The following is a 115,343-nucleotide window of genomic DNA, read 5'->3' as shown; positions in this document are numbered from 1 at the left end:
TTCACTTACTTCAAGTCTATTAGCAATTTCTTCAATTGATGGTGACCGTTCTAATTCATTTGTTAGTTCATCACTTACTTTTTTGATACGAGGACCAATCTCTTTAATCCTTCTCGGTACATGGACACTCCATGTTTTATCACGTAAATAACGTTTAATCTCGCCAATCACAGTCGGTACTAAAAAGGCTTCAAACTTTCTATCAAAGGATAGGTCAAATCGGTTTATCGCCCCAATCAAACCAACCATACCAACCTGAACGAGGTCTTCGTGATGAGATTGACCTTTTGAATATTTATATGCCAATGATTCGATTAACTTTCTATAATGTCTAACAAGTTTATCTTGAGCATCTGTATTTTTATTATTTTGTTGCTCATTTATCCATTGGTTAATTTGTTCAGGTGATACATCATTAACTGATTTCGACTCTCTCGCCATTATTTCGCACCTGCTCTTTTTTAATATACTTTATCATGCTGATTGTCACACCTGATTTTTTATCAACCGTAACTTCATCCATTAATGATTCAATTAAAAATAGACCCAATCCGCCTTCTCTTAGGAAATCTATATTTTCGTCTTCTCTATATGGTCCTAATTTTTCTTTTGTTTCTTCATAATCAAAACTTTCTCCTTGATCAGAAATTACAATTTTAATTTTATCATCAAAAATTTCAAAACAAAGATTTATCATTCCCACATCTTCTGGATCATTTTTGTATGCATGCTTTACCGCGTTAGTCACCGCTTCACTCACTGCAATTTTAGCGTCTTCAATATCATCATATGATGCACCCGCGCGTGAAAACACTCCTGATAGCGTCAAGCGTATTAAACTCACATATTCCGCAGAGGCTGGCAACCGCATTTCAATATAATCTTGTTTTAATTGCATGTTATTCGACCTCCGTTCCTTCATTAACATGCATCAAATCTTTTAATCCAGTGATATCAAATAATCGACTTATTCGATCTGAAACACCTAATATAAATAATTCTTTATCATGTTGATTTAGCGCTTTTAACGTACCTACGAATAATCCTAAACCAGTGGAATCCATGTAACTCACATTTTCTAAATTTACATATATATCATGAGTTCCTTCTTGGCGCATCGGCACTAAGACTTCTTCTAATTCCGGAACAGTATAAACGTCTAACTCACCGCCAACTTTCACCTCATAATGCGTATCATGAGTTACTGTTTCAATATTAAGATTCATAACATTACACTCCTAATTATAGTCTAATTCTTAACTTTTATACCCTTAAAATCCAAAACTAACCTTAACTATTAAGAATCTAATTAACCCTTTTTATAATTAATATAGTCAAATCATCTCTCTTATCAGGATTTTGTATCTTCAATATTGCTTCATAAAGAAGTTGAACAATATCTTGAGGATGCATGTGTTTGTATTTGTGAATCATATTTAAAAGATAGCTTTTATCTAAAAAGTCACCTTGTTCATTTCTAACTTCTGTAACACCATCCGTAAATATAATTACAAAATCATCTATATATATCGGTATTTCTTGTTGTTTATACCTCGTTTGTTGATTAACGCCTAATACTCTACCTCTTACACTAATTTCCTCAAATTCTTCTGTTTCAGCCCTGTAAATATAGCCTGGTTCATGACCAGCAGAACTACAATATAACAAATGATTTAACTCTTCATATAACCCATAAAACATCGTTACAAACATGTTTTGGTTAACATTTTTTTCTACTACTCTATTGAGCCGTTTTAAACCATCACTTGGAAGTTGGGAGTGGCCGTATGAGTCCATACCAAATTTAATCATACTCATCGCTAGTGCTGCTGGTATACCCTTACCAATGACATCAGCTACTGCAAAACTCATTGTTCCATCTTTGTGATCTATTAAATTAAAGTAATCTCCGCTCACCTTTTGTGCAGCTACAGAGATAACGCCAATTTGGATACTATCGAATTGAGGAATATCAGTTTTAAGCATAGTTTGTTGTAATCTCGAAGCTAAGTCGATTTCTTTATCATGATATTGCAATCGATTTACAAGTTGTTGGTAATCTCTATAATTATAACCAAAACCTTTTACTACTTCTTTAAGCACATTGAAAGTTTTTAATATTTGAGTTTCATTTAAATTCAACATTTTCACATAATTTTTATGCATTTCCACAATATCTTCTGGTAATAAATCTTTTTTTATCACCTCGTTTGTGAAGATTTCAGTTTTTTTCAATAAATCTGTTGTGTCTGTTGTAATTAAACTTTCATCAATTAGCGCTTTATATTGATTTTTGAATTCTTCCACGCAGTAATTCCTCCTCAAAATGCAAATATAAATCGCGTATACCGATCTTTAACATATCTCAAAATTTTACGTCCATCTTTTCATCATATTAATAACATTCATATCGAATATTTTATAAATATACTATTTCAATTAGGCTCAGTCATTATCTTTGGGTATTAAAAAAGCTTTAGGATAACCTAAAGCTTTTCAACTTAGACATCCTATTTAAAGGTCTTATACTACAAAAACTGGAAACCACTATAATCTTGAATCCGTTTAATTTTGTATTTAAGTGCTTATTACATGTTATAGAGAATTGATGTCTATAATTCACTATTGTATTAATTTGTTTAACTCACCTTTAAAATTAGGATTTATTTGTCCTAACACTATGTAATCCTAAGCTTATGTCGATAGCATTGTTTACTTCTCTCATTTTATCTTCAGAGAGATAAGTTAATTTTTCTTTCAGTCTGTTTTTATCTAAAGTTCTAATTTGTTCTAACAAAATAACAGAATCTTTATCTAACTTATACTTACTTTTTTCTATTTCTACATGTGTTGGTATCTTAGCTTTATTTATCCTACCAGTAATTGCTGCTACAATTACGGTAGGACTATATTTATTTCCAGTATCGTTTTGTATAATCACGACAGGTCTAATTCCCCCTTGTTCAGACCCTTGCACTGGTGATAAATCAGCTAAATAAACGTCGCCTCTTCTCATCATTCATTGTTATTCTTAGAGCTGATGTAGACTTCGTTGCAATCACAAGCTTCACATTCAAATGGAAATGCTTCTGCTGCAAGGGAGAGGTTTAAGTCGGCCATTTGAGAATAGCCTTCCTTTAGTAATTGTTCAATACTGTGATTTCTGCTTTGAGTAAAACTTACCATGAATAAAGACCTCCATGAGACTAAAATAGAATATAATATGTTTTGTTGTTAGATACATAATAACAAATTTTACATACAGTGACTATACTATTTTAATAATTCATTGCGAATTTCTAGGTCCTGGGTCCCATGATATACACGTGGGAGCCTTCTATTAAAGCGGCATAACACTTCATAATTAATTGTTTTTTGTTGTTGTGCCAAAGCTTCTGCTGATTGTGGACTATCACTATGATGGTCCATTAAGATCACTTTATCTCCCGCTGTAACTGCTTCAGGAATTTTTATTATAATTTGATCCATACATACTTTTCCTATTACTTCACATTGGTGACCATTGACGTTCACATTGAATCCAGACATCAGTCTTGGGTAACCATCTGCATATCCAACTGGAATAATCCCTATTTTGGTAGGTTCATCTGCAGTATAGATGCTGCCATAACTCACAGATTCACCTGCTTGTAATACCTTAGTTTGAACAACTTCACTAATCCATTGCGCACTAGGTTTCAAATGTACCTTAACATTCGATTTGACATATTCTGAAGGGTAATAACCATATAATGAGATACCTATCCTCACTGCATTACAAAATTGCGTATCTTTCATTAATGCCCCTGCAGAATTTTGAGAATGAATATAATCCGGTTTCTCTGCTTGATTAACAATTTCTTCAAAATTGGATTGCTGTTGATTCATGGAATCTCCCGGTTCGTCTGCACAAGCAAAGTGAGTAAATACCCCTTCAAAGACCAAATGATTATGCGAATGAATCAAATCTATCACAGACTGATATTCTTCAACATCCTTCACACCTAATCTACCCATACCAGTATCTAATTTGACATGAATCCATAAATCTTTTTCATTTTTTTCTGATATTTGTTGTATTGCCTCATTCAACCATTTTTCAGAAGGGGCAGTGATTGCAACACGATGTTGTATCGCTTTATTAATATCATATGAAGGAATGACGCCTAATACAAGTATCTTGGCATTAATACCATGCATGCGTAATTCTATAGCTTCATCTAAAGTTGCGACTGCAAAAAACTCAGCTCCGTTATCCATGAGTTGACGTGCGATCATAATACTACCAAGACCATAGCCATTTGCTTTAACCACTGGGATAACTGTTTTACTGGGATGTAGTTTCTGAAACACTTGGAAGTTTGAAACGATAGCATTTAAGTCTACATTCAAATAGGTCGATCTATAATACTTATCAGACATAAAATAAATACCTCCTGTATCAATTAAATAAGTTTTTCTATAATTAATTCAATTTTATAATAAGCTAGATAGGATAGCCAAATTAAACATACTGACATTTATATATTTTCAAATATTATACTTCTAAAATGACTTGGCTCATAGCATAATGTTCAGTATGTGTAATGCTGACATGAACGCTAAACCCTTCATAATTAATACATGGTTTGCCTAATTCATCATTAAAACAATCTATTTCATTTAACGCGATTGTTTTACCAAGACCTGTACCTAATGCTTTACTAAATGCTTCTTTACAAGCAAATCTTCCCGCTAAAAACTCAATTTTACGTTGTTCCAAGTTCAAATCATTGAATTTTTGTTGTTCATTTTCACTTAATACGCGCTCTACTAATTTACTTTGCCTTTGCAAAAGTGTTTTTATTCTATTAATTTCTATTAAATCTACACCAATACCATGTATCATAGGCTCCTCCTCATATTGAAACGCTTAATAACTAATTTAAGTATGTTTGGAGTTTTAAGCATTATTTGTATCTGGCTCTGAAGAATGTGGATTATTTATTTGTTTTATCTGCTTTTTGAGCAAGATTGCAGTTTCTTTTTTTATCAAATTTATTTTAGCATTACCGCCAGCAGTTGATAATGTGATATTAGACAAGCCGTATTTTCTCGTTAAAATACCTTCATGTGTATCAACATTTTGTATTCTAAATAATGGTATTTTAACTATTTTAATAAACCAAAAACCATTTCTCACAATGATTTCATTCTCAGTTAATTTATATTTAAAAATTTTATATTTGTATATTGGAATGATTACAACTTCAAATATCAAAAGTAATAGTACTATGATAAAACCAATAATCAATATCCAATTCATTATATTTGGGGCTAGCCAATCTAGCCATAATGAATAAACAACATACACTGCTGCAATCACCATACATAAGACGGCAACTATAATAATGCCAGTAAGTCGCATAACCTTTTTTCCAGATGGATCCATATAATTATAACTATTCATGAGGGCCTCCTCCTAAATACCATGATTGTAAAGTTTTCACATCATTATAATCACTATATTTTAATCCGATATTATCATTAGAAGGACCTTTTGCAATTATAAAATTAAAATTAGCCAAACTATTTTTTTCTAAAAATGGATTTCTTTTAATTTCCATACCTAATATTTTATCGTGTTTAAAGTAAGTATTTTTAAATCCAAATGGTGTCACATTACGTACAACTAGTTCATCGTTTTGAATTTTAAAGCCAGATACCTTTACTACTTTCAAACTGTGGATAATATGTACTATGATAATTACCCCAACAATAAGAAAAATCCACGGTTTCCAAAAGTATGTCACAACACTAGCAATGATTATAAGTAATAAAGCTTGTCTCCAAAACAACCTATGAAATCCTCTCCAAGGCATACCTTGTTTCGCTGGCGCAAATGCCATATTTGGCATAAGATTTTTAATTATTTCAAAGGCCTTTTCACGCTTGATAAATGGCAATATCATAACGTTACCATCTAATGAAACGTCATCTATGTCAAAATCTTCCATATCACTTGTAATAACAAAATGTATAGAGGTATAGCCAAATAAATTTCTTAAAAATGATTGTTTTTCAACCACTGATTGTACCCTATCTGTAGGTACAGTAATATTTTTAACATTAAATAAGCCATATTTAATGTTTAACTGATTGTCTTGTTGCGTAACTGTATAATTAAAATTACGTATAATTACGATCAATGTACCAATCACATAACTACCTATCATAACCAAAGCAATCATCATAATGATAATTACTGAGATCGCTTGTGATATATGCGCAAATTGTCCTGTTATTTTTTCCCAAGGAATTACATCGGAAAATCCACCAATAATCGGTGATAACGCAGCAAAAGCCACTCCAATCGCTCCACTTGTCAGAGCCATCAATAAAAGTTCTTTAAATTTCAGTTTATACAAATGAACGGTTTGAGGACCTTTGTTTTCTAATGTCTTATCGTGCGTTTGTAATGTATCCTCTGATTGTGAAACTTCAACTGTATTGATCAAATCTTGTTGTTTTTCTTTAATAGTTTGTTGAATAAGTTCACTTTGTTTTTTAGAAACTGTATTTAAATCAATGCCATCACTCGGCGTTTTGATTTGTAATTTTACGCCTCCGACCAGTTGGTGAATGACGCCTTGCGTAGTATCTAATGTTTGAATACGACGTATATTCAATTCTTTTCGCGCTTTTGTAAATATACCTGTCGCTAATACAAAGTGATCGTTTTCTATCCAATAACTCGTATTATATACTTTTAGAACTTGCGTCACAAAAGAAAACAGAAAGAATATAAACACTATCCCTGGAAATATGTATGAGCGTATATTAGTAAAGTCAAAATCTTTCAAGTTAAACACTAAAAAGATAATTACTAAAAAGATATTTTGTTTGATTGCATCAATAACACCCGCTAAGTATGAAATAGGATGTAACTTTTGAGGATTATACATCGTAATCAGCTCCTCTTAGGTAATTTAATGCTTTCGATTCAATAACTGTTGCTTCTTCGTCAGTCAATAATGGAAAACTAACTGTATGTCCCGCAGTTATTAATGAAACTTTTGCTAATCCTAATCTACTTAATATAGGATTATATTTGCGCTCAATCAATTGAGTTCGTTCTAATTTCACTATTTTATGAGATTTAAAAAAGAAATCATATTTGATTTCAATATGCTTATTTTCTACTCGATAAAAAGCATACTTATATTTTAGCCATGGTGTAATTAAAGTATATAAAATATTAAAAACTATAAAAGCAATGATTAAATACAAGATAAAATGCCACCAATTAAAGTGACTCCATAAAAACAACACAACCGTTGCTATAACCATATTCAATATCAATTCTAATACTTTTATCGTGTAGTAATACTTCATAGCTTCCTTTGGACTTCTCTTAAACAATCGGTCTTTAGCCATTGGTACACTCCTTAAATAAAGATTCCAATTAATTATAACATAGCGTTTATATATACTTCATCGCACATTTAAAATGTACTACAATTTAAATGTCAAACAAATAAGTTGTTTTGGACATTTACATTATAGAAAATATCCTACAACTTGATATAAAACAAAAAAATCATCCCACGTTAATGAGATGATTAAACCTAAATTTCATATATGATAAAGCATTCTATTTTTTATGGTCTGCGAATGTGCGACCTTTCATTGATTTCTTGTTATTGTTTCTGTCAGAAGAAGGTTTTTCGTTCTTCTTCTTATTATTGTTGAATCCGCCTTTTGAGCGACGATTTTTGTTATCGAACTTGTTGTTGTTACCACGTTTATTGTTATTACCACCACGTCTTGGGCCTTTGCTTTGACGACCTTTACGAGATAATGGTTTTTCAAATGTTAATTGTACATCAACATCATCATTTGACTCCACTAATTCTTGTAATAATGAAGCAACTAAATCAACATCGCTATATTCTTCAATTAATTCAGAAGCAATGCGTTGTAATCTAGGTTCATTTTCTCTAGTCATCCAGTTTTGAACTTTACCTTTAATATCGTTTTCACGTGCTTTTAACACTTCTTTACGATGAGGTGGTCTTAATGCTTGCATTTCTCGCTTGTTAGCTTGTTCAATTTGACGGATGTAATCCATCTCAATTGGGTTAACAAATGTAATTGCAATACCTTCTTTACCAGCACGACCTGTACGTCCAATTCTGTGAGTATAACTTTCTGTATCTTGAGGGATATCGAAGTTATACACATGACTCACGCCTGAAATATCAAGTCCTCTTGCTGCAACATCAGTCGCAACTAAGATATCTAGTTGATCGTTTTTGAATTTTTTCAATACTTCTAAACGTTTAGCTTGTGTGATGTCACCATGTAAGCCTTCAGCTTTATATCCTTTAGAAATTAACGCACTTGTTAATTCATCTACACGACGTTTTGTACGTCCGAATACAATTGCTAACTCTGGCTGATGTACATCTAAAAAGCTTGTGAAAGTATCAAATTTTTCTAATTCTTTTACGATTGTATAGAATTCTTCAATTTGAGGATTTGAAGTTTCATTGTTCATTGTTTTAACAATAACTGGAGACTTCATAAATTGTTGTACTAGTGTTTGGATTGCTTTCGGCATTGTAGCAGAAAACAACATTGTTTGACGTTGTGATGCTGGGATTTTGTCCATGATAAATTTCATATCATCGATGAAGCCCATGTTCATCATTTCATCCGCTTCATCTAATATAAGCGTATGAATATCAGTAGTTTTCAAAGTACGACGGTTTAAATGGTCAATTACACGACCTGGTGTACCTACTACTACTTGTGGTCCTTTTTTAAGGGATCTAATTTGACGATCGATTGGCATACCACCAAAAACAGTAACAACTTGTACGTTTTGGCCTTTACCGAATTCTTTAATAGATTCAGCTACTTGCATAGCTAATTCTCTTGTTGGTGCAAGGATTAGTGATTGAACACCTTCTCGACCCGCTACTTTTTCGATTAACGGAATACCAAATGCGCCTGTTTTACCTGTACCAGTTTGCGCTTGGCCAAGAACGTCTTTGCCTTCTAAGGCAAGAGGGATACTCTCTTTTTGAATAGGAGTGGCATCACTGAACCCCATTGTTTCTAGGGTTTCTGCCATCTTATCTGAGATCCCTAATTCTTTAAAATTTTGCAATATAATTCTCCTTTATTTATCTGTATTTCTATACATATATGTTCACTTAAGTTTCTTCAACTTCTTAATAGTACCACCTCAAGTGTATAATCGCAATAAACCAAATTTGAATAAATGGGTCGATTGTCAATCGTTTCATAATTACTATCCTTTTCTAAATGTTGTGATATATAGGTTGTAAGCGTTTGATTGCTTTTCAGGAGATTACTTTTTTTCTTCTAAAAAAAATTTGTTAATTTATTTATTCAGTTAATTGTCTGATTATTCTTTCGGTATATTACACTTTATTTAATTGTTATTTAAAATAATTGTTAGATGTTTATACGTATAGAATACAGAGATTTTTAACACATAGGTATAGAATATCATTACTTCATACCTATATTCTTTTACCCGTTTGAATACTACAGTAACACTTTATATGTTGTTCTTTAATCGCTATTATGTATTTAAAATACAAAACACAATATATCTCTATTCAAGAAATATATTGTGTTGAAATTTCCATTATTATATTTTGTGTATTCTCACAACATTTACTTTGTACTATTTAAAATAGCATTATAACAATTTATTTCAAAAGCGTTTCTACAACTTCCTCTAACTTCATACCTCTCGAACCTTTTATAAGTACTTTATCTTCAGGTTGTAGATGTTTGAGTAGCGTAGCTTTCAAGGCGTTTTTATCTTCATAGTGTTCAGCGTGTTGGACATAGTCCTTTCCACTATTATAGATGTAAGCAGCTTCTTGGCCAAATGTAAATAATGTATTGATATCTTTATCTTCCAAGTACTTTCCTACAGCTTCATGCATCGTTTGGCTATCAGTACCTAATTCTAATACATCACCAAGCACGATGATTTTTCGTCCTCTCATACCAGAAAGTGTGTCTATAGCTGCTTTCATACTTGTAGGGCTCGCATTATATGCATCATTTATTACTACCGTATGATCCTTAGTAATATGTTGTTCCATTCTCATACCTGTCAACTTCACTTGAGCTAAATTATGAAATATTGTATCGTAATTTAAATTCAATCGTTTACCTATAGCAATAGCATAGGTAGCATTCTTCATATTATGTTCACCTAATATGGGCAATTCATATCGTTCTTCACCATTAACATTAAATGCGATGCCTTCATTTTCAATATCTTCTAAATGACAAACGAGTGTATTATCAGCATCTTGGCCTACGCTTACTAATTCAACTTCTTTTAAATTTTGAACATGGGGTTCTAATAACGGTTCATCGCCATCATAAATAAATAAACCGTCTTTCTTTAAACCTAATGTAATTTCAGCTTTAGCTTGTGCAATACCTTCTCTAGATCCTAAATCTTGCATGTGTGATTCTCCAATATTGGTAATCACTGCAATATTAGGTTCAGCTAATTTTGATAACAGCTCAATCTCGTGAAAACCAGACATCCCCATTTCTAAAATAGATATTTCAGTGTCTAAATCTAATTGTAATATGGTTAACGGTAAGCCAATTTCATTATTATAATTACCTTGTGTTTTCTTCACTTTAAATTGTGGTTTCAACACACTTTCAATCATGTCTTTGGTAGTTGTTTTCCCATTTGAGCCTGTCACAGCTATCACTTGAGGATTTACAAATTCTAAATACGCTTTAGATAATTGTTGTAATGCTTCAAGCGTGTCATCAACCCATATGATTGGACCAGTAACTTGTTCATCTAAAGCAACATCTTTTTGATAAAAAGATGCACTTGCACCATCTTTCAATGCTTGGGCAACATATTGATGTCCATCAACATGCTCTCCTTTAAATGGGATAAATAAATTTTGATCATTAACAACGCGTGAATCTATAGATACACCTTTAATTGTATAATCCATATATTCATTATCGATGTCACATGGAATCCAGTCTTTGACTTGCTCTAAAGTTACTTCAATCATGGTTTATACTCCTCAATCAATTATATATTTATTTTGTTTTTTATCTTCATGCTTTTCTTTTGCTAACTCAATTAACTTCTTAATTAAATCAGAGTATGAAACGCCCATATTTTCCCATAGACTAGGGTACATACTAAATGCAGTAAATCCTGGCATAGCATTTGTTTCATTTATGAAAATTTGATTGTCTTCTGTAACAAAAAAGTCTGCACGTAATAAACCAGAACAGTCAGTAGCTTTAAATGCTTCAACTGCCATATTTCTTAATGTCATTTGAACTTCTTCATCTAAATCAGCTGGAATATCCAATTTAATATTTCCATCTTTGTACTTAGCTTTATAATCATAGAAGGCTACTTCCTTAATCACTTCACCTGGCCAAGTCGTTTCAGGATAGTCGTTGCCTAATACAGCGACTTCTATTTCTCTTGCATCAATACCTTGTTCAATCACTAATTTACGGTCAAACTGAAATGCTTCTTCAATTCCTGATTTCAATTCTTCTTCATTATTACATTTACTGATACCTACACTAGAACCTAAATTTGCCGGTTTAACAAATACTGGATATTCTAGTTTATCATGTACTAATTTTAAAATATTATTTTCATATTTATGGTATTCACTTCTTAAAAAACTTACGTACGGTAATTGTGGTAATCCTCTATGTTCAAATAATTGTTTCATTACTAGTTTATCCATCGAACTTGAAGCTGCTAATACACCGTTACCTACATATGGTAAATCTAGCACTTCAAATAAACCTTGAATCGTTCCATCTTCACCGTTTGGACCATGTAATAGTGGAAATACTGCGCTATATCTATCTCCTGTACTACCAACACTTAGTAATTTAGAGATTTCACCAGCAGCAACGTCAGTTAAACGTAAAGTGTCTATATTATTTATAGTGTCTACGATATTTTCTTTCTTTTTCCAGTCACCATCATTTGTGATGTAAATAATGTCTACTTGATACTGATCTTTATCAATGGCATTTAAGACATTTTGTGCTGTTAATATTGAAACATCGTGTTCCGCACTCTTTCCTCCGTATACGATACATACATTTTCCTTAGCCATAATTTTGCCTCCATATACAATTCTTAAACTATATCATATCACGATTTAATAATTTTTTGCATTTGTAAAGTAGTTTAATAATCATTTATTTTTTGTTCTATTATATAGATGTTTTGAAAGTTTATATAACTTAGCTATTCCTATAAATTCAAAATAATCTATTTTAAATTTTCGAATTGGCACCCTACTTCTAGCAATATGTTAAAAAATTCGGTAAAATCTATATATAATACATAGATAGAGAAATTTAGCTTTTCAAAGGAGTAAGAAATGAGTACTTCACGTCAATTGAAAAAAAACCATTGGATACGTCGGATAGACTGGAAATTAATAGCTATCCTAGCATTATTTGCAATTATTAGTGTCACAATTATCAATTCAGCAATGGGCGGCGGACAATATAGTGCCAATTTCAGTATTAGGCAGATTTTGTATTATGTCTTTGGTGGGGTCATTGCATTTTTAATCATGCTTGTTTCCCCTAAAAAGTTGATGAAATACACATATTTACTATATTTCATACTTTGTCTTGGGTTGTTTATATTAATCATCATTCCAGAGACCCCGTTTACGCCAATTATCAATGGCGCTAAAAGTTGGTATAAATTAGGCCCTATTAGCGTGCAACCATCAGAGTTTATGAAAGTCATATTAATTTTGGCATTAGCAAAATTAATTACAAAGCATAATAAATTTACTTTCAATAAATCTATTGAGACTGATTTTAAATTACTATTTAAAATCATAGGTATCTCTATTCTTCCAATGGCATTAATTCTATTACAAAATGACCTAGGTACGACGTTAGTCATATGCGCTATTATCATAGGTGTAATGATTGTTAGTGGTATTTCTTGGAAAATTCTAGCACCTTTATTTATTGGAATTATCGTATTTGCTTCTGGTATTATCTTGTCAATAATATACAAACCTTCTCTAATAGAAAGTGGATTAGGTATAAAAACTTATCAACTTGGTAGAATCAATTCATGGCTTGACCCGTATACATATAGTAGTGGCGACGGCTATCATTTAACAGAGTCTCTTAAAGCTATCGGTTCCGGTCAACTCTTTGGTAAAGGATTTAATCATGGTGAAGTTTATATACCAGAAAATCATACCGACTTTATTTTTTCTGTCATCGGAGAAGAATTTGGATTTATTGGATCTGTAATATTAATTTTGGTATATTTAGCCCTTATTTTTCATTTAGTAAGGCTTGCAACACAAACAAATATGTCCTTTAACAAGTTATTTATTATTGGTTATGTGGCGCTTATTCTTTTCCATGTCTTACAAAATATAGGTATGACAATACAATTGTTGCCTATTACAGGTATTCCATTACCATTTATAAGCTATGGTGGTAGTTCGATATGGAGTCTCATGTTTGGTATAGGTGTATTATTATCCATTACTTATCATCAACCTAAACAATATGCACCTGCATTAGAAAATACTAAATTAACTAGAAGTCAATAATCATTTTTTAATTTAACTAGAAAAACTGCTAAAATCCATAGACAGGATTTTAGCAGTTTTTATCTTCTTATATTTACAAATTAATAAAAAAAAACGACAAGAGCCGTGGACTCCAATCGCTTAATTAAGTAACATACTATTTCAGTTCGTTAGCGGTTTTCACAGTAGTTGGTAAAGTATGCATAACTTCTAATCTTGATTTGGTTTTCTTTATGTTTACCCCTAATGATGATAATAGATTAACTACGTTTTGAATCTTATCGTTATCCTTACTCATATCATCACCCCTAACTTTCAACTTCTACTTCATATTACCCCAATTATATATAAATTACTACATTATAACCAAATTTTTTTAATTTATTAAAAATCCAGTATAAATTTTCGTCATATTTACATTGTAAAAATACCATAAAAACCAAAAAAATAACTCAAATATATTTAATACAACTTTTAAAGATGTAAAAAGTAATCAAAACAAAAGATTGTGCCACTGAATTATAGGATGGTAAAGCCTAAATCATACACTTCTTTTTCTAGGTTATTTAAACTTGCTGGCGTCTCAAAATCAATTGATATGGTCTCATTAGTTTGATTTACTGATACTTTCTTCACACCATCTATCAATTTCAAATGTTCTTCAAGTTGCTTTTGTTGTGCCTTGTTATTTATACCTGATACATAAATGACTTTAGATTTCATCTTCCTATTAACCCTCTAATCTTTCATTAATTTTTGAAAAGTAACTAATAATTCTTCCATCGCTTCTTCTTGTTGTCCTTGATTGACTTTATTCATGATACAGCTTTTCATATGGTGATCTAATAACTTTGTTGCCACACTATTTAATGCTGAACGTGTAGCTCTAATTTGTGTCAACACATCATCACAATATACATCTTCATCGATCATTCGATTAATTGCTCTAACTTGACCCTCTATACGATTCAATCTCGATTTTAAATTAGCTTTATTCTGTTCCGAGTGGTGTGCTTTTTGTATTTCCTCCATATATTAAGGACCTCCTCTTGATTTGAACTATATAATATACCCCTCACCGGTATAAGTCAAGTGATAAAAGACTATAGACGTGTTACAATAATTGAGACTTTTACAAATTTAAATAAATTGCTTTGCATTTTGGGGGTTTAATATGATAGATATTTTTTCGATTTCATATAGTCACACAAACTTAATAATAAATGTTCTTTTAATCAGTGCATTTATATTAAACCTTATTTTTGCTTTTATTATTATTTTTATGGAACGACGATCTGCGGGTTCGATTTGGGCATGGGTCTTAGTTTTAGTCTTTATCCCGGTACTCGGTTTCATCATTTATCTACTATTTGGTAGACAAATTCAACGAACTCATATTTTTTCAATAGATGAAAAAGACAAGATTGGTATAGAAATGATTGTAAAAGAACAGCTTGAGGCATTAAGAAATGATGAGTTTTCTAAAGGTAACCATCAAATAGTTAAATTCAAAGACATGGTTCAAATGCTGTTATATAATAACGCAGCCTTTTTAACGACAGACAATAACATCAAAATATTTACAGACGGTAAAGAAAAATTTGATGCTCTGATTAAGGATATTTACGATGCTCAGGATTATATTCATATTCAGTATTATATTTTTAGAAATGATGGTTTAGGTAATCGTATTTTAAGAGCACTTGAGCAAAAACTTGAAGAAGGCTTAGAAGTTAAAATGCTGTATGACGATATGGGGTCTCGTACATTATCTTTAAAGGATTTTAAAAGCTTCCACAAAAAAGGCGGTCAAGTAGAAGCTTTCTTCCCTTCGAAACTTCCATTGATCAATCTTAGAATGAACAACAGGAACCATAGAAAAATCGTAATTATTGATGGCCATATCGGTTACGTTGGTGGTTTTAATGTTGGTGATGAGTATTTAGGATTAAAGAAAAAATTTGGATATTGGAGAGATACACATTTACGTATTGTAGGTGATGCAGTCAATGCCTTACAGTTACGTTTTATGTTGGACTGGAATTCACAGTCTACTAGGGATAATTTGAAATATGCCGAGCGTTACTTTCCTGATGTTGAGTCTGATGGTACTGTAGGTATTCAAATCGCTTCAAGTGGCCCTGATGAAACATGGGAACAGATAAAATATGGATATCTAAAAATGATTGCTTCTGCAAAACATTCTATTTATATCCAATCACCCTATTTTATTCCTGATCAAGCTTTCCTAGATGCAGTTAAAATTGCTGCTTTAGGTGGTGTGAATGTAAATATTATGATACCTAATAAACCTGACCATCCATTTGTTTATTGGGTTACCTATAAAAATGTAGCTTCCCTCCTAGAGGCAGGCGTCAATATTTTCCACTATAACAATGGTTTTTTACATTCAAAAATGCTTATTATTGATGATGAAGTGGCTAGTGTTGGAACAGCAAATATGGACCATCGCAGTTTCACACTTAACTTCGAAGTTAATGCTTTTATCTATGATACCCTTATCGCACGAGAACTTAGAGAAGCTTTTGAAAAAGATTTGACTGTATCTTATAGATTAACGACAGAACTTTATGAAAAACGAAGTTTATGGATTAAATTTAAAGAAGGTATTTCGCAATTATTATCACCTATTCTGTAGTTGTATTACAGGTCTAAAGTAACGCTTTTAATGAAAGCTACTTTAGACCTTTTTGTTACAAATCTTTTAAATCAATTAAACATCTATAAAGGAGCAATGTTGTATGTATACAAATGATATATTAAAATCCGCAGAATCTTACATGACTACTTTTCACTCTAATGATTCTACTGGGCATGATGTTGCCCATATCAAACGTGTTGTAAATATGGCTAAATATATCGCTAATAAGGAAAATGATGGAGATTTATTAATTATTGAATTAGCCTGCTTATTACATGATACAATTGATGAGAAACTTACTGATAGTAAACAAGCAAAAATAAAATTATCAGGCTTTTTAAATCAACTTGCACTATCCTCACATCAGCAAGCAGACATTCTACATATTATTGAAAATATGAGTTATCAAGATGGACAAAATAATTCAGTACAATTATCTAAAGAAGGTCAAATCGTGCGTGATGCTGATAGACTTGATGCAATTGGCGCCATTGGAATTGCTCGTACATTTCAATTTGCTGGTCATTTTAATGAACCCATGTGGGTTGATATACAATCTGATATACCGTCTAACCATGAAGCTACGGATTATATTGACTGGTGTCCTTCAGCAATAAAGCATTTCTATGAAAAATTATTCAAACTCAAAGATTTAATGCATACTGAAACTGGTAAACGTATTGCCCAACAACGCCATGAATATATGAGAGCGTTTGTGAACCAATTCTTTAAAGAATGGTATGTTTAATATTAAAGTTACATATATTTTATTTTAGATCACAAAAAAGTACACCCCTATTTTTAATAGGGGTGTACTTTTATTTTGAGTATGGCGTTTTATACCATAAACGCTTTTATAGGTTTCAATCAATAATTAAAATACATTATTTTTTCTTATTTTTCTTTGAAACCACTTGCGTATTTGATCCTTTAGTTACTGAGTTTGCTGTGTTTTGTTTCATCGCTTCTATCATTGGCGCAACTTCTTTTTGAGCAAGTTTAGAATAATACATATTCGCTACTTGTGTTTGTACGATTAAGAAAGCCGCACTCACTGACCAATATAAACCTAAAGCTGATGCTGAACTTAATGAAATCCACACAATCATAATTGGTGAAATCACCATCATCATATAACCCATTTGACGCTGTTCGTTTGGCATACTCTTACTTGAAACATAAGCTTGTAAGAAGTATAAGATACCTGCAATAATTGTAATCCAAATGTCAGGTTTGGATAAGTTGAACCATAAGAAATTAGGATGCTCTGTAAAACCACCGCTAGAAGGATATTTCAATACAAAGAATAATCCCATAATGATTGGCATTTGTATTAGCATTGGTAAACAACCTAACATACTCTTCATTGGATTCATATCGTATTTTTTATATACTTCCATCATTTCTTGGTTTGCTGCCATTTTTTCTTCTTGGGTACGTGAACGCTTAACCTTCTCTTGAATTGCATCAATATCAGGTTTTGCAACTTTCATTTTTTCACGCATCATATGACTATTTTTATAATTAGATAACATGAATGGCAATAATACTAAACGAATTGCCAATACAAGTACGATAATTGCTAAACCATAGTCATTATTAAAACTAGTCCCCAACCAATGTATAACTTTGTCCATCGGCTCAACGAACGTATTATAGAAAAATCCATCCTTATTTTCAGGTTTTGAATAGTCACAGCCTGCTAAAAAGACCATTACACCTAATAATAAAGGTAGTAGCGCTTTCTTCTTCATTTTTCCACCTCTAATGATATATTCACATAGAATTTATTTTATCACACTCAAGGAAAAGTAGAAAACAAAAAAAGAAAATATTATACTTTATTCGACAGTTTGTAAAAATTGTTGCACCGTTTGTTCAACATGTTCACTTTTAGCAATTGCCGATATTAGAGAAAGACCATCTGCACCTGCGTATATGACGTCGCTTGCATTCTCTAAACTAATACCGCCAATCGCAACAATCGGGAAGTTATCTATATAGTTTCTTAATTGAGGTATCATTTCTGGCCCTACTGGCGCGTTTGCATCTCCTTTAGATGTCGTGGCATACATTGGACCTACACCAATGTAATCAACGTATGTTAAATCAGAACGATTATATTCTTCAATATCACTCACACTAAGTCCGATTATTTTGTCATTAAATTGTTTAGCAAATGTACTTACATCCAGATCATCCTGCCCTACATGTATTCCATCAGCATTAATTTCTTCAGCTAGCGCTACATCATCATTAACTATAAATGGAACTTGATAACGATGACACAACGCACATAACTGTCTCGCCAATTTGACTTTCGCTTGTCCTTTTAGTGCTGTCGTCCCTTTTTCTCTAAATTGAAACATTGTAATACCAGCCTCTAGTGCTTTAGTCAATATCTCTTTAATAGAACTATTTTCAGGTACATCTTGAGTACCGCAAATGAAGTAGACTTTTAAGTACTGTTTGTTAAACATGTATTACACCTCTTGTATACGACGATAAGCTAAATAATCATCGAATGAAATATGATAAAGTGCATTAAGTAATTCAATCATAAAAGTGCCAGGGCCTTTATGATGAGCCACTGCTTCTGCTTGTTCAGCAGCGATATTATATAGTGCTACTGCTTCTACTATCGCTTCTCTTGCTTGATCTTTTTGAGAGGGTAAGAAACTAGCTAACACGCCGCCTAATAAACAGCCAGCCCCCGTGACTTTAGTAAGCATTGGAGAACCATTTGTAATTTTTATAATTTGGTTATCTTGTATAATGACATCTTCTTTACCCGTAACGACTATGGCTGTTTTTAAATGCTCATGTGCCATTTTCGCAATTTCAACAGAATTTAATGTCACATCACCATCTGTCCCTTTCATAGTTGTATCATTGTTTACTAAGGTTAAAATTTCAGATGCATTACCTTTAATTATCGCAATATCGACTTCTTGTAAAAAACGATGACAAAATGCTTTGCGATATTGTGAAGCGCCTACTGCAACTGGGTCGAAAACCACGGGAGTACCCACTTTATTCGCAGTCTTTGCAATAGTCATAATGTCTGCTTCTTTCGCTTTTGTGAGTGTGCCGATATTTATTAATAATGCATGCGCTGCATTTAACATATCGGTAGCCTCTTCTGGTGCTTCACTCATTGCAGGACTCGCACCTAAACTTAATAAACCATTTGCAGTAAAATTTTTAACTACATCATTAGTATAGCAAATCACTAACGGCTGATTAGCTCTTAGTATTTCTAAATTATTCGTCATCTAAACCGACCTCTTTCATATACGCAAAATGGTTTACTGGCCCTCTTCCTTGACCAATTTCAGGAGTATATTTAATACTTAATGAGATAAATTGTTTAGCTTTGTTTACAGCATCATACACCGATTTACCTTTAGCTAACTCAGCAGTAATCACTGCTGAAAATGTGCAACCAGTACCATGCGTATGTTGTGTTTCATAACGCGGTGACTCAAACGTGAATACATCTTCTTTGGTAAATAAATAATCTTTTGCTGTATCAAGGTTTTCTGAATGACCACCTTTAATGACCACACCTTTACTACCAATATCGTTAATAAATATATTCCCAGCCTTATAAATTGAAGCTTCATCCGTTATCTTCAATCCTGTAATCTCTTCAGCTTCCGGTAAGTTTGGCGTAGCAACTTTTGCATAAGGTAATAAAATATTTTGTAAGTCTGATTTGGCATCATCATCCATTAAAGCATCACCACTTTTAGCTAACATCACTGGATCTATTACATATGGAATGTCAGGATATTTTTTTAAATATAATTGAATTAATTCCATCATTTCTTTAGATGCAATCATACCCGTTTTTAAAGCTTGAGGTAATTCATCATCATATACGCTTTCAAGTTGTTCAGACAACCAGCTTGTTTCCAGATTGTGAATGTGTTGGACACCTTTTGTATTTTGGGCCACAATACTTGTAATCGCTGCCATACCGTAGACACCACAAGCATGAAATGACTTTAAGTCTGCCATTACGCCAGCACCTCCAGTTGGATCTGTTCCAGCGATAGTTAATGCAATTTTAGGTTTATTCATTATTATCTCCTCCATAAGACCAAACTTCTTCAGTAACTGACATATTAAAGAAATTACGTTCATGTACTGTACTCTGTAAAAAACAGTCTTTAATCGCATGTTTTTCTTGATTAGTACAATTTTGAGTTAACTTATCCATTAAATTATCAAAAACATGTACAAGTTCATCCATTTCTGTACTGTAAAAGACAAACCATTCTTTCAATAATGCATCGTTATTAAGCAATTCATCTTGCAAAGCTTGTTTAGCAATGACTTGATAGACATACGGACAAGGTGCCATTGCTGCAATTGTATATGCCGCATTTTCTTTTGCATAAGCATTAAAATACATATGTTTTATATAATGATCACCACTTGGCGGCCATACTTTCTCTTTTACAATTTCATTATAAGGCTCGTTAACAAAATCAGCTAATATTTCATGTGCTTCTACTTCCCCATCTACAATAAACTGAATTTGTTCCACTAAAAATTGGACATCTTCCAATTCCTGCATTTTTGGTATAAGTAACGCATAAATATTTGCAAATTCTTTTAAATATGAGGCATCTGCCCTTAGGTAATACTTAATTACAGCTTTAGATAAATTACCTTTTAGCATACCCTGGATGAACGGATCTTTATAAATAGCTTCTATGATTGGTTGTGACGCTTGTTTTAACTCACTTGAAAATAACACTGTTAGTCCTCCTGATAATAAAAAAACTACAAACCCAAGTAGGGATGTAGTTAATCGATAGGAAAATTAAGTAATTAAACTATGAATTAAACTACTTTCCTACGTTGGTATTAACCAAATCAGGTTGTAAGGGTCTGAATAAATTCATCTCAGCACAAAGGCTCCCCTAGTAGTAATTTTATAAATTTTATATTTATTTAAACATAACAAAATGTATTAAATAATGCAAAAAAATGCGTTTCATACAAAAAAGCATCTCTATCGCTATAATAGAGATGCTTGCTTTAATATTAAAACATTGATTCAAAGATACTACTTGAAATTATGCAGTAACCCATTGTGATGCACCAGCTGAGTTGTATAAATCTACTGCTGCTTGGTCTTGTACTGATTCTGGTGCTTCAGTTGGTGATACACCTTTATATTCTGCAGGTGCTACTGAATCCCATGTACTTTGTAAGAATTGGTATTTACCTGCTGCACCTGATGAAGGGTTTACAGCTTTAAGGTCGCCACCTGATTCACGTTGAGCGATTTGTTGTAAATGAGCGTTAACATTTACTGATGATCCTTCAGAAGCTTCATTTGATGATTCACTTGAAGTTTGAGCTGAAGTTGACTCTTGTTGTGGTTGTTGCGTTTGTTCAGTTTGTGGTGCCGCTTCTTGTTGTGGTTGTTCTGTTTGTTGAGCTTGTTCACTGTTATCTGCAGATTGTTCTACTGAACCATTAACATCTCCACCATAGCTCCAGCTAAAGTTTTGACCGTCTGATTCAAAGTGATAATCAACACCATTTAAATTAAAATTATAGTTATATGAACCTTCTTGAACAGGAGATTCATTTAATTGACTTGAATTTGATTGCGCTAGTTGTGCTAACTGCGCTTTATCGATACCTTGTTCTGAAGCATCTGCTGTATTTCCTGCTGATGCTGCTCCTGTAACTCCTAGACCTACTGCTAATGTTGATGCAATAATTGTTTTTTTCATTTCCAAAAAGTCCTCCTATAAGGTAATTAGTTTTATGATTAATTTGCTAGTTACAACTATAACATTCAAAAATATGTAGTAGGTTACAGAGACATAAAAAAAACAAGAGTTTTTTTACATGAAAATTACATGGTAAATGTGTATATTTTTATCAAACTTATAATTTAAACTTCATCATAATGCCATTTAAATACTAAATTAGCGCATCACATCGTGTAATAAATTTGTAATTTATCAGATTATTCAGTCTAATAATGTTGCTTTTTCAGTATGCTTAGCATTTTTACAACTATATTTTCACTTTTTCCTCAAGCAACATCAATAGAGTTACCAAGGAAGTGTTGCATTCAATAAAATAGCTATCTCTCTTATTTGTATTTTAAGAGAGATAGCCAGAAAGAAGTATAATTGATAGTAGGATTTGATGTATATTAATTTGGATGGATTATATTTGGGATAGTTATAATGTGGGAGTATTATACAGTTTCATATATATCGGTTTCTTGTACAGTTATTTCATCTAATGACTCATGGTTGGGTTCTAGTTGGAATGGCTCAAATACCGCTTCTGTTTCAACTTTTGATTGTGGAGACATAAATTTGATAGTTTCAATATAAATTTCTGATACAAAGTGCGTCTGTCCTTCTTTTGTAAATTTACGTGATTGCATTTGTCCTGTAATACCTACCAGTGAACCTTGATTAATATATTTTTCAATATTACTGGCTATCTTTCCAAATGCTTTACAGTATAAATAGTCACAAATTGTATTTTGATGCTTATCTTTATAGTTTCTAGTAACTGCTACACAAAATGTAGCTAATTTACTGCCCTCCTTTTCAAATATTTTTGGAGCTTTCGTAAGTCGTCCTACAACGACGATATTATTTATCATGTGTCACCTCCTTCATATTCTAATCATATTTAATTTTGATTTTAGAGTCAAAATACACTTTCAACTTTTTCAAAAGTAAAATCTCACAGTTTTCTACAATTATTTCCTTTCTGTTTTAAAACTACGTTATAATGATTATATAAATAAAGGAATTGTAGAATTTAAATTTACTAATTGGATGTGAAGACGATGAAAACATTTAAAGCCGTTCGATTTCAAATCGTATCAGAAAGTGGTGGAGTGACTGAATACGAATTAGATGATGGGGTCATTATAAATAAAGAAAATAGTGGCACTGGCTGGTTACTTGAAATCGTCATTTCAGACTTCCATTATGAAACTATGAAGCAATACATGGAAGATGAGACTTTACTTGATATACGTGTAGTTATTACACGTCCAGCGAATGATCCAGCGCTCTTTGATGCAACAATAAAAAATATTAGTCGCCTTGAACATTCAATTTCTGTAGTTTTTGAATGTCATATTTATACGCTTAGACAAGTATATGCTGAAAGTTTATTAGAACAGTTGATAGACGAAGGCCTAACTGGAGAAGACTTAAAAAAATCATTTAATCGAATGATGCAATCTAAACCAAGGCTCAAGGATGAAAGAGTTGAAAGAAATTAACATAAAAAAGCCTTAAAGATTTGTTAATACTATCAAATCTTTAAGGCTTTTTTATTTATTATTTATCTTGCAACGCAAACGTTAGCTCACAGCTACAAGCAAGTTGACCATCTACAGTAGCTTTCGCATTACCTTTACCGATAGGTCCTCTCATCTTAGTAATCTCAACTTCTAATACTAATGTATCTCCAGGCGTTACCTGTCTCTTGAATCTACATTTATCGATGCCTGCAAACAAAGCAAGTTTCCCTTTATTGGCTTCATCATTTAACATAGCTACTGCACCAGTTTGTGCCAAAGCTTCAGTAATGAGAACACCAGGCATTACTGCATATTCAGGGAAGTGACCTTGGAAAAATGGTTCATTACCAGATACCTGTTTAATTGCTACACAGCGTTTACCTTCTTCATATTCAACGACTCTATCTATTAATAGAAATGGCTGTCTATGTGGTATGATTTCTTTTATTTGGTTATAGTCAAAAATTGTTTCCATTTTTGCTTCCTCCAACTCTTTATTCTATGATGCTTATAATTAAATACTAACATAGTATTAGTCTTGAGTACGTTTAATATCTGCACCTAAAGCTTTTAATTTGCCATGTAAGTCCACATAGCCTCTGTCTAAATGTATAAGTTCAGTTACTTGAGTCGTTCCATCGGCTACTAGACCAGCTAATATTAATGCCGCAGCTGCACGTAAATCTGTTGCTTTGACTTGAGCACCTTGAAGTTCACTTTTTCCTTCTATCTTAGCACTTCTGCCTTCTACTGTTATTTGGGCATTCATACGTTGGAATTCAGCAACGTGCATGAATCTATTTTCAAATACCGTTTCAGTTACAACTTTGTGACCATCTGCTGTTAATAATAATGCCATCATTTGAGATTGCATATCTGTTGGGAACCCAGGATGTGGCAATGTTTTAATATCTACCGGTTTTAGTGGACCATCTACACTAACTCGAATCGAGTCACCTTGATATTCTAAATTAACGCCCATCTCTTCTAGTTTATAAACTAAGCTTGTCATATGCTCTTTAATCGCACCGTGTACAACGATGTCTCCACGTGTGATAGCACCAGCAATAAGTAATGTACCTGCTTCAATTCTGTCAGGAATAATTGAATGTTCAACACCATGTAACTTTTCAACACCATGAATTGTAATAGTATCCGTACCTGCACCTACTACATTACCACCCATTTCATTGATATAATTCGCTAAATCAACAATTTCAGGCTCACGTGCTACATTTTCTAAGACTGTTTTACCTTCAGCTAAAGAAGCAGCCATTATAATATTTTGTGTAGCTCCTACGCTTGGAAAATCTAAATGAATTGTTGTTCCTTTCAAGCCATCTTTGGTGCTAGCATAAATAAAACCGCCGTCCATATGGATGTCTGCACCTAGCTCTTCAAACCCTTTAATATGTTGTTCGATAGGTCTTGAACCAATAGCACAGCCACCTGGAAGTGCTACTTTTGCATGGCCAAGACGAGCTAGAAGTGGCCCCATAACTAAAATACTTGCTCTCATTTTACTCACGTATTCATATGGTGCTTCTTCATTTAATTGCTTTGTAGCGTCAACAGTTACTGATTCTTCTTCTTTATTATAAGAAACATCGGCGTTTAACGTCGATATCACATTGTTTATCGTTTCGACATCACTTAGTGCCGGTACATTCTTAAGTTTACTCACACCTTCAGATGCTAAAAGTGAAGCAGTTAGTACGGGTAAAACAGCATTCTTTGCGCCTGACACCTTAACTTCGCCTGTTAATCTATTTCCACCATTAATTTCTATCTTATCCATCTTAAATCCTCCACTTAACTACTTTTAAAATTACGTTTTTTAATTTCTTGTTACTTCCAAATCATTATATCTATAATCTCAAAAAAGATACAGTAATTGAATTATTGCGCCAAATATTTTATTTGAGTTGAAAATTGTAATAAATCAACAATAAAGTTGCTAACAGCTGTTCCTAATAAAATCGCTAAAAATATCATACATATTTGTACTTGCAGAGGATATCCCTTTTTAAAAAATTGATCTAATCTCACAGCATTAAGTGCCCAATAAGCAAGACAAATACAAATAACATGCAATATGAGATGAACAATTGAAAATTGTCCCATATATTCCATAAGTCCTGCACCTCGCTATTCACTAATTATTTATTTTACATGAAATATGAGCCAAAAGATACTGAAGCCCCAAATTATATGGCATGCTCTATTATACTTTATTATAAGATATTTTTCCCATTATCCTGTGCTTTATTCATCAATTACTAAAAAATAATATTTTAAATTATTAAGATGAGACATAAAAAAATTGAAGTTCCTATTTTAAGGAACTTCAATTTTGTAAGTCTATTGTAAGTTAGCAACACGAATACGGTTATTTGCACGTTCTAATGCACGTTTGGCTCTATTAATGTCACTATCATCTTCATCATTATTCAAATGAGATTCTGCTCTAGTTTTAGCCAATTTTGCTCTAGCCACATCTATTTCTTCAGCAGGTTCTGCAGTTTGTACAATAATGGATAACTTATCTTGTCTAACCTCAACAAAACCTTCACTCACTGCAATATATTCTGAACCGCCGTCAAAATTAATTTTGGCATAGCCAATTTCAAGCGCTGCAACTGTAGGAATATGTCCATACATGACACCAATGTCTCCAGCAGTAGTTTGTAATACTGCAAGATTAACATCATCTCGGTCGTAAACAGAACCATTAGGAGTGACAATATTTAGGCTTAATGTGTTCATTATCCATACCTCCTAATTTTTAAACTTCAACACCCATATCTTTAGCTTTTGCAATTACGTCATCCATACCACCAACAAGTCGGAAGGCGTCTTCAGGGATATGATCGTATTTACCTTCTAAGATTGCTTTGAAGTCTTCTACAGTTTTCTTAACTGGTACATATGAACCTTTTTGACCAGTAAATTGTTCAGCTACGTGGAAGTTTTGAGATAAGAAGAACTGAATACGACGCGCACGTTCAACAGTTTGTTTGTCTTCTTCAGATAATTCATCCATACCTAATATAGCGATGATATCTTGTAATTCTCTATACTTCTGTAATGTAGATTGTACGTTACGTGCGATTTCATAGTGCTCTTGGCCAACAATCGTTGGTTCAAGCGCTCTTGACGTTGATGCTAATGGATCAACAGCTGGATAAATACCCATTTCTGTTAATTTACGCTCTAAGTTTGTTGTAGCATCTAAATGCGCAAATGCAGTCGCTGGTGCTGGGTCTGTATAGTCATCCGCAGGTACGAAAACTGCTTGAATAGAAGTTACCGATCCTTTGTTTGTTGATGTAATACGTTCTTGTAATTGACCCATTTCTGTTGCTAATGTTGGCTGATAACCAACCGCAGAAGGCATGCGACCTAACAATGCTGATACTTCAGAACCAGCTTGCGTGAATCTGAAGATATTATCAATAAATAGTAAAACATCTTTTCCTTCTTCATCACGGAAGTATTCTGCCATAGTTAAACCAGACAAAGCTACACGCATACGCGCACCAGGTGGCTCATTCATTTGACCAAATACCATTGCTGTTTTCTTAATAACACCACTTTCACTCATTTCAAAGTACAAGTCATTACCCTCACGTGTACGTTCACCTACACCAGCAAATACTGATATACCACCATGCTCTTGAGCAATGTTATTAATTAATTCTTGGATTAAAACTGTTTTACCAACACCGGCACCACCGAATAATCCGATTTTACCACCTTTAATATAAGGTGCGAGTAAATCAACAACTTTAATTCCTGTTTCTAAAATTTCAACTTTTGTAGATAATTGATCAAATGCAGGTGCTTCTCTGTGAATTGGATCACGACGAGCTGAATCATCAATTTTTTCATCTAAATCAATCGTTTCGCCTAATACGTTGAACACTCTACCTAAAGTAGCATCTCCAACTGGAACACTAATACTTTGCCCACTGTCTCTTACTTCCGTACCACGTTTTACACCATCAGTCGAATCCATAGCTATCGTACGGACTACATCATCGCCAAGTTGTAACGCTACTTCTAATGTTAAAGCAATAGTTTCATTATCTTTTTCAACATTAAGTACTAAGGCATTGTTAATTTCTGGAACTTCATTGTGTTCAAAACGAACATCAATTACTGGACCCATAACTTGTGTTACACGGCCTAATCCCATGCTGTTTTCCTCCTTTAATAGTTATTCAAGTGCAGCCGAACCACCAACAATTTCTGTGATTTGTTGTGTAATTGCTGCTTGTCTAGCTCTATTATATTCTAATGATAAATCATCAATAAGTTCTGTCGCATTGTCAGATGCATTTTTCATTGCAGTCATTCGTGTTGCATGTTCACTCGCTTTTGCATCTAGAATTGTACCGTATATTAAGCTTTCTACATATTGTGGTAAAATAACGCTTAATATCGATTCCTTATCTGGTTCAAATTCATAAGAAGACATTTGGCCATGTCCTAAACTTGAATCTTCTGGAGATAATGGAAGTACAGTTTTCATTGACGGCTTATGTTCTAATACACTTACGAAATGACTGAAATAGATTTTTACTTCATCTACATCTTCATCACTGTATAAATCAATTGCTTTTTTAGCAATTGCTTGTACTTCTTTAAATGAAGGTTGATCAGGAACTTCTGTTAATGATTCACGAATTTCATAACCTTTGTTTTTAAGGAAATCAACACCTGTTTGTCCTAATACTAAGATAGTGTATTCATCTTTACTTGCATGCTTACTTTCTATATCTTTTACTAGGTGTTTTAATACATTTGCATTATACGCTCCTGCTAATCCCTTATCACTCGTAATAACCAGATAGCCACTCTTCTTCACTTCACGTTGTTTTAACATTGGGTGGTGTGAATTTTTATCTGCACCAGCAACAGCAGTTATTGCATCTTGCATTTTTTCCATATAAGGTCTAAATTGCTTAGTATTTTTTTCAGCACGACGCAATTTGGAACTAGATACCATGTTCATTGCTTTCGTGATTTGTTTCATTTTTTGGGTTGATTTTATACGTGTATCAATCTCTTTTAGAGATGCCATTATCTCACCACCTTTTATTTACTTTAACGATTATGCTTCTGTTCTACTAAAACTTTTTTTGAATTCAGTAATAGCTTTTTCAAATGCATCGTCCTTCGGTAATCCACCTGAAGTTTTAATTTCTTCTAATAACTCTGAAGCATTAGATTTAGCCCATTGATTTAATTCATCTTCAAAACGAGTAATATCTACAACAGGAATGTCATCTAAATAACCTTTAGTTAAAGCATAGATAATTAATACTTGGTTTTCTACAGGTAGTGGTTTGTTTTGATCTTGTTTTAACACTTCAACCGTACGTTTACCACGTTCTAATTTTTGAGCTGTAAATTCATCTAAGTCAGAACCAAATTGAGCAAATGATTCTAACTCACGGTAGGACGCTAAGTCTAAACGTAACGTACCCGCAACTTTTTTCATTGCTTTAATTTGTGCAGAACCACCTACACGTGATACTGATTGTCCAGCATTGATTGCTGGTCTGACACCAGAGAAGAACAAGTCAGATTGTAAGAAGATTTGTCCATCAGTAATTGAAATTACATTTGTAGGGACATATGACGAAATATCTCCTGCCTGTGTTTCAATAATTGGTAATGCAGTAATTGAACCGCCACCAAGCTCATCATTGAGTTTCGCAGCTCTTTCTAATAATCTACTATGTATGTAGAATACATCACCAGGATAAGCTTCACGGCCTGGAGGTCTACGTAATAATAGTGATAGTTCACGATAAGCTGATGCTTGTTTTGTTAAGTCATCATAAACAACTAACACATGCTTACCATTAAACATAAATTCTTCACCCATAGTAACACCAGCATAAGGTGCAATATATAACATAGGTGCTGGGTCTGCAGCTGACGCTGAAACTATAATTGTATAATCAAGTGCGCCTTCTTGGCGTAATTTTTCGACGTTTGCACGTACAGTTGAATCTTTTTGTCCGATTGCAACGTAGATACAAATTGTACCTTGATCTTTTTGATTTAAGATTGTATCGATAGCGACAGTCGTTTTACCTGTTTGACGATCACCAATAATTAATTCACGTTGTCCACGTCCAATAGGTACAAGTGCATCAATCGCTTTAATACCTGTTTGTAATGGTTCATCTACTGATTTACGGTCCATTACACCAGTTGCTTTTTTCTCAACTGGACGTGACTTAGTAGTGTTAACTGGTCCTTGACCATCAATTGGTTGACCTAGTGGGTTCACAACTCTTCCAATTAACTCGTCACCGACAGGAACTTCCATAATACGTCCAGTACGTTTTACTTCGTCCCCTTCTTTAATATCAGTGTAAGGTCCTAAAATAACAACACCAACATTCGATTCTTCTAAATTTTGTGCTAAACCTAGAACGCCGCTTTTAAATTCTACGAGCTCTCCAGCCATAACATCATTTAATCCGTGGATTAAAGCTATACCATCACCAATTTGTAGAACTGTGCCTACATCAGTAACAGTAGTTTCTGACTCATAATTTTCGATTTGTGAGCGAAGTAATGCACTGATTTCTTCAGCTTTAATGGCCATCTATGTCACTCCTTCAATTTTTTATTTCACTCTAATAAATTGCTTCTCTAATTGAGCAAGATCTTTTTGAATGCTTGCATCCATTACTTTTGTGCCGACTTTAATTCGAACGCCACCAATAAGCTCTGGATTAATTTTATTTGTAATCATAACTTTAGTAAGATTTGTACGTGATTTAATTAGTGATTCCATGCGTGATAAATCTTCTTCAGATAATTCATACACGGATTCAACTACTGCCTCATCTTGATTATGATGTTGATTATACATAGCTACAAAAGCGATATATATATCATGAATATATGAAAGATGACGATTGTTAGCAAGTATCGTTAACATGTTTTGTAAGTATTGATTGGCATGACCAAAAACAACAGCTACAAAACGACGACGTTGCTGAACATCTTTATGAGGATCTTCATCAAATGCTTTTAACTTTTTTGTCTCTGTTTGAACTGCTTCATTAATTGTTGAAAGTTCTTCGTACATTAAATCAAGATTATTATTATCTATAGCAGTGTCAAATAACGCCTTGGCATATTTTTTTGCTATGTTAGCCATTATTTATCGCCTGCCTCTTTAATGTACTTTTCAACTAATTCTTTTTGGTCTTTTTCTGAAATTTCTTTTTGTAATACTTTAGAAGCTATTAATACAGAAAGCTCAGAAACTTGATTGTTAATATCCGCAATAGCACGTTCTTTTTGGCTGTTAATTTCATTTTGTGCAGTTTCAACCATGCCATTTGCTCTAATATTTGCTTCATGAATAATTTCTTCATGTTGTTTGCGTGCTTGAATTTTAGAGTCTTCTAAAATCTTTTGAACCTCATCTTGCGTTTCTTTTAGTGTTTGTTTGTTTTGTTCTTCTAACTTTTGTGCATTTAGCTTAGCTTGTTCGGCATCATCAATATCTTTATTAATATCGCGTTCACGTTTATCCATTACTTCTTTTAATGGACCCCATGCGAATTTTTTCAATAAAGCCAGCAGGACTAGAAATGTTACAAATGTAACAAGTGCTGTCCCCCACTGAACACCTGAAACTTCAGCTGCACCAAGTACGAACATATTTGTCGTAGCAGTCACTTACATAGACACTCCTTTCATTCATTATAATCGTAATTCTATAGATAAAAACGAATGGCGAAAGCACATGATGGCTTCGCCTTTTACGAAAAATGTAATTACATGAACATTACGATGAATGAAATTACAAGACCAAGGATAGGTAATGCTTCAACTAAACCAATACCGATAAACATAATTGACATTAACTGTCCACGTGCTTCTGGTTGACGAGCGACACCTTCTACTGTTCTTGAAACGATAAGACCATTACCAATACCTGCTCCTAGTGCTGATAAACCGATTGCGATTGCTGCTGCGATTAAATTCATTTATTAAATCCTCCTAATTTTCTCTTTTGATTTTTTTATTTTTAATGGCTGTCCTGAACTTTATGGGACATATACACCATTGATAACATTATGAATATATAAGCCTGTATTGCGCCAATAAATATTGAGAATGCTTGCCAAATAACTAAACCTGGCAATCCTATAATCCAACCCCATGCTGGGAAGTTAAATATTAATCCAGCTAATAAGCCGAGTAATAACTCACCTGCAAAAATGTTACCGTATAAACGTAACCCTAACGTTAGGGTCGAAGTAAACTCTTCAAACACGTTAATCGGCATAAGGAATATAGGTTTTGTATAATTTCCAAAGTATTTCTTGGTGCTTTTCATCTTAAGTCCATAAAAATGTGTTAACAATATTATTAATGTAGACAATGTTAGCGTTACTGTTGCATCAGCAGTTGGTGATTTCCACCACAAGGTATGTCCTGAAACAATAGAGAATGGTAAACCAATCATATTACTAACAAATAGAAACAGTATCAAGGTCACTGCAAGGAAGTGGAATTGTCCACCTTTTGACCATGCCAAATTACTTTCTATAATGCCTCTTACAAAGTCAAATACCCATTCTATAAAGTTCTGTTTACCAGTTGGACGTTTCTTGAGGTTTCGTGTGCATATAATAGCTATGATAAAAACAATAACCGCTGAAATAATCAACATCATAATAGACGATAGATTAAACACGATGTCTATACCAAACACATTCCAACCGACTAGAGGGTGTTCATGTTGCATTCTTTCTCACCTCTTTCATTTTTAAAAATTTAGTTCTTTTGAATAAATGGTTTGAAGATAATTAAAACATATGAAATCAATAAACCAACAATTACACCAAAAATATTAATATGGTCTTTAAATAATACCCAAATGCAACAAGCTAGGATCACCGTTAAATATCTCCACACGTTGCCCGTTGAAATATGTATGTTATCCTTTTCTTTAGCTTTTGCTAAAAAATATTCAAACGTAAAGGTGTTAATAAGTGAACCTACTGTTCCAATAACAAGACCTAATATAAATGGCGAGCATGTGAAAATAAACACAATAACTAGTACAATGATACCATATAAATAGTACTGTATGTACTGATTAAAAATGATATTGAAACGTTTCATTTTTGTGCCTCGTTTCATTTTATAGTTCATTTATGAAAACCGTTCCAATCATATAGTTTTAATAATAATATAGGGTAGTTAACGTGTCAATTCTATTCAAATTGTAGTTAAAATTTTTACATGCTTGTCACAAAATAGACACATTAACCCCGATATTATTTGAAAGACTCCGGTTTTTCTGAAATTAAGTGGAAGTAGTATTTTATATTTTCACAAATTCTTTTTGATGCTTTACCATCTCCATAAGGATTACGTGCTTCACTCATAGATTGATATGCCGTCTCATCTTCTAACAATTGTTTTGTTGCTTCAAATATATGTTGCTCATTTGTGCCAACAATTTTCAGTGTACCTGCATCCACGCCTTCGGGCCTTTCAGTAGCATCTCTCAATACTAAAACAGGTTTCCCCAGTGATGGCGCTTCTTCTTGTACACCACCCGAATCTGTTAATATCAGATAAGCTTGTTGAGCAAAATTATGAAAATCAACCACTTCTAACGGTTCTATCAGTTCAATACGTGCATGGTTAGACAAATATTGTTCTACGATTTGTCTTACTTTCGGATTTTTGTGTACAGGATAAACCACTACAACATCTTCATACAATTCTACAATATCTCTAATAGCCTTAAAGATATGAGCCATAGGTTCGCCTATATTCTCACGTCTATGTGCAGTTAATAAAATAATGCGTTTGTCTTTATGTTTTTCAATAATTGCTGATTGATAATTATTATGAATTGTTGTCTTCATCGCATCAATTGCAGTATTACCTGTAACAACAATAGAGTCTAAAGGTTTATTTTCTGCAATCAGATTATTTGCAGCATTATTGGTAGGGGCAAAGTTTAAATCAGCCATTACCCCTACCATTTGCCTATTCATTTCTTCAGGAAATGGAGCATATTTATCCCATGTTCTTAATCCCGCTTCCACGTGACCGATAGGAATCTGATTATATAATGCTGCTAAACTCCCAGCGAATGTTGTCATAGTATCACCATGAACAAGTATCATATCCGGTTGTTCTTTTTTGATAACATCCTCAATCCTTGTCAATATACGAGAAGTAATATCAGATAGTGACTGACCTTGTTTCATAATATTCAAATCATAGTCTGGTTCTATATGAAAGCTAGTGAGTACAGAATCTAACATTTCTCTATGCTGTGCAGTAACTACAACTACAGGTTCTAGTTCAGCATCATTTTGCAATTCTAATACTAGAGGTGCCATTTTCACTGCTTCGGGACGTGTCCCAAAGACAGTCATTATTTTTTTCATTTTACTCCACTCCTGGACGAAACTATTTTGTTCCGAATAAACGGTCTCCTGCATCACCTAGCCCTGGTGTAATATAAGCGTGATCATCTAATTTTTCATCTAATGCTGCGATGAAAATATCGACATCTTCATGTGCTTCTTGTAATTTTTCTACACCTTCAGGCGCTGCGATTAAGCACATAAAACGAATGTTTTTCGCGCCACGTTTCTTCAAAGAATTAATAGCTTCAATAGCTGATGCACCTGTTGCTAACATAGGATCCACGACTACGATTTCTCTTTCTTCAATATCTTGTGGTAATTTCACAAAATATTCTACCGCTTCAAGTGTTTCTGGATCTCTATATAAACCAACGTGACCAATTCTAGCTGCTGGCACTAAATTAAGAATGCCTTGCGTCATACCTAAACCTGCTCTAAGAATCGGTACAAACGCTAATTTTTTACCAGTTAAACGTTTAGCTATCATTTTAGTCACAGGTGTTTCAACTTCAACGTCTTGTAATTCTAAATCTCTAGTTACTTCGTATGCCATAAGCATACCCACTTCATCTACTAACTCTCTGAATTCTTTTGTCCCAGTATGTACATCACGAATATAACTTAATTTGTGTTGAATTAGCGGGTGATCAAAAACATGTACTTTGCCCATAATTTACTTCCTCCAATTTTAATTATATAAAGGATGTTTTGTAGTTAGAGCTTTAACTCTTTCTTTTCCTTCTTCTAATGCTTTTTCATCCTCAGGATTTTTTAATACTAAGCTAATTATTTTTGCAACTTCTTCAAAAGCAGCTTCATCAAATCCACGAGTTGTTGCAGCAGGTGTACCTAAACGAACACCACTTGTTACGAATGGCTTTTCTTGGTCAAAAGGAATTGTATTTTTATTACATGTAATGCCGATAGCGTCTAATGCTTCTTCAGCTGCTTTACCTGTAATGCCAACAGAATCTTTAACGTTTAAAGCAACTAAGTGGTTATCGGTCCCGCCTGATACAACTTTGAAACCTTCACTTATAAGTGTTTCAGCTAGCGTTTTAGCATTTTTAACTACTTGTTGTTGGTATACTTTAAAGTCATCTTGTAGCGCTTCACCAAATGCTACTGCTTTAGCAGCGATAACATGTTCTAAAGGTCCGCCTTGAATACCAGGGAAAATTGTTTTATCAATTTGTTTTTTGTATTCTTCTTTACATAAAATCATTCCACCACGAGGTCCGCGTAATGTTTTATGTGTAGTTGTAGTTACAAAATCTGCATATTCTACAGGATTTGGATGTAAACCAACAGCAACTAAACCAGCGATGTGTGCCATATCTACCATTAATTTTGCGCCTACTTCGTCTGCAATTTCTCTGAATTTTTTGAAATCAATAGTTCTAGAGTAAGCTGAAGCACCTGCGACAATTAATTTAGGTTGACTTTCTTTAGCAACTTTTAATACTTCATCATAATCGATTTGTTCATTTTCCTTGTCTACACCATACTCAACAAAATTGTAGAATTGGCCACTAAAGTTTACAGGGGCACCATGTGTTAAGTGGCCTCCATGACTTAAGTTCATTCCTAATACAGTATCACCGTGTTCTAATGCTACGAGATAAACAGCCATATTTGCCTGAGAACCAGAGTGTGGTTGGACATTGACATGTTCAGCACCAAATAATTTTTTGGCACGTTCGATTGCTAAAGTTTCAGATACATCCACATATTCACAACCGCCATAGTATCTTCTGTTTGGATAACCTTCAGCATATTTGTTTGTTAATACTGAACCTTGCGCTTCCATAACTGCTTCTGAAACAAAGTTTTCTGAAGCAATAAGCTCGATATTGTTGTTTTGACGGTTGAATTCATTTTGAATCACTTCATATATTTCTTTATCTTGCTCTTGAATAAATGACATTGGGTAATTTCCTCGTTTCTGTATTAGATATATTTTGCTCTTTCGCCACCAATTTTCTTAGGTCTTGAAGAAGCGATTGTTACAATTGCTTCACCAATTTGCTTAACACTTGTACGTTCTGGAATCGCTACATGCTGTATATGCATCCCAATTAAAGTTTGACCTATATCAATACCTCTTGGAACTGATATGTGTTCAACTACGATTGGATCTTGCATATGACGATAGGCATATGTTGATAAGCTACCACCCGCATGAACATCAGGTATTACTGTCACTTCTTCCATCGTAAGTGGGTTGAATTTAGACCTTTCAATGGTTATTGCCCTATTAATATGTTCACAGCCTTGAAACACAAAGGAGGTACCTGTTTCATGTTCAACTTCTTTAAGTGCTTCAAAAATTTCTTGCGCTACTTCCATTGATCCAACACTACCTATACGTTGACCAATAACTTCTGAAGTAGAACAACCAATTACACATAACTCATTAGCTTTAAAGAATGATTTTGACTTTAACTCATTTAGCAATAACTTCAAATCTTCCATTCTCCCACCCCATTTAAAACATTGATTTTAAAAGTATATATATACCTAGATGTGATGAAACATACAAAAAATAACCGATAGCAAATTTGCTACACGTCATTATTATAACGTATTTAGTTACTCACTTATACCAATTTCACAAATTTATTGCTTTAATATTTGATTTTTTAAACGTTCTATCAGTAAGGTCAATTCATCATAAATTTTAAGATAGTCTGCTTCGTTCCCGCCATATGGGTCAAAGACTTCTCCATTTTGATGAACGTATTCATTTAAAGTAAATACTTTTTCAGTATCAACATACTTTTGTTGAATTGCTGCTTTATGTGCTCGCGACATCGTCAATATTAAATCAGCATTCAAATCTGTTTCTTTAAATCCCTTTGCATAAGATGGGATAGGCAACTTGTTTTCATTTAATATATTCAATGTATGTTGTGAAGTCGATGCTCCCTCTATTGCAAAAATACCACGTGATTCAATTGTGATTGATGGCATTTTAGCTTTAGCTATACTTTCTGCCATAGGACTTCTACAAGTATTACCTGTACAAACAAAGATTATTCTCATAGCTGCTCTCCTTTTATGATTGATTGATTTGTAGCTTTCATCATTCTATTCATAATGGCTGTTGTGCTATCGTTGATTTGAAAACCATAAATATATGCACTTTCAATTGTCGTTTCTTGATCAATTTGATGCAATATAGGATATAGGTTATGATTAGCACCTTTAATATCATCCTCAGTTTCACATAAAGGTATGAAAATAGCTGTTTTAGGTACAATATTTTGTTTACTTTTAGGCAAAATAAATGCAGTATGACTCCAGTCTTTATCTGATATAGGGTTGTCACCATTTAATTCTTCAATAATTTGTATCGGTGTATCCGGGGCATAATGTTTGTATTTCATCCCCGGTGCTATGGGTTGTTCTATGTTTAAAGTCGTTTCTGTAGCAATACTATTAGGGATAATACTTTCAATCATTGTCTTTGTAATTGCACCAGGTCTAGCTATCCTAAATGGAAATTGTGTACAGTCTAATACGGTACTTTCTAATCCTTCTTCACTTTGATCACCATGAATAATACCATCGATACGTCCAGCTAAATCATTAAACACATGATCAAAAGTTGTCGGTGAGGGCCTACCACTTAAATTTGCGCTAGGTGCAGCTATTGGCATATCTACATATCTTAATATTTCTCTCCCAATTGGATGGCTTGGCATTCGCACTGCTATCGATGCAAGGCCTCCGCTTACGCGTTTACATAAGTACCCTTCTTTTAAAGGCAAGATAAACGAAATTGGTCCTGGCCAAAAATGTTTCATCAGTAATTTGATATCATCTGTTAATCCAGTAGTAAAGGCTTTTAAATCATTTATATCATATATGTGTACAATCAATGGGTTATCTGACGGTCTTCCTTTTGCCTCAAAAATCTTTTTAACTGCTTCGTCATTTCTAGCATCGGCGCCTAATCCATATACTGTCTCTGTAGGCAAGGCAATTAACCCACCTTGTTCAAATATCTCTTTTATTTCATTAATATAAGGATAATCGCTCAGTTGATTTTTATAATCACGTACATCCCATATCTTCGTTTCCATCCAAACACATCCTTTCATTACATTATTAATTTTAAAACAAAATAAGAAGTTATGCACTTACATGACTAACCATGTCTAGTACATAACTTCCTATCACCACTCAAAAGAAATGATTCTATCATTTCCATTAATATCTTTTATAATATGAACATCTAATAACGGATATTTAGCGTTAATTTTTTGTTTTAACGTTGGACCTTGTTTGAACCCAATTTCAAATACTACTTTAGCTTGAGGTAATAATACTTCTGGTAACTGATCCAATATCTTTTCATATATTTTATACCCTTTTGCTTCTGCAAAAAGCGCATAATGCGGTTCATATTTTAAAACAGTGTCATTCATGAGTGTTGCCTCATCATCGTCTATATAGGGAGGATTGGAAATAAGTCCATTCACTTTTATACCTTGTGTTATCAATGGTTCCAATGTATCACCTTGTAGAAATTGAACATCTACCTGATGTAATTGTGCGTTTTCTTTTGCAACCATCAATGGTTCACTATATAAATCCGTAGCATACACTTCTAATGTTTCATCCATCATTTTTAGCGTGACTGGAATATTGCCACTCCCAGTTCCTATATCAACCACGCAATCTCCATGATTTAATTGCTTAAAGAAATGAAGCATAACTTCTTCAGTTTCTGGTCGCGGTATTAAACAATGTTGATTCACTTTAAAGGTTTCTCCATAAAATGATTGGAAACCAACGATATATTGAATCGGTTCTCCCGTTAACATTCGCTCTTTAGCGGTATTAAAAAGCAACAAATGTTCATTGGGAACATCATCATTAAGATGTAGGATAAATTTTGATTTGCTCCAATGAAACAAATCTAACATTAACCACTCGGCACGACTAGGTTCAAAACCCATCTCAACACACTTGGCTTTTGCTTCATCAAGCACAGTTTTATAATTCACCATTGTTAAGCTCTTTCAATTTGTCAGTTTGCTCTGCTACTGTTAATGCATCTATAACTTCGTCCAATTTCCCTTCCATAATTTGATCTAACTTTTGTAGTGTTAAACCAATGCGATGGTCAGTCACACGACTTTGAGGATAGTTGTATGTTCTAATACGTTCTGAACGATCACCTGAACCAACAGCTGATTTACGTTGAGCAGCATATTTTTGTTGTTCCTCTTGTAATTTCATATCAAATAAGCGCGCTTTTAATACTTTCATCGCCTTTTCACGGTTTTGTATTTGAGATTTTTCTGAAGACGTTGCAATGATACCTGTTGGAATATGTGTAATACGTACAGCTGAATCTGTAGTATTGACATGTTGACCACCCGCACCGCTAGAACGGTACGTATCGATTTTAATATCTTCGTTGCGCACTTCGATTTCAACATCTTCTACTTCTGGTAATACTGCTACCGTTGCAGTTGAAGTATGGATACGTCCACCTGATTCTGTCTCTGGCACACGTTGTACACGATGCGCACCATTCTCATATTTTAATTTACTAAATGCACCTGTACCTGAAACTGAGAAACTGATTTCTTTATAACCACCATGGTCACTTTCAGCAGCTTCAACAATTTCTGTTTTATAATTTTGAATTTCAGCATACTTAGAATACATTCTATATAAGTCACCCGCAAAAATTGCTGCTTCGTCTCCACCAGCAGCAGCACGAATTTCAACAATTACGTTTTTATCGTCATTTGGATCTTTAGGAATCAATAATAATTTAAGTGATTCTTCAAGATCAGGTATTCTGCTGTTTAGAGATTGACTCTCTTCTTTTAACATTTCGATTTCTTCTTTATCTTTTGTTTCTTTTAACATTTCTTCAACATCTGCAACGTCTTCTTTTACTTGTTTATATTCGCGATAAACCTCAACAGTTTTTTGTAAATCTGCTTGTTCTTTTGAATATTTACGTAAGTTATTAGGATCGTTTACAACTTCTGGATCACTCAATAATTCATTTAATTGTTCGTATCTTTCTTCTACAATATCTAATTGATCAAACACTACATTTCCTCCTTCATATGATCACTTGGTGCAACGATGTGATGCGCCCTACATCTCGGTTCATAACTTTCATTTGCTCCAACTAATATAACTGGATCATCTATTTTTGCTGGGTTTCCATCAATTAATCTTTGTGTGCGACTTGAAGAAGCACCACAAACAGCACAAACCGCTTGCAGTTTCGTAACTGCTTCACTCACAGCCAATAGTTTAGGGATTGGTTCAAAGGGCTGACCTCTAAAGTCCATATCTAATCCTGCTGTAATGACTCTGTGACCTTTTGCAGCTAATTGTTCAACAATTTTTACTACGCCTTCTTCAAAAAATTGCACTTCATCTATACCTATGACATCAACTTCTGTCAAATCGTGTTTTAGTATCTCGGCTGCTGTTGAAATATTGATTGCTTCAATAGCATTACCATTGTGAGAAACAATCTTATCTTTATGATAGCGGTCATCTATAGCCGGTTTAAATACAACTACTTTTTGCTTAGCATAAAGGCCTCTTCTTAATCGACGAATTAATTCTTCAGATTTACCACTAAACATACTTCCAGTAATACATTCAATCCATCCGGAATGATAAGTTTCATACATTATGCGTTCCACCTTTTTTCAAAACATAATCGATTCATTATATCATATTTTATGAAATGAAATATGCTATTTTTCTAAGATATTTTGTTATTTTATGTATCAGATTGGTTGAAACCAATTCTTAATTTCATCGTATTTCACAACATCAAATACGTGATAATACAAAAAAAGCACTCTCATTATATGAGAATGCTTTTTCGCAACAATTATTCGTTGCTTGATTTGTAACCAAATTTTTTGTTGAAACGTTCCACACGACCATCCGCAGCAGCGAATTTTTGGCGTCCTGTGTAAAATGGATGTGAGTCAGATGAAATGTCTAAACGAATAACTGGGTATTCGTTGCCATCTTCCCATTCCATTGTTTCAGATGAAGATTTAGTTGAACCACTTAGGAATTTAAAATCCGTTGTTGTATCATAAAATATAACAGTGTGGTATTCAGGATGAATATTTTGTCTCATTGTTTTCAGCTCCTTTGCCCTGAACCATCTGGAACAGAGTTTATTTGTGAGTTTTTTACCCAATACTTGATAATTATAATTGCTTTAATTATAAAACGCAACCCTTTATCTGATATTAAGTTACTATGGACTCGGTTATCTAAATTTTAAATAATTGGTTTTCCTGTCTTAGTGCTTTCTTTAGCAGCTTTTTGTAATTGTTCAAAAAATTCTTTATTGTTATCTGTACGTTTCAATTTACGTACAAATCTTTCTGTGAAGTCAAGTGAATCCGTAAACATATTACGTAATTGCCATAATGATTCTAATTCCTTAGGAGAAATCAATAATTCTTCTTTTCTTGTGGAACTACGACCAATATCAATGGCTGGGAATACACGTCGTTCCGCTAATTTACGGTCTAAGTGTAATTCCATATTACCTGTACCTTTAAACTCTTCGTATATCATGTCATCCATACGAGAACCTGTATCTACTAAGGCAGTTGCTAATATCGTCATACTGCCGCCTGCTTCGATATTTCTTGCAGCACCAAAGAATGCTTTGGGCTTGTGTAATGACGCTGGATCTAGTCCACCAGATAAAGTACGGCCACTTGGAGGTATTACTAAATTATACGCACGCGCCAGTCTTGTAATAGAATCCATTAATATAATGACGTCTTTTCCGACTTCAACAAGTCTCTTTGCACGCTCCAATAATAATTCCGCCACTTTGACATGGTGTTGTGGTGGTTCATCAAACGTAGAATGTACCACTTCCGCTGATTCTACTGAACGTTCTATATCTGTAACTTCCTCTGGACGTTCTCCAACGAGTAATACAAATAATTCTGCATCTGGTTTATTGATAGCAATTGCATTGGCAATTTCTTTTAGTAAAGACGTTTTACCTGCTTTTGGTGGTGCAACAATCAGACCACGTTGACCTAAACCTATCGGCGTTATTAGATCCATAATCCGTGTTGAATAATTTTGTTGTGTTGTTTCTAACATGATACGCTCTTCTGGATATAATGGTGTTAACGCTTGGAAATGAGGACGCTTTTTTACTTCTTCTGCATTCTCATCATTTACAAAATCAACTTGTAATAAACCATAATATTTTTCATTATCTTTAGGTTTTCTTACTTTACCAGTAACTTTATCACCACGTTTAATTTCAAAACGTCGAATTTGACTGGCAGATATATAAATATCTTTTTCCCCTTTAGAATAATTGACTGTTCTTAGGAAACCATAACCATCTTGTTGGATATCATCTAAGATACCTTCCATATAATAATTACCATCTTTTTCCATTTGCGCTTCCATAATAGCAAGAACGAGTTCTTTTTTATTAAGTTTACTATAATTTATTAATTTAAGAGATTTTGCTTTTTGAGTGAGATCTTTTGTAGTGTAATTTTTGTACAATTCGTGGAACGACTCATATTGAGGTGATGTTCGTACTTTGTCAGGCATTATCTTGCACCCATTTCATAAATAAGTATTTAAATAACGTTTTGTATAGCGCTATTTACTTTTCTAACTATAGCAAATTTTTTATTTAATTACAAAATGTATTTTACTTACTAAATATCAAAAAAAGCAAGACAGATAGACTGCCTTGCTTTCAAACAACTGATTATTTAATATTCATTATTTGTAATAACCAGCAATTGATTTTACTTCTAAGAATTCTTCAATACCATAGTCGCCCCATTCACGTCCAAGACCTGATTGTTTATAGCCACCAAATGGTAGGTCTGGTTTACGTCCAGCATTATTAATTTCAACTGTTCCAGCTTCAATTGAACGCGCTACTTTTTGTAAGTTGGCTTTGTCTTTACCATATACGTATCCAGCTAAACCATATTTTGTATCATTAGCAATTTCAATTGCTTCATCTAAATCATTATATGTGATAATTGACATGACAGGACCAAAAATTTCTTCTTGTGCAATTGTCATTTGATTATCAACGTTATTAAATACTGTTGGACGTGCAAAGTATCCTTTGTCAATACCTTCAGGTTTACCAGGTCCACCAAATAGTAATTCAGCACCTTCTTCAATACCTTTATCTATATATGATTGAACTTGGTCAAATTGCTTTTTATTAATAAGTGGTCCAACTTGAGTACCTTCTGCTCTAGGATCGCCTACTTTAACTTGACTAAATTGCGCTTTAATAGCAGTTAAAAATTCTGCTTTGATACGCTCTGGCACTAATGTTCTTGTACCGGCAGTACAAACTTGTCCAGTATTGTGAATAACTTTATTCATTGCAGCACTTGCAGCACCTTCAATATCTGAATCATCTAAAATAATGAATGGTGATTTACCACCTAATTCAAGTGATACTTTTTTAAAATCTTCTGCGGCTTTTTTCATAATACTTGTACCAGTAGGACCTGAACCAGTAAATGAAACCATTCTCACTTTAGGATGTGAAGTCAATGGGTTACCTACACCACTTCCATCTCCATTTACTAAGTTGAACACACCTTTTGGCACGCCTACTTTATCAAATATTTCTGCTAAGATAATGGCAGCGAATGGTGTTTCTTCAGATGGTTTTAATACGACTGGGCTACCTGCAGCAAATGCAGCAGCTAATTTTAATGAAGTTTGGTTAGTTGGGAAGTTCCAAGGAGTAATTAAACCAGAAACGCCAATAGCCTCTTTCACTACTAAGTCGTCACCACGTCTTTCTTCAAACTGAAAATCATTTAATGCATCGCGTGCTGCTTCAAAATGATCTAATCCCATACGATAGTGAACTTCTTCTGATACTGATAGTGGTGCACCTAATTCATCCGTCATCGCTTCAATAAGGTCTGATTTTCTATTTTTATATTCTTGAACAATTTTATCTAATAGTTCTTTTCTTTCTTGAACTGGAGTATTTCTAAATTCTAAATAAACATTTTCTGCGGCTTCAACTGCTTTGTTAACGTCTTCCTCGTTACCTTTAGCGATTGTACCTGCTACTTCTTCTGTAGCTGGATTAATCACTTCAAGCGTTTCTCCACTCGCACTTTCAACCCATTGTCCATTGATATATTGTTTATTGAAACTTCTCATTAATCATTCACTCCTTAACTTGTGTTGATACCCATATTCTAACCAAGTTTTAAAATTTTTAAACAATACTGCTCACAAAACGAACATAAAACGTTTTCTCTATCGTGCACTTTACGCCTTCATAGTTATTCATAAGCTCTATCTAAATAATTTTTTTATAGGAAAATATTTAATAAGTATTATTGATAAAAACAATGTATTTATTGAAAGTTTTATGTAAAAAAGACACTCACCTAGTAAATGAGTGTCTTACAAGTATTCGGACTGAATATTATTTCTAACCTTCAGCAATCCATGTTAAAAATCAAAATTAATTGTTCTCAAGTTCAATATAATCTTGAGCCCATTGTTCCATTGGTACTAATGCTTTTGCCAAAGCATTACCTTTATCTGTAAGTTGGTATATGATATTCATCGGACTAGTAGAAACAATTTTTTTCTCTACTAATCCCCATTCACTTAAGTCTGTTAACTTTATACTAAGCGCACGTGGTGTGATTGTTTTCAAATCACGTTTCATGTCAGAAAAATGTGCTGAACTTTCTGTACACCTAGATAAATAATTAATTATAAGACCGTTCCAACTTCTCCCTACTATTTTAAAGGTTTCTTCTAGATAAGGGCAAACCTCCATGGTCATCACCTCATATCGCTTATATTCTATAATTAAAGTCACTTAAATCAGAACTTTAATTTTTTAGTATACTTATTATACCACAAAAATTAAACTTCTTCAGTCCAAATGTCTGCACCAAGTGATTTTAATGTTTCAACGATATTTGTATAACCGCGATAAATATGTTTTACGTTATAAATTGTTGTTACACCTTCTGCTAATAAACCAGCAACTATAAGACATGCACCTGCACGTAAGTCACTTGCATAAACTTCAGCACCCGTAAGTTTAGATGGTTTAATTGTAGCTGTGCCGTCATCTGCTGTAATATCCGCACCCATTTGGCGTAATTCATCTACATGTTTAAAACGTGCAGGATATATTGTCTCAGTTACAAAAGAAACCCCACCAGCCATAAATAATAATGGTGTAATTGGTTGTTGTAAGTCAGTAGCAAAGCCCGGATAGACTAATGTTTTAATATCCACGCTTGTATAAGGTAAACTACGCTTAATGCTTACGCTGTCTTCTCCAACTTCAATATCAACGCCTAATTCTTTTAATTTTACTATTAAAGGTTCTATGTGTGTAGATATAATATTATTGACTTGAATATCATCGCCACATGCACCTGCTATACACATATATGTCCCTGCTTCAATACGATCTGGAATGACTTGATGGTGTGAGCCGTGTAGATGTTCTACACCATTAATCTTAATCGTACTCGTACCTGCACCTTTAATATCAGCACCAAGGCTGATTAAAAATGAAGCTACATCTACAACTTCAGGTTCTTTGGCAGCATTTTCTATCACTGTATGTCCCTCAGCGCGCACAGCAGCCAACATAATATTTATTGTTGCACCAACACTCACGATATCTAAGAATATGTTAGCACCTGTTAATTTATCTGCTTCAATTTTCATTGATGTTTCACTAGATTCATCAATCTTTGCTCCTAAAGCTTTAAAGCCTTTGATATGTTGATCAATTGGTCTAGGTCCTAATGGGCACCCTCCAGGCAAACCGATGACACACTTTTTAAACCTACCTAGCATAGCTCCCATCATATAATAAGATGCGCGTAAAGATTCAACTTTATTGTTAGGAAGCGCAGCATTTTCAATTTCATTTGGATCTATTTCTAAAGTCGTTCCATCTAAATCCGTCTTAATATTTAAATCTCCTAATAAACTGACTAAAGTTTCAACGTCAGAGATTTGCGGTAGGCCTTCAATTGTTACATTATCCTCTGCTAAAATTGCAGCCGGGATAATAGCTACTGCACTATTTTTTGCTCCATGAATATTCACTTCGCCTTTAAGTGTTTGACCACCTCTAATTTTAATCACTTCTTGAGCCATTCGCTTGTTCTCCTTTACCTTTCTATCGGTATTTCTATTCCACTACATCATTAGCATTATAAATTAAATTTTTACGATTTGTAAAGTTCATCAATTTACCAAAACTTTTTCAAAATAATATTAAGTAATGTATAACATGAATAATTTTTTTCGCTACCTTTTTTATTCCCAATGTTTTACAATCTAAATCATAATAGTATGTTTTTTCTTATAAAATTTATGTAAATACTTCGCATTTAATATTCTGTATTCATTACTAAATACAGTTAAATTATAACATAAAAAAATAACTATTATACAATAGTATAATAGTTATTTTATAATAGTTATTAAATTATTTTGCTTGGTTAGAAGTACCAAACTCTTTAATTTTACCAATAACAGTTGCTTTGATTGCTTCACGTGCTGGTCCTAAATATTTACGAGGATCATACATTTCAGAATCATTGTTTAAAGCTTCACGAACAGCTTTAGCAGAAGCAATTTGGTTTTCAGTATTTACGTTAATTTTAGCTGTGCCAAATGGAATTGCTTTTTGGATATCTTTAGTTGGGATACCAGTACCACCGTGTAATACTAATGGTAAACCAGTTGAAGCACCAATTTCTTCCATTTCTTTGAAACCTAATTGAGGTTCACCTTTATAAGGTCCGTGTACTGAACCTAATGCTGGCGCTAATGTATCAATTCCTGTTCTTTCAACAAGTTCTTGACACTCTTTAGGATCTGCATAGATAACGCCTTCAGCGATTACATCGTCTTCTTGTCCACCAACAGTACCTAACTCAGCTTCAACTGATACGCCATGTTCATGAGCATATTCTACAACTTTTGAAGTGATTTCGATATTGTCTTCAAATGATTCATGTGAAGCATCAATCATAACTGAAGTAAATCCAGCATCAATTGCTTCTTTACATTTTTCAAAGCTTGAACCGTGGTCTAAGTGAATTGCTACAGGAACTGTAATTTCTTTGTCGTGCATTAAACCTTCAACCATTTTCACTACAGTGTAGAAACCACCCATATAACGAGCAGCACCTTCAGATACACCTAAGATAACTGGAGCATTCTCTTCTTGAGAAGCTTCTAAGATCGCTTGTGTAAATTCTAAGTTATTTAAGTTGTATTGACCAACCGCATAACCATTTTCTTTTGCATCTATTAACATTTCTTTCATTGAAACTAAAGGCATGAAAGTTCCTCCTTGGTGCTTTAAGCACATATTTTTACAATCTAATTATATCAAAACCACAAACTTTTTGCATTATTCTGTATAATTGTAAGCGTTTTTATTTTATTTTTTATTTTTAAATCCTTTAAATGTGTATATTTATCATCTTGTTTTTTGTAAAATCACAACTTTACACACTTTCGTTTTCAATTGCTCATTAAAACGCATGTATTTTTACATCAATAACGTTAAATGCTCTTTTTATCTTATTAATGTAGCATTACTAAATTTTATAACTTGAAATTCTAAAAATAAAACGCATGATTCTTTAAGTATTTACCTTATAATAAATCATGCGTTCTTTTGTATGCTATTTATTTTGTTGATTTTTTAATGACGCTTCAATAAATGCTCTGAAAATTTGTTGAGGACGGTTAGGTCTAGATAAAAATTCTGGATGGAATTGACATGCAACGAAGAAGTCATTTTCAGGAATTTCTACCATTTCAACTAATCTACCATCAGGGCTAGTACCAGAGAAAACCATTCCTTTAGCTTCTAGCTGTTCTCTATATTCATTATTAAATTCATAACGATGACGGTGTCTTTCTTCAATATCAGATTCATTATAAATAGAATGCGCTAAAGTACCTTCTTTAATATGACAAGGATATAGTCCTAAACGTAAAGTACCACCTAAATCTTCGATATCTTTTTGTTCTGGTAATAAATCAATAATTGGGTATGGTGTATTTGGATCTAATTCCGCTGAATGTGCACCTTCTAAACCAATTACGTTTCTCGCAAACTCTACAGTTGCTAGTTGCATACCTAAACATATACCGAAGTATGGCACATTATTTTCACGTGCATATTTAATTGCTGAAATCTTACCTTCACTCGCACGGAATCCAAATCCTCCTGGAACTAAGATACCATCTACTTCAGATAATATATCTGCTACATTATCATCCGTAACTTCACTTGAATCAATCCATTTCACTTCAATATCTTTCTTGAATGGATAGCCTGCGTGTTTTAATGATTCTACTACAGATAAATAAGCATCTTGCAAACTAACATATTTCCCAACTAAACCAATAGTTATTGTACCATCTAAACTATTCACGGTATCTAATAGGTGTTGCCATTCATCTAGTTGTGTATCATATTTAGCATTGAGTTCTAATCGCTCAATTACAATATCATCCATATCTTGTTTACTTAATTGTAATGGAATTTCATATAATGAATCCGCATCACGGCATTCAATAACGCTAGCTTTATCAATATCGCAGAATAATGCAATTTTGTCTTTCAAATCTTGCGTTAATTCATATTCAGTACGAACGACAATCAAATCAGGTTGAATGCCTAAACCACGTAACTCTTTAACACTATGTTGCGTTGGTTTTGTTTTCATTTCTCCTGCCGCTTTAATATATGGTAATAACGTACAATGTACATACATTACATTTTCTCGACCTAAATCACTTCTGATTTGTCTAATTGCTTCAATAAAAGGTAATGATTCAATGTCTCCTGTTGTTCCACCAATTTCTGTGATAACAACATCTGCATTTGTACTTTCTCCTGCTAATAATAAACGTTCTTTGATTTCATTTGTAATATGAGGAATGACTTGAACAGTTCCACCTAAATAATCTCCACGGCGTTCTTTTTTCAATACGTGAGAATATACTTTCCCTGCTGTTACGTTTGAATATTTATTTAAGTTAATATCAATAAAACGTTCATAATGTCCTAAGTCTAAATCAGTCTCTGCACCATCATCCGTCACAAATACTTCCCCATGTTGATACGGACTCATAGTACCTGGATCGACGTTTAAGTACGGATCGAATTTTTGAATTGTTACCTTTAATCCTCTATCTTTTAATAATCTTCCTAATGATGCAGCTGTAATACCTTTACCTAATGAAGAAACGACTCCACCAGTTACAAAAATAAATTTTGTCATGTTATGCCTCCTATTAATAAAACGGTATTTTCTTTCAATACCAGATATTGACACTTTAGTGTTTGATTCGATTCACTTGCTTATTTGTGGTTTATCTTGTTTTACATATTAAAATTATTGTTTAGCATTATTGATATGTATTACTGTAATAAACAACTTTTAAAATAAACTAAAACTTTTATAGTAAATAAAATAAAAAAATCGCTCCCTCTCACAAGTTTGTAAGGGGGAGCGTATAATATTTATACACGTCGTCCTAATTAAAGGAGCCCGAATAAAATTTTATCACGTTCACGAGAAAAGTCAATTAAATATCACAGAATTACTTTTCTGTTTCTTCCTCTTCTTCTTCAAAATCTTCTTCTTCATCGTCATCTAAGTCTTCATCATCTTCATCTATCACGATATCAGATTCATCAATTTCTTCATCAACGTCATCTTCTTCTGGATCTTCTGGATCATTTAAAGTTTCTTGATCATCTGTGACAGCTGGAATGTCATCATCATCGTCTGTTTCATCTTCACCAAGTAATTTTAAATTTTTATCTTCTTCATCATCTTTATCAAGGATGTCGAATTTTTGAATTGTTGGCGCGATTTTTTCTTCAATATCATCTACTGAATACCAATCACGTAAACCCCAAATGTTTTCTCCAACATTTAAGAAACGACCATCCGTATTTAAATCAGTGTAAAACTGTACAATTCTATCTTCAATTTCACGATCTTCATAGTGACCAAGTGCTTTAAACTCATCAATAATATCATATAGGTTCATCGTATCGCTTTTCTCATGCAATAACGTATAGGCCATATCGATAAATGATTTCTCATCAACCATTTCTTTTGTATAATCTTGAATTCTCATAATTAAATATTCTTCCTTTCAAAGGCATTATCCAAATCAGTACTGTGTTCGTCTTAAATTATATTAACAAATGTAAATTATAAATGACAATATGAGATTTCGCAATCGCTATTAATAATTTAGGTATTTTTCAAAAACGATAAAATCATCTGCGGCATCAATTTCCACAAAATTGCTATTTATGCATAATGGTTTTAATTCGTTATTTTCACCATATAAAGTAATCGTTAATAACTTAACTCCACCAAACTGTATTCTTATATATGTTGAGAGCTGTCTCAATGCACTTTCAGCAATACCATGATGTCGTTCTTCTTTATTAACTTCTACTGACGATATGTTCATTCGTTCGCCGTGTTTTTCTAAGGCAATGAATCCCACTTTGTGATCATCTTTAAACAAATCAATGATGTGTATATTATAGGGTGTATAATCTGTGCTGGGTTTTAATTTCAAAGAAGATACATATTTTGAATCTAAATCTAAATAATATAAGCGTTCTTTACCAATAGGTCCTTCTTCTTTAGTTGCTGCATGCATAAAACCAGCGCGTTCATATACATTCCAAGCACTTTTATTTTCAGCATCTACAACTAAATATAAATGATTAAACTCCGGAAATAACAGTTGAACATATTGCGGAAGATGCATCATCATTTTCGTCCCATAACCAAACCCTTGGAAATGTTCATTAATTGATAACGACCTCACGTAAATGACTTGATTAGGTGTATCGTAACCTTCGTGTTGATAATATTGGTGCAACACAAAAAATCCCACTACTTGGCCTTCATCATTTAAAGCAATATTTGGAATTCTATTTTCATCATGAATCGCGTCTTCTAAAACATCCTTAGGTAAAGATGAATAAATTTGTTGTCGCTCATTTAATTTAAAATTATAAAGTTCATCTTTATATCGTTCTTCGTACACTTGAACAGTAATATTTTCGAATTGCTTTTTAATAAACATATTTAATCCCCTATTTAAATCGTATTCATTATCTTACAATACCACTTTTGCAATATTTATAATCTTTATAATTGATGTTTTATTATTTATTTTAAATTAAAAAACAATTTATTAACCAATTTACTTCAAACTGGGCTTTAACTTGGCTATGATTGCGTTAAAAACGTTTTTTTAATGATCATATGTGGATTACCACCTTCACATAGCGCATCATATACGCGTTGTGATTCGGCCGTATCATTGAAGGTTAAAATAATATTAGTGTTGTCGTTGTTCCATTTACAACCCTATGTCCCTAAAATGTGGCGTATCACGTTTCATTACTATGTAATTCAGCATGTAACACCTGCCCATTGGTTTCATTAACCATTTTACCCCTCTTCCAAAAGTATTTTCATAAAAATTAATCGCTTTAGTTACATCATTAACTTAAATAAATGGGCTTAGTTGCATATTAATTGCATCCCCTTTAACTTCATATTTGATTTTCTAATATTTTATTATAATATTAGTTATAATGTAAAATATTTGGGGGGACGCTTAGATGAAGATTGGCATTGATGCTGGGGGCACTCTAATCAAGATTGTTCAAGAAAATCATGGCAAACGAAAATATAAGACTAAATTAACAACAGAAATTGATGAAGTTATCGCTTGGTTAAACCAACAAGATGTAGCGCATATCAGTTTAACAGGTGGACAAGCTGCATTAATTCAAAAACAATTAAAGTCTGATTCACAGACATTTGTTGAATTTGACGCTGCTTCAAGAGGTTTAGAAATACTTTTGAAAGAGCAAGGTCACTTTTTAGATGATTATATATTTACCAATGTAGGTACAGGTACTTCATTACACTATTCAAATGGTAAAAGCCAACAGCGTGTTGGTGGCGTAGGTACCGGTGGTGGAATGATTCAAGGGCTTGGCTACTTATTGACAGGCATTAAAGATTACCAAAAATTAACAAATACTGCGCAAAATGGTAATCGAGAAATTATTGACCTAAAAGTTAAACATATATATAAAGATAGTGAACCGCCTTTATCTGGTGATTTAACAGCTGCAAATTTTGGTCATGTCTTACATAACTTAGATCATACCTTTACAGATGCAGATAAATTAGCTTCTGTCATAGGCGTTGTTGGTGAAGTTATTACTACAATGTCAGTAACTGTGGCAAGGGAACATCAAACAGAAAATGTTGCATATATTGGATCATCATTCCATAACAATGCCTTATTAAGAGAAGTCGTTGAAGATTACACAGTATTACGTGGATGTAAGCCATATTATATTGAACATGGCGCTTTTTCTGGAGCACTTGGCGCTATTTATTTATAAATAACTATAAATTAAAAGCGAGTAACGAAATATGTTCGTTACTCGCTTTTTGTCGTTTCAGGCATATCTAAAAAAATGATTAAACTTAACCCCTCAATCATGTATTAAAATGTGAGTTGATCTATAACTTTTTGCGCAGATACAATTGTGCCAATAGCACCAGGTTTCAGATCAATAGCTACAGCCTTATGATCATCGCGCAAAGTATCTAACCATTCACCAAAGACTTCGCCCTCGATTTCAATGATTTCACATTCTTCAAAATCTGCATTCCTTACTTTTTCTGCTCTATTTCTAATACTCCAAACTGGCATGATTTGCGGCTTATCTGGGCGATCATCACTTATTAATATGAATCTCTTTTCATTTTTGTTTGTGAGTCCAAATACCGCATCATCTTTTGCTACATCCTTAACAAATTCTTTCAAACGAATATGGTCCAAATCAGACATCATTTCGTCCGCCACTTTATAAATATCTATTAAATCTCCATCTGTATGAGTCACAGGGTTCATTAATATTTCTTCGCCTTCATCAAACACTTTTTCCATTTCATAAGTGACAAATCGATCAACATCGAGTTCTTTAATATGGCTATACTCAATCTCATGTTTATCTAAAAATGACTTAGCTTTTGCTTTGTCTGTCCAAACACATACAAGATCCTTGCCCAAGATCTCATGTTTGATTAAGTGTTTGGATTTTGTAGCAACATAAAACACTTCATTTACTAAAATATCTTGATAAAATGAACTTTCTTTGTAAGACATTCTAACACCTTCAATTCATTTTTAATAAAGTACCTATACTGTGAATATAAATAATTCTGTAGTGATAGTCAATCTCTGTTTCATCCCTATAAGTTAAGGCTTATAACGCCTATGGTGTACGATGAACCATCGATACTATAAACTTTTCGTATTTTATATTCAATTTGCATCTAGTTCTTTTAAAAATTGTTGCTCTATTGCTTCTACTTTCGCTTTTGATTCGCCATGCCATATACACCCAAACCTTGATTTTACATCTTCATTTTCATACCAATCACCATCATAATATGATAATGGGAAGAGCACACCTTTATTAACATACTTTAGAATTGTATTAAAAAAACGTGCATTATCAACAGGTGATACATAACTATAAAATTTGTGATAGCCTTTATCTAATAATGGCTCAAGTAATAACATACTTGTAGAACCATTTTGTCTAAAGTTCAAGTCAATAGCGTAAACGTCTCCACTTTTATCTAACAATAAATCAAATCCTGCTACTCCATAGTAACCTTTAGAAACCCCTATTTCCATAATTTCTCTACCCGCTTCAATAACTGTTTCAGGTACTTGTTGCACATTTTGATTCCCTTTATAATGACCATATTTTCCTGTTAGCTGTTCAGAGGTTCCTATATATCGAATACCTTCTTGTTCTGAATATGCATATTGAACACAATAATTCGCTATAGCTTCTACTTTCTGTTCAATAATTATACTATCTGTTTCTTCTTGTGCAGCCATAATACGCGTTGTTGCCTTAGTTAAATCATCCTCATTATAACAAATCATCACACCATAACCGCCTGCAGTAGGCAAATCATCTCCAGGCTTTAACACAAATGGGAAGTTCCACTTCGATACTGCATCAGTGAAATACTGGGTATCAATCACTTCTCTATTTGGCAAATATTTATAATTTGTCCATTCTGGTATCCGCGCTTTATTATTTAATGCAGAAAATATATCTTTATCTAATGCATAAAATGCTTTATTTAGAATCGTTTCATCATGAATATATTGAAAATATATTTTTTTATTTTCTTTATGCGCTAAATACTTAATTAATTGCTCATAGCTCTCTTGATCTTTAAATTTAAACACATTTGTAGGCATGGTTTTACCAATGGTTTCAAATAACGTCTTCAATTTATCTGTCACACTTGCCTCGTGTACAATAACTGGTAATTGATTTGCTATGATAAGTTCTCGCCCAGTTAAAAAATTGGATTGGTGTTCTTCTGGTTCCAACCAAGGATTTGAAATATAGGATGGCCTAGACGTATAAACGATATTCGAATCATAAAGATCGCTAAGGGTTAGTTTAGGACTTAGAGAGCTTCGATTTGTCATTTCTTGTGCTCCTTTATATATTGATGTTGTTCAATTATTGCTTCAAATAATGTTTGGTTTTCAATTAATTCTAATCCCATTAATGCTAAAATTTTAGCTCCTCTAATGAGCGCTTGATCACCATGCGTACTACCTGCTGCTTCACGAAAGCGATGGGTATGCCCAACTAAGTTACGTGACCCTATTTTAATATGTGGATGAATGGTTGGTACGATATGACTCACATTCCCAGTGTCTGTAGAACCATATCCAAAATCGTCATCAATCACTGCTTCCCCCATTTCAGTAGCGTATTTCGCAAACAGGTCGTCTAATTTAGAAGTTTTTATAAATTCATTCACACCATTTTGTATAGGTCCAAATTCATAATCACAACCTGTTTGAATAGCGGCCCCTTTAGCTATTTGACCCACACGCTCTGTTAACACATCTAATTCTTTACGTGAGGTAGCTCTTGTATAAAATCTAGCATGTGTAAAGTCTGGAATAATATTTGCGGCTTTACCCCCATCTAAAATCACACCATGTACGCGCTGACTTTTTTTAATGTGTTGGCGTAATTGAGACACCCCATTGAAATAAGAAATCATAGCATCAAGCGCATTTCTTGCCTCATCTGCATTTTCAGACGCATGGGTACTTTTACCATAAAATTTTATATCTAAAACATCGACAGCCAAAGTATTTATCGTTCTATAGGTTTCATTACCAGGATGAACCATTAGCGCTACGTCTAATTCATCGATAACGTCCGCTTTTACATACGTAGCTTTGGCGCTGCCATTTTCACCGCCTTCTTCTGCTGGACAACCTAACACAACTACTTTGCCGCCAATTTTATCGATGACTTGTTTTAAAGTAATACCCGCTAATACACTAGCAGTACCTATAATATTATGGCCACATGCATGTCCTAAACCTGGCAGTGCATCGTATTCCGCTAAATATCCTATTGTCGGGCCTGGTTGTCCCGAATCATAACGTGCAATAAATCCTGTCGCATGACCCGCGATATCTGTTTCTAATTCAAAGCCATGTCTTGTTAAATTTTCAATGAGTGTTCTAGCAGCAAAAATCTCTTCATTACCCAATTCAGGTCTTTGATGAATTTGGTGACTTATTTCCAAATAATTAAGTTTTTCGTTCTCTATATAATCTAAGATAATTTGTTTGTTTTCCATATACTCCACTTACCTCCTAAGATACAACAACATTGTCAATTGCTTGAATAACATGCAATAAGTAAAAAAGTAATATCCCCCATATTATTCTATATGCGCAAAACACGTTTTAATTATTACTTATTTTATCGGCTTTATAAGTTTCTGTCATCAATTTTCTGAAATTTTAGTAAATACCTTTCTTTATCTTTGTATCTATACCACATTTCAGAAATTGTAAATACTTAGCCTTCTTGTTACAATTAATTTACTGAAAATATTAGGAGGATATAACATGCCAAAAATGAACGTTGAAAGTTTCAATTTAGATCACACAATCGTCGATGCACCATTTGTTAGATTAGCTGGCAAAATGGAAGGCGCTAATGGAGATGTTATTCATAAATATGATATTCGCTTTAAACAACCGAATAAGGAACATATGGAGATGCCAGGATTACACTCGCTAGAACATTTAATGGCTGAAAATATTAGAAATCACTCTGATAAAGTCGTTGATATTAGCCCTATGGGTTGCCAAACAGGTTTCTATGTTTCATTTATTAATCATGATGACTATGAGGATGTTTTAAATATTATTGAACAAACTATTCATGATGTCTTAAATGCATCAGAAGTTCCAGCATGCAATGAAGTACAATGTGGCTGGGCAGCAAGCCATTCTCTTGAAGGCGCAAAAGAGATTGCACAAACCTTTTTAGATAAAAGATCTGAATGGCATGATGTATTTGGTGAAAATAAATAAAAGTCTACGCTATACCTTCTAGCATAATAATAAAGCCCCAACAGAATTTAAAATTTCTGCTGGGGCTTTCATTTATACGCTTACACTATCAATGCTCATACATCTGTGCTCTTTTATTATTATAATTTATTAATAACGCTCATCATTACAAATTGTAATGGAAGACGACTATACAAAGCCCATTGAGGTAATTTTTTCTCACCTAAAGGAATGTTATGTTGGGCCATATAAATATTTGCCGGTAGCACTGCTAATAAAAATGCATTTATCCCTTTTTTTAAACACGATGATGGTCGTTTAGAAATTAATACTATACCAAACATAATTTCAAACACACCAGTTATAAGTACTGCTGCCTTTCTGAATGGTAAGTAGTCAGGAACAATATTTCTAAAATTTTCTTCATTTTTAAAATGTAATAGTCCTATTATACTAAAAGCTATACCAATGATGATACGAAGCAGCTGCTTCATCTTTCTACACCCATTTCTTTCAAATAACTTTTCCCAAATTCAGGTAATTTCACATTGAAATTATTCGCAATCGTAGCACCTATCGAACTAAATGTATCATCTGTTGAAAGCTCATGGTATTTGTCGATTTTGGGACTAAACATAAGGACTGGAATATACTCTCTTGTATGATCAGTCCCCTCAGCCGTTGGATCGTTTCCGTGATCAGCTGTAATAATGACTAAATCATCTTCTCTCAAATTATCTATAAGTTCCGGTAACCGTTCATCAAATGCTTTAATTGCTTGGGCATAGCCTGGTTTATCACGACGATGACCATACAAAGCGTCAAAATCAACTAAATTTAAAAAGCTCAAACCATTAAAATCACGTTTTACAGTGTCTATGAGTTTATCCATACCGTCCATATTATCTTTAGTACGTACAGATTCTGTTACCCCTTCACCATCAAAGATATCATTAATTTTTCCTAAGGCAATAACATCATAGCCTCCATCGCTCAACTCATTCATAACTGTTTTACCAAATGGTTTCAATGCATAATCATGTCTATTAGACGTCCTTTGAAAAGCACCTGGCTCACCTAAATAAGGCCTAGCAATAATTCTACCTATTAAATATTTGGGATCTTTCGTTAATTCTCTTACTTTTTCACAAATTTCATAAAGTTCTTCTAAAGGTATAATATCTTCATGTGCAGCTATTTGAAGCACAGGATCAGCAGAAGTATAAACGATTAAGTCGCCTGTCTTCATTTGATGTTCGCCCCATTCATCAATGATTTGCGTACCAGAAGCAGGGCGATTCGCTACAACTTTACGTCCAGTCATTGTTTCAATTTCAGTAATAAGTTCATCTGGAAACCCTTCTGGGTATACTTTAAATGGTTGCATGATATTTAAACCCATAATTTCCCAATGGCCTGTCATTGTATCTTTGCCTACTGATGCCTCACTCATTTTAGTATAAAATGCTTGAGGTGTTGTTTCTTTTTCAATTACTGGTAAATCATCAATATTACCTAATCCTAATTTTTGCAAATTGGGTAACGTCTGATTAAAACCTTCTAAAGTATGCTTTAATGTATGACTACCTTCATCATTAAATGCTTTTGCATCAGGACCTTCACCAATACCTACTGAGTCCATTACGATTAAGTGTACTCTTTTAAAAGGTGTAGTCATTATGTCCACTCCTATTCTGTAATAATTTTATGAATCAATGTTGGTGCTTGTCCATGTTCACTTACTGTAATACTTTGATTTAACTTTTCTATTACATCATCAATGTTTTCTCGATTACTGTGTATTGTTAGTAACGCATCACCTTCACTAACTTTATCCCCAACTTTTTTGTGCAGTACCAGACCAACACTAAGATCAATATCGTCTTCTTTCGTTTGTCTACCTGCACCCAACATCATTGAAGCTACACCCACTTCATTGGCAATAATTTCAGTCACAACGCCAGATGATTGCGCTGGTAATTCAATTTTATATTTAGCTTGAGGTAATTGAGACAAGTCATCTACAACTGAACCATCTCCGTCTTGATTTTCTAAAAACGTTCTAAATGTCTCTAATGCTGATCCATCTTCAATTGCTTGTTGAAGCATCGTACGTGCTTCCTCTAAGTCTTGAGCTTTACCGCCTACTACAACCATTTGAGAACCTAAAGTCATGACTAATTCAGTTAAATCTTCTGGTCCTTTGCCTTGCAGTGTTTCAATGGCTTCTTTAACTTCTAAAGCATTACCTATAGCATTACCTAATGGTTGACCCATATCAGAAATAATTGCCATTGTATTTCTACCTACATTATTACCAATGCTAACCATAGCGTGTGCTAATGCTTCAGCATCTTCTAATGTTTTCATAAATGCACCGTTACCTGTTTTCACATCTAAAACAATAGCGTCGGCACCAGCAGCAATTTTTTTGCTCATTATTGATGATGCTATTAATGGTATTGAATTTACTGTGCCTGTAACATCACGTAAACCATATAATTTCTTATCTGCTGGCGTTAAATTCCCTGTTTGTCCTATTACAGCAACTTTAGATTCATTAACCAGTTTAACAAATTTTTCCTCACTGATTTCAACATGGAAGCCTTTGACAGATTCTAACTTATCTATTGTCCCACCTGTGTGACCTAGTCCTCTACCACTCATTTTAGCGACTGGTACGCCAACCGATGCAACTAAAGGCGCAAGTACCAATGTTGTTGTATCGCCAACACCACCTGTAGAATGTTTGTCAACTTTGATACCATTTATATCAGATAAATCAATGACATCTCCTGAATTGACCATTGCCATAGTCAAAGCAGCTCTTTCTTCATCATTCATATCTTGAAAAAATACTGCCATAGCTAGACTAGAAGCTTGATAATCTGGAATATCACCATTAGTATAACCAGTGATAAAAAATTCAATTTCTTCTTGAGTAAGTGCTTGGCCATCACGTTTTTTTTCAATTAAATCTACCATTCTCATATCAGTAGACCTCCCCTTTTGTATATCATGCTTAATCATAAATAAGTATACTATTTTATAAAGTTAATAATCAGCGTCGCTTTCTAAGCCTTGAATAATTTGAACCCCTGCGCTAGCACCGATACGTGTAGCACCCGCTTCAATCATATTATTAAAATCTTCTAAATTTCTTACGCCACCTGATGCTTTCACTTCTAAAGCATCACCAACTGTATCTTTCATTAATTTAACATCTTGTGGAGTCGCTCCACCACCTGCGAAACCAGTTGATGTTTTAACGAAATCAGCACCTGCTGCTTTACTCAATTCACAAGCTTTTATCTTCTCATCATCTGTTAATAAACATGTTTCGATAATAACTTTTACCGTCTTACCATTAGCAGCAGCTACTACGCCTTCGATGTCTTTTTGAACTTCTTCATAACGTCCATCTTTTAAAGCACCAATATTGATGACCATGTCTACTTCTGATGCACCATTATTTATAGCATCTTCTGCTTCAAATACTTTTGATTTTGTAGTTGTCGCACCTAATGGAAAACCTATCACTGTACATACTAAAACATCTGAGCCGTCTAACAACTCAGCTGCATACTTCACATGTGTAGGGTTAATACAAATAGATTTGAAATTAAAATCTTTTGCCTCTTCAATAATTTTATCAATTTGCACTCGTGTTGCTTCAGGCTTAAGTAGTGTATGATCTATATACTTTGCGTAATTCATTTGGAATCCTCCTAATTTTTTGTTCATAAAAATATGTTCAATATCGCTTACAATTATAAAGCAAAATTAAAAACTTATCCTTAATAAACTTTCCCTTTAATCCCTATACTACAAAAATTCGCAAAAATAATAAACAAATGTTATCTTTAAATTGATAAGAATTTAAAGGAGAAGATGATTATGACAAAAGGTACACCTCATATTCAACCTAACGGGACTAAAATTGCAAAAACTGTATTGATGCCGGGAGATCCACTTCGTGCAAAATACATAGCCGATAATTATTTAGAAAATGTTGAACAATTTAATGAAGTAAGAAATATGTTTGGTTATACTGGCACATATAAAGGTAAAGAAATTTCAGTTATGGGCTCTGGCATGGGTATACCAAGTATTGGTATTTACTCTTATGAGTTATACAATTTCTTTGATGTCGATACTATTATCCGTATCGGATCTTGTGGTGCATTACAAGACAACGTTAATCTTTACGATATTATTATAGCGCAAGGCGCTTCTACAAACTCTAGTTATGTAGATCAATATAATATCCCTGGCCACTTTGCTCCTTTAGCTGATTTTGACTTGATCTTGAAAGCTAAACAAAAAGCTGATGACATTGGCGCTACTACACATGTAGGTAATATTTTATCTTCTGATACATTCTATAATGCAGATGAGACATTTAATGAAAGATGGCAACGCATGGGTATATTAGGAATAGAAATGGAATCTGCTGCTTTATACTTAAATGCTACGTATGCTAACAAAAAAGCGTTAGGTGTATTTACTGTTAGTGATCATATTTTACGTAATGAAGCAACTACTGCAGAAGAACGTCAAAATTCATTTACTCAAATGATGGAAATTGCACTTGAAATGGCTGAATAATTTTCGTCATTTATAGCATTTTGGGAATACAAAAGCCGGTAAAGGAAACCCTTTACCGGCTTAATTTTATAGTTTATCTTTTAAGATGATTGATACGCTACATGTATTGACAAAGAGGACTAGATTTTTAAATCTAGTCCTCTTTTATTATATCTCGTATTATTGTCCTAAATAAGATTTTAACATCCAGTTATGTTTATCAATATTAGTACGCATGCCAATAAACATGTCTTCTGTCACATCATCATTAGCATTTGAAGCTACTTCTATTGCTTCTTCTAATTGTTTGGAAACATTTGTGAAATCTTTAGATAATTCTTCTACCATTTCTTCAGCTTTATAACCTTTGCCAGCTTCTTTAATAATTGAAAGTTCTAAACTTTCTTTTAAAGTTGCTACAGGATTGCCTCCTGCTGCTAAAATACGTTCAGCTAGATCATCTATATATTGGCTTGCTTCATCATATAACTCTTCAAATTTTGTGTGTAAAGAGAAGAAATTTGGCCCTTTAACATACCAATGAAAATTGTGTAATTTGGTGAACGCTACTGTCCAGTTTGCTACTTGTTGATTTAATACTACTACTACGTCTTCATTTTTTGCCATGTTTAAATCTCTCCTTTAAATTTCGTTGTTATTTCGAAAAAACAACTCATATTCTTGATTACATTAATTATTATATAATAATTATTATAATCTGTAAAGCGTAATAGCCCTCTAAATTAGAATTATTTTAAATTAAGAACTAGAGCTATCACATTGAATATATACCCTGATTATCCATCATTAATCTAAGTCTTTTCTGTATGGCATAGCGCTTTGTGCTCCTAATCCTGTTATAGCATAACTACCCGCTAAATTTGCAAATGCAACCGCATCAGCAAGTGATTTATTTTCAATTAGTGCCACTGCCAATGCACCGTTAAATGTATCGCCAGCCCCAGTAGTATCAACGACTTCTTTCTTATAACCTGCTATAAGCTGTTGAGAATCACTATAGAAAACTGCTCCTGATGCGCCTTTTGTGACTATTAATTTATTAGGATACTTTGTTAATGCTTTATCCACCTGATTTTCAAACAATAATTCACTTTCTGATTCATTTGGCGTAATCCAAGTCACTTTTTCTATAATGTCATGATCAAGCTCACGATAAGGTGCAGGATTCAATATGACTTTCATATCATGTTTCTCTGCAAAACTAACTACCGCTGCTATTGTTTCTTCAGGTATCTCATGTTGCATGAGGATAATATCGCCAGCATTAAAATGCTCTAACTTAGGTAATACTTTATCAGCTGTAACATAACTGTTAGCAGCCGGTACAACTATAATACGGTTATCATCTTCAAATAATGTAATATGAGCTGTTCCAGACGCTTCATTTTCTATTATATCTATATAATCCGTGTTTACATTGTTTTGTTCTAAGTTTTGAATAATCTGTTTACCATATTCATCTTCACCTACTGCACCAATCATATATACGCCATCACTTAAGCGCGCTGCTGCTACAGCTTGATTAGCACCTTTTCCACCAGGTGTAGTAAAAAATGTATCGCCCATCACCGTTTCACCCGCTTTGGGTATCGTGTTTGTTTTCACTACTAAATCTATTGACGCACTGCCAACTACAATAATATTTCCCATTTTGCTTCCTCCGTCTACTCAGTCAATAAAAAATGATTTTTCATATTCATTAGGCTTATGCCAATGTGTTTTCCACATTCTATTTCTATTGTCTGCAAATAAATTATATCCTAAATCTCTTAAAATTTTAGGTGTCAATTTTAGTAATATACCTAGCCATTTATAATTTGTCAGTGATGTAATTAAAGTAGCAATCGCATCTGACTTATATTGTAAATGATCCCCTTCTTGTAATATCACACTATTATATTGACGTGCTTCTGGATAATTTTCTAACATGTTTTGTGCTGTTTTACCTTGTAATTGTGCAAATTGATAACGACTTGATAGTCCATTTTTGATGAGCCAAATCGCGTAATTATAGCAATACACACAAGTACCATCATAATAAATAATTGGCATATCAATACACATCCTAACAGTATAAAATTTTTTCTTTTAAGATTCGAATATGTTCAGTCTCTATATATTATATCCTAAATTCACCAAAATAAATCATATAACCACTTATAAAAGTATGCGTTTCCAATAAATATTCTTATACAATAAATTTTTTAAAGACTGTTATGATAAATCAGCAGCGTTTAGCTATATACGAAGTTGTAAACCCAGATGAAATATCTATCTTTCACCTTCTATAAATTGCAGCATAACTTTAAATTCAATATGGTGTATCATCACTATATATACTTGATTTCAAACATAAGGTAAAATGCTTAATCAGAACCTCAAGTATAAACATCTAAAAAACACCGCCAAACTCATTAAGTTTGGCGGCGGTTTAAACTTGTAACTCCCAAATGAAGTGATCAAGTACTTTTATTCATTCAAAAATTCTGATACAAATAGTGTATTCACTATGCATCTTGATTCACTTTTACAATTCGTGCATATTTTAAAAATTGTTCCGTATATTTACGTTTAATTTCATTCAAATCATCATAAGTGATACCTACAATATGCCAATTAGGATTGAAGTGATAAAATGAATCTTTTTTCCTAGACCATTTAATCATATTACCTTCTTTATTATAACGTGGTAAAGTCATTTCATAACCTTCTAGAACGTTAATGTACGTTTGGAATATATCTGGATCAATGCGGTTAAAGTTATCTATAACTAGATGACTTTTATCTTTACGCGGCATTAGACTTGTAATAAATCCTTCTCTGTAATACAGTGCGCCAGCTTCATTAGGTAAATATTTACCATAAAGCATGTCCTCAGTAAAATCTGGGTGTCCCGCAATAATAACTGGATTGGCATTTGCTTTTTGCAATAAATCCTCAGCAGCTTTTAAACCCTCACCTTTATCTACCAGAAGTAATATAAAGGGTTTGATATCTTCATCAAGTTTATCAATGATATTATCACTCTTAACAGCCTCAAATTGAGATTTCAACCCATCATTTTCACTCATTTCAAGTATTGCTTCAAATTGAGTTTGTGACATACTCGCTATAGCTTGCTTGGCATTCTCTTGCAAATAATATAAATTTTTTAATTTTGGATGTTTATTCAATGTCCCTAACGATACGGGATCAATTTCTTTTTCAAAATATACTTCGATAGCTGTACTGTTTGTTCTCCCCGGAATGGGGGCTTTTTCATGTATGTGGCGGCTCACTTCACCAATACCAATTACAGATTGGTCACGCTTTTTATTATAAAAAATGATTTGGTCACCAATTTCAAGTTGTGTATAAAAATGGTATCCATTACGTTTTATACCATTATAAGTATGTGTATATATCGTATTATAAGACTTCGGCTCAAATTCTACTTCTTCAGCTATGAAGAAATATCTAGGTATCTTAGCCTCACCTTTACCTAAACGGACAATTAAATCAAATTCATCCTGTGATATTTCATTAAATAATGTTTCTTTCATATTTTTTATTCTAAACTCTAATTGTTCACTTCGTTTTAAATAGTCTGTTGTTAATGGTTTAAGTTCCTCTTGTAATTGAAATTGCACACGAATTTTATTTTGAGCACCAGTTTGTACGCTGGTAATTTCACCACACCCTAATAAACCAGTATCCATTTGGACTTGATAAAAGATAACACGATCTCCAACCTTAGCTTGTTTGAAAGATCTGAAACCTTGTGAAGGATTAAATTGTGCACCTGATTCAAATAATGTCTCTTGCCCAACTAAAGATTCGTTATGATTCCAGCGATTATATCCGCAATTCAACCAAAAATAACTTATTTCCTCTGCCATTTAGATACTCCTTATCTCATGTAAAAATTCTATCTTTCCTATTATATGCAAAAAGTACTTATGTAACAATCATTACAATAAGTTTATTAATTTCATAGTAATCAAGCTTGTTACAATAACTACAATCCACGTGATTAAACCTAGAAATAGCGGTTTAAAACCCGCTTGTCTAAACTGTCTAAATTGAACTGTTAATCCAATGCCGCCCATTGCCATAGTAATTAAAAACAAGGAAAGTTGATGAAAAATATTAATTATTGTTGGAGAAAAGTTTAAAATCGTACTAATCAGTGATGCTACTACAAACCACATTATGAACCATGGAAATACATTTTTCACTGCTATCTTAGACTGTTCTGCGCGTGCTTGACGAATCGTTCTGTATGTAAAGAATAATACAACTGGTATTATCATTAAAGTTCTCGTTAGTTTTGTAATTGCACCTGTTTCTAATGCTGTATTACCATAGTTTGAAGTCGCTGCTATTACACTTGAAGTATCATTAATAGCCGTGCCTCCAAAATATCCAAATGCCATTTCTCCCATATTTAGAACATGTCCTAACGGCGGAAAAATGAACACTGCAATTAAGTTGAATAAAAAAATGGTAGAAATTGCCAAAGCAACTTCACTTTCTTTAGCTTTAATTACAGGACTTGTGGCAGCAATAGCTGAACCACCACAAATAGATGTTCCTACAGCTATTAAAATACTTAAATTCTCACTAGTCCTCAAATATTTCATCAGTATATAAACAGTAAGAAATGCTGCGCTTAATGTGATAATTATAATTGGAAGTGACTTCCATCCTATCGCCCCTATAGATTGAAAACTCAATGTAAACCCTAATACTACAATGCTATAATGCAAGATTTTTTTACTACTGAATTGGATGCCCGCTTCATATTTTTTAGGGATCACAAACAAATTATTAATAATGATACCTATAACAATCGCAAAAATTGCACTACCTACTATTGGAAATTTACTCCCTAATATTGTTGCAACCATTGCGATTACTAAGGTCATGATAATTCCTCTAGCCTTATTCACCTTTCCACCTCCAATTCAAATTCTATTTTACCATATTTTTATTTAAACAAACTGCATAGATAAATAGCATGTTATTTAATTTTATTTTATTGATTATCTGTCATCACTTAAGATTATCGAGATCATTTCAAATATTTAATCATACTACTATTTCACAATGCTAAAAAGGACATAAGAAAATCAATTCATAAAAAAAGTATCTTTTACACGTATGTAAAGATACTTTTTATTTAACTATTGGGCTACTGTCAAAGCACCCATGATTGGCATAAAATTAATTAATACACCGCCTAACTTTAATAAACCGCTTATTTCTTTGTCAGGAATTGTAATCAGTGCTGTAATTATGCCAAGTACACCAATCGTAATCGGAAATGCTAGTGAAGGATACTCAGGTATTTTCAGAAATATGCCTATGCCAGATATAATCCCACATACTAATGATATATACAAAAATTTATACATTCTTTTATGATCCTCCTTTTACTATAAATAACTTACTATTAATTCATAATCCCCTTCAAAAATTGTATCTAAATCTTCTGAAGTTAAAATAAAATTTTGGCCTTTATTCAATGTATAAACTTCACCATCTACTATAACTTGACCTTGTCCTTTTAATACTGAAACCAATACAAACTCTCTCGGTTTCATATAATTTAATGTGCCTGAAATTTCCCATTTCACCATAGTAAAAAAATCATTAGATACTAACTGTATACGTTTATGATTTTCAACAATTTCTGTATCCGTTGATATATTGATGCTTTCATTAGATACTTCAACCACATCTTTTGCTTTACTTTGGTTTAAGGGACGTGTATGACCTGCTTCATTTTCTCGATCATAATCATATACTCTGTATGTTACATCCGAAGACTGCATTGTTTCATATACTAGTATACCAGCACCAATCGAATGAATTGTCCCTGCAGGAATGAAATAAAACTCTCCTGGCTTAACTTTAACTTTATTAAACATTGATGATTCGTATTCCGCCTCATTTAGTTTATCTATTGCATTTTCTTTAGTATCTGTATTAAGACCATATATAATTTCTGCGTCTTTTTCAGCATCCACGATATACCAACACTCTGATTTACCATATTGTCCTGCTTCATTTTCGTAAGCATATGCATCATCAGGATGTACATGAACTGATAATGCTTTCTTAGCATCTACCATTTTAGTCATTAAAGGAAAATCCTTACTCGGAAAATCTCCAAATAATTCTCTGTGTTCATTCCACACTTGATCTAAAGTTTGCCCTTGATATGGTCCATTTAATATTTCACAACTACCATTGGGATGTGCGGATATGCCCCACACTTCTCCGATATTATCACTAGGGATATTATAGCCAAATGATTTAAGTCTGCTGCCACCCCATATTTTTTCATGAAATATTGGCTTCAAAAATAACGCCATGAATCACACCTCCAAATTCTTAAGTTGATTAACACTTTACTTTTTTATCTATTTTTTATCATATGCAAGTCACTGCTTATGTATCTATGTATGTTTATGTTTTTCTGAACTATTGTGATTGTATCATAGTTTTAAACTTACTATGAAAGTATATATTAATATTTTAATAACTTATGCTACCCTTGATGACATCAACACACTCATATGATGGATTCCATATATATTTCGCACAACCTCATATATATAATTCATAATATTATCTTTGTTAAATTGGTTTTAATTCGTTTTAAATTGAGTTTAAATTTATCTTGCCAAATGATTACTTCAAATAGTATAATGACAAAAGAGTTACGGAAACGTGCTCTACTCGTGTTACATATAAGGTAATTACATGATGAATTATACACTTGAAAAAGGTACGTACTTTTTTCAAAAATATAAAATTTGCTATTAAGTCCAAACTCCGGAAAAGTTTGGGCTTTTTTAATTTTCTATGCTCTCCATTTAACGCTATTGCAGTGCTTAGTTTCAGCCAAGGCTAACATATTTAACTATACAATTATAAAAATGCCATTTCAATTTATAGTTTGAAATGGCATTTTTATAATTGTATTACTGCTCTTTAAAATTTGCTAAAATTGTTACTTTGACTTCTAGCAAATGAGATTGCATAGCTTTAACAGCACGCTTACTATCTTGCTCAAGAATAGCATTATAAATAGCTACATGTTCTTCATGTAATCTATGCATTGTTTTTTGAGCACTATAGATAAATATTTTACGTGTTTCTTCCATAGAATCTTTCATCAGTCCTGAAATATTATTTAATAATTCAACTAACAGGGAATTTTGTGCTGCTTTAGCAATTAACAAATGAAACCTTAAGTCTGCCTTTTCACCTGAAGTTCCATCTGTGACAGCCTCTCCCATTTCATTTAATGCTTCTTTCAGTCTCTTTAAATCCTCTTCACTTCGATTTATGGCCGCCTTTTCAACTGTTGAACTTTCTACAATTTCTCTTAACTCTAGGAGTTCTTTAATTTGTACTACGGAATTAAATTTATCACCTAACTCAAAGAATTTAGGTTCAATTTGTTTGATAAACGTTCCATACCCTTGTTTTAACTCAATAACGCCTATTGTTCGTAGTGCATTCAACGCTTCCCTAATCGATGCTACACTTACCCCATAAATCTGAGCTAACTTTTGAATAGAGGGTAATTTGTCTCCTACCTTGTATTCACCTGACTTAATACTTTCTAATATAATATCTGCAACTTGTTCATATATTTTTTTGTTTGAAATTTTCATGATTACCTCCAAACGATATGTACTATTGTACCAAATTTATCCCACTATTTTATTGTAAAGGTCATATATATAAAAAAAAGAGCCAATTTACATACAAATGTAAATCGGCTCTTAAATAAATCTCACTTACTTATTTTGTAAAGTTATTTAAAGCACTAGTGATTTCTTCTTCTCCACTAATGATTTGAAACTCTGTGTTAAGTAAATTATCTGTAGTAACTACTTCTTTGAGTACTGTCGCTACATCTTCTCGTGGAATAGTGCCTCGTCCTTCAAAAAATGCGCCCACTTCAATTTTATTCGTACCAGCTTCATCTGTTAAGCCGCCTGGATGTACAATTGTGTATGGTATATTAGCTTGTTTTAAGTATTCATCAGCATAGTGCTTGGCAATCGTATATGGTTTTAAATCTCCGCTTGCATCAAATGCTTCTCTTCTAGAATCATACGTTGAAACCATCACATATTGTTTCACATGATTTGCTTCACTAGCTTTGATAGATTTAATTGCACCATCTAAATCTACACTGATTGTTTTATCAGCACCAGTACTTCCCCCTGATCCTACTGAAAAGATTACTTTATCATAGCCTTTAATTTTTTCTGTAAGTGTGGCTAAATCATCAGCTTCTACATCAATTAAAATGGCTTCAATACCTTTATCTTCCAAAGATTTGACTTGTTCTTCTTTTCTCACACCTGCAGTGAAAGATTCGTTGCTTTCTTTTAATTGATTTACTAAATGTTGACCAACGCCACCATTAGCTCCAATAACTAAAATACTCATAAAATTTTGCCTCCTTAGTAATATTGATATTTAAAGTTTACCACTTTTATAGGATATTCAAACCAAAGTGCTCGCTTATTCAATCTCATAGCTTAATTTGACAATCTACGCACTACATATTAATATATGAATAAATGTTCATATATTAATATGTAGGAGGTCTCGATATGAATGATTCATTTGATCAACAAACGATTGATAGTGTAACTGAAATTTTCAAGGCTTTAAGCGATGGGAATCGTATCCGGATTATGCATCTATTATCACATGGAGAATGCAGTGTGGGTCATATTGCACACAGTTTGGATATTAGTCAATCTAACGTTTCACATCAATTGCGTTTATTAAAGCAGGCCCATTTAGTTAAGTCAAAACGTGATGGGCAATCTATGATTTACACTTTAGATGACACGCATGTAACAACTTTGTTAAAACAAGCGATACATCACGCCACTCATAAATAAGCTCAGAAAGGTGGTCTTTCGCATGACTGAAAAACACAACCATAATCATGGTCATGTACACACAAATAACAAAAAAATATTACTTATTAGTTTCTTAATCATCGGCATATTTATGATTGTTGAAATTATCGGCGGCTTTGTTGCCAATAGTTTGGCATTGTTATCTGATGGTTTACACATGTTTAGCGATACGATTTCATTAGGTGTTGCTCTGCTTGCTTTTATATATGCCGAAAAGCATGCAACACAATCTAAAACATTTGGTTATAAAAGATTTGAAATACTTGCCGCGCTATTTAATGGCATTACTTTATTCATTATAGGGATTGTAATAATTGTAGAAGCTATTGGACGTTTCTTTACACCAGAAGATGTTAAGTCTACAGAAATGTTCATCATTAGTCTGCTTGGACTGATTATAAATATTATAGTTGCCGCTTTAATGTTTAAAGGTGGAGATACCTCTCATAATATTAATATGCGAGGTGCCTTCCTTCACGTTATGGGAGACTTATTAGGTTCAGTCGGTGCAATTATTGCTGCTTTACTCATTTGGGCGTTTAACTTTACAATTGCTGATCCTATTGCAAGTATCATTGTTTCAATTTTAATTATAAAAAGTAGTTGGGGTATCACAAAATCTTCTTTAAATATATTAATGGAAGGAACACCAAGTGACGTCAATTTGTCTAAAGTCATTTCTACAATTATTGATGAGCCTCAGGTTGAAAATGTACATGATTGCCATATATGGACCATATCAAATGAAATGAACGCCTTAAGCTGTCATGCTGTTGTAGCTCATACTATGTCTATCGAAGATGGCGAAGTTCTCTTAAATCGACTAGAGCATAAGTTAGAACATTTAAATATTCAACATATGACCATCCAATTAGAAACAAACGCACATCCGCACGATAATGCCACATTATGTTCATCCATTGATAAAGGGCCTGATGTGCACGCACATACCCATTAACTTTTTATTCTAAATCTTAAATAACTAAGCACCACATCATTTTCTTTAGATGATGCGGTGCTTAGTTATTTGCAACAGTTTTTCTGTTATAAAAATTTATCAAATATGAGCTGTTTCGCTGGTACTTGTTTCTCATTAAATCCTCTTATGAATTCCTCGTTATCATAAGGCACTTTCACACGTTCAAATGAAAATTCATCTTCCTCAATTGTTACTATGCCATACACTGCATATGCACCATTATTTAATCCTACTGACCCAGGATTGAAATAAACAGTTGATTTGTCATCATATAAATGTACGGTATGATTATGTCCAAATACAATTAAATCCGCATTTTTATCAGCAAATAAGGCTTTAACGTTTTCTTCACTCGGCTCAACAATTGGACTAAATGGTTGCCCATCAATTGGCGTCTCTAATTTATCATTAGGAATTTCATAATGAATAAACAACACTTTTTTATTATGAAATGTTTGTTCCATGACACGTGATAACCCATTCAATCTATCATAATAATCTTCGTCTAAATGACTCTCAATCCATTGATGATGTTCATAGAATTTATCTTTTAAATCTTCTGGATATGGTGTTTCATTGACGAGCGACATCACTGCTTCATCATGATTACCTGCTATAATTTCCATATCATCTCTGTCAAAAATAGCATCCAGTACTTTATTCGTTTCATGTCCGACTCCAATATTATCGCCTAAGTTATAAATTTTATCGATTTTTTCTCTTCTATCAATATCATCTAAAACTGATTCTAAGGCATCAAAATTTCCGTGGACATCAGTAATTATTGCAAATTTCATGATGATATCTCCTTTCAACTTGAGTTCATTCCGATATTTTAACATTTTATTGCTGTTTTGTTACCTATTAATTTTAAAATCTTTAATTTTCTGATATCGTAATCTTATCACTAAAAAGGAGTGCTTAAAATTTGTTTAAATTTCATAAACTAGCTTTACAAAATGCTAAACCACAACATGCTAAAATTTTACTTTTTACAATAGTAAGTTTTGTCATATTATTTGCTTTAACTATATTAACGTTTATGCCAGTTCAACCAGCGCTATATAAATTCGCTATGGCTATGGCTATGCAACAATCAATCGCAGGTTCAATATTTATATTAATCCTAACATTACTTGTTCCGTTATTGTTCTTTGTATTTATTGGCTATCCATTAATATCAGGAACTATCTACACTATAGACAAAGCAATAAATAAAGACAAGGTAAACTTTAAAGATTTATTTTCGACATTTAAAAAAGGAAAGTATGCTAAAAGCTTAAAACTATCTTTATTCGCCTTAATATTTATAATCCTTCTATTAGTAGTTAATATATTATTATCTAAATTACTAAATCTAGGTATTGCTCAATTATTTGGTGCGTTACAAGGTCCTTTAAGTAGTTCTGATCATGCGCTTGGCATTTCATTGACACTACAAATTATTGCAGCAACTTTAGTCGTATTTATTCAATCATTTATTTATTGGTTTATTACTATTTTAATTATCAACTTCACCTTAGCATTCATTAAAGATCCTAATAAAGGTGCTTGGGGATGTATCAAACGTGGATTTAAAGGTATTAAAAATGGTAGAAAAACATGGTTCAAATTCTTCATTGGACTATTGTTATTAAATTTACTTGTAATTATTCTTGCTAATCCAGTAAGTCAACTGATTTCAATTGGCACAGGTAGCATTTCACAAAAAGTTGCATTAACAATCATCTACATTGTAAGTGTGCTTGTTATACTCATTAGATTAGCTGTCTACTATACAAATATGTTAGCTATCATTCAATATTATAATCACGATGGTGAAGCTATCACATCTACTGAAAACAAAAAAGATAAAAAAACAGATCAATCAGAACAACAATCAAAAGTTAAAAACAGTATTTCAAATCAAACTGAAAAGTCAGATTTGAATAATAAAAAAGAAGATGTACAAAACAATGTTAAATCTAATTTAAATGATAAAACTGATAATGTACAAAACAAATCTTCAGAATTAAAAGATCAATTCAATAAATCAGATAAATAATCTTTTTACTTTATAAAGGCCAATGTAGCTCATAGAATAGCTACATTGGCTTTTTGTAATATGTTGGATAATTATGCCTTTTATGATTAATGGTTCAATTTAGCAGCTTCTCTATCGATTATAAACGTATTTCATATCATACTTTATATTAATCAATAGAAATCTTCTTAAAAATTACTGTCTAAACAATAAAAGCCAAGTCACAGTAGATTAACTGTAACTTGGCTTGATTTTCTTCATTTCTTAATTTTAAATTAACTACACTAAAATACTTAGTTATTTATAAAATGTTCACTTAAGTATGCAGCAGCACCATTTTCTTCATTTGTTAATGAAGTAACATCTTTGGCTAATGCTTGTATTTCTGGTCTTGCATTCTTCATAGCAACCGTATAATGACCAAATGCAAACATCGCTCTATCATTATCACTGTCACCAATAACTAATGTTTCTTCTTGTCGAATGCCAAAATGTTCTATCATTTCTTTTATACCAGTGCCTTTGTCTACTTCAAATGCCATTGTTTCAGCGTTGAAGCGTGATGAATTAGAAACACTTATGTGTAGTGCCGCTTCATCTTCGATTAATTGATTACGAAAGCTTGTAATCTTATCATAGTCTGGTGAAAATAAATATATTTTAGAAAAAGTACTATCGGGTATGCTATCTTCCCAATCAACTTTTTCCACAATAGATTCTTTTCTTGAAGTCCATTCGCTTTCACCAACTTTTCCTGGTGGTGTATTAGCTTCAAATAGTTCCTCAGCCCATGCTTTATCTTCTTTAAGCACAATACGCTGTCTATCAAAAGGAAATACTTCATAATAAATTGCTTGTTGTTTTGCACGTTTCACAATTTCAAGCACTGTATGATAAGATAAACTATGCTTGAATATCGTTTCTTCTTCAACTACACCTAATGTACCATTTGAACTAATAATACCATCTACTTCAAAAGATTCAGGTACTAAATAATGTATTTCATCATGTGCTCTTCCAGTGGCTAAGAATACTTTATAACCTTGATTTCTCAGCTGACTGATGACTTCCACTGTCTCTATATCTACACGGTTATCTTTATGTAAAATTGTACCGTCCATATCTAAAAATATTGCTTTAACATTATCCATTTATATAAGTCCCCCATTACATATTATCGTATTAAATTATTGCACTATCTTTTCATTTCTGCAATGCACTATTCCTGTAAGAATAATGAATACCGTTGATTTTGATTATTAACATGTACATTTCTATTGAAAAATTCACTCAATGTATTACTGTTAAGGACTGAAGTTAAATCGCCTTGCTTATAACAGCTACCATCTTTTAATAAAAAACCCTTTTGGATACTACATGTTATTTCTTCTACAAAATGTGTTACATAAATCACTGCTAGTTGTGGATTTTGTTTATAAAGTGAATCTAACGCATTTAATAAATCTTCACGCGCAATAAAATCTAATCCTGAAGCCGGTTCATCTAAAATAAGTAGTTGTGGGCTGCCCATCAACGCTCTTGCTATAAGTACTTTTTGCCTTTCTCCCGTAGATAAATAGCCATAATATTGATTTTCAAAATCTGACATACCCATTTGTGCTAAATATTTTTTAGCCATATCTACATAGGATTGCTGCACTTCTTGGAAAATACCTATAGACTTAAATATGCCACTTATGACTACATCTATCACGATTTCCCCATCTTGAAATCGATCCATTAAACTATTCGATACAAACCCTATTTGCGCGCGTACATTATCTGCAGAATAGCCCTTTTTACCCGGTTGCATTCCAAATAATGTAAGTTCACCTGAAGTATGAGGTTCATATGCATTTAAAATATTAAGCAATGTCGTTTTACCAGCACCATTTAACCCATATAACATCCACTTATCACCTTGATTGACTTGCCAACTTACATTTTTAATTATTTCTTTCCCTTGCTTTCTTCTAGCAATATGCTTTAAATCAATAAGCATCCCGATTCCCCTTTTCCTAAATATACTTGCACGATATTTTATTTATCTGCTCTCATTATATTTTCAATCGCCTTACCTTTTGCTAATTCATCAATTATTTTATCTAAATAACGAATTTCTTTCATGACCGATGCTTCCATATCTTCTACCCGAACACCACAAATGACACCAGTGATTTTATTTCTATTTGGATTTAACTGTGGCGCTTTCACAATAAATGTTTCATAATCTGTACCATCTTCTAACATGCGATCTAGCTGCTTTTGTGCGTAACCAGTCATCCATCGAATTAATAAATCTGCTTCTGCTTTGGTTCTTCCCTTTTTCTCAACTTTAGTTATAAGATGAGGATACACGGACCCGAACGCCATAGTATATACTTTTGGTTTAGTCACTATCATTGCCCCTTTATCGATTCCATAAGAACTATAATATAATAATTTAAGCATAATAGAATCTTTTATCATTTGAAAATAATTTGTTCAAGTATTATACAGCTATATCTTCGGCTTAGTAAATAGAATATATACTAAAAAACAGGTGTTAGATATGAACTGTCATATCCAACACCTGTTAAAAAATAAATTTATTCTACAGTAACTGATTTTGCTAAGTTACGTGGCTTATCTACATCTAAATCTCTGTGTAACGAAGCATAATAAGCAATTAATTGTGTTGTTACTACTGACACTAACGGTGTTAATAACTCATGTACATGAGGAATCACATAAGTGTCACCCTCTTTGTTAAGTCCATCCATTGAAATGATACAAGGGTTTGCACCACGTGCCACAACTTCTTTCACGTTACCTCTGATTGAAAGATTAACATTTTTTTGTGTCGCTAAAGCAATGATTGGTGTGCCTTCTTCAATAAGCGCAATTGTACCATGTTTCAATTCACCACCAGCAAATCCTTCTGCTTGAATGTATGAAATTTCTTTAAGTTTTAATGCGCCTTCTAAACTCACATTGTAATCCATTGTTCTACCGATAAAGAATGCGTTACGTGTTGTTTCTAAGAAATCAGTAGCTATTTGTTCCATAATGTCTGCATCATCAACAATAGCTTCAATTGCTGTAGTTACCTTTGCTAATTCTGGTAATAAATCAATATTTGCTTCTCTACCATGCTCTTGTGCAACGATTTGTGAAAGTATTGATAATACCGCAATTTGTGCTGTATAAGCTTTAGTAGAAGCTACAGCAATTTCAGGGCCTGCATGTAACAATAATGTATGATTAGCTTCACGAGAAAGTGTAGAGCCAGCCACATTAGTAATCGTTAGTGATTTATGACCTAATTTATTAGTTTCTACCAATACTGCACGACTGTCTGCAGTCTCACCTGATTGTGAAATATAAATGAATAAAGGCTTTTCTGAAAGTAATGGCATATTATATACAAATTCTGAGGCTACATGTACTTCTGTAGGAACACCAGCCCATTTCTCAATAAACTCTCTACCTACTAAACCTGCATGATAGCTTGTTCCAGCTGCAACAATATAAATACGATCTGCTTCTGCTACATCTTTAATAATATCCGCATCGATCTTCAAGTTACCATCTTCATCTTGATATTCTTGAATGATTCTACGCATTACTGCAGGCTGCTCATGAATCTCTTTAAGCATATAGTGATCATAGACACCTTTTTCAGTATCAGAAGCATCAATTTGCGCTGTGTAAGCATCTCTTTCTTGAACACTGCCATCTTGAGCCTTAATGATCACTTCATCACGTTTAACGATAACAATCTCATGATCATGGATTTCTTTATATCTGTTCGTTACTTGTAACATTGCAATTGCATCAGAAGCAATTACATTAAAATCATCACCGACACCAATTAATAGAGGCGATTTATTTTTAGCTACGAAGATTGTATCTTTATCAGCACTGTCGATTAAACCTAGTGCATATGACCCTTCCAATAATGACACTACTTTTGTAAATGCATCTTCAGTTGGAAGTCCTTTATTTGAAAAATATTCGACCAATTGTACAATAACTTCTGTATCCGTTTCTGATTGGAATGCGATGTCACTCAAATATTCATTTCTAAGTTCTTCATAGTTTTCAATTACACCGTTATGTACAAGTGTAAAACGATTTGAAGATGATTGATGTGGGTGTGAATTTTCATAGTTTGGAACACCATGCGTTGCCCAACGTGTATGCCCGATGCCTACACTGCCATCTGTTGCGTCACTATCAGCAACTTTTCGAAGCTCAGCAATACGACCTTTTGCTTTAAATACAGACGTACCTTCATCATTGACTACTGCTACACCAGCTGAATCATAGCCTCTATACTCTAATTTCTCTAAACCTTTTAATAATAATTCTTTAGCATTATCATGCCCGATATATCCAACAATTCCACACATTTATAATTTCCTCCAATGTTATGGCGATTGGGTTTCTACGTTCAGCGTAAACGAACCTGTTTTTAAATAGCATAGCCCTATTTGAGACAGACCGCTTCCTATTGTTAAGTAATAGGAAAGTCATGTCTAAAAAAGTATACAGCTATCCCTCTCACCTTATAATAGTATTCTTATTTAATTTTTGGCTATCTTATTAACTTTGTGCACTAGGTTGCCCTAATGTTTTCCTTAATAAGCTCTCGAATGAGCCACATCCGGGATAGCATCCGCCGATGGTTCGATAACTATCCTCCTCGTCTACAAGCTTCGATATGACGTCTATTAAGATTTCTGTTATAAACCTTAAATTTTAAACATATAACCGCTTCGCTTGTACAGGCGCTTTAATTGAACTCGCTTGTTAATGGACCTCCTTTCCTTCAATACAACCCATTGTACAATGTTTATTATATCTATTGCAAATAATATATTAATTTCGTGTTCATAATCATTTAAAATCTTTACTATCGTATATATTATGCAAAATATTAATGCTTTACGCTCACTATAGTCATAAACTTGTCAAAAACATTGTGACAAAATTGAAATTACTTTAAGTTGTTAAATTATATGAACAACCATACAATGAAGTTACAAATAAAAGAGAAAAAGAGGTGCAAATTATGTCACAAACTCAAACTGAAGAAAAAAACGGTATTGGACGTAAAGTTCAAGCATTCGGCTCTTTCCTAAGTAGTATGATTATGCCAAACATCGGTGCTTTTATCGCATGGGGATTTATCGCAGCGATATTTATTAAAGGTGGTTGGTGGCCAAACAAAGATTTAAGTGAGTTAGCTGGACCAATGATCACTTACTTAATTCCATTACTTATCGCATACAGTGGCGGTCGCCTTATACATGAAATGCGCGGTGGTATTATTGCAGCCGTAGCAACAATGGGTGTTATCGTTGCCTTACCAGATACTCCAATGTTGCTTGGTGCAATGATTATGGGACCACTCGTAGGCTGGTTAATGAAAAAAGTCGATGGCTTTATTCAACCAAGAACGCCTCAAGGCTTTGAAATGCTATTCAATAATTTCTCAGCTGGTATTTTAGGTTTTGTCATGACAATTATTGGATTTAAAGTTTTAGCACCAATAATGGAATTTATTATGCATATCTTATCCGTAGCTGTTGAAGCTTTGGTACATGCACATTTACTTCCATTAGTCAGTATCATAGTTGAACCAGCAAAAATCGTGTTCTTAAACAATGCGATTAACCATGGTGTATTTACCCCACTTGGTGCTGATCAAGCAGCTTCAGCAGGTCAATCTATTTTATACACAATCGAATCAAATCCTGGACCTGGTTTAGGTATCTTAGTAGCTTATATGATTTTTGGTAAAGGGACTGCCAAGGCAACATCATACGGTGCTGGTATCATACACTTCTTAGGTGGTATTCATGAGATTTACTTCCCTTATGTGTTAATGCGCCCACTATTATTCATTGCTGTAATCTTAGGTGGAATGACAGGTGTTGCTACATTTTCACTTCTTGACTTTGGATTCAAGAGCCCTGCCTCACCAGGATCTTTCATAGTTTATATTCTTAATGCCCCTAAAGGAGAGTTCTTCCACATGATTTTAGGCGTATTATTAGCTGCTCTCGTTTCGTTTATAGTTGCTGCTATTATCCTGAAATTCACAAAAGAACCAGAGGAAGATTTAGAAGCGGCTACTGAAAAGATGGAAGCAACAAAAGGTAAAAAATCAAGTGTAGCTTCTAAGTTATCAGGGAAAGAAGATAGTAAAGCTGCTACAACTTCTGGCACGACTACAGGCACAGCTACCGATGAAACTTCAAATAGCGATGCAAATAATGATGCAGACATATTAGATAATTACGATACAGAAAATGTCCATGCGCATGATTATAGTAAAGTAAATCATGTCATATTCGCATGTGATGCAGGTATGGGATCTAGTGCTATGGGTGCAAGTATGTTACGCAATAAATTTAAAAAAGCGGGCATACAAGATGTAAATGTGACTAATACAGCAATTAATCAATTACCAAGCGATGCTCAACTTGTTATCACACAGAAAAAATTAACAGATAGAGCAATCAAACAAGTTCCAAGTGCAATTCATATCTCTGTTGATAATTTCTTAAATTCACCAAGATATGACGAATTATTAGAAAACCTGAAAAATGAAGAACATTAATTTACATTAAAAATAGAACCATACTGGAGGGTCCGGCTATGTTTTTGAGTACACGTGAAAAAGAAATTATCGAAATGTTAATTAAGTATCACGGTCAATATGTCAAAATTTATGACATTGCTCAATACTTAGCTGTATCCTCTCGTACTATTCATAGGGAATTAAAATCGATCGAGTCTTATATTAGTTCATTTAACATCAAATTAGAACGCGTAACCAATAAAGGCATACAATTTGATGGAGATGAACAAGCTATTACTGCACTCAAAAATATGCTGCTCAGGCAAAATACAATTGATTTATCTCATGAAGAACAGAAAGTAATTATTTTATATGGTTTAATCCAAGCTAAAGAACCGATTAAACAATATGGCTTAGCACAAGAAATTGGTGTGTCTACACAAACGTTAGCTAAATTACTAGATGAATTAGATTACGAGCTCGAGCAATATCAATTACAGCTTCATAAAAAACGTGGTGAAGGCATTCGTTTAGAAGGACCTGAATCAAAAAAGCGTGAGTTATTAAGTCAACTTATGGTTAATAATTTAAATAGTACAAGTGTTTATTCCGTGATTGAAAATCATTTTGTGTATCAGTCCTTAAATCATTCTCAATTATCTATGGTGGATATGGACAAAATTTTCCAAGTCGAGCGCATACTTATGGATCACTTAGGTCAGCTTCCATACGCATTAACTGAATCAAGTTATCTCACTTTGACTGTCCACATCGTCTTAAGTATCGATCGCATGTTAAATGGTGAATATGTCTCTATTAGCGAGGATATCTATAATAGTGTTAAAGATTCCTTTGAACACGAAGTTGCACATGCTTTAGCTATACATTTAGAAGATATCTATGATGTTCAATTTAATCAAGCTGAAGTTACTTTCATTACCATTCACTTACGAGGCGCCAAACGAAAAGAGTCTGACGATATGTTTAAAGATGAGAAAGATGAAAAAGATGAGAATAAAATTAATCAATTCACACAATTTGTTATTAACAATTCAACTCATAAATTTAAAGATTTAGAAACTCTAACAGAAGGTTTAAGACTCCATATTATTCCTGCAATTAATCGTTTGAACGCTAATATTGAAACATATAATCCATTAACAGAAATGATTAAGTATAAATACCCTAGCCTTTTCGAAAGCGTCCACCAAGGGCTCATTCAAACTTGGCCGAACTTTGTTTTTCCAGATAGTGAAATTGCTTTTATTGTCTTGCATTTTGGGGGTGCAATTCAAAGTCAAAGTACACACAACTATAAAGTATTAGTTGTGTGTAGTAGTGGTATTGGCACAAGCCGTTTACTCGCTACACGATTACAACAAACATTCAGCGAAATACAACACCCTAAACAAGCATCTGTAGGTGACTTAATTGAAATTGATACAACACAATATGATGCTATTATTTCAACCGTTGACTTAGATATAACTGTTCCCTATCTAACTGTAAACCCATTATTGCCAGATTCAGATATTAACCATGTAGCTGCATTTTTAAATATGCGTAAAGATTCAATAGCAACGACAGGTTCAGAAGTTGAAAATATCAAACAACATATTAAAGCTCCTGAAGATCAACTCAAATACATTAGAAAAGGTTTAGAACTAATAGATTCTGTATATATTGATTATACGAGTATATCTGATTTGCCCAATTATTTAACCGACAAACTTATATCATATGAAATCATTCAGCATCAATCGTCATTCGCTGAACTTATTAAGCAATGTATAGATAAACAAGGTTTTGTCCTAGAACCTTATCCAATAGCTATACCTCATTTAAAACATGAAATCATTCAGAAACCGATTATTTTAATCACTATTTTGAATGAACCTATCTTGCTTAAAAGTAATCAAAATGACAATCAATCGATAAAATATTTGTTGAATATGTTTATACCCCCTGATGATTATTTGGCTAGTCTTGTCAGTGATATATCTGGAGACATGGTAGAACATTTAAAGCAAATTGATGAATTTATGAAACGTCCCGAACAACTAAAAGATATGCTGAAACAGCATTATCTAATACATTTAAAAAATCAATTAAACTTGGAGTGAAGAAAAATGAGCGAATTATTCAGTAATGAAAATATATTTATTAACCAAACAGTTGCAACACAAAACGAAGCAATCGAAAAAGCAGGACAAGCTTTAGTATCAAGTGGTGCTGTTACAGAAGCATATATTCAAGCCATGAAAGACCGTGAAGAAATCGTAACTACATTTATGGGAAATGGCTTAGCTATCCCACATGGTACTGATGAAGCCAAAACAAGTGTACTAAAATCCGGACTTACTTTAATCCAAATTCCTGAAGGCGTTGACTGGGATGGCGAAGAAGTAAAAGTTGTTGTAGGTATTGCTGGTAAAGATGGTGAGCATTTGGATTTACTTTCACAAATCGCAATCACTTTTAGTGAAGAAGAAAATGTAGAGCGTATCGTGAATGCTTCATCTGCTGAAGAAATTAAACAAGTCTTTGAGGAGGCTGATGCATAATGAAAGCATTACACTTTGGGGCTGGAAATATTGGCCGAGGTTTTATTGGTTATATATTAGCTGACAACAATGTGAAAGTAACTTTTGCAGATGTTAATGCTGATATTATTAATAAATTAGATGAAGTACACGAATATGACGTCATTTTAGCTGATGAAGCACATACAACAACACGTGTACACAATGTTGATGCTATTAATTCAGCAGCGCCTTCTGATAGCTTGAGACAAGCTGTGTTAGAAGCTGATTTAATTACAACTGCTGTGGGAGTTAATATTTTACCAATTATCGCTAAATCCTTTGCCGCTTATTTAAAAGAAAAGGAAACACCTGTCAATATAGTTGCATGTGAAAATGCAATTATGGCTACTAACACTTTAAAAAAAGCAATTTTAGATTTAACCGGACCTCTTGGTGATCATATTCATTTTGTCAATTCTGCTGTTGACCGAATCGTTCCGTTACAAACAAATGAAAATATTTTAGATGTAATGGTTGAACCTTTCTATGAATGGGTTGTTGAAAAAGATGCATGGTTCGGTCCAGAATTAAATCACATTAAATATGTTGATAATCTAACGCCTTACATTGAAAGAAAACTTTTAACCGTAAATACAGGCCATGCTTATCTTGCCTATGCAGGAAGCTATCACAATCAAGCAACGATCTTAGATGCAGTAAATGATGACAATATCAAATATGGTTTACAAAATGTATTAAAAGAAACTAGTCAGTACATCACAAGTGAGTTTAACTTTACAGAACAAGAGCAGGTACAATATGTCGAAAAAATTATTGACCGTTTTAAAAATGCCAACCTTTCTGATGAAGTTACGCGTGTAGGCCGTGGTTCTATTCGTAAAATTGGTCCACAAGACCGTATTATTAAACCATTAAATTATTTATATAAAAACAACTTAAAACATGATGGTTTAGTAAAAGCAGCGGCACTATTATTGAAATATGATGATACAAACGATGAAGAAACTGTTGAGAAAAATAATTATATTAATACTCATGGCGTCGAAGCATTCTTAAAAAATTACGCTAAGATAGATGATCAATTAACAGCTGAAATCGTTAAAGAATATAATGTGCTTTAACAAGTAAAAACCGAGGGATACTTAGATTTAGGTATCCCTCGGTTTTATTATGTTCATGACATATAAGAGACTAATAAAATAAAAATAGCTACCGGCAAGGATACTTGATCGGTAGCTTATTCGTGTTTATCACTAAACGCGTCTTATTATTCTAATCCCATTTTCTCTTGAACAACATCTGCAATCGTTTGTGCAAAACGTTGTGCATCTTCATCAGTTGCAGCTTCAACCATAACACGTACAAGTGGTTCTGTGCCTGAAGGTCTAACTAATATACGACCTTCCCCGTTCATCTCTACTTCTACTTTTGTCATAGCTTCTTGTACATCTATATTTTCTTCAACACGATACTTATCTGTAACACGTACGTTGACCAATGATTGAGGATATTTCTTCATTTGACTAGCAAGTTGGCTTAATCGTTTACCAGTCATTTTAATCACACTGGCTAATTGAACACCTGTTAACAAGCCATCACCAGTAGTATTATAATCCATTAAAACAATATGGCCTGATTGTTCGCCACCTAAATTATAATTACCTCGTCTCATTTCTTCTACAACGTAGCGATCACCAACTTTAGTTTTGTTAGACTGAATGCCTTCATTTTCTAAAGCTTTATAAAAACCTAAATTACTCATAACTGTAGAAACAATCATATTATCATTAAGTTCTTGGTTTTTTGACATTGCTTGACCGATAATAAACATGATTTGGTCACCATCTACAATGTCACCATTTTCATCAACAGCAATAAGTCTATCACCATCACCATCAAACGCTAAGCCAAAATCACTCTCAGACTCAACGACTAATTTTGCTAATGTTTCAGGATGTGTTGAACCAACATTTTCATTTATATTATACCCATTTGGATTACATCCAACAGTAACTGTATCAGCTTCTAAATCACCGAATAAAAATGGTGCTAAAGATGAAGTTGAACCATTGGCGCCATCTAGAGCAATCTTCATTCCATCTAAGTCAACGTCAACTGTTGATTTTAGGTAGCTAATATATTTTTGAGCACCTTCAAAATAATCAGAGTAATGCACAATATCTTCGCCAACTGGTCTAGGTAGTTCTGGTTTCTCCTGATCTAATAGTGTTTCAATTTCTTGTTCTTGATCATCTGATAATTTAAAACCATCTGAACCAAAGAATTTGATTCCATTATCTGCAACTGGGTTGTGCGATGCAGATATCATGACACCTAGTTCAGCTTCCATTTCACGAGTTAAATAAGCAACACCTGGCGTAGAAATAATGCCTAAACGCATAACCTCTGCGCCAATTGATATCAGCCCTGCAATTAATGCTGACTCTAACATTTCGCCTGACACTCGTGTATCTCTACCTACTAGTACTTTAGGGTGATTTTCACCTTTATTATGTGCTAAAACATAGCCACCATAACGCCCTAATTTAAACGCAAGTTCTGGTGTTAATTCTTTATTTGCTACGCCCCTTACGCCGTCTGTACCAAAATATTTTGCCATTATTTATGTCTCCTTTATTATAAGAAATCTACTTAATTGTAATCTTAGCATCTGTTGCTTTAGGTTCTACTTTAGATACTCCATCAGGTAATTTGAATTTTACATGTTTTTCAGTTGATTCAGTCACACCATCCAAATTAACTTCAGCTGTCAATGAATCAATGTCATCTAAATCATCTCTATTACCATAAATTTCAACTTCTTCATTGTCTAAACTGACATTATCTAATTCTTGCCCATTTGATAAAGTACCTACTGTTTTCGGTTTCACTTTAACTTTTTTACTATAATCTTCTACTTTAACACTCAAATTAACTTCTTCTGGTTGTACCGAAACATTAATTTTATTTAAGTTTCTATCAAAGGCTGTAATTTTTGCTATATCTGTAGTGTCTTTAGAAATTTTACTTTTATTTTTATATGTTGCTTTTAAATAAGCTATATTATCAATTTGATCCTGACCACCTGTCACTTTAACAGAATCTGGTGAAACAGTTTGATCACCGACTTTAAAGTCAGAACTCAAATCACTGTTACTTACATCTGGTTCTACTTTCAATGTTTTATGAACCTTTTTTTCAAGGCTAACAGTGGTTTCTTTAGGTTTAACATTATAGTCAATATCTTCATTAAGACCATTAACTTGGAATTGAGCAGTGTGGTTCCCTGCTTTTTGTCCTCTGAGGTCTAATACCGCTTTAATATTTTCTCCATTTTCAGCTTTAAGCACCTGTGACTGTGGCCCAGATATTTCTACATCCACCTTATTAGGAACATTGCTTGCATATAAAGATTCATTGTTATACTTTACTTGAACAGGAACATCTTGAATGGTATCAGTTGATTTCTGTCCAAGGTGATCAGCATCAAATATATTACCAAACATATTATTGGCTGATAAGAAAAATACAAGCGCTAATACAAGTGCAATTAATCTTAATCCCCATTTACTTTCTAACATATTACTTCACACCTTTCTGATGAAAGTGTGTGCCAAACCAATGTTCAGCTAATAATTCTTCAAAAGCTTCGGTTGAAATATCTTTTCTTAATTTGCCATCAAATGTAACAGAGATTGAACCAGTTTCTTCTGAAACAACTACCGTAAATGCATCTGATACTTCAGATATGCCAACTGCTGCTCTGTGTCTTGTACCTAAACTTTTAGCAATTTTGGCACTATCAGATAGTGGCAAATAACTTGCCGCACTTGCTATTTTATTCTCCTGAACAATCATTGCACCATCATGTAATGGTGTATTAGGTATAAATACGTTTGTTAATAGTTCTTGAGATATTTCAGAATTCATAGCAATACCTGTTTCAATATAATCTTGTAATCCTGTTTCTTTTTCAAAAACGATTAATGCGCCTATACGACGTTTAGCCATATATTGTACAGCTTTTGATACTGCTGAAATAAGTTTGTCTTCATCACTATTTAAATTGGACGAATAACGTTTAAAAAGACTACCTCGTCCTAGTTGCTCTAATGCTCGTCTAATTTCTGGTTGGAATATAACGATTAAAGCTAAAACACCCCATTGGATTACTAAATCAAATAAACGGGATGTAGCTGTTAAATTTAACATTTTACTCACTTGTTGACCAATAACGATTACTACAATGCCTTTTAATAATTGAATGGCTTTTGTACCTTTAAAAACTGTGATGAGAAGATAAAGTACATACCATACTATGAGTAAGTCGAGTACACCGGCAATAATTTTCACTGTACTCCAGTTATCAAAAAAATTGGATAAATCCATAACATCTCCTCCGGTATTCTATTCCCATGCTATATATTATACCAATCATAACACTAACTGTCATATTTAGTATTGCTTTTTCCCAGTAAAATTAATAAAACTGATATGACTTATGCCATACCAGTTTTATCTATAATATTTTTATAAAAGTGTTTCTCCAAAAAAGCTACCCACTAAACTTACTGCTTGTTCCGCTGTATGATTATTTTGATCAATTAGTGGGTTTACTTCAACTATATCCATTGAAGTAATTAAATTAGAGTTATGTAATAACTCTAATGCGAAGTGACTTTCTCTATATGTTAACCCACCTAATACTCTAGTACCTGTACCTGGTGTTTCTACCGGATCTAAACCATCGACATCTAAAGATAAATGAATACCATCTGTTTTATGTTCTAAATATTCAATTGTTTCTTCAATAATCTGTTGAATACCATAACGGTCGACATCAGCCATTGTATAGGTCTTAATATTATTATCTTTTATGTAACGACGTTCACCTTCATCTAAATCTCTCATACCTATGAGCACTATATGTTCTGGTTTGACCTTAGGTGTATAATTTGAAATGTTTACAAGCTGTTCATCACCATCACCAGCTAACACACGTAATGGCATACCATGAATATTACCGGATGGTGACTCTTCCGGTATATTTAAATCTCCATGGGCGTCATACCAAATCACCCCTAGATTATCATAATGCTTGCTAACTCCAGAAATGGAACCAATGGCAATAGAATGATCTCCACCTAGCGTTAATGGAAAATGATTTTTCTCTATGCTCTGTGATACTGCTTCACTTAAATTATTTGAAACAGTTATAATTTCTTCTAAATTACGTAAACCATTTTGTTCAGAATTAAATTTATCTAAGTCAATCGTTGGCACCTCAATATTACCAGTATCTTCTACCGATAAACCAATTGCTCTAATACGCTCTACAAGTCCAGCATATCTTATTGCATCCGGCCCTAAATTGACACCAAGTTTTCGTTGGCCATATGTAGAAGGTGCGCCAATAATCTCTATTTTCTTGTCCATGTTTAAAACCCCTTTGTCTTCGTGTGATACTAGAATAATCTAAACACATAGAAGATTCAAGCCAATTCATTAGCCAAACATTTTTATAAATTGTGCATTTTACATATTAAAACATAATAATGATTTATAATTCATAAAAGTAAGCTATACTGCCTGTTTTAAAGGTTTTTAGTCATATTTATGTATATAAAAATTTTTTATAATTTTCAGTTAATATCCATTAAATTGACTATATTATAAATAAGCATACAAAAAAAGCATTCCTCAAAAGAGGAATGCAATAGAGTGAGCCATAGAGGATTCGAACCTCTGACCCTCTGATTAAAAGTCAGATGCTCTACCAACTGAGCTAATGGCTCTAATGGCTGGGCTAGCTGGATTCGAACCAGCGCGTGACGGAGTCAAAGTCCGTTGCCTTACCGCTTGGCTATAGCCCATAAATGGTGGAGGGGGGCAGATTCGAACTGCCGAACCCGAAGGAGCGGATTTACAGTCCGCCGCGTTTAGCCACTTCGCTACCCCTCCGCGCTATTAAGTTAAAGATGGTGGAGGATGACGGGTTCGAACCGCCGACCCTCTGCTTGTAAGGCAGATGCTCTCCCAGCTGAGCTAATCCTCCAATATTGTATGACCCCGACGGGACTCGAACCCGTGTTACCGCCGTGAAAGGGCGGTGTCTTAACCGCTTGACCACGGGGCCATATGGCTCCACAGGTAGGACTCGAACCTACGACCGATCGGTTAACAGCCGATAGCTCTACCACTGAGCTACTGTGGAATAATTACAATGCCTGGCAACGTCCTACTCTCGCGGAACGTAAGTCCGACTACCATCGGCGCTAAAGAGCTTAACTTCTGTGTTCGGCATGGGAACAGGTGTGACCTCTTTGCCATTGTCACCAGACAATGAAATGTATGAAATTATACATTCAAAACTAGATAGTAAGTAAAATTTAAAAGTTACCAATCAAAACTGGTTTAATATTTGATTAAGTCTTCGATCGATTAGTATTCGTCAGCTCCACATATCGCTATGCTTCCACCTCGAACCTATTAACCTCATCATCTTTGAGGGATCTTATAACCGAAGTTGGGAAATCTCATCTTGAGGGGGGCTTCATGCTTAGATGCTTTCAGCACTTATCCCGTCCATACATAGCTACCCAGCGATGCCGTTGGCACGACAACTGGTACACCAGAGGTATGTCCATCCCGGTCCTCTCGTACTAAGGACAGCTCCTCTCAAATTTCCTACGCCCACGACGGATAGGGACCGAACTGTCTCACGACGTTCTGAACCCAGCTCGCGTACCGCTTTAATGGGCGAACAGCCCAACCCTTGGGACCGACTACAGCCCCAGGATGCGATGAGCCGACATCGAGGTGCCAAACCTCCCCGTCGATGTGAACTCTTGGGGGAGATAAGCCTGTTATCCCCGGGGTAGCTTTTATCCGTTGAGCGATGGCCCTTCCATGCGGAACCACCGGATCACTAAGTCCGTCTTTCGACCCTGCTCGACTTGTAAGTCTCGCAGTCAAGCTTCCTTATGCCTTTACACTCTATGAATGATTTCCAACCATTCTGAGGAAACCTTTGAGCGCCTCCGTTACTCTTTAGGAGGCGACCGCCCCAGTCAAACTGCCCATCTGACACTGTCTCCCACCATGATAAATGGTGCGGGTTAGAAATCCAACACAGCGAGGGTAGTATCCCAACAACGCCTCCACGTAAGCTAGCGCTCACGTATCAAAGGCTCCTACCTATCCTGTACAAGCTGTGACGAATTTCAATATCAGACTACAGTAAAGCTCCACGGGGTCTTTCCGTCCTGTCGCGGGTAACCTGCATCTTCACAGGTACTATGATTTCACCGAGTCTCTCGTTGAGACAGTGCCCAAATCGTTACGCCTTTCGTGCGGGTCGGAACTTACCCGACAAGGAATTTCGCTACCTTAGGACCGTTATAGTTACGGCCGCCGTTTACTGGGGCTTCGATTCGTAGCTTCGCCGAAGCTAACCACTCCTCTTAACCTTCCAGCACCGGGCAGGCGTCAGCCCCTATACATCACCTTACGGTTTAGCAGAGACCTGTGTTTTTGATAAACAGTCGCTTGGGCCTATTCACTGCGGCTCTCCTGGGCGTTAACCCTAAAGAGCACCCCTTCTCCCGAAGTTACGGGGTCATTTTGCCGAGTTCCTTAACGAGAGTTCGCTCGCTCACCTTAGAATTCTCATCTTGACTACCTGTGTCGGTTTGCGGTACGGGCACCAAAATTCTAGCTAGAGGCTTTTCTTGGCAGTGTGAAATCAACGACTCGAGGAAAAAATTTCCTCTCCCCATCACAACTTGACCTTAAGAGTACCGGATTTACCTAATACTCAGTCTTGTTGCTTGGACGTGCACTCCAACAGCACGCTTCGCCTATCCTACTGCGTCCCCCCATCGCTCAAAACGAATTTTGGTGGTACAGGAATATCAACCTGTTATCCATCGCCTACGCCTATCGGCCTCAGCTTAGGACCCGACTAACCCAGAGCGGACGAGCCTTCCTCTGGAAACCTTAGTCAATCGGTGGACGGGATTCTCACCCGTCTTTCGCTACTCACACCGGCATTCTCACTTCTAAGCGCTCCACATGTCCTTGCGATCATGCTTCAACGCCCTTAGAACGCTCTCCTACCATTGTCCTACGGACAATCCACAGCTTCGGTAATATGTTTAGCCCCGGTACATTTTCGGCGCAGTGTCACTCGACTAGTGAGCTATTACGCACTCTTTAAATGATGGCTGCTTCTAAGCCAACATCCTAGTTGTCTGGGCAACGCCACATCCTTTTCCACTTAACATATATTTTGGGACCTTAGCTGGTGGTCTGGGCTGTTTCCCTCTCGAACACGGACCTTATCACCCGCGTTCTGACTCCCAAGTTAAATTGATTGGCATTCGGAGTTTGTCTGAATTCGGTAACCCGATAAGGGCCCCTCGTCCAAACAGTGCTCTACCTCCAATAATCATCACTTGAGGCTAGCCCTAAAGCTATTTCGGAGAGAACCAGCTATCTCCAGGTTCGATTGGAATTTCTCCGCTACCCACAACTCATCCGCTCACTTTTCAACGTAAGTCGGTTCGGCCCTCCATTCAGTGTTACCTGAACTTCAGCCTGGTCATGGGTAGATCACCTGGTTTCGGGTCTACGACCAAATACTCAACGCCCTATTCAGACTCGCTTTCGCTACGGCTCCACATTTACTGCTTAACCTTGCATCAAATCGTAACTCGCCGGTTCATTCTACAAAAGGCACGCCATCACCCATTAACGGGCTCTGACTACTTGTAAGCACACGGTTTCAAGTTCTATTTCACTCCCCTTCCGGGGTACTTTTCACCTTTCCCTCACGGTACTGGTTCACTATCGGTCACTAGAGAGTATTTAGCCTTGGGAGATGGTCCTCCCGGATTCCGACGGAATTTCTCGTGTTCCGTCGTACTCAGGATCCACTCAAGAGTGAACAAACTTTCGACTACAGGATTATTACCTTCTTTGATTCATCTTTCCAGATGATTCGTCTAATTTGTTCTTTTGTAACTCCGTATAGAGTGTCCTACAACCCCAACAAGCAAGCTCGTTGGTTTGGGCTCTTCCCGTTTCGCTCGCCGCTACTCAGGGAATCGATTTTTCTTTCTCTTCCTGCGGGTACTAAGATGTTTCAGTTCTCCGCGTCTGCCTTCGAATATGCTATGTATTCACATATCGATAACACGACATAACTCGTGCTGGGTTTCCCCATTCGGAAATCTCTGGATCAAAGCTTACTTACAGCTCCCCAAAGCATATCGTCGTTAGTAACGTCCTTCATAGGCTTCTAGTGCCAAGGTATCCACCGTGCGCCCTTAATAACTTAATCTTTTTTGACTTTTAACACGACAAAGTCGGTTAAAAACCCAAAATGTTATTAATCTGTGAGTGTTCTTTCGAACACTAGCGATTATTTCTTTTTGAATTCAAGCTTATTTAAAACTCTAATTCACTCGGTTTTTCTTGGTAAAATCTATATATTTTACTTACTTATCTAGTTTTCAATGTACAAATTATGCACTGAATACTCCAATGAGCATTCAAAACTGAATACAATATGTCAATGTTATCCCTCTGTCATCTTCTAAAGAAGATGTTCCGAATATATCCTTAGAAAGGAGGTGATCCAGCCGCACCTTCCGATACGGCTACCTTGTTACGACTTCACCCCAATCATTTGTCCCACCTTCGACGGCTAGCTCCATAAATGGTTACTCCACCGGCTTCGGGTGTTACAAACTCTCGTGGTGTGACGGGCGGTGTGTACAAGACCCGGGAACGTATTCACCGTAGCATGCTGATCTACGATTACTAGCGATTCCAGCTTCATGTAGTCGAGTTGCAGACTACAATCCGAACTGAGAACAACTTTATGGGATTTGCATGACCTCGCGGTTTAGCTGCCCTTTGTATTGTCCATTGTAGCACGTGTGTAGCCCAAATCATAAGGGGCATGATGATTTGACGTCATCCCCACCTTCCTCCGGTTTGTCACCGGCAGTCAACCTAGAGTGCCCAACTTAATGATGGCAACTAAGCTTAAGGGTTGCGCTCGTTGCGGGACTTAACCCAACATCTCACGACACGAGCTGACGACAACCATGCACCACCTGTCACTTTGTCCCCCGAAGGGGAAGGCTCTATCTCTAAAGTTTTCAAAGGATGTCAAGATTTGGTAAGGTTCTTCGCGTTGCTTCGAATTAAACCACATGCTCCACCGCTTGTGCGGGTCCCCGTCAATTCCTTTGAGTTTCAACCTTGCGGTCGTACTCCCCAGGCGGAGTGCTTAATGCGTTAGCTGCAGCACTAAGGGGCGGAAACCCCCTAACACTTAGCACTCATCGTTTACGGCGTGGACTACCAGGGTATCTAATCCTGTTTGATCCCCACGCTTTCGCACATCAGCGTCAGTTACAGACCAGAAAGTCGCCTTCGCCACTGGTGTTCCTCCATATCTCTGCGCATTTCACCGCTACACATGGAATTCCACTTTCCTCTTCTGCACTCAAGTTTCCCAGTTTCCAATGACCCTCCACGGTTGAGCCGTGGGCTTTCACATCAGACTTAAGAAACCGCCTACGCGCGCTTTACGCCCAATAATTCCGGATAACGCTTGCCACCTACGTATTACCGCGGCTGCTGGCACGTAGTTAGCCGTGGCTTTCTGATTAGGTACCGTCAAGATGCGCACAGTTACTTACGCATTTGTTCTTCCCTAATAACAGAGTTTTACGATCCGAAAACCTTCATCACTCACGCGGCGTTGCTCCGTCAGGCTTTCGCCCATTGCGGAAGATTCCCTACTGCTGCCTCCCGTAGGAGTCTGGACCGTGTCTCAGTTCCAGTGTGGCCGATCACCCTCTCAGGTCGGCTATGTATCGTCGCCTTGGTAAGCCATTACCTTACCAACTAGCTAATACAGCGCGGGTCCATCTATAAGTGATAGCAAAACCATCTTTCACTATAGAACCATGCAGTTCTATATGTTATCCGGCATTAGCTCCGGTTTCCCGAAGTTATTCCAGTCTTATAGGTAGGTTACCCACGTGTTACTCACCCGTCCGCCGCTAACTTCAAAGGAGCAAGCTCCTTATCCGTTCGCTCGACTTGCATGTATTAGGCACGCCGCCAGCGTTCATCCTGAGCCAGGATCAAACTCTCCATAAATGATTATGATGTTTGATTAGCTCATAAAATACTAATTTGTGTGTTATCTCTAACACGTTTGAACCAACAATTTAATGTTGTGTTCGGAATTAACGTTGACATATTGCGATTCAGTTTTCAATGTTCATTTGAATAATTGCTTTATTATCATAACATTTCTTTCAACATTGTGTCAATAGAAAATTAATATTTCGTAACAATCATTTAACATTACTTTAATAATATTAATATATTATTTTGAAGATTACAAGTATATTTTTTACACTTTTTTCAAAAATGAATTAAATAATGTTTTTGTCGTTTTTGACGACTTTTATATAATATCAAGTTCGAAGTACAAAGTCAATACTTTATATCATCTTTTTTAATTTTGCTGTGCCGGTCTCAAAACATTTCTTTTGCGGTCACAAGAAACTATTTTACCATCATTTGAAATAATTGCAATAAAAAATGAAGAGAAATTAAATTAATTTCTCTTCACGTAATAAATAGCTCTATTTTGTAGTCTTATCTATGATCTTTTGTGCCATAGATTGATATATTTCACCAAGTCTATCGTCAGCTTGATAAATTGAAGGTGCAAAATCTTTAGGATTCCATGATGGTTGCTCTAATGGTAGCTGACCTAACAAGTCTGTTTGTAGCTCTTCTGCTAATTTTTCTCCGCCACCTGTTCCAAAAACATATTCCTTATTCCCTGTTTCTTTACTTTGAAAATAAGACATATTTTCAATCACACCTAAAATAGAATGTTCTGTATGTTTAGCCATTGCACCAGCTCTTGCTGCTACAAATGCTGCTGTAGGATGTGGCGTAGTTACAATAATCTCTTTACTTGAGGGCAACATTGTATGTACATCTAGCGCGACATCCCCCGTGCCTGGAGGTAAATCTAAAATCAAATAATCTAATTCTCCCCATTTTACTTCAGTAAAGAAGTTAGTGAGCATTTTCCCCAACATTGGCCCTCTCCATATTACTGGCGCATTCTCTTCAACAAAGAATGCCATTGAAATCACTTTTACACCATAGCGTTCTACAGGTATGATTTCTTTACCTTGTACACCTGGCTTCTCATCAATACCCATCATATCTGGGACACTAAACCCGTAAATATCTGCATCTACTAAACCAACTTTTTTACCTTCTCTAGCTAATGATACTGCTAAGTTAACTGCGACAGTTGATTTACCGACGCCACCTTTACCAGACGCAATCGCTATAAATTCAACAGGATTATCTTTGGACAATAAACCTTCGATAGTTTGTGGTTGATCATCGCTTGAGCCCCTATAAGCTTCAACCTTTTCAGCTGGCAATTCTTCAAATCTAATTCCTACAGTGTTTGCTCCATTTTCTTTTAATGCCTCTACGATAGCCATTTGTAAATTTAATTGTGGCTGTCCACCTAATTGAGCCATAGCGACTTTAACACTTACGTGCTCAATTTCTTCTTTAATAGTAACATCTACTATTCCGTCTGTTTCCTTCAATGGTACATCTATTATTGGATCTTTTAATTCACCAATAAGTGCTTTAACTTCCTCTATCGTTAACACAAAGCGTCCCCCTTAAAATTAAAACAATTATGATATATATTCTAACAAACAAAACCTATGTTTGCTTTAAATAGTTAATATTAAGTATAAATTGAATTTGTATAATAAAAAAGAAGTTAGCTCAATATTATCTCAGTATTGAGCTAACTTCTTAATAATAACTATACCTCTCGTGTATTTACGGATGGATTCTCTTCTTTTTCTTTAATAAAGAAAGCTAAAATAAATCCAATAATAACCAATACACTCACTACGGCAAATGATAAATCTACACCAGCAGCAACAGCTTCTCTGTGTATTAAACTTTTACTTTCATTTGGAAAGGGTTTGGGCGCTAAGTTTTTAGCTCCAATAGACATAATTGTAACCATTAGCGCTGTACCTAATGAGCCAGCGGTCACTCTCCCAAAGTTACTAATTGCTGTACCATGTGATATATCTTTATTTTGTAACGAATTAATACCAGCAGTATTTAAAGGCATCATTAGCAGTGAAACAGAGAACATTCTCAATGCATAAACAATAATTAAATATGTGTAAGAGGTATCTGCTTTTAAGAAACATAACATAATTGTAAAAATAGTTAATAGAAAGAATCCAGTAAGTACAAGTGGTCTTGCGCCGTATTTATCATAGAACTTTCCTGTATAAATAGACATTACACCATTGATTATAGCGCCTGGCATTATAACCAAGCCAGATAATAACGCAGAAAGACCTAAAGCATTTTGAACATATAACGGTATCAATAATGCAGGACCAACCATCGCCATCATTACTATCATTGAAGTAACCGTAGTTAATGTAAAAACTTTATTTTTAAATACTGCTAAATTTAATAAAGGATTTGTAACATTAAATTGTCTTCTAATAAAAGCACTAATGATAAACAAACTTATAATGAGTGAAATAATCACAACTGGACTACTAAATCCTAAATTACCAGCACTACTGAAAGCATATAACATCATGCCGAACCCTAAAGTAGAATAAACAACTGATCGTTTATCTAATTTGGTATCCTTGGTTTCATTATAACTTCTAAGGAATATCGCACCGAATATAAAGCCAATCAGCGCAACACCTACAACAATTACAAAAGGCATTCTCCAACTTGTGGTATCAACAATTAAACCTGACAACGTTGGTCCAATCGCTGGAGCAAATTGAATTACTAACCCTGCTAAACCCATAGCAAAACCGCGTTCATCTTTTGGGAAAAGCATAAACAATGTAAATTGCATCAGCGGCATAATCACACCGGCACCGATAGCTTGTATAACACGCGCTAACATTAACACTTCAAACGTTGGTGCAATGGCTGCAACTATAGAACCCACTAAAAATATGCCCATTGCCATTAAGAATAGAGGTCTCGTTTTAATTCTATCCATAAAATAGGCAGTGAGCGGAATCATTACACCATTAACTAACATAAATCCTGTTACTAACCATTGGGAAGTGTTTTCAGTAATATTCAAACCCTTCATAATATGAGGCAAAGCTGTATTCAATAATGTTTGATTTAATATTGCGACAAATGCGCTGACGATCATTACTGCAACAATCATATTTCTTTGAGATTTAGATAAATTTACGTTTGTCATAAATTCACACCTTTGCTTTTATTCTCAATTTCATACTCAATCAAAATTCGTTAGAGAAGCACACTTTGTACTCACGAATTTTATCTCTTTTGATTTAAATCTTCGCTTTCTGGATAAAATATTTCTTTACATACAAATAAGATTCCCATAATTAAAACTATGACCCAAAAATCAATGTTGATATACGTATAATGAATATGAACAATAAAATAAAAAAGTAAGGTAGTTACAGTAAAAGTAATTAAATGGTAAGTTGCTCCTTTAAAATAAGGACTTTCCGGTATTTTTTTTCTAAAATAGTCCATTAGATTTTCAATAGTAAATAAAGTGAAATATCCAAGCACAATGTAACTACCGTAATAAACTAAATTATCATAAAAACTTTTATTATAACCAAAATAAGCAAGATGTAAGTATATAAGAATTCTACTTAATCCATATAGCCCAAAACCTAAAAAGGCTAAGAAAATAGCGCCTGAAACGATAAATACAGAAAGTACAATAAGCGTTGTAAATAAGTACCTAATATATTTCATTGCTTACTGTCCTCCCCTTAAACTTAACTTCAATTCGTTCATTTTGTAATCGTTGACTTCACATTTAAATTACGATTTCAAGTTATAATAAAATTATAATAGCAATTTATATATTACCATTATAACAACTCACTACCAAATACAAATAAACAACTCTAAAATTAACATTTTCTTAATAATAAAATCGCTTACTATATTAAGCGATGTTTGTATAACGCGATACTACACTTTTAGCGTATGCGCCTGTTGTCTATAGAAGCAAATCCACATAATCATTAATATGATTAAGATAATAAGGGTAAGTAAGATAATATTGTGTATGTGGTGATTGATAAATGTAAAAGATAATGCATATGTGTAACCCATAATAGTAGCACCTATAGAATTTCCTAAGCTTTTTGTTAATGTATAAAGAGACATCATCCGCTTCATATTTTCTGGTGCAGTTTCTTCTTGAGTAATAACACTATCTTTTGTATACACCGTACCAAAGCTCACACCTGCAAGCAATAAACTAAAACCAATAAATACTGGAGAGCTTGTGCCTACAAAAACTAAGATGCCACAAGCCATTAAAAGCGTAAAAGCGAATATATATAATCCTTTTCGACTCATTTTTACTTCTATTTTATCTAATGAAAAATTCAAGGCCAACCATGCTAAAGAAATTGGAAAAATGACAAAACCACTTTGCAAAGGAGAAAGACCTAAATCTTCTTGTAAGTAGACTGGCATGTACAAATTATAGCCCATAAGCATTATCGCATAGGCAAAATCAGTTATAAATATTAAAATTATGGTTTTATTAAACTCTTCTACTGGTACAAACGGCATTTTAATACCTTTTTCATTTTTATACAAAATATAAGCAACTAGACAGGCTATCATAATAGCTATTAAATTTAAATATATTGCAGATTTATTCATGACTGCAAACATTAAAAAGAATACAAAGATATAGAATAACGTTAATCCTTTAATATCTAATTTGCTTTTTACTTTTGTAGCCTCTTGTTCAAAATGAAATGTACTGACGACTAATATCATCGCTAAAATTGCGATAGGTATGTTTACAAAGAATAACCAATGCCAAGAAGCTAATTCTAAAATACCACCACCTAAAACCGGACCAATAATACTCGATATTCCCCACACACTTCCAACAATGCCCATAATTTTATAACGTAATGGGATTTCAAAAGCTAATTTAGGTACAATTTGACTAAGCGCCATCATAACGCCCGCACCTAAACCTTGAATAAAACGAGAGATTATCAGTATTACAAATGTACTACTTAATCCCGAAAGTAAACTTCCGATACTAAATAGCATTAAACCTACAAGTGTTATGTATATAATTTTTGTTCGATCTAAAAGTTCACCTACTATAGGATTAGCAATAACGATAGCAATAAAATATACAGCAAAAACCAATGAAATTGATGTACCGACATTTAAATCAGCTTTTATCGTTGGTACTGCTAATGAAACAATAGATGTTTCTATTGCAGACATAAACATGATTAAAATCAGAGCTACTACGATGCTAAACGATTTAATATTCATAATTAACCTCCAATTATCCTTATTTCTACTAATTAGACAACACTTATTATTCCTTAAATTTTTATAAATTCAATACAATTTTACAAAAATAAGTCTATTGGCCTATAAACGTTTATTAAAAAAAGTATCTACACATAACATGTAGATACTTATCATCATTTATATTTGAAAACATTTAGTCTTACAGTTACATAAAATACATAATAGCTATAAAATGAAATACTGATGCAGCTACTATGAAGAAATGCCATATCATATGAAAATACGGTCGATCTTTTTGAGCATAAAACCATGCGCCGACAGTATAGGCAATACCACCAAACAATATAAATAACATAAATGTTACTGAGGTTTCATGAATAATTGTTGGTAAAAATAGTACTCCTATCCACCCCATAATAAGATACATTGCTAAACTTAATTTATGACTGACATGATTTGCTAACGATTTATAAAGGATACCCCAAATCGTTATCCCCCAAAGTACAGCCATTGCCGTCCAACCTAACCAGCCACCAACTAAAATCAGACATATTGGTGTATATGTTCCAGCAATTGCGATATATATCATACTATGATCAATAATTCTAAGGATAAACTTATGTGATGAATCGTTAGCCATAGCATGATACACCGTTGAAGATATAAACATCAAGAATATACTAATCACGTATACCGAAACACTGAATGAACCTAATACTCCATTTGTTAAGTAACTTTGAATCGCTGCATATGGTAATGCGACCAATGCTAGAAACGCAGCTACACCATGAGAAACAGCATTTCCTATTTCTTCCCCAAACGTTAAAGGCATAATATTTTTAAATGTTTTTACAGCTTGCTTATTATTATCAGCTTCTACTGAATTAGCCATAAGTGTAACCACCCTCTATTAAATCATGTTCATGCGTTTCAAATCAGCAGTAGCTGTTTCAACGCTATCGTTACCTTCTTTGTTCTTTAATGGAGAAAATTCCTCTTCTCTTGGTACTTGCAATGTAATAAAGCTATTAGCATATCGGAATATATCAAAATAGAACAATTCAAATTTAAGTGTTGGTTGCTCTATTACACCAAAGTCTTCATCTAACTGTTTTAAATGCTTTACAGCCAAATGATATGGTAATTCATTATCTACAACATTATTTATGAATAAAAGTTTAAATGAATGTATACCGATATTGGCATTATTAAATTCATTAGCCACTTCCGCGTCTAACTCAGAATATTCATATACAGTATCTTTTTGTTGAACGTTAACTAATCGTCCAACACTTTCACCATCTTTAGGTTTAATAGACTTTGTAGTAATATCCATACTCTTTTGGAAAGTATAACCTGCAAATAATGGGTCTAGTACTTTAACCAATACATTGTCAATATTATTCAAGAAAATATACTCCACACCATTTCCAGTCATTTCATCTAAATAACCAGACTTTTTAAGTGATTTAAATACGCCACCGTTACCGTTAGGTGTTTCTAATATATTGCCATCAACATCTAATATTAATTTACCTTCTTCAGATAAAGCAACAATATTTTCTTGTTTAAAAAAGTGAACATGGTCTGAATCATAGCCAAAGTAATTTTGATCTTCAAAATATAATTGTGTCTCTCTATCATTAACTTTACTCGTCATGATATACCAATCTACAAAAACACCCGTTCGTTCTTTCAATGCCAATAATTGTCTGGCTTGAATTTCAAATAGACTTACACCTTCAATTTCAAATGACCCTTTTGGCCCTTTAAAACCCAAACGTGTACCTTGACCACCAGCCATTAACAACACAGCAAACTTACCTTTTTTAATTGCTTCATAGCCTACTTTTTCGTATTGTTCAATCTCTTCATCAGAGAATTTCTCTTTAATATCATATTTTACTTCACTTACCGAAGAAACATCATCAATAACTTTTTTATTCACGTACAAATCTTCGTATAAATCTTGAATATTAGATAAGTTTAATGAGTCGACTTTGGTAGCTAGTTGTTCTTTCTCGTTATTACTCATTAATTTTTCAAATTCAATTAAATGTTCTTGATTAAACTTTTCTAACCCTTTCTTGTCTAGCATATTTTCTCTCCTTAATATTCCAAGATTATATAAAAATAAAATCTTATTTTTGTCCCTAACATATAATTTCACTTTATGTACTTTATATTATTATATATCTATGTACAACTATTATCATAGCCATTTCGAAATTAGCTCATTAAAAAATGGTTGAAAAAGCACATATAATGCACCAAAAGTTAATGCGCTCGCTAATGACACATCAACGAGGCCACCAGTTTTAAATACCAAAGGGAACCTTACACTTATCGGGATAGGATAAAATAATTTAACGCCCCTAGGAGTTAACATATCTAGTATAACATGTGAAAGCAAACCAAATATAATAGTTACTAAATAATATATCGGAGATTGTATAAAATATAGTAATCCTGTAATGATGGCCATAAATAATATCGAATGGGTAAATGTCCTATGCCCAAATAGTTTTCTAACTATAAAACTTATGAGTTTAAATCTTCTTCCTATCTTACTTTGTGCGTGACAAATATCAGGTAATAAACTTGAAATAACTGCCAGCGTTATAACTGTAATTGATGTAAATAAATCTGTTTGAAAGTATTCTATAGTTAATGCGCCTACTAATAAACCGCATGATGCGTGGGTTTTACCTGTCATTTTCACTTCTCCTTATCGGATTTTATTTTACCATATCCATATAGTAAATGCGAACATACTTTCGTAGAAAATTACATGAGTATAACCTATTCAAAAAAAGTATCACACAATGGTTGAAAACGATTTCAAAATATTGTATGATATAGCTATAAATTACTTAAAGGATGTGTTCAGATATGGCAATGACAGTTAAAAAAGATAATAATGAAGTGAGAATTCAATGGAGAGTTGCAGATATCAAGATACCAACAAGTGATATTAAAAATATCTCACAAGATCAAAATATCCATGAAGTTCCTAAAGTAGATAGAGATAAAGTTTCACGTATTGGTTCTACTTTTGGTAAAACAAATCGTGTTATTATTGATACTAATGACCATGAATACATTATTTACACTCAGAACGACCAAAAAGTATACAATGAAGTAACGAAATAATAACGATTCACAATCTTTTAAAATATATAATATAAAATGAACAGACGACACTTCTTATTCAAAAGCATGTCGTCTGTTTTTTCTCTTTTAAAAAAATCATGAATAAGTTTTTAAATTACTCATGGTTTTCTAAAGTTAAGCTATTTTCATTCTAGTTCCTACCATCCCGATTATATTGCAAGACTCGGTGGTAATTTTGAAAAACACTTTGTCAAATACATTAAATATAAGAATCCAAGGCATGTCCAAACGCCACCTAATATCAGCGCATGTTTATCCAAACTGATAAATAGACTTACATCTAATATCACACCAATAACTGGTACGAGTAAATAGGGTATCCACTTTAATCCTTTTCTTTTCTCTAGTTTTATAAAATAATAGGCAATAACGGAGATATTTACAAATGCGAAAGATATAAATGCTCCGAAATTAATAAATGATGTAGATGTGCTTATACTCATAAATACCCCTACAATACCAACAACCCCAATAAATAATAAATTAAATATAGGCGTTTGACTTCTTTTTTCTATAAAACCAAATATTTGTTTATTTAAAACGCCATCTCTCCCCATCGCATAAAGTAAACGCGCACCGCTCGTTTGAGCAGACAAACCCGATGCTAATTGTGCTAATACTAAACCACTTAAAAATAAAGCAGATAAAAAATTACCGCCTACAATTTTAGCAATTTCAAATGCAGCAGATTCAGTATTGTGTATAGCATTAAAATTAGGGATCGTTATTGATAATACATATGCAACTAAAACAAATAAGAATCCGCCAATAATCGTAATTAACATTATCGCTTTTGGTATCGTTTTTCTAGGGTTATTCGTTTCTTCAGCAAGCGTAGTGACCGCGTCAAATCCCAAAAATGAATAACATGCTATTGCAGCACCAGCTAGAATAGGCGATATAGGATTACCTTTCAAAGACAGGATATGTTTACTAACTAAATGACCTTCTCCCATACCATGTACAACACTCCATATACATAAAACAACAAATATGACAATTACTAATAATTGGAAAATCATTATAAGTAAATTCATCGATGTAGTCGTATTTATCCCTATAATATTAACTAAGGTTGTAACTACTATAAAAATGATAATCCACGCCCAACTAGGAATCATCGGAAATGCGGTCGTTAGATATTCTGCTCCTATTAGCCAAATCACTAAAGGTAAAAACAGATAGTCTAAGAGAATCGTCCAACCAACCATAAATCCTAATGATGGATGTAAACTTTTACTTACAAATGTATACGCTGATCCTGCAGATGGAAATGCTTTAGCCATTTGTCCATAACTATATGCTGTAAATAACATTGCAATCATAGCAAATAAATAAGCATAAGGTACAAAACCATTTGTCGTTTCGTATAAAGTACCATACGTACCAAATACTATCATTGGCGCCATATATGCTAAACCAAACATAATAACTTGATATAAAGAGAGTGATTGCTTTAATTTACCTTGTTCCATACTACGCATCCTCCCCCATGGCATGACTCAATTGATGATATATCGTAGGAAGAATCTGTTTCGTATATTCAAGTTGTGGATCTCTTTCAATCTGTATACTTATATCTACATATTTCGTTGAAATACCTTTTTCAATATATAATTGAAAATCACCATTGTGATCAACGACTGCACTATGACCAAAAAACTGATGCGGGTCATTCATGCCATATTGATTGGCAATTGCTATTGGAAGTTCATTTTCTAATGCTCTACTTGCAATATAAACATTTTGATGTTTTTCATAAGGTGTCATATTTGCTGTTGAAATTAAAATCATTTCGGCACCTTTTAATTTTAATAATCTCGCGACTTCTGGAAATTCTAGATCATAGCATATCATCATTCCGATATAGCCAAACTGAGTCTTTAGAATTGGAAAATCTTTACCCCTTGTAAATAATTCCTGCTCATTCGCAAATAAATGTGTTTTTCTATATTTTCCTAACACTTCTCCATTTTCATCAATATACATTGCCGTAATATAAAATTGATGTTCATCCACTTCTGGAAAGGAAATCATTGTTTCAATTTTATAATCATTACATGTTTTTTTAATCTGCGCTAACGTCCTTGAATATTCTGTAATTGCCACCTTGTCTAATAATTCATGTGATTGTACATAGCCTGAAATAGAAAGTTCAGGAAATAATACCAATTGCGAACTTCTTGTACTCTCTTCAGCTAACGTATTACAAATATATTCTATATTTGCTTTCAAATCGCCTAATACTGGCTCCATTTGTGCTATTGAAATCCTCATATAACATTTCCCCTTTGTTTAAAAAGTAAATTAAGCAAAAGTGCTAGCACATTTCATCAAACTAAACATGCTTCTTTATCGCGTACAAGCGCACACTCAGACGATGCTTAATTTAATTATCTGAATTTTACTATAATTCTGGATAGTTTAGAAAGCACCAGTTTTGTAATTTCAAAGGTACCAGATGCTATTTTATATTTAGGTACTCGCACTCTAGCTATGCTTATTCGAATCCACTATTCCAAATCTTACATAAGCATTAACACAATTTATTAAGCATACATATAACTCAACTATTTTTAAGATGTTACACGAGAGTGTTATGAGTCTTTATCTATAGTAAATAATGCTATAATAACCATATCATTAATGAAAGTAGGTGCACTTTATGTACGTTGTTACGAATAGAATAGAACTCAAAAAAGGGTTTGCCGAAAAAATGGCTCCTCACTTTACACAAGGTGGAAAGATTCAAGAATTAAAAGGTTTCAAAAAAATTGAAGTTTGGCAAGTAGATGAAGATTCTGATCACGACCAAATGTATGTCAATACCTGGTGGGAAACTCAAGAAGATTTCAACGCTTGGCTAAAAAGTGATGCCTTTAAAGAAGCACATAGCGGAAAATCAAAATCCGAAGAAGGCGAATCGCCTGTAATTGGAAATAAAGTAGTTAAAGCAAATGTTTTATCAACACTGAATTAGTCATGCTATAGCATTATTGTTTAAAATAGATAAAAAAGCACACGAGAAACCGATTAAATCGGTTTCTCGTGTGCTTTTATTTCGTCTTTCATTACATACTGAATCATAATACAGACACATTAATTAAAATATAAATGCGCCATCAATGCAATGATTGGTAATGAAATAATCGTTCTGATCAAGAAAATTACAAATAACTTAAACATGCTTACTGGAATTTTCGACCCTAATATAACGCCACCGACTTCTGATAAATATATTAATTGACTAATACTTAAGGCACCAACTACAAATAATGTAATATTATTACCCACGCCTTCAATTAAAATAGACGGTAAGAACATATCAGCAAACCCTATCAATACTGTCTCAGATGCCTGTGTAGCTTCAGGTATTTGTAATAACTCTAAGTATGGTACAAATGGTTTTCCTATAATCGCAAATAATGGTGTGTAATTAGCAACTATCGTAGCAATTGTACCGATACTCATAACAACTGGTAAAATCACAAACCACATATCAATTACCGTTTTAAAGCCTGATGTAAAAAAGGCTTTAACTCCTGGCGCTTTTATACCGGTTTCCGTTGCCATATCAAAACCATGTCCAAGTGCGGTTTTATTTTCAGGTAATTTTTCGGTACGTGTCTCTTCCGATACTTCTTTTGAATATTCATCCTCAATTGATTTCAATGGCCATATCCTTGGCAAAATTAAGGCACAAACTAAACATGAAATGATAACTGCTAAATAAAAGTAAAAGAAGTGTTTCTGCATGTGTACTGTATCAGCTACAACAATCGCAAATGTTATAGATACAACACTAAAAGTTGTGGCAATAACAGTGGCCTCTCGTCGTGAGTAAAAGCCCTCTTCATATTGACGGCTTGTGATTAAAACACCCACTGTGCCATCACCGATAAATGACGCTAAATTATCTACAGTTGAACGACCCGGCAATGTAAACAATGGTCGCATAATTGGTCTAAACACTGGCCCTAGTAGCTCCAATAAACCATATTCCATTAATAAAGGCAAAAAGAGTGCTGCAAAGAAGAATACGGTCACCAAGGTTGGTAATAGACTATCAAAGACTAGACCACCTGTATCTTCCGAATAAATCACTTTTGTACCTATCTTTAAATACGTCATCCACACAAATACTACTGCTAATACTCTCAAAATTAACCAAACAATTTTGACGTTAAATGCATTATATAAAAGTCCATCTGGATTTAATTTATTCTTTAATACTGTCGTGCATAGAATCGATAAGATACCAGATATTGTTACAATAGCAACAATGATAATCGGCATGGCATTACCGAGTAAGTCCTTTAATACTCCCGCTAAAAATGCTACAGGTAAAGTGGTTTGTTTTTCACCATCTTGTGTCACAGAAATAGGTATCAAAAATAAAATAATACCAATTAACGACATGATGATGAATTTAAGTCTCCCTCGCTTGATTTGCGATTTGCTATATTGATTCATTTCATTCACCCCTCAGGTGTCTATATTTTTATATAAACTAAAAAAACAACAGCAATAATTATAACCTATTATGTATAAATATGTAAATCTCTATTTTGTGTCAATTTTAATAATACTAAAAAAATTGACTCTAACTTAATTAGAGTCAATTCCACTTTATATGAAAGCGCTTACTATTTCAATGTTTTATATTTTTTTCTCTATATTTTTCTTAATAAGAATAAAAAGTATGGCACACCTACGATAGCTACAACAACACCTACCGGTATATCAATAGGTGGATGAATTCCTTTCGCTAAACAATCACTAATTGTCAGTAATAAGGCGCCAATTAAACCCGACATTATCGTAATGTGTATATGTTTATGACCAACGATACGTCTAGCAATGTGTGGTGCAATTAATCCTAAAAAGCTCAATCCGCCAACTACTGAAATAGAAGCTCCAGCTAAGATAACTGCTAAAAACAATAATATCATTTTCACTTTTTTTACCTTTGAGCCTAATGCAGTAGCAACCTCATCACCAAGTGTTAAAATATCTAACTGATGACAATAATAGAATATAAGAGGTAGTGCAATAACAAACCATGGTAATATTACCCATACATTGGACATATTATGACCATACAGACTTCCTGTCAGCCACACCAATGCTGTATTGGCGTCTAAGGGATTTCTAATTAATAAGTATTGTACAATTGCTGTACAAATTGCACCAATAGCTAAACCGATTAAAGCTAATTTTGAACCTTTTACATTAAATTTTGATATAAGTAACGTTAAAATTAAACTGATACATAGTGCACCTGCAAAAGATCCGAAGGGCAAAACAAATAATGGCGCTGACGGAAATAACATAATAATTGTAACCGCTGATAAACTCGCACCTTTTGTTATACCAATTACATCAGGTGATGCGAGTGCATTTCTTACCACACCTTGTATTAACGCCCCAGAGATAGCTAAACTACTACCTACAATCAATGCAAGCCACATTCTAGGTAGACGATACTCATTTAATATAAAATTATCTTGCGAAAATACGCTTTTAATTGCCTCAATTGGGTTTATAAATACTGCACCTACCGATAATGTTGCAATAGATGAAAGAATAAGCAAAATAATAACAATACTATATCGAAACATCAGTCGTCTACTCATTGTCGATCCACTCCTTTAACCGTAATAGCTAGGAAGTAAAGTGCACCTATAAAGGATGTAACAATACCTACTGGCGATTCAAACGGAAATGCAATTAAACGACTCAATACATCCGACAATAGTAATAAGTCTGCACCTATAATCATTGTTAATGGGACCATTAACTTATAATCTGTACGTATATAATGTTTGACGATATGAGGTACAATCAATCCTACAAAACCTATCGGGCCAGCAATAGAGACTGAAGCCCCTGCCAAAACGATAACGAGTAATCCCGTTGTGATTCTAATTACTTTTACATTTTGTCCTAATGCTTTAGCGAGGTCTTCTCCCAACTCCATGATCGTTAACTGTCTAGATATAATAATTGTGCCAATAAACGCCATGACTAGCCAAGGCAATATCCCCATAATTTGTGCCCATTTTATTGTAGACAGTGAACCTACAAGCCAGAACATTACTGTCGATGTTGCATCTTCATTTAGTAATATAATTCCTTGTGTCAAGCTAGAGAAAAATAAATGAATTGCCATACCGGCAAGCGCTAATTTAACTGGTGTCATACCTCTCGTAGAACCAGATAACATGTATACAGTTAACCCACCTATAAATGCTCCAATAAATGCTAATATCGTTGAATAAGCTGTCAGAGCAGGCACAACCATTGTAATAAATACAATCACAAAAGAAGCCCCTGAATTTACACCAAAAATTTGTGGTGATGCTAAGGGGTTTCTAGTCATTGCCTGCATAAGTAAACCTGCCAAGCCTAGTGCTGCACCTATAAGTAGCCCTGCTACCATTCTCGGCATACGCACATTATGTATTAAAAAAGTTTGTTTCGTATCTATATGGCTCCAAAAATAATCTTTAAAATCTTGTATCGCAATATGCGATGAACCAACACTTAAATTGAAATATATAATGACAAAAAGCGCACATACACTCACAAAAAATGTGAGTGCTGTGCGTGTTTGCATTTTATTATCATTTGTATTGGTTTGACTAATGCGTTTTGATTTAGTCATCTACCATTCACCTTACTTTTGTTGTTTATCATTTTGCTTTTGTTTAGAAATTTCAACAAGTTCTTTAGCAATTTCTTCAGAAGAAATGATACCACGTGCACGTGCCCATGTATTTCTATCCACTACAGAAACGCGATCATTCTTAACTGCATCCAAATCATTCCAAACTGGATCTTTTTCTTGATTTTTTAGGTTTGGATCGTTTTTCCCTTCGTCAGCCATGATAAACATGCGTCCTGGATTAATATCTGAAAGTACTTCAGAATTTAATTGAAGGTAAGGTCCTTTTAGATATTTAGATAGATGATCTGTTTTCGTTTTATTTAATGCGTTTTTGAACCCTAGTTCTTTTAAAAGCTCTCCAACATATGTGTTATCTGGATGCGCTAATAATCCAGATTTAGAAATTACAGCTGGTAAAACAGCTTCAGATTTATCCATTGTAATTTCTTTACTATATTTATCCATTAATTTATTATGTTCTTTTAATCTTTCTTTACCTTTATCTTCTTTTCCTACTGCTTTAGCAATAGTTTTAAAGGCTTCTATATTATCTTTATAATCACTATCAAAACTTGGTAACATGATTGTTGGTGCAATTTTTTCCAAGTCTTTTTGTATACCTTTATGTCTATTCGTATCTGCAATAATTAAATCTGGTTTTTGATTACTAATTTCTTCTAAGTTAGGTTGTTTACGCGCACCTACTGATTTATAGTCTCCAATGTCTTTACGAATAGGTTCTAAAATTCTGTTCTTATCACCATCATCAGCAACACCGACTGGTTTTACGCCGAGTGCAGCAAGTGCATCAACAAATGAAAATTCTAATGCTACTACACGTTTAGGATTTTTAGCAATCTTAGTTGTTCCTGTATCATGCTTAATCGTTATGTCGTCTTTTCCTGATTTATTCTTTTTTGATTGATCAGAATCATTGTTACTAACACTGCCACAAGCTGTTAGCAAAACGACTGTCAACGTTAACAACAAGATACCCATAATTTTATAGCTATGCTTCATCGTCTTCACTCCTTAAGTATGTATGATTACATACTTAATTCTATCGATAATAATTATCAATGTCAACATTATTTTTCTTCTAAATTCTATTTAATGTTTCTTTAATTTAGGTGTATTAAAATCGTACTTCACTTTTTGTACCGCTTCATCATAAACATAGGATTTAGCTAAATTAGGCATATACATACTTTGTGCTAACGCTTTATAACCTAAACTAAATTGTATTTTATCACCAACTTGATAATGGTCGTGATTTAATAAGTCTATCATAACGTGATCACTTGTAGCACCTAACACTTTAATATGATGATGCAAGGGTTTAATTTCTGAAACATCTGTATCTAAATTGCCTATATCAATGATAGCTTGCAAATAATGTTGTCCTGTAGTGATATTAACTCTGGGTTTAATTTCAACAATTTCAGTTTCTAAAATGATCGCATCTTGGAATAATGAAGCAATTGGCTGACTCGTAGTTGTTTCTACCCCTCTAAACAACGTTTCTCCAATTCTTAACTCGTTAATTTTTCCTAAATCGCTGTATAACATTTGAGGTAACATGCTTGAATTACCTCCAGAAATAACTCTAAAACGGATACCTGTTTCTAACTCCACAGAACTAACAAATTGATTCATCATATCTACATCTAAATCCGTAGGCACAATTGATTGAAAACACATAAAGTTAAATGATAGTCCAGCAATACTAATGTGATGCATGTTTAAAATTTCTTTAATATAGTCTACTACGTCATAAGTTAAAATACCTTCTCTAGCGTCTTTCCAATCTACCATGAGTAAAATTTGATGTTTCACTCGTTGTTGCTCAGCAATGTCATTGAGTTGGCGAATGGTCGACATTTCAGTTTGCATACTCATTTTAGTATAGCGTACAACATCTTCGAGTTCGTTTTGATTAGGTGTTCTTATCATTGTATATGTTAAATCTTTATCTAAACTCTTAGTAATATTATCAATTCTTGCATCGGCAAAATGGGTGATACCAATATTTTTCAAAGTATCTACGATTTGTTTGTCTCCTCCGACGCATTTAATCACTGGTGTAAATTGAATGTTGTGTTGATTGAATAATGCATATAACACTCTAGCGTTATATTGAATTTTAGATAGATTAATTTTTACTTTTGCCATATTTACACCTCTTTATATATCGGATTACTTATATCAATTGTGACATATTGTTTCACTTTGCTTTCCATACGCATGCGTAAAAGTGCTTTTACCGTGATGTATTTACCAAATAATACTTTTGATAAAATTGGAGCATGCGCCTTTGATGGATCAATTGCTTTATTTATAATGTCACGCACGATATCAAAAAGTATTGCTTCATTAACTTGATCATACTGTGAAAAATGGTGAATAAGTTCAGCAATTTGATTTTGTATTACTGCATGTTGAAATTTAGCGATAACCGCTTCAATATTTTCTGCAATTAAACTTGTATTCGTAATATCAATATTAGGCAATTTACTTTTCAATGTTTCTAAATCAATTCTAGAACCACCTAAATCTCTAATAATAAATTTCATTTGATAATTAGGACCAAGGTTTACGATAGTATTTTGCATATGTGCTTCTAAAGCAATACCATAATCCTGTATATATGCAATTAAAGGTTCGATTAAAGTACTTGCGTAACTTGTCATAAACTGTTTTATCGAATCTAATGTTGGCCCTTCACCTACCCAATCTAAATAGCTATCTACAATCACTTTATTATCGACTGGATTCTTATTTACCAGACTCGCTGTCACAAGCGTAAGTCCATTATCAGCTATTACAGGTTGATATCTTATAATACACCCTAGATGTCTTGCAATATCTGGATCTGCTTGTGCGTGTATTCCATATGGTTCCATTGAAACTTGTAATTGCGGATATATATCTAACATGTCTTGTAATTCATAGCTTAGTTTAGGCCCATCTACTGTCGTCACTGGTGAAACAGTTCTCACCGCACTCGTAGCTTGTACATTTATAGGTAATTTAATATGAAATGGCTTATGAACAAGTTCCATCGTTCTAAATGATAATGTTGCCTTTGATTCAATTTCAAAAGGCGTCGGTAATAAACGACTATCCTCAATCCAATTGGCAAATTGCTTAACAATGACATTATCATATTGCCATGGGTGCACAAGTAGTACTCTATAATTATTGAGCTCCAAACCATATGGCTCTAAAAATGCTTTTAATTTATAACGGTATTCAGGAATAATATAGTCAAGGATATATTGCGCATCATCCTCCATTGAAGTTGTTACACAATTGTTTTCATGAATAAGCATAACTTTTAATGGAATAATTTTTTCGAATTCGGGCGCATATTTTTTCACTTCATCATTTGTCAGAGGTAATTTTGTCTTAGATAAAGGATGCGTAGGATGACCTTCTACTACTAAACTTTCTGAATAACTCAAATCATCCATTTGACCTGAATCTGTCATATGTTGTAACCATGAAAAGAAATTAATCGTCTCTGGCATTCTAGAAAACTTTAATGTCGCATCAATTAAAGCCTGTCTATTACTGAAATGTTCATAAGTTAATACAAATCCATCTCTACTAGAAAGTAATTCCTCTTTTAACCTCTCACTAACTGAAATATTAAATTGATGATGCAGAATATCAAGTAATTGTTCTACTGAGCTAATCTCCGTTATTACGTCGCCCTTTATATATTGAATTGCACCGTGAAATACATATCTTGCCATTGCACTTTTTCTCATTGTTTCAACTTTTAAAAGTTGGCCTTCATACTGTATTTCGACTGAATTTTTATATTCATTAAATAATGTTTTTTCAGGGTATATGTGTTCTTTTATAATCGCATTAAAAATACGATACTGTACATTTTTATCGGCTAACTGCCATGTTTGACGCATCATATCACGTTGCCTCCATCTTTCCTTTGTCTACTTAATAAACCAAATAATAATGCAATAACTATTGTACTTACGCCCATAGCGATAAACGTCTCTATTATACCCAATAGTTCCGCTGAAAAACTCATCAACATCGCACCTAATGGAATCATACCTCTATCCATCATGACAACACTTAATACTTTCCCCCTATGTTCAGATTCTACACGGTGCTGAAAGTAAATTCTATTTGTTGTACGCGCCCATTGACTGAATAAACCGATGAAAAATATAGATAAGAAGAGTAAGAATGTATTGCTACTAATCGTTCCTAATAATGAGATTCCAAAAAGTGCAGAACTCATATAGTACATTTTTACCATTGAAATTTTATCTAGTATATTAGGTAATATAATTGTTGCGATAATACCACCTATAGCACAACATGTCATAGCGGTACCAAATATTTGTACTTGGTCTGGGAATGTTTTATCTGTCAATACTGGTAATAAAGTTGTATATGAAAAACCTGTTGCCATAATCAAAAGTGATGTTATAAATATTCTTGCACCTACATTATTTTCTTTAAAGTAATCAATAACAATCTTTATATTCATTTCCGTTTCAGCTTTAGGTTGTTTATTTACTTTGAATTTTAATGGTAAACAAAATAATATTGAAATCAAATAACATAATGCCTGCAATGCAAAAGCCATTTGTGCACTATAAACTGCCATAATAAATCCTGCGACAGCCGGACCTATTGAGCGACAAATATTTATGATAAATGAGTGATAAGATACCGCCTGTGTTGTCGTAAGTCTATGTGTTAAATCAGGCAATACAGCCTGACGGACAGGTGTTTCTATTGCACTCATAATGCCTCTTCCTAATGCGTATAACAAAAATATAATTATAGGCAATTGTTTACTTTGAAATGTTAAAATGCAAAGTATAGCCGTTAATATAAATGATGCTGTGATTGTGATTTTTAATAATTTTCCTCTATCGCATCGATCTGCCAATGCGCCAGCCCATACACTAATAAGTAAAATGGGCACAAGACGGAAAAAATTAATCAATCCTAAATAAATTGCATTGTGATATAAATTAAACACATACCAATTCAATGCAATTTGTCCTATCCAATTCCCTAAAAATAACAGAAAGGAACTAGAAAAAAAGTACTTAGCCATGGAAATCCACCCGTCTTTTTAATTGATAATAATTATCATTATCGTTATTATAGATTATACAAATATATTATGTTTTTGTAAAATAATTTTTTAGAGGTGCTTTTATGAATTCAAAAAGAAACAACCACAACTTAATTAGAAATCTCACTATTGATGAAAAACATGCTTTTGAATATTTATCTTCCATCGATAATGAATGGGCAGACTATTTTAATACAATGTTATTAGTGAGTAGAGATAAAGTTTCACAACGTCTCATCACCTCATTACATAGGGAGAACTTAGTCTATAGCCGTGCGCATAGCGAGATTATCACAACACAATCATTGCACTTCCCATTTGAAACAGAACAAAAAAATTTACTCAAAATTCAGTTTCCAAAATCTCAAAAAACTCTATTTGCCCCAATTACAGGTGAACATGCTTTTGACAGAATTGATGTAGAAGGTCCATTCTATTTTGAATACAAAAATGAAATTGAAAGAATATATCATCCGGATGAAATTTTATCGTGTATTTTAACTGAAGCACCTGAACTTAACAATGAAGCAAGTGCACAGTTTTCATCAGATATCAATAACAGTGTAGCTAATATGGCAATTGCGCTTAGTTTTCAAGCATATACTTTAGCCGATGAACATGCGCCACTATGGCAATTAATTTCTAATGATACTGATAGCTATTTACGGTCTGAGCAGGCTGTTGTAGAAGGTCATCCGCTCCACCCAGGTGCTAAACTACGCAAAGGGATGACGCCAAAAACAGCCATAAATTATTCATCTGAATTTGGTCATGCGATTGGGATGAAATTTATCTTGATTCATAAAGATATTGCCAAAGTAAAATCTTTATCACAAAATTATAATGAGTCAGTTTATGCATTATTCGAAGGATTATATGATACAGGTGTTAATGCAGTAGGAATTGAGAAAATGCAGCAATATTATGTAATGGTCGTCCATCCTTGGCAATATAATGAAATATTAGGAAAAGACTATGTTAAGGAATTACAATCAAATCAAATTATTCCGATTGATTATCAACTTGATTATTATGCAGGACTTTCTTTTAGAACGTTAATGCCAAAGATACCAGTAACCTCACCGCATATTAAATTATCAACTAATGTGCACATCACTGGTGAAATTAGAACCTTATCAGAACAAACAACAATAAATGGACCACTGGTGACTCATATACTTAACGATATAAAATATCAAGATCTTTTATTTCAACAAATCAATGCCGATACAATTGATGAGGTCGCGGGTATACATTTCTACAATTCTAATGACTCAGATGAGATACAGACTACTAGAAGTGAACAATTAGGCACGTTATTTAGAACCAATATCTATGAATTAGTACAACAGGATGCTACACCAGTGATTCCATCAAGCTTAGTAGCAAATTATCCTAATAACCAAGAAACACCTTTAACAACTTTAATTCGTACATATGAAGCAACGCATCACTTCGATAGTTACGAAAAAGCATGTATAGCCTGGTTTGAACGTTATAGCCAAGCAATGATAGATATTGCTCTACCATTATATGTAAAATACGGAATAGCATTAGAAGCACATTTACAAAATACAATAGCTGCATTTAACAAAGATGGCTCACTAAACAAATTATATATTCGTGATTTTGAAGGGTTACGTATCGAAGAAGCTTATTTAAATGAAATGGGC

At 33.8% G+C, this 115,343-nt stretch carries 112 protein-coding genes, 6 tRNA genes, 3 rRNA genes and 1 riboswitch (2 of these 122 only partly in view); of the genes, 17 read left to right on the top strand and 104 right to left on the bottom strand.

Features of this window, described 5'->3' with window-relative positions; all coding sequences use genetic code 11:
- From sigB to QMO72_RS04230, 14 genes are all read right to left on the bottom strand, one after another.
- Window positions 1–441, bottom strand: the 5' portion of a protein-coding gene (gene sigB, locus QMO72_RS04295; RefSeq protein ID WP_063410319.1) for an RNA polymerase sigma factor SigB. Its footprint begins 330 nt before the window's first position; the window shows 441 of its 771 coding nt (coding positions 1–441); it begins with the start codon at window positions 439–441; its stop codon lies off the left edge, out of view.
- Window positions 416–898: an anti-sigma B factor RsbW gene (rsbW, locus tag QMO72_RS04290; RefSeq protein WP_069822703.1), complete on the bottom strand. Its 483-nt coding sequence runs from the start codon at window positions 896–898 to the stop codon at window positions 416–418. Before rsbW ends, sigB begins: the two co-directional genes overlap by 26 nt.
- 1 nt (window position 899) lies before the next feature.
- Window positions 900–1,226, bottom strand: a complete 327-nt coding sequence (locus tag QMO72_RS04285; protein ID WP_046837770.1) for an anti-sigma factor antagonist — start codon at window positions 1,224–1,226, stop codon at window positions 900–902.
- Between the two features lie 79 nt (window positions 1,227–1,305).
- Complete coding sequence (locus QMO72_RS04280) at window positions 1,306–2,307, bottom strand: SpoIIE family protein phosphatase (protein WP_103266277.1); 1,002 nt, start codon at window positions 2,305–2,307, stop codon at window positions 1,306–1,308.
- A gap of 349 nt (window positions 2,308–2,656) precedes the next feature.
- Window positions 2,657–3,019 carry a type II toxin-antitoxin system PemK/MazF family toxin gene (locus tag QMO72_RS04275; RefSeq protein WP_069822705.1) on the bottom strand — a complete coding sequence of 121 codons (363 nt, stop codon included), beginning with the start codon at window positions 3,017–3,019 and terminating at the stop codon, window positions 2,657–2,659.
- The gene (gene mazE / locus QMO72_RS04270) at window positions 3,016–3,186 is read right to left on the bottom strand and encodes a type II toxin-antitoxin system antitoxin MazE (RefSeq protein WP_046837773.1); all 171 of its coding nucleotides are present in this window, start codon (window positions 3,184–3,186) and stop codon (window positions 3,016–3,018) included. Before mazE ends, QMO72_RS04275 begins: the two co-directional genes overlap by 4 nt.
- An 87-nt stretch (window positions 3,187–3,273) precedes the next feature.
- The gene (gene alr, locus QMO72_RS04265) at window positions 3,274–4,422 is read right to left on the bottom strand and encodes an alanine racemase (RefSeq protein ID WP_103266276.1); all 1,149 of its coding nucleotides are present in this window, start codon (window positions 4,420–4,422) and stop codon (window positions 3,274–3,276) included.
- A gap of 115 nt (window positions 4,423–4,537) precedes the next feature.
- Window positions 4,538–4,888 carry a holo-ACP synthase gene (gene acpS, locus QMO72_RS04260; RefSeq protein WP_069822707.1) on the bottom strand — a complete coding sequence of 117 codons (351 nt, stop codon included), beginning with the start codon at window positions 4,886–4,888 and terminating at the stop codon, window positions 4,538–4,540.
- Window positions 4,889–4,942: 54 nt separating this feature from the next.
- Window positions 4,943–5,449, bottom strand: a complete 507-nt coding sequence (locus QMO72_RS04255) for a PH domain-containing protein (protein ID WP_103266275.1) — start codon at window positions 5,447–5,449, stop codon at window positions 4,943–4,945.
- Window positions 5,442–6,944 (bottom strand): PH domain-containing protein, encoded by a 1,503-nt coding sequence (locus tag QMO72_RS04250; protein WP_103266274.1) that lies wholly within the window; start codon window positions 6,942–6,944, stop codon window positions 5,442–5,444. The genes QMO72_RS04255 and QMO72_RS04250 overlap by 8 nt, the downstream gene beginning before the upstream one ends.
- On the bottom strand, window positions 6,937–7,416 hold the full coding sequence (locus QMO72_RS04245) for a PH domain-containing protein (RefSeq protein ID WP_103266273.1): 480 nt from the start codon (window positions 7,414–7,416) through the stop codon (window positions 6,937–6,939). The genes QMO72_RS04250 and QMO72_RS04245 overlap by 8 nt, the downstream gene beginning before the upstream one ends.
- A 217-nt stretch (window positions 7,417–7,633) precedes the next feature.
- Window positions 7,634–9,154: a degradosome RNA helicase CshA gene (cshA, locus tag QMO72_RS04240; protein WP_069822711.1), complete on the bottom strand. Its 1,521-nt coding sequence runs from the start codon at window positions 9,152–9,154 to the stop codon at window positions 7,634–7,636.
- Between the two features lie 571 nt (window positions 9,155–9,725).
- On the bottom strand, window positions 9,726–11,084 hold the full coding sequence (locus tag QMO72_RS04235) for a UDP-N-acetylmuramoyl-tripeptide--D-alanyl-D-alanine ligase (protein WP_103266272.1): 1,359 nt from the start codon (window positions 11,082–11,084) through the stop codon (window positions 9,726–9,728).
- Window positions 11,085–11,096: 12 nt separating this feature from the next.
- Window positions 11,097–12,167 (bottom strand): D-alanine--D-alanine ligase, encoded by a 1,071-nt coding sequence (locus QMO72_RS04230; RefSeq protein WP_103266271.1) that lies wholly within the window; start codon window positions 12,165–12,167, stop codon window positions 11,097–11,099.
- A 270-nt stretch (window positions 12,168–12,437) separates the two neighbouring features.
- Between QMO72_RS04230 and QMO72_RS04225 the strand changes: the two genes are divergently transcribed.
- Entirely contained in the window at window positions 12,438–13,649 is a 1,212-nt protein-coding gene (locus QMO72_RS04225) for an FtsW/RodA/SpoVE family cell cycle protein (protein WP_103266270.1), read from the top strand.
- Window positions 13,650–13,785: 136 nt separating this feature from the next.
- Here QMO72_RS04225 and QMO72_RS04220 read toward each other — a convergent pair whose 3' ends face one another.
- The 3 genes from QMO72_RS04220 to csoR all read right to left on the bottom strand — a co-directional run bounded on the left by QMO72_RS04220 (window position 13,786) and on the right by csoR (window position 14,660).
- Window positions 13,786–13,926 carry an Lmo0850 family protein gene (locus QMO72_RS04220; protein ID WP_101118351.1) on the bottom strand — a complete coding sequence of 47 codons (141 nt, stop codon included), beginning with the start codon at window positions 13,924–13,926 and terminating at the stop codon, window positions 13,786–13,788.
- A 221-nt stretch (window positions 13,927–14,147) separates the two neighbouring features.
- Window positions 14,148–14,351: a putative copper chaperone CsoZ gene (csoZ, locus tag QMO72_RS04215; protein WP_103266269.1), complete on the bottom strand. Its 204-nt coding sequence runs from the start codon at window positions 14,349–14,351 to the stop codon at window positions 14,148–14,150.
- Window positions 14,352–14,366: 15 nt separating this feature from the next.
- The gene (gene csoR, locus QMO72_RS04210; protein WP_069822715.1) at window positions 14,367–14,660 is read right to left on the bottom strand and encodes a copper-sensing transcriptional repressor CsoR; all 294 of its coding nucleotides are present in this window, start codon (window positions 14,658–14,660) and stop codon (window positions 14,367–14,369) included.
- 142 nt (window positions 14,661–14,802) lie between these two features.
- Here csoR and cls point away from each other — a divergent pair, with 142 nt between their 5' ends.
- Window positions 14,803–16,287, top strand: a complete 1,485-nt coding sequence (gene cls / locus QMO72_RS04205) for a cardiolipin synthase (protein ID WP_069822716.1) — start codon at window positions 14,803–14,805, stop codon at window positions 16,285–16,287.
- Window positions 16,288–16,390: 103 nt separating this feature from the next.
- The gene (locus tag QMO72_RS04200) at window positions 16,391–17,038 is read left to right on the top strand and encodes an HD domain-containing protein (protein ID WP_103266268.1); all 648 of its coding nucleotides are present in this window, start codon (window positions 16,391–16,393) and stop codon (window positions 17,036–17,038) included.
- A 136-nt stretch (window positions 17,039–17,174) separates the two neighbouring features.
- On the opposite strand, the gene yidC is transcribed toward QMO72_RS04200, so the two are convergent.
- From yidC to QMO72_RS04165, 7 genes are all read right to left on the bottom strand, one after another.
- Entirely contained in the window at window positions 17,175–18,044 is an 870-nt protein-coding gene (gene yidC / locus QMO72_RS04195; protein WP_046837787.1) for a membrane protein insertase YidC, read from the bottom strand.
- Window positions 18,045–18,131: 87 nt separating this feature from the next.
- Window positions 18,132–18,770, bottom strand: coding sequence for a thiamine phosphate synthase (gene thiE / locus QMO72_RS04190; protein WP_103266267.1), 639 nt, complete (start codon window positions 18,768–18,770; stop codon window positions 18,132–18,134).
- Window positions 18,771–18,773: 3 nt separating this feature from the next.
- A complete protein-coding gene (thiM, locus tag QMO72_RS04185; protein ID WP_103266266.1) occupies window positions 18,774–19,565 on the bottom strand; it encodes a hydroxyethylthiazole kinase in 792 nt (263 codons plus the stop codon).
- Window positions 19,555–20,376, bottom strand: a complete 822-nt coding sequence (gene thiD / locus QMO72_RS04180; RefSeq protein WP_103266265.1) for a bifunctional hydroxymethylpyrimidine kinase/phosphomethylpyrimidine kinase — start codon at window positions 20,374–20,376, stop codon at window positions 19,555–19,557. Before thiD ends, thiM begins: the two co-directional genes overlap by 11 nt.
- On the bottom strand, window positions 20,369–21,058 hold the full coding sequence (gene tenA, locus QMO72_RS04175) for a thiaminase II (protein WP_103266264.1): 690 nt from the start codon (window positions 21,056–21,058) through the stop codon (window positions 20,369–20,371). Before tenA ends, thiD begins: the two co-directional genes overlap by 8 nt.
- A 79-nt stretch (window positions 21,059–21,137) precedes the next feature.
- Window positions 21,138–21,236: riboswitch (TPP riboswitch) on the bottom strand.
- A 144-nt stretch (window positions 21,237–21,380) separates the two neighbouring features.
- Entirely contained in the window at window positions 21,381–22,049 is a 669-nt protein-coding gene (locus QMO72_RS04170; RefSeq protein WP_069823753.1) for a transglycosylase family protein, read from the bottom strand.
- 476 nt (window positions 22,050–22,525) lie between these two features.
- Entirely contained in the window at window positions 22,526–22,945 is a 420-nt protein-coding gene (locus tag QMO72_RS04165) for a single-stranded DNA-binding protein (RefSeq protein WP_103266263.1), read from the bottom strand.
- Between the two features lie 189 nt (window positions 22,946–23,134).
- On the opposite strand from QMO72_RS04165, the gene QMO72_RS04160 reads away from it, so the two are divergent.
- Window positions 23,135–23,578: a YwpF-like family protein gene (locus QMO72_RS04160; RefSeq protein ID WP_069823676.1), complete on the top strand. Its 444-nt coding sequence runs from the start codon at window positions 23,135–23,137 to the stop codon at window positions 23,576–23,578.
- A 58-nt stretch (window positions 23,579–23,636) separates the two neighbouring features.
- On the opposite strand, the gene fabZ is transcribed toward QMO72_RS04160, so the two are convergent.
- The 30 genes from fabZ to QMO72_RS04010 form a co-directional block, all read right to left on the bottom strand.
- Window positions 23,637–24,074, bottom strand: a complete 438-nt coding sequence (fabZ, locus tag QMO72_RS04155; protein ID WP_069823675.1) for a 3-hydroxyacyl-ACP dehydratase FabZ — start codon at window positions 24,072–24,074, stop codon at window positions 23,637–23,639.
- Window positions 24,075–24,131: 57 nt separating this feature from the next.
- On the bottom strand, window positions 24,132–25,397 hold the full coding sequence (gene murA / locus QMO72_RS04150; protein WP_069823674.1) for a UDP-N-acetylglucosamine 1-carboxyvinyltransferase: 1,266 nt from the start codon (window positions 25,395–25,397) through the stop codon (window positions 24,132–24,134).
- A gap of 101 nt (window positions 25,398–25,498) precedes the next feature.
- Window positions 25,499–25,732, bottom strand: a complete 234-nt coding sequence (locus tag QMO72_RS04145) for a DUF1146 family protein (protein WP_069823673.1) — start codon at window positions 25,730–25,732, stop codon at window positions 25,499–25,501.
- 228 nt (window positions 25,733–25,960) lie between these two features.
- Entirely contained in the window at window positions 25,961–26,365 is a 405-nt protein-coding gene (locus QMO72_RS04140) for a F0F1 ATP synthase subunit epsilon (protein WP_103266262.1), read from the bottom strand.
- Between the two features lie 19 nt (window positions 26,366–26,384).
- A complete protein-coding gene (atpD, locus tag QMO72_RS04135) occupies window positions 26,385–27,797 on the bottom strand; it encodes a F0F1 ATP synthase subunit beta (protein WP_046837799.1) in 1,413 nt (470 codons plus the stop codon).
- A 21-nt stretch (window positions 27,798–27,818) separates the two neighbouring features.
- Window positions 27,819–28,685 (bottom strand): ATP synthase F1 subunit gamma, encoded by an 867-nt coding sequence (gene atpG, locus QMO72_RS04130; protein ID WP_069823671.1) that lies wholly within the window; start codon window positions 28,683–28,685, stop codon window positions 27,819–27,821.
- A 30-nt stretch (window positions 28,686–28,715) separates the two neighbouring features.
- Window positions 28,716–30,227, bottom strand: coding sequence for a F0F1 ATP synthase subunit alpha (atpA, locus tag QMO72_RS04125; RefSeq protein WP_103266261.1), 1,512 nt, complete (start codon window positions 30,225–30,227; stop codon window positions 28,716–28,718).
- 21 nt (window positions 30,228–30,248) lie between these two features.
- Complete coding sequence (locus QMO72_RS04120; RefSeq protein ID WP_103266260.1) at window positions 30,249–30,788, bottom strand: F0F1 ATP synthase subunit delta; 540 nt, start codon at window positions 30,786–30,788, stop codon at window positions 30,249–30,251.
- Window positions 30,788–31,315, bottom strand: coding sequence for a F0F1 ATP synthase subunit B (locus tag QMO72_RS04115; RefSeq protein WP_046837803.1), 528 nt, complete (start codon window positions 31,313–31,315; stop codon window positions 30,788–30,790). Before QMO72_RS04115 ends, QMO72_RS04120 begins: the two co-directional genes overlap by 1 nt.
- A 98-nt stretch (window positions 31,316–31,413) precedes the next feature.
- Window positions 31,414–31,626, bottom strand: coding sequence for a F0F1 ATP synthase subunit C (gene atpE / locus QMO72_RS04110; RefSeq protein ID WP_002510315.1), 213 nt, complete (start codon window positions 31,624–31,626; stop codon window positions 31,414–31,416).
- Between the two features lie 41 nt (window positions 31,627–31,667).
- Window positions 31,668–32,390 (bottom strand): F0F1 ATP synthase subunit A, encoded by a 723-nt coding sequence (gene atpB / locus QMO72_RS04105; protein ID WP_046837804.1) that lies wholly within the window; start codon window positions 32,388–32,390, stop codon window positions 31,668–31,670.
- 29 nt (window positions 32,391–32,419) lie between these two features.
- A complete protein-coding gene (locus QMO72_RS04100) occupies window positions 32,420–32,770 on the bottom strand; it encodes an ATP synthase subunit I (protein WP_103266259.1) in 351 nt (116 codons plus the stop codon).
- Between the two features lie 155 nt (window positions 32,771–32,925).
- On the bottom strand, window positions 32,926–34,056 hold the full coding sequence (gene wecB, locus QMO72_RS04095) for a non-hydrolyzing UDP-N-acetylglucosamine 2-epimerase (protein ID WP_103266258.1): 1,131 nt from the start codon (window positions 34,054–34,056) through the stop codon (window positions 32,926–32,928).
- Window positions 34,057–34,078: 22 nt separating this feature from the next.
- The gene (upp, locus tag QMO72_RS04090; RefSeq protein WP_046837807.1) at window positions 34,079–34,708 is read right to left on the bottom strand and encodes a uracil phosphoribosyltransferase; all 630 of its coding nucleotides are present in this window, start codon (window positions 34,706–34,708) and stop codon (window positions 34,079–34,081) included.
- Window positions 34,709–34,726: 18 nt separating this feature from the next.
- Window positions 34,727–35,965, bottom strand: coding sequence for a serine hydroxymethyltransferase (gene glyA / locus QMO72_RS04085; protein WP_046837808.1), 1,239 nt, complete (start codon window positions 35,963–35,965; stop codon window positions 34,727–34,729).
- Window positions 35,966–35,988: 23 nt separating this feature from the next.
- Window positions 35,989–36,513 (bottom strand): TIGR01440 family protein, encoded by a 525-nt coding sequence (locus QMO72_RS04080; protein WP_103266257.1) that lies wholly within the window; start codon window positions 36,511–36,513, stop codon window positions 35,989–35,991.
- A gap of 144 nt (window positions 36,514–36,657) precedes the next feature.
- Complete coding sequence (locus QMO72_RS04075) at window positions 36,658–37,083, bottom strand: low molecular weight protein arginine phosphatase (protein WP_103266256.1); 426 nt, start codon at window positions 37,081–37,083, stop codon at window positions 36,658–36,660.
- Window positions 37,080–38,126: an L-threonylcarbamoyladenylate synthase gene (locus QMO72_RS04070; RefSeq protein ID WP_103266255.1), complete on the bottom strand. Its 1,047-nt coding sequence runs from the start codon at window positions 38,124–38,126 to the stop codon at window positions 37,080–37,082. Before QMO72_RS04070 ends, QMO72_RS04075 begins: the two co-directional genes overlap by 4 nt.
- A 93-nt stretch (window positions 38,127–38,219) precedes the next feature.
- Entirely contained in the window at window positions 38,220–39,056 is an 837-nt protein-coding gene (prmC, locus tag QMO72_RS04065; RefSeq protein WP_103266254.1) for a peptide chain release factor N(5)-glutamine methyltransferase, read from the bottom strand.
- Entirely contained in the window at window positions 39,043–40,119 is a 1,077-nt protein-coding gene (gene prfA / locus QMO72_RS04060) for a peptide chain release factor 1 (RefSeq protein WP_069823664.1), read from the bottom strand. The genes prmC and prfA overlap by 14 nt, the downstream gene beginning before the upstream one ends.
- Window positions 40,119–40,718, bottom strand: coding sequence for a thymidine kinase (locus QMO72_RS04055; protein WP_046837814.1), 600 nt, complete (start codon window positions 40,716–40,718; stop codon window positions 40,119–40,121). The genes prfA and QMO72_RS04055 overlap by 1 nt, the downstream gene beginning before the upstream one ends.
- A 206-nt stretch (window positions 40,719–40,924) precedes the next feature.
- Window positions 40,925–41,182, bottom strand: a complete 258-nt coding sequence (locus QMO72_RS04050; protein ID WP_046837815.1) for a type B 50S ribosomal protein L31 — start codon at window positions 41,180–41,182, stop codon at window positions 40,925–40,927.
- Between the two features lie 146 nt (window positions 41,183–41,328).
- Window positions 41,329–42,645 carry a transcription termination factor Rho gene (gene rho, locus QMO72_RS04045; RefSeq protein WP_046837816.1) on the bottom strand — a complete coding sequence of 439 codons (1,317 nt, stop codon included), beginning with the start codon at window positions 42,643–42,645 and terminating at the stop codon, window positions 41,329–41,331.
- 177 nt (window positions 42,646–42,822) lie between these two features.
- Window positions 42,823–44,250: an aldehyde dehydrogenase family protein gene (locus tag QMO72_RS04040; protein WP_103266253.1), complete on the bottom strand. Its 1,428-nt coding sequence runs from the start codon at window positions 44,248–44,250 to the stop codon at window positions 42,823–42,825.
- Window positions 44,251–44,560: 310 nt separating this feature from the next.
- Window positions 44,561–44,884: a winged helix-turn-helix transcriptional regulator gene (locus tag QMO72_RS04035; RefSeq protein WP_069823662.1), complete on the bottom strand. Its 324-nt coding sequence runs from the start codon at window positions 44,882–44,884 to the stop codon at window positions 44,561–44,563.
- An 89-nt stretch (window positions 44,885–44,973) separates the two neighbouring features.
- Window positions 44,974–46,233, bottom strand: a complete 1,260-nt coding sequence (murA, locus tag QMO72_RS04030; RefSeq protein ID WP_103266252.1) for a UDP-N-acetylglucosamine 1-carboxyvinyltransferase — start codon at window positions 46,231–46,233, stop codon at window positions 44,974–44,976.
- Between the two features lie 334 nt (window positions 46,234–46,567).
- Window positions 46,568–47,428 carry a class IIb fructose-bisphosphate aldolase FdaB gene (gene fdaB / locus QMO72_RS04025; RefSeq protein ID WP_069823660.1) on the bottom strand — a complete coding sequence of 287 codons (861 nt, stop codon included), beginning with the start codon at window positions 47,426–47,428 and terminating at the stop codon, window positions 46,568–46,570.
- 349 nt (window positions 47,429–47,777) lie between these two features.
- Complete coding sequence (gene pyrG, locus QMO72_RS04020; protein ID WP_069823659.1) at window positions 47,778–49,388, bottom strand: CTP synthase; 1,611 nt, start codon at window positions 49,386–49,388, stop codon at window positions 47,778–47,780.
- Window positions 49,389–49,710: 322 nt separating this feature from the next.
- A complete protein-coding gene (gene rpoE, locus QMO72_RS04015; RefSeq protein ID WP_069823658.1) occupies window positions 49,711–50,256 on the bottom strand; it encodes a DNA-directed RNA polymerase subunit delta in 546 nt (181 codons plus the stop codon).
- A gap of 111 nt (window positions 50,257–50,367) precedes the next feature.
- Entirely contained in the window at window positions 50,368–51,228 is an 861-nt protein-coding gene (locus tag QMO72_RS04010; RefSeq protein WP_103266251.1) for a GNAT family N-acetyltransferase, read from the bottom strand.
- A 544-nt stretch (window positions 51,229–51,772) separates the two neighbouring features.
- Between QMO72_RS04010 and coaW the strand changes: the two genes are divergently transcribed.
- Window positions 51,773–52,570 (top strand): type II pantothenate kinase, encoded by a 798-nt coding sequence (gene coaW / locus QMO72_RS04005; RefSeq protein WP_103266250.1) that lies wholly within the window; start codon window positions 51,773–51,775, stop codon window positions 52,568–52,570.
- A 104-nt stretch (window positions 52,571–52,674) separates the two neighbouring features.
- Here the strand turns inward: coaW and QMO72_RS04000 are convergent, their stop codons facing one another.
- From QMO72_RS04000 to QMO72_RS03990, 3 genes are all read right to left on the bottom strand, one after another.
- On the bottom strand, window positions 52,675–53,340 hold the full coding sequence (locus QMO72_RS04000) for a DUF2750 domain-containing protein (RefSeq protein WP_103266249.1): 666 nt from the start codon (window positions 53,338–53,340) through the stop codon (window positions 52,675–52,677).
- 159 nt (window positions 53,341–53,499) lie between these two features.
- A complete protein-coding gene (ldmS, locus tag QMO72_RS03995; protein WP_103266248.1) occupies window positions 53,500–54,696 on the bottom strand; it encodes an L-aspartate--L-methionine ligase LdmS in 1,197 nt (398 codons plus the stop codon).
- Window positions 54,693–55,877: a M20 family metallopeptidase gene (locus QMO72_RS03990; RefSeq protein WP_103266247.1), complete on the bottom strand. Its 1,185-nt coding sequence runs from the start codon at window positions 55,875–55,877 to the stop codon at window positions 54,693–54,695. The genes ldmS and QMO72_RS03990 overlap by 4 nt, the downstream gene beginning before the upstream one ends.
- 274 nt (window positions 55,878–56,151) lie before the next feature.
- On the opposite strand from QMO72_RS03990, the gene QMO72_RS03985 reads away from it, so the two are divergent.
- Window positions 56,152–56,622 (top strand): S-ribosylhomocysteine lyase, encoded by a 471-nt coding sequence (locus tag QMO72_RS03985; protein WP_046837828.1) that lies wholly within the window; start codon window positions 56,152–56,154, stop codon window positions 56,620–56,622.
- Between the two features lie 119 nt (window positions 56,623–56,741).
- Here QMO72_RS03985 and QMO72_RS03980 read toward each other — a convergent pair whose 3' ends face one another.
- The 4 genes from QMO72_RS03980 to deoC form a co-directional block, all read right to left on the bottom strand.
- Window positions 56,742–57,095: a DoxX family protein gene (locus tag QMO72_RS03980; RefSeq protein WP_103266246.1), complete on the bottom strand. Its 354-nt coding sequence runs from the start codon at window positions 57,093–57,095 to the stop codon at window positions 56,742–56,744.
- On the bottom strand, window positions 57,092–58,279 hold the full coding sequence (gene deoB, locus QMO72_RS03975; RefSeq protein WP_103266245.1) for a phosphopentomutase: 1,188 nt from the start codon (window positions 58,277–58,279) through the stop codon (window positions 57,092–57,094). Before deoB ends, QMO72_RS03980 begins: the two co-directional genes overlap by 4 nt.
- 11 nt (window positions 58,280–58,290) lie before the next feature.
- Entirely contained in the window at window positions 58,291–59,592 is a 1,302-nt protein-coding gene (locus QMO72_RS03970; protein ID WP_103266244.1) for a pyrimidine-nucleoside phosphorylase, read from the bottom strand.
- Between the two features lie 63 nt (window positions 59,593–59,655).
- Entirely contained in the window at window positions 59,656–60,318 is a 663-nt protein-coding gene (gene deoC / locus QMO72_RS03965; protein ID WP_069823649.1) for a deoxyribose-phosphate aldolase, read from the bottom strand.
- Window positions 60,319–60,498: 180 nt separating this feature from the next.
- Here deoC and deoD point away from each other — a divergent pair, with 180 nt between their 5' ends.
- Window positions 60,499–61,209: a purine-nucleoside phosphorylase gene (gene deoD, locus QMO72_RS03960; protein ID WP_046837833.1), complete on the top strand. Its 711-nt coding sequence runs from the start codon at window positions 60,499–60,501 to the stop codon at window positions 61,207–61,209.
- 159 nt (window positions 61,210–61,368) lie between these two features.
- Here the strand turns inward: deoD and QMO72_RS03955 are convergent, their stop codons facing one another.
- The 9 genes from QMO72_RS03955 to QMO72_RS03915 all read right to left on the bottom strand — a co-directional run bounded on the left by QMO72_RS03955 (window position 61,369) and on the right by QMO72_RS03915 (window position 69,666).
- The gene (locus QMO72_RS03955) at window positions 61,369–61,815 is read right to left on the bottom strand and encodes a Dps family protein (protein ID WP_046837834.1); all 447 of its coding nucleotides are present in this window, start codon (window positions 61,813–61,815) and stop codon (window positions 61,369–61,371) included.
- A 180-nt stretch (window positions 61,816–61,995) separates the two neighbouring features.
- Window positions 61,996–62,859, bottom strand: a complete 864-nt coding sequence (rbsK, locus tag QMO72_RS03950; RefSeq protein WP_103266243.1) for a ribokinase — start codon at window positions 62,857–62,859, stop codon at window positions 61,996–61,998.
- Between the two features lie 18 nt (window positions 62,860–62,877).
- A complete protein-coding gene (locus QMO72_RS03945; RefSeq protein ID WP_069823647.1) occupies window positions 62,878–63,261 on the bottom strand; it encodes a thiol-disulfide oxidoreductase DCC family protein in 384 nt (127 codons plus the stop codon).
- A 455-nt stretch (window positions 63,262–63,716) separates the two neighbouring features.
- Window positions 63,717–65,087 (bottom strand): EVE domain-containing protein, encoded by a 1,371-nt coding sequence (locus tag QMO72_RS03940; RefSeq protein WP_286093240.1) that lies wholly within the window; start codon window positions 65,085–65,087, stop codon window positions 63,717–63,719.
- 72 nt (window positions 65,088–65,159) lie between these two features.
- Complete coding sequence (locus QMO72_RS03935; protein ID WP_103267503.1) at window positions 65,160–66,140, bottom strand: YeiH family protein; 981 nt, start codon at window positions 66,138–66,140, stop codon at window positions 65,160–65,162.
- A gap of 234 nt (window positions 66,141–66,374) precedes the next feature.
- Window positions 66,375–66,605 (bottom strand): hypothetical protein, encoded by a 231-nt coding sequence (locus tag QMO72_RS03930; protein WP_103267502.1) that lies wholly within the window; start codon window positions 66,603–66,605, stop codon window positions 66,375–66,377.
- Between the two features lie 21 nt (window positions 66,606–66,626).
- Complete coding sequence (locus tag QMO72_RS03925; RefSeq protein ID WP_103267501.1) at window positions 66,627–67,568, bottom strand: type I phosphomannose isomerase catalytic subunit; 942 nt, start codon at window positions 67,566–67,568, stop codon at window positions 66,627–66,629.
- A 612-nt stretch (window positions 67,569–68,180) separates the two neighbouring features.
- Complete coding sequence (locus QMO72_RS03920) at window positions 68,181–68,879, bottom strand: FadR/GntR family transcriptional regulator (RefSeq protein WP_069823642.1); 699 nt, start codon at window positions 68,877–68,879, stop codon at window positions 68,181–68,183.
- Window positions 68,880–69,009: 130 nt separating this feature from the next.
- Entirely contained in the window at window positions 69,010–69,666 is a 657-nt protein-coding gene (locus tag QMO72_RS03915) for an SDR family oxidoreductase (protein WP_103267500.1), read from the bottom strand.
- Window positions 69,667–69,833: 167 nt separating this feature from the next.
- On the opposite strand from QMO72_RS03915, the gene QMO72_RS03910 reads away from it, so the two are divergent.
- Both QMO72_RS03910 and czrB read left to right on the top strand, forming a co-directional pair.
- A complete protein-coding gene (locus QMO72_RS03910; RefSeq protein WP_103267499.1) occupies window positions 69,834–70,130 on the top strand; it encodes an ArsR/SmtB family transcription factor in 297 nt (98 codons plus the stop codon).
- Window positions 70,131–70,152: 22 nt separating this feature from the next.
- Window positions 70,153–71,109, top strand: coding sequence for a CDF family zinc efflux transporter CzrB (gene czrB, locus QMO72_RS03905; protein ID WP_103267498.1), 957 nt, complete (start codon window positions 70,153–70,155; stop codon window positions 71,107–71,109).
- A gap of 86 nt (window positions 71,110–71,195) precedes the next feature.
- Here czrB and QMO72_RS03900 read toward each other — a convergent pair whose 3' ends face one another.
- Complete coding sequence (locus tag QMO72_RS03900; RefSeq protein ID WP_069823638.1) at window positions 71,196–71,927, bottom strand: metallophosphoesterase family protein; 732 nt, start codon at window positions 71,925–71,927, stop codon at window positions 71,196–71,198.
- Window positions 71,928–72,058: 131 nt separating this feature from the next.
- Between QMO72_RS03900 and QMO72_RS03895 the strand changes: the two genes are divergently transcribed.
- Window positions 72,059–73,174 (top strand): hypothetical protein, encoded by a 1,116-nt coding sequence (locus tag QMO72_RS03895; protein WP_103267497.1) that lies wholly within the window; start codon window positions 72,059–72,061, stop codon window positions 73,172–73,174.
- A 272-nt stretch (window positions 73,175–73,446) separates the two neighbouring features.
- On the opposite strand, the gene QMO72_RS03890 is transcribed toward QMO72_RS03895, so the two are convergent.
- The 4 genes from QMO72_RS03890 to glmS form a co-directional block, all read right to left on the bottom strand.
- Complete coding sequence (locus tag QMO72_RS03890; RefSeq protein ID WP_103267496.1) at window positions 73,447–74,304, bottom strand: HAD family hydrolase; 858 nt, start codon at window positions 74,302–74,304, stop codon at window positions 73,447–73,449.
- Window positions 74,305–74,372: 68 nt separating this feature from the next.
- Window positions 74,373–75,155 carry an ABC transporter ATP-binding protein gene (locus tag QMO72_RS03885; protein WP_103267495.1) on the bottom strand — a complete coding sequence of 261 codons (783 nt, stop codon included), beginning with the start codon at window positions 75,153–75,155 and terminating at the stop codon, window positions 74,373–74,375.
- A 38-nt stretch (window positions 75,156–75,193) separates the two neighbouring features.
- Window positions 75,194–75,550 (bottom strand): DUF2200 domain-containing protein, encoded by a 357-nt coding sequence (locus QMO72_RS03880; protein WP_103267494.1) that lies wholly within the window; start codon window positions 75,548–75,550, stop codon window positions 75,194–75,196.
- A gap of 191 nt (window positions 75,551–75,741) precedes the next feature.
- Window positions 75,742–77,547, bottom strand: coding sequence for a glutamine--fructose-6-phosphate transaminase (isomerizing) (gene glmS / locus QMO72_RS03875; RefSeq protein ID WP_103267493.1), 1,806 nt, complete (start codon window positions 77,545–77,547; stop codon window positions 75,742–75,744).
- 662 nt (window positions 77,548–78,209) lie between these two features.
- Between glmS and QMO72_RS03870 the strand changes: the two genes are divergently transcribed.
- The 4 genes from QMO72_RS03870 to QMO72_RS03855 are packed head-to-tail and all read left to right on the top strand — an operon-like array spanning window position 78,210 to window position 83,391.
- Window positions 78,210–79,763 (top strand): PTS mannitol transporter subunit IIBC, encoded by a 1,554-nt coding sequence (locus tag QMO72_RS03870; protein WP_103267492.1) that lies wholly within the window; start codon window positions 78,210–78,212, stop codon window positions 79,761–79,763.
- Between the two features lie 38 nt (window positions 79,764–79,801).
- Window positions 79,802–81,847: a BglG family transcription antiterminator gene (locus QMO72_RS03865; RefSeq protein WP_103267491.1), complete on the top strand. Its 2,046-nt coding sequence runs from the start codon at window positions 79,802–79,804 to the stop codon at window positions 81,845–81,847.
- A 6-nt stretch (window positions 81,848–81,853) separates the two neighbouring features.
- Window positions 81,854–82,288, top strand: coding sequence for a PTS mannitol transporter subunit IIA (locus QMO72_RS03860; RefSeq protein ID WP_103267490.1), 435 nt, complete (start codon window positions 81,854–81,856; stop codon window positions 82,286–82,288).
- Window positions 82,288–83,391 (top strand): mannitol-1-phosphate 5-dehydrogenase, encoded by a 1,104-nt coding sequence (locus QMO72_RS03855; protein WP_103267489.1) that lies wholly within the window; start codon window positions 82,288–82,290, stop codon window positions 83,389–83,391. The genes QMO72_RS03860 and QMO72_RS03855 overlap by 1 nt, the downstream gene beginning before the upstream one ends.
- Window positions 83,392–83,537: 146 nt before the next feature.
- Here the strand turns inward: QMO72_RS03855 and glmM are convergent, their stop codons facing one another.
- The 20 genes from glmM to QMO72_RS03755 all read right to left on the bottom strand — a co-directional run bounded on the left by glmM (window position 83,538) and on the right by QMO72_RS03755 (window position 101,417).
- A complete protein-coding gene (glmM, locus tag QMO72_RS03850; RefSeq protein WP_103267488.1) occupies window positions 83,538–84,890 on the bottom strand; it encodes a phosphoglucosamine mutase in 1,353 nt (450 codons plus the stop codon).
- Window positions 84,891–84,918: 28 nt separating this feature from the next.
- Window positions 84,919–85,851, bottom strand: coding sequence for a CdaR family protein (locus QMO72_RS03845; RefSeq protein WP_103267487.1), 933 nt, complete (start codon window positions 85,849–85,851; stop codon window positions 84,919–84,921).
- Window position 85,852: 1 nt separating this feature from the next.
- Entirely contained in the window at window positions 85,853–86,659 is an 807-nt protein-coding gene (gene cdaA, locus QMO72_RS03840) for a diadenylate cyclase CdaA (protein WP_069823626.1), read from the bottom strand.
- A 141-nt stretch (window positions 86,660–86,800) separates the two neighbouring features.
- The gene (rocF, locus tag QMO72_RS03835) at window positions 86,801–87,706 is read right to left on the bottom strand and encodes an arginase (protein ID WP_103267486.1); all 906 of its coding nucleotides are present in this window, start codon (window positions 87,704–87,706) and stop codon (window positions 86,801–86,803) included.
- A gap of 286 nt (window positions 87,707–87,992) precedes the next feature.
- A tRNA-Lys gene (locus tag QMO72_RS03830) sits at window positions 87,993–88,065 on the bottom strand.
- A 3-nt stretch (window positions 88,066–88,068) separates the two neighbouring features.
- Window positions 88,069–88,143: transfer RNA gene (locus QMO72_RS03825), tRNA-Gln, on the bottom strand.
- A 4-nt stretch (window positions 88,144–88,147) separates the two neighbouring features.
- A tRNA-Tyr gene (locus QMO72_RS03820) sits at window positions 88,148–88,231 on the bottom strand.
- Window positions 88,232–88,249: 18 nt separating this feature from the next.
- Window positions 88,250–88,325: transfer RNA gene (locus QMO72_RS03815), tRNA-Val, on the bottom strand.
- Between the two features lie 9 nt (window positions 88,326–88,334).
- A tRNA-Glu gene (locus tag QMO72_RS03810) sits at window positions 88,335–88,406 on the bottom strand.
- A gap of 3 nt (window positions 88,407–88,409) precedes the next feature.
- A tRNA-Asn gene (locus tag QMO72_RS03805) sits at window positions 88,410–88,484 on the bottom strand.
- 11 nt (window positions 88,485–88,495) lie between these two features.
- Window positions 88,496–88,610 (bottom strand): 5S ribosomal RNA (gene rrf, locus QMO72_RS03800).
- An 81-nt stretch (window positions 88,611–88,691) separates the two neighbouring features.
- A 23S ribosomal RNA gene (locus QMO72_RS03795) occupies window positions 88,692–91,613 on the bottom strand.
- A gap of 285 nt (window positions 91,614–91,898) precedes the next feature.
- Window positions 91,899–93,451, bottom strand: a 16S ribosomal RNA gene (locus QMO72_RS03790).
- Together the 16S, 23S and 5S rRNA genes with 6 tRNA genes alongside form the textbook arrangement of a ribosomal RNA operon.
- Window positions 93,452–93,945: 494 nt before the next feature.
- On the bottom strand, window positions 93,946–95,010 hold the full coding sequence (locus QMO72_RS03785) for an Mrp/NBP35 family ATP-binding protein (RefSeq protein ID WP_103267829.1): 1,065 nt from the start codon (window positions 95,008–95,010) through the stop codon (window positions 93,946–93,948).
- Between the two features lie 161 nt (window positions 95,011–95,171).
- Window positions 95,172–96,617 carry an MDR family MFS transporter gene (locus tag QMO72_RS03780; protein WP_103267828.1) on the bottom strand — a complete coding sequence of 482 codons (1,446 nt, stop codon included), beginning with the start codon at window positions 96,615–96,617 and terminating at the stop codon, window positions 95,172–95,174.
- An 80-nt stretch (window positions 96,618–96,697) separates the two neighbouring features.
- Entirely contained in the window at window positions 96,698–97,153 is a 456-nt protein-coding gene (locus QMO72_RS03775) for a SepA family multidrug efflux transporter (RefSeq protein WP_103267827.1), read from the bottom strand.
- 222 nt (window positions 97,154–97,375) lie between these two features.
- Window positions 97,376–98,719 (bottom strand): multidrug efflux MFS transporter SdrM, encoded by a 1,344-nt coding sequence (sdrM, locus tag QMO72_RS03770; RefSeq protein WP_103267826.1) that lies wholly within the window; start codon window positions 98,717–98,719, stop codon window positions 97,376–97,378.
- A 187-nt stretch (window positions 98,720–98,906) separates the two neighbouring features.
- Window positions 98,907–99,593 (bottom strand): PAQR family membrane homeostasis protein TrhA, encoded by a 687-nt coding sequence (trhA, locus tag QMO72_RS03765; RefSeq protein ID WP_103267825.1) that lies wholly within the window; start codon window positions 99,591–99,593, stop codon window positions 98,907–98,909.
- 18 nt (window positions 99,594–99,611) lie between these two features.
- The gene (locus QMO72_RS03760; RefSeq protein WP_103267824.1) at window positions 99,612–100,799 is read right to left on the bottom strand and encodes a UTP--glucose-1-phosphate uridylyltransferase; all 1,188 of its coding nucleotides are present in this window, start codon (window positions 100,797–100,799) and stop codon (window positions 99,612–99,614) included.
- A gap of 114 nt (window positions 100,800–100,913) precedes the next feature.
- Window positions 100,914–101,417 (bottom strand): metal-dependent hydrolase, encoded by a 504-nt coding sequence (locus tag QMO72_RS03755; protein WP_069822764.1) that lies wholly within the window; start codon window positions 101,415–101,417, stop codon window positions 100,914–100,916.
- Window positions 101,418–101,593: 176 nt separating this feature from the next.
- On the opposite strand from QMO72_RS03755, the gene QMO72_RS03750 reads away from it, so the two are divergent.
- Entirely contained in the window at window positions 101,594–101,854 is a 261-nt protein-coding gene (locus QMO72_RS03750) for a SunI/YnzG family protein (protein WP_046835628.1), read from the top strand.
- A 170-nt stretch (window positions 101,855–102,024) separates the two neighbouring features.
- On the opposite strand, the gene QMO72_RS03745 is transcribed toward QMO72_RS03750, so the two are convergent.
- Both QMO72_RS03745 and QMO72_RS03740 read right to left on the bottom strand, forming a co-directional pair.
- Window positions 102,025–103,350, bottom strand: a complete 1,326-nt coding sequence (locus tag QMO72_RS03745; RefSeq protein ID WP_103267823.1) for an APC family permease — start codon at window positions 103,348–103,350, stop codon at window positions 102,025–102,027.
- 1 nt (window position 103,351) lies between these two features.
- Window positions 103,352–104,152, bottom strand: coding sequence for a carbon-nitrogen hydrolase family protein (locus tag QMO72_RS03740; protein WP_103267822.1), 801 nt, complete (start codon window positions 104,150–104,152; stop codon window positions 103,352–103,354).
- A gap of 388 nt (window positions 104,153–104,540) precedes the next feature.
- On the opposite strand from QMO72_RS03740, the gene QMO72_RS03735 reads away from it, so the two are divergent.
- Window positions 104,541–104,855 carry a heme oxygenase gene (locus QMO72_RS03735; protein WP_046835630.1) on the top strand — a complete coding sequence of 105 codons (315 nt, stop codon included), beginning with the start codon at window positions 104,541–104,543 and terminating at the stop codon, window positions 104,853–104,855.
- Window positions 104,856–104,974: 119 nt separating this feature from the next.
- Here QMO72_RS03735 and QMO72_RS03730 read toward each other — a convergent pair whose 3' ends face one another.
- The 7 genes from QMO72_RS03730 to QMO72_RS03700 form a co-directional block, all read right to left on the bottom strand.
- The gene (locus QMO72_RS03730) at window positions 104,975–106,348 is read right to left on the bottom strand and encodes a YjiH family protein (protein WP_103266482.1); all 1,374 of its coding nucleotides are present in this window, start codon (window positions 106,346–106,348) and stop codon (window positions 104,975–104,977) included.
- A 200-nt stretch (window positions 106,349–106,548) separates the two neighbouring features.
- Complete coding sequence (locus QMO72_RS03725) at window positions 106,549–107,511, bottom strand: FecCD family ABC transporter permease (protein WP_103266480.1); 963 nt, start codon at window positions 107,509–107,511, stop codon at window positions 106,549–106,551.
- The gene (locus QMO72_RS03720; RefSeq protein ID WP_103266479.1) at window positions 107,508–108,542 is read right to left on the bottom strand and encodes a FecCD family ABC transporter permease; all 1,035 of its coding nucleotides are present in this window, start codon (window positions 108,540–108,542) and stop codon (window positions 107,508–107,510) included. Before QMO72_RS03720 ends, QMO72_RS03725 begins: the two co-directional genes overlap by 4 nt.
- A 12-nt stretch (window positions 108,543–108,554) precedes the next feature.
- Window positions 108,555–109,565 (bottom strand): ABC transporter substrate-binding protein, encoded by a 1,011-nt coding sequence (locus QMO72_RS03715; RefSeq protein ID WP_069822770.1) that lies wholly within the window; start codon window positions 109,563–109,565, stop codon window positions 108,555–108,557.
- A gap of 90 nt (window positions 109,566–109,655) precedes the next feature.
- Window positions 109,656–110,717, bottom strand: coding sequence for an alanine/ornithine racemase family PLP-dependent enzyme (locus QMO72_RS03710; protein ID WP_103266478.1), 1,062 nt, complete (start codon window positions 110,715–110,717; stop codon window positions 109,656–109,658).
- 2 nt (window positions 110,718–110,719) lie between these two features.
- Window positions 110,720–112,477: an IucA/IucC family protein gene (locus QMO72_RS03705; RefSeq protein WP_103266477.1), complete on the bottom strand. Its 1,758-nt coding sequence runs from the start codon at window positions 112,475–112,477 to the stop codon at window positions 110,720–110,722.
- The gene (locus QMO72_RS03700) at window positions 112,474–113,649 is read right to left on the bottom strand and encodes an MFS transporter (RefSeq protein ID WP_103266476.1); all 1,176 of its coding nucleotides are present in this window, start codon (window positions 113,647–113,649) and stop codon (window positions 112,474–112,476) included. The genes QMO72_RS03705 and QMO72_RS03700 overlap by 4 nt, the downstream gene beginning before the upstream one ends.
- A gap of 104 nt (window positions 113,650–113,753) precedes the next feature.
- Here QMO72_RS03700 and QMO72_RS03695 point away from each other — a divergent pair, with 104 nt between their 5' ends.
- Window positions 113,754–115,343, top strand: partial view of an IucA/IucC family protein gene (locus QMO72_RS03695; protein WP_103266475.1) — the 5' portion only. It continues 363 nt past the right edge of the window; only the first 1,590 of its 1,953 coding nucleotides appear in the window; its start codon is at window positions 113,754–113,756; its stop codon lies beyond the right edge, outside the window.

Origin of the sequence: Staphylococcus casei (assembly GCF_030294405.1) — a bacterium.
Taxonomy (GTDB): Bacteria; Bacillota; Bacilli; order Staphylococcales; family Staphylococcaceae; genus Staphylococcus; species Staphylococcus succinus.
This window is presented reverse-complemented; position numbering and strand designations above follow the sequence as displayed.

Coding starts and splice junctions, on each gene's coding strand:
- rsbW (WP_069822703.1), bottom strand. CDS start 898: ATGCAATTAAAACAAGATTATATTGAAATGCGGTTGCCAGCCTCTGCG.
- QMO72_RS04285 (WP_046837770.1), bottom strand. CDS start 1,226: ATGAATCTTAATATTGAAACAGTAACTCATGATACGCATTATGAGGTG.
- QMO72_RS04275 (WP_069822705.1), bottom strand. CDS start 3,019: ATGATGAGAAGAGGCGACGTTTATTTAGCTGATTTATCACCAGTGCAA.
- mazE (WP_046837773.1), bottom strand. CDS start 3,186: ATGGTAAGTTTTACTCAAAGCAGAAATCACAGTATTGAACAATTACTA.
- alr (WP_103266276.1), bottom strand. CDS start 4,422: ATGTCTGATAAGTATTATAGATCGACCTATTTGAATGTAGACTTAAAT.
- acpS (WP_069822707.1), bottom strand. CDS start 4,888: ATGATACATGGTATTGGTGTAGATTTAATAGAAATTAATAGAATAAAA.
- QMO72_RS04255 (WP_103266275.1), bottom strand. CDS start 5,449: ATGAATAGTTATAATTATATGGATCCATCTGGAAAAAAGGTTATGCGA.
- QMO72_RS04250 (WP_103266274.1), bottom strand. CDS start 6,944: ATGTATAATCCTCAAAAGTTACATCCTATTTCATACTTAGCGGGTGTT.
- QMO72_RS04245 (WP_103266273.1), bottom strand. CDS start 7,416: ATGGCTAAAGACCGATTGTTTAAGAGAAGTCCAAAGGAAGCTATGAAG.
- QMO72_RS04235 (WP_103266272.1), bottom strand. CDS start 11,084: ATGATTGAAGTAACTTTAGAGCAAGTCAAAGACTGGATTCCATGTGAC.
- QMO72_RS04230 (WP_103266271.1), bottom strand. CDS start 12,167: ATGGCTAAGGAAAATGTATGTATCGTATACGGAGGAAAGAGTGCGGAA.
- QMO72_RS04225 (WP_103266270.1), top strand. CDS start 12,438: ATGAGTACTTCACGTCAATTGAAAAAAAACCATTGGATACGTCGGATA.
- QMO72_RS04220 (WP_101118351.1), bottom strand. CDS start 13,926: ATGAGTAAGGATAACGATAAGATTCAAAACGTAGTTAATCTATTATCA.
- csoZ (WP_103266269.1), bottom strand. CDS start 14,351: ATGAAATCTAAAGTCATTTATGTATCAGGTATAAATAACAAGGCACAA.
- csoR (WP_069822715.1), bottom strand. CDS start 14,660: ATGGAGGAAATACAAAAAGCACACCACTCGGAACAGAATAAAGCTAAT.
- cls (WP_069822716.1), top strand. CDS start 14,803: ATGATAGATATTTTTTCGATTTCATATAGTCACACAAACTTAATAATA.
- QMO72_RS04200 (WP_103266268.1), top strand. CDS start 16,391: ATGTATACAAATGATATATTAAAATCCGCAGAATCTTACATGACTACT.
- yidC (WP_046837787.1), bottom strand. CDS start 18,044: ATGAAGAAGAAAGCGCTACTACCTTTATTATTAGGTGTAATGGTCTTT.
- thiE (WP_103266267.1), bottom strand. CDS start 18,770: ATGTTTAACAAACAGTACTTAAAAGTCTACTTCATTTGCGGTACTCAA.
- thiM (WP_103266266.1), bottom strand. CDS start 19,565: ATGACGAATAATTTAGAAATACTAAGAGCTAATCAGCCGTTAGTGATT.
- thiD (WP_103266265.1), bottom strand. CDS start 20,376: ATGAATAAACCTAAAATTGCATTAACTATCGCTGGAACAGATCCAACT.
- QMO72_RS04170 (WP_069823753.1), bottom strand. CDS start 22,049: ATGAAAAAAACAATTATTGCATCAACATTAGCAGTAGGTCTAGGAGTT.
- QMO72_RS04165 (WP_103266263.1), bottom strand. CDS start 22,945: ATGATAAATAATATCGTCGTTGTAGGACGACTTACGAAAGCTCCAAAA.
- QMO72_RS04160 (WP_069823676.1), top strand. CDS start 23,135: ATGAAAACATTTAAAGCCGTTCGATTTCAAATCGTATCAGAAAGTGGT.
- fabZ (WP_069823675.1), bottom strand. CDS start 24,074: ATGGAAACAATTTTTGACTATAACCAAATAAAAGAAATCATACCACAT.
- murA (WP_069823674.1), bottom strand. CDS start 25,397: ATGGATAAGATAGAAATTAATGGTGGAAATAGATTAACAGGCGAAGTT.
- QMO72_RS04145 (WP_069823673.1), bottom strand. CDS start 25,732: ATGGAATATATGGGACAATTTTCAATTGTTCATCTCATATTGCATGTT.
- QMO72_RS04140 (WP_103266262.1), bottom strand. CDS start 26,365: ATGAACACATTAAGCCTAAATATTGTCACTCCTAATGGTTCTGTTTAC.
- atpD (WP_046837799.1), bottom strand. CDS start 27,797: ATGGGATTAGGCCGTGTAACACAAGTTATGGGTCCAGTAATTGATGTT.
- atpG (WP_069823671.1), bottom strand. CDS start 28,685: ATGGCATCTCTAAAAGAGATTGATACACGTATAAAATCAACCCAAAAA.
- atpA (WP_103266261.1), bottom strand. CDS start 30,227: ATGGCCATTAAAGCTGAAGAAATCAGTGCATTACTTCGCTCACAAATC.
- QMO72_RS04120 (WP_103266260.1), bottom strand. CDS start 30,788: ATGGCTAACATAGCAAAAAAATATGCCAAGGCGTTATTTGACACTGCT.
- atpE (WP_002510315.1), bottom strand. CDS start 31,626: ATGAATTTAATCGCAGCAGCAATCGCAATCGGTTTATCAGCACTAGGA.
- atpB (WP_046837804.1), bottom strand. CDS start 32,390: ATGCAACATGAACACCCTCTAGTCGGTTGGAATGTGTTTGGTATAGAC.
- QMO72_RS04100 (WP_103266259.1), bottom strand. CDS start 32,770: ATGAAACGTTTCAATATCATTTTTAATCAGTACATACAGTACTATTTA.
- wecB (WP_103266258.1), bottom strand. CDS start 34,056: ATGAAAAAAATAATGACTGTCTTTGGGACACGTCCCGAAGCAGTGAAA.
- upp (WP_046837807.1), bottom strand. CDS start 34,708: ATGGGCAAAGTACATGTTTTTGATCACCCGCTAATTCAACACAAATTA.
- glyA (WP_046837808.1), bottom strand. CDS start 35,965: ATGTCATTTATTCAAGAGCAAGATAAAGAAATATATGAAGTGATTCAA.
- QMO72_RS04080 (WP_103266257.1), bottom strand. CDS start 36,513: ATGGAAGATTTGAAGTTATTGCTAAATGAGTTAAAGTCAAAATCATTC.
- QMO72_RS04075 (WP_103266256.1), bottom strand. CDS start 37,083: ATGAGAATAATCTTTGTTTGTACAGGTAATACTTGTAGAAGTCCTATG.
- QMO72_RS04070 (WP_103266255.1), bottom strand. CDS start 38,126: ATGGAAACGAAGATATGGGATGTACGTGATTATAAAAATCAACTGAGC.
- prmC (WP_103266254.1), bottom strand. CDS start 39,056: ATGGTGAATTATAAAACTGTGCTTGATGAAGCAAAAGCCAAGTGTGTT.
- QMO72_RS04055 (WP_046837814.1), bottom strand. CDS start 40,718: ATGTATGAAACTTATCATTCCGGATGGATTGAATGTATTACTGGAAGT.
- QMO72_RS04050 (WP_046837815.1), bottom strand. CDS start 41,182: ATGAGACAAAATATTCATCCTGAATACCACACTGTTATATTTTATGAT.
- rho (WP_046837816.1), bottom strand. CDS start 42,645: ATGCCTGACAAAGTACGAACATCACCTCAATATGAGTCGTTCCACGAA.
- QMO72_RS04040 (WP_103266253.1), bottom strand. CDS start 44,250: ATGAGAAGTTTCAATAAACAATATATCAATGGACAATGGGTTGAAAGT.
- QMO72_RS04035 (WP_069823662.1), bottom strand. CDS start 44,884: ATGGAGGTTTGCCCTTATCTAGAAGAAACCTTTAAAATAGTAGGGAGA.
- murA (WP_103266252.1), bottom strand. CDS start 46,233: ATGGCTCAAGAAGTGATTAAAATTAGAGGTGGTCAAACACTTAAAGGC.
- fdaB (WP_069823660.1), bottom strand. CDS start 47,428: ATGCCTTTAGTTTCAATGAAAGAAATGTTAATAGATGCAAAAGAAAAT.
- pyrG (WP_069823659.1), bottom strand. CDS start 49,388: ATGACAAAATTTATTTTTGTAACTGGTGGAGTCGTTTCTTCATTAGGT.
- rpoE (WP_069823658.1), bottom strand. CDS start 50,256: ATGAGAATTCAAGATTATACAAAAGAAATGGTTGATGAGAAATCATTT.
- QMO72_RS04010 (WP_103266251.1), bottom strand. CDS start 51,228: ATGTTTATTAAAAAGCAATTCGAAAATATTACTGTTCAAGTGTACGAA.
- coaW (WP_103266250.1), top strand. CDS start 51,773: ATGAAGATTGGCATTGATGCTGGGGGCACTCTAATCAAGATTGTTCAA.
- QMO72_RS04000 (WP_103266249.1), bottom strand. CDS start 53,340: ATGTCTTACAAAGAAAGTTCATTTTATCAAGATATTTTAGTAAATGAA.
- ldmS (WP_103266248.1), bottom strand. CDS start 54,696: ATGACAAATCGAAGCTCTCTAAGTCCTAAACTAACCCTTAGCGATCTT.
- QMO72_RS03990 (WP_103266247.1), bottom strand. CDS start 55,877: ATGGAAAACAAACAAATTATCTTAGATTATATAGAGAACGAAAAACTT.
- QMO72_RS03985 (WP_046837828.1), top strand. CDS start 56,152: ATGCCAAAAATGAACGTTGAAAGTTTCAATTTAGATCACACAATCGTC.
- QMO72_RS03980 (WP_103266246.1), bottom strand. CDS start 57,095: ATGAAGCAGCTGCTTCGTATCATCATTGGTATAGCTTTTAGTATAATA.
- deoB (WP_103266245.1), bottom strand. CDS start 58,279: ATGACTACACCTTTTAAAAGAGTACACTTAATCGTAATGGACTCAGTA.
- QMO72_RS03970 (WP_103266244.1), bottom strand. CDS start 59,592: ATGAGAATGGTAGATTTAATTGAAAAAAAACGTGATGGCCAAGCACTT.
- deoC (WP_069823649.1), bottom strand. CDS start 60,318: ATGAATTACGCAAAGTATATAGATCATACACTACTTAAGCCTGAAGCA.
- deoD (WP_046837833.1), top strand. CDS start 60,499: ATGACAAAAGGTACACCTCATATTCAACCTAACGGGACTAAAATTGCA.
- QMO72_RS03955 (WP_046837834.1), bottom strand. CDS start 61,815: ATGGCAAAAAATGAAGACGTAGTAGTAGTATTAAATCAACAAGTAGCA.
- rbsK (WP_103266243.1), bottom strand. CDS start 62,859: ATGGGAAATATTATTGTAGTTGGCAGTGCGTCAATAGATTTAGTAGTG.
- QMO72_RS03945 (WP_069823647.1), bottom strand. CDS start 63,261: ATGCCAATTATTTATTATGATGGTACTTGTGTGTATTGCTATAATTAC.
- QMO72_RS03940 (WP_286093240.1), bottom strand. CDS start 65,087: ATGGCAGAGGAAATAAGTTATTTTTGGTTGAATTGCGGATATAATCGC.
- QMO72_RS03930 (WP_103267502.1), bottom strand. CDS start 66,605: ATGTATAAATTTTTGTATATATCATTAGTATGTGGGATTATATCTGGC.
- QMO72_RS03925 (WP_103267501.1), bottom strand. CDS start 67,568: ATGGCGTTATTTTTGAAGCCAATATTTCATGAAAAAATATGGGGTGGC.
- QMO72_RS03920 (WP_069823642.1), bottom strand. CDS start 68,879: ATGAAAATTTCAAACAAAAAAATATATGAACAAGTTGCAGATATTATA.
- QMO72_RS03915 (WP_103267500.1), bottom strand. CDS start 69,666: ATGAGTATTTTAGTTATTGGAGCTAATGGTGGCGTTGGTCAACATTTA.
- QMO72_RS03910 (WP_103267499.1), top strand. CDS start 69,834: ATGAATGATTCATTTGATCAACAAACGATTGATAGTGTAACTGAAATT.
- czrB (WP_103267498.1), top strand. CDS start 70,153: ATGACTGAAAAACACAACCATAATCATGGTCATGTACACACAAATAAC.
- QMO72_RS03900 (WP_069823638.1), bottom strand. CDS start 71,927: ATGAAATTTGCAATAATTACTGATGTCCACGGAAATTTTGATGCCTTA.
- QMO72_RS03890 (WP_103267496.1), bottom strand. CDS start 74,304: ATGGATAATGTTAAAGCAATATTTTTAGATATGGACGGTACAATTTTA.
- QMO72_RS03885 (WP_103267495.1), bottom strand. CDS start 75,155: ATGCTTATTGATTTAAAGCATATTGCTAGAAGAAAGCAAGGGAAAGAA.
- glmS (WP_103267493.1), bottom strand. CDS start 77,547: ATGTGTGGAATTGTTGGATATATCGGGCATGATAATGCTAAAGAATTA.
- QMO72_RS03870 (WP_103267492.1), top strand. CDS start 78,210: ATGTCACAAACTCAAACTGAAGAAAAAAACGGTATTGGACGTAAAGTT.
- QMO72_RS03865 (WP_103267491.1), top strand. CDS start 79,802: ATGTTTTTGAGTACACGTGAAAAAGAAATTATCGAAATGTTAATTAAG.
- QMO72_RS03860 (WP_103267490.1), top strand. CDS start 81,854: ATGAGCGAATTATTCAGTAATGAAAATATATTTATTAACCAAACAGTT.
- QMO72_RS03855 (WP_103267489.1), top strand. CDS start 82,288: ATGAAAGCATTACACTTTGGGGCTGGAAATATTGGCCGAGGTTTTATT.
- glmM (WP_103267488.1), bottom strand. CDS start 84,890: ATGGCAAAATATTTTGGTACAGACGGCGTAAGGGGCGTAGCAAATAAA.
- QMO72_RS03845 (WP_103267487.1), bottom strand. CDS start 85,851: ATGTTAGAAAGTAAATGGGGATTAAGATTAATTGCACTTGTATTAGCG.
- cdaA (WP_069823626.1), bottom strand. CDS start 86,659: ATGGATTTATCCAATTTTTTTGATAACTGGAGTACAGTGAAAATTATT.
- rocF (WP_103267486.1), bottom strand. CDS start 87,706: ATGGACAAGAAAATAGAGATTATTGGCGCACCTTCTACATATGGCCAA.
- QMO72_RS03780 (WP_103267828.1), bottom strand. CDS start 96,617: ATGACAAACGTAAATTTATCTAAATCTCAAAGAAATATGATTGTTGCA.
- QMO72_RS03775 (WP_103267827.1), bottom strand. CDS start 97,153: ATGAAATATATTAGGTACTTATTTACAACGCTTATTGTACTTTCTGTA.
- sdrM (WP_103267826.1), bottom strand. CDS start 98,719: ATGAATATTAAATCGTTTAGCATCGTAGTAGCTCTGATTTTAATCATG.
- trhA (WP_103267825.1), bottom strand. CDS start 99,593: ATGGCTAATTCAGTAGAAGCTGATAATAATAAGCAAGCTGTAAAAACA.
- QMO72_RS03760 (WP_103267824.1), bottom strand. CDS start 100,799: ATGCTAGACAAGAAAGGGTTAGAAAAGTTTAATCAAGAACATTTAATT.
- QMO72_RS03755 (WP_069822764.1), bottom strand. CDS start 101,417: ATGACAGGTAAAACCCACGCATCATGCGGTTTATTAGTAGGCGCATTA.
- QMO72_RS03750 (WP_046835628.1), top strand. CDS start 101,594: ATGGCAATGACAGTTAAAAAAGATAATAATGAAGTGAGAATTCAATGG.
- QMO72_RS03745 (WP_103267823.1), bottom strand. CDS start 103,350: ATGGAACAAGGTAAATTAAAGCAATCACTCTCTTTATATCAAGTTATT.
- QMO72_RS03740 (WP_103267822.1), bottom strand. CDS start 104,152: ATGAGGATTTCAATAGCACAAATGGAGCCAGTATTAGGCGATTTGAAA.
- QMO72_RS03735 (WP_046835630.1), top strand. CDS start 104,541: ATGTACGTTGTTACGAATAGAATAGAACTCAAAAAAGGGTTTGCCGAA.
- QMO72_RS03730 (WP_103266482.1), bottom strand. CDS start 106,348: ATGAATCAATATAGCAAATCGCAAATCAAGCGAGGGAGACTTAAATTC.
- QMO72_RS03725 (WP_103266480.1), bottom strand. CDS start 107,511: ATGAGTAGACGACTGATGTTTCGATATAGTATTGTTATTATTTTGCTT.
- QMO72_RS03720 (WP_103266479.1), bottom strand. CDS start 108,542: ATGACTAAATCAAAACGCATTAGTCAAACCAATACAAATGATAATAAA.
- QMO72_RS03715 (WP_069822770.1), bottom strand. CDS start 109,565: ATGAAGCATAGCTATAAAATTATGGGTATCTTGTTGTTAACGTTGACA.
- QMO72_RS03710 (WP_103266478.1), bottom strand. CDS start 110,717: ATGGCAAAAGTAAAAATTAATCTATCTAAAATTCAATATAACGCTAGA.
- QMO72_RS03705 (WP_103266477.1), bottom strand. CDS start 112,477: ATGATGCGTCAAACATGGCAGTTAGCCGATAAAAATGTACAGTATCGT.
- QMO72_RS03700 (WP_103266476.1), bottom strand. CDS start 113,649: ATGGCTAAGTACTTTTTTTCTAGTTCCTTTCTGTTATTTTTAGGGAAT.